General features: G+C 32.0%; 99 protein-coding genes, 3 tRNA genes and 1 pseudogene (2 of these 103 cut by a window edge). 38 read left to right on the top strand and 65 right to left on the bottom strand.

Going from position 1 to position 115,343, the window contains the following annotated elements:
- From ACJBCC_RS10675 to ACJBCC_RS10685, 3 genes are all read left to right on the top strand, one after another.
- On the top strand, nt 1-484 hold the 3' portion of the coding sequence (locus ACJBCC_RS10675) for a YfhO family protein (RefSeq protein WP_407557160.1). 1,982 nt of this gene lie to the left of the window's left edge; only the last 484 of its 2,466 coding nucleotides appear in the window; the start codon falls outside the window, past its left edge; it ends in the stop codon at nt 482-484.
- Between the two features lie 77 nt (nt 485-561).
- Nucleotides 562-1,851 carry a glycosyltransferase gene (locus ACJBCC_RS10680; RefSeq protein ID WP_407557162.1) on the top strand — a complete coding sequence of 430 codons (1,290 nt, stop codon included), beginning with the start codon at nt 562-564 and terminating at the stop codon, nt 1,849-1,851.
- Between the two features lie 108 nt (nt 1,852-1,959).
- Nucleotides 1,960-3,420, top strand: coding sequence for an oligosaccharide flippase family protein (locus tag ACJBCC_RS10685; protein WP_407557163.1), 1,461 nt, complete (start codon nt 1,960-1,962; stop codon nt 3,418-3,420).
- Between the two features lie 103 nt (nt 3,421-3,523).
- On the opposite strand, the gene ACJBCC_RS10690 is transcribed toward ACJBCC_RS10685, so the two are convergent.
- Complete coding sequence (locus tag ACJBCC_RS10690) at nt 3,524-4,738, bottom strand: hypothetical protein (RefSeq protein WP_407557164.1); 1,215 nt, start codon at nt 4,736-4,738, stop codon at nt 3,524-3,526.
- A gap of 190 nt (nt 4,739-4,928) precedes the next feature.
- On the opposite strand from ACJBCC_RS10690, the gene ACJBCC_RS10695 reads away from it, so the two are divergent.
- Nucleotides 4,929-5,990, top strand: coding sequence for a DUF3667 domain-containing protein (locus ACJBCC_RS10695; RefSeq protein WP_407557165.1), 1,062 nt, complete (start codon nt 4,929-4,931; stop codon nt 5,988-5,990).
- Here the strand turns inward: ACJBCC_RS10695 and ACJBCC_RS10700 are convergent.
- On the bottom strand, nt 5,987-6,643 hold the full coding sequence (locus ACJBCC_RS10700; protein ID WP_299100476.1) for a hypothetical protein: 657 nt from the start codon (nt 6,641-6,643) through the stop codon (nt 5,987-5,989). The genes ACJBCC_RS10695 and ACJBCC_RS10700 overlap by 4 nt on opposite strands.
- A 1-nt stretch (nt 6,644) precedes the next feature.
- A complete protein-coding gene (gene uvrA / locus ACJBCC_RS10705; RefSeq protein ID WP_299100474.1) occupies nt 6,645-9,434 on the bottom strand; it encodes an excinuclease ABC subunit UvrA in 2,790 nt (929 codons plus the stop codon).
- A 449-nt stretch (nt 9,435-9,883) separates the two neighbouring features.
- Between uvrA and ACJBCC_RS10710 the strand changes: the two genes are divergently transcribed.
- Both ACJBCC_RS10710 and ACJBCC_RS10715 read left to right on the top strand, forming a co-directional pair.
- Nucleotides 9,884-10,468: an RNA polymerase sigma factor gene (locus ACJBCC_RS10710; RefSeq protein WP_299100472.1), complete on the top strand. Its 585-nt coding sequence runs from the start codon at nt 9,884-9,886 to the stop codon at nt 10,466-10,468.
- A 57-nt stretch (nt 10,469-10,525) separates the two neighbouring features.
- Nucleotides 10,526-10,672: a hypothetical protein gene (locus ACJBCC_RS10715; RefSeq protein WP_299100470.1), complete on the top strand. Its 147-nt coding sequence runs from the start codon at nt 10,526-10,528 to the stop codon at nt 10,670-10,672.
- Between the two features lie 51 nt (nt 10,673-10,723).
- On the opposite strand, the gene ACJBCC_RS10720 is transcribed toward ACJBCC_RS10715, so the two are convergent.
- On the bottom strand, nt 10,724-11,242 hold the full coding sequence (locus tag ACJBCC_RS10720) for a hypothetical protein (protein WP_299100468.1): 519 nt from the start codon (nt 11,240-11,242) through the stop codon (nt 10,724-10,726).
- Nucleotides 11,243-11,308: 66 nt separating this feature from the next.
- A complete protein-coding gene (gene nth / locus ACJBCC_RS10725) occupies nt 11,309-11,965 on the bottom strand; it encodes an endonuclease III (protein WP_299100466.1) in 657 nt (218 codons plus the stop codon).
- 35 nt (nt 11,966-12,000) lie between these two features.
- On the opposite strand from nth, the gene bcp reads away from it, so the two are divergent.
- Both bcp and ACJBCC_RS10735 read left to right on the top strand, forming a co-directional pair.
- Nucleotides 12,001-12,456, top strand: coding sequence for a thioredoxin-dependent thiol peroxidase (bcp, locus tag ACJBCC_RS10730; RefSeq protein WP_407557166.1), 456 nt, complete (start codon nt 12,001-12,003; stop codon nt 12,454-12,456).
- 73 nt (nt 12,457-12,529) lie between these two features.
- A complete protein-coding gene (locus tag ACJBCC_RS10735; RefSeq protein WP_299100462.1) occupies nt 12,530-12,928 on the top strand; it encodes a hypothetical protein in 399 nt (132 codons plus the stop codon).
- A 73-nt stretch (nt 12,929-13,001) separates the two neighbouring features.
- On the opposite strand, the gene ACJBCC_RS10740 is transcribed toward ACJBCC_RS10735, so the two are convergent.
- Nucleotides 13,002-14,456, bottom strand: a complete 1,455-nt coding sequence (locus tag ACJBCC_RS10740) for a TonB-dependent receptor (protein WP_299100460.1) — start codon at nt 14,454-14,456, stop codon at nt 13,002-13,004.
- 89 nt (nt 14,457-14,545) lie between these two features.
- On the opposite strand from ACJBCC_RS10740, the gene ACJBCC_RS10745 reads away from it, so the two are divergent.
- Together ACJBCC_RS10745 and ACJBCC_RS10750 are read left to right on the top strand one after the other, a co-directional pair.
- Nucleotides 14,546-15,307, top strand: coding sequence for an MBL fold metallo-hydrolase (locus ACJBCC_RS10745; RefSeq protein ID WP_299100458.1), 762 nt, complete (start codon nt 14,546-14,548; stop codon nt 15,305-15,307).
- Between the two features lie 2 nt (nt 15,308-15,309).
- Nucleotides 15,310-15,816 (top strand): hydrolase, encoded by a 507-nt coding sequence (locus ACJBCC_RS10750; RefSeq protein ID WP_299100456.1) that lies wholly within the window; start codon nt 15,310-15,312, stop codon nt 15,814-15,816.
- A 72-nt stretch (nt 15,817-15,888) separates the two neighbouring features.
- Here the strand turns inward: ACJBCC_RS10750 and ACJBCC_RS10755 are convergent, their stop codons facing one another.
- The 5 genes from ACJBCC_RS10755 to ACJBCC_RS10775 form a co-directional block, all read right to left on the bottom strand.
- Entirely contained in the window at nt 15,889-16,533 is a 645-nt protein-coding gene (locus ACJBCC_RS10755) for an alpha/beta hydrolase (RefSeq protein ID WP_407557167.1), read from the bottom strand.
- A gap of 2 nt (nt 16,534-16,535) precedes the next feature.
- Nucleotides 16,536-16,868, bottom strand: a complete 333-nt coding sequence (locus ACJBCC_RS10760; RefSeq protein ID WP_299100454.1) for a hypothetical protein — start codon at nt 16,866-16,868, stop codon at nt 16,536-16,538.
- The gene (locus ACJBCC_RS10765; protein WP_407557168.1) at nt 16,868-18,121 is read right to left on the bottom strand and encodes a dihydroorotase; all 1,254 of its coding nucleotides are present in this window, start codon (nt 18,119-18,121) and stop codon (nt 16,868-16,870) included. Before ACJBCC_RS10765 ends, ACJBCC_RS10760 begins: the two co-directional genes overlap by 1 nt.
- Nucleotides 18,118-20,043: a BatA domain-containing protein gene (locus tag ACJBCC_RS10770; protein ID WP_407557169.1), complete on the bottom strand. Its 1,926-nt coding sequence runs from the start codon at nt 20,041-20,043 to the stop codon at nt 18,118-18,120. The genes ACJBCC_RS10765 and ACJBCC_RS10770 overlap by 4 nt, the downstream gene beginning before the upstream one ends.
- Before the next feature lie 280 nt (nt 20,044-20,323).
- On the bottom strand, nt 20,324-21,331 hold the full coding sequence (locus ACJBCC_RS10775) for a glycosyltransferase family 2 protein (RefSeq protein ID WP_299100451.1): 1,008 nt from the start codon (nt 21,329-21,331) through the stop codon (nt 20,324-20,326).
- Between the two features lie 85 nt (nt 21,332-21,416).
- Between ACJBCC_RS10775 and ACJBCC_RS10780 the strand changes: the two genes are divergently transcribed.
- Entirely contained in the window at nt 21,417-23,312 is a 1,896-nt protein-coding gene (locus ACJBCC_RS10780; protein WP_407557171.1) for a peptidase M61, read from the top strand.
- Between the two features lie 75 nt (nt 23,313-23,387).
- On the opposite strand, the gene ACJBCC_RS10785 is transcribed toward ACJBCC_RS10780, so the two are convergent.
- From ACJBCC_RS10785 to ACJBCC_RS10800, 4 genes are all read right to left on the bottom strand, one after another.
- A complete protein-coding gene (locus ACJBCC_RS10785; RefSeq protein ID WP_299100449.1) occupies nt 23,388-24,158 on the bottom strand; it encodes a TIGR02757 family protein in 771 nt (256 codons plus the stop codon).
- A gap of 28 nt (nt 24,159-24,186) precedes the next feature.
- Complete coding sequence (locus ACJBCC_RS10790) at nt 24,187-25,227, bottom strand: GMP reductase (RefSeq protein ID WP_299100448.1); 1,041 nt, start codon at nt 25,225-25,227, stop codon at nt 24,187-24,189.
- 94 nt (nt 25,228-25,321) lie between these two features.
- Complete coding sequence (locus tag ACJBCC_RS10795; protein WP_299100447.1) at nt 25,322-25,702, bottom strand: RidA family protein; 381 nt, start codon at nt 25,700-25,702, stop codon at nt 25,322-25,324.
- A gap of 144 nt (nt 25,703-25,846) precedes the next feature.
- The gene (locus tag ACJBCC_RS10800; protein ID WP_407557172.1) at nt 25,847-28,609 is read right to left on the bottom strand and encodes a putative LPS assembly protein LptD; all 2,763 of its coding nucleotides are present in this window, start codon (nt 28,607-28,609) and stop codon (nt 25,847-25,849) included.
- 109 nt (nt 28,610-28,718) lie between these two features.
- Here ACJBCC_RS10800 and ACJBCC_RS10805 point away from each other — a divergent pair, with 109 nt between their 5' ends.
- From ACJBCC_RS10805 to bshA, 8 genes are all read left to right on the top strand, one after another.
- Nucleotides 28,719-29,834, top strand: a complete 1,116-nt coding sequence (locus ACJBCC_RS10805) for an N-acetylmuramoyl-L-alanine amidase (RefSeq protein ID WP_407557173.1) — start codon at nt 28,719-28,721, stop codon at nt 29,832-29,834.
- Between the two features lie 54 nt (nt 29,835-29,888).
- Complete coding sequence (locus ACJBCC_RS10810) at nt 29,889-30,836, top strand: MlaD family protein (RefSeq protein WP_407557174.1); 948 nt, start codon at nt 29,889-29,891, stop codon at nt 30,834-30,836.
- 13 nt (nt 30,837-30,849) lie between these two features.
- A complete protein-coding gene (locus tag ACJBCC_RS10815) occupies nt 30,850-32,166 on the top strand; it encodes a 4Fe-4S dicluster domain-containing protein (protein WP_407557175.1) in 1,317 nt (438 codons plus the stop codon).
- Between the two features lie 106 nt (nt 32,167-32,272).
- On the top strand, nt 32,273-33,055 hold the full coding sequence (locus ACJBCC_RS10820; RefSeq protein WP_299100439.1) for a (Fe-S)-binding protein: 783 nt from the start codon (nt 32,273-32,275) through the stop codon (nt 33,053-33,055).
- Between the two features lie 53 nt (nt 33,056-33,108).
- Nucleotides 33,109-33,594 carry an ABC transporter ATPase gene (locus tag ACJBCC_RS10825; protein ID WP_407557176.1) on the top strand — a complete coding sequence of 162 codons (486 nt, stop codon included), beginning with the start codon at nt 33,109-33,111 and terminating at the stop codon, nt 33,592-33,594.
- An 81-nt stretch (nt 33,595-33,675) separates the two neighbouring features.
- A complete protein-coding gene (gene serB, locus ACJBCC_RS10830) occupies nt 33,676-34,899 on the top strand; it encodes a phosphoserine phosphatase SerB (RefSeq protein WP_299100437.1) in 1,224 nt (407 codons plus the stop codon).
- Nucleotides 34,900-35,010: 111 nt separating this feature from the next.
- Nucleotides 35,011-37,968 carry a glycoside hydrolase family 3 N-terminal domain-containing protein gene (locus ACJBCC_RS10835; protein ID WP_407557177.1) on the top strand — a complete coding sequence of 986 codons (2,958 nt, stop codon included), beginning with the start codon at nt 35,011-35,013 and terminating at the stop codon, nt 37,966-37,968.
- 171 nt (nt 37,969-38,139) lie between these two features.
- Nucleotides 38,140-39,276, top strand: a complete 1,137-nt coding sequence (gene bshA, locus ACJBCC_RS10840; protein WP_407557178.1) for an N-acetyl-alpha-D-glucosaminyl L-malate synthase BshA — start codon at nt 38,140-38,142, stop codon at nt 39,274-39,276.
- Here the strand turns inward: bshA and ACJBCC_RS10845 are convergent.
- From ACJBCC_RS10845 to thrA, 5 genes are all read right to left on the bottom strand, one after another.
- On the bottom strand, nt 39,273-39,623 hold the full coding sequence (locus ACJBCC_RS10845) for a ribose-5-phosphate isomerase (RefSeq protein WP_407557179.1): 351 nt from the start codon (nt 39,621-39,623) through the stop codon (nt 39,273-39,275). The two genes, bshA and ACJBCC_RS10845, sit on opposite strands and share 4 nt — an antisense overlap.
- A 6-nt stretch (nt 39,624-39,629) precedes the next feature.
- On the bottom strand, nt 39,630-40,250 hold the full coding sequence (locus tag ACJBCC_RS10850; protein WP_407557180.1) for a hypothetical protein: 621 nt from the start codon (nt 40,248-40,250) through the stop codon (nt 39,630-39,632).
- Nucleotides 40,251-40,308: 58 nt separating this feature from the next.
- On the bottom strand, nt 40,309-41,601 hold the full coding sequence (thrC, locus tag ACJBCC_RS10855) for a threonine synthase (RefSeq protein ID WP_407557181.1): 1,293 nt from the start codon (nt 41,599-41,601) through the stop codon (nt 40,309-40,311).
- Nucleotides 41,602-41,683: 82 nt separating this feature from the next.
- Complete coding sequence (locus ACJBCC_RS10860; RefSeq protein ID WP_299100430.1) at nt 41,684-42,607, bottom strand: homoserine kinase; 924 nt, start codon at nt 42,605-42,607, stop codon at nt 41,684-41,686.
- Between the two features lie 27 nt (nt 42,608-42,634).
- Nucleotides 42,635-45,109, bottom strand: a complete 2,475-nt coding sequence (thrA, locus tag ACJBCC_RS10865; protein ID WP_407557182.1) for a bifunctional aspartate kinase/homoserine dehydrogenase I — start codon at nt 45,107-45,109, stop codon at nt 42,635-42,637.
- 391 nt (nt 45,110-45,500) lie between these two features.
- Here thrA and ACJBCC_RS10870 point away from each other — a divergent pair, with 391 nt between their 5' ends.
- Entirely contained in the window at nt 45,501-47,063 is a 1,563-nt protein-coding gene (locus ACJBCC_RS10870; protein WP_407557183.1) for an NAD(P)H-hydrate dehydratase, read from the top strand.
- A 61-nt stretch (nt 47,064-47,124) separates the two neighbouring features.
- Here the strand turns inward: ACJBCC_RS10870 and ACJBCC_RS10875 are convergent, their stop codons facing one another.
- The gene (locus ACJBCC_RS10875; RefSeq protein WP_299100426.1) at nt 47,125-48,162 is read right to left on the bottom strand and encodes a TlpA disulfide reductase family protein; all 1,038 of its coding nucleotides are present in this window, start codon (nt 48,160-48,162) and stop codon (nt 47,125-47,127) included.
- 128 nt (nt 48,163-48,290) lie between these two features.
- On the opposite strand from ACJBCC_RS10875, the gene hutH reads away from it, so the two are divergent.
- The 7 genes and pseudogenes from hutH to ACJBCC_RS10910 all read left to right on the top strand — a co-directional run bounded on the left by hutH (nt 48,291) and on the right by ACJBCC_RS10910 (nt 55,216).
- Complete coding sequence (hutH, locus tag ACJBCC_RS10880) at nt 48,291-49,820, top strand: histidine ammonia-lyase (protein ID WP_407557185.1); 1,530 nt, start codon at nt 48,291-48,293, stop codon at nt 49,818-49,820.
- A 396-nt stretch (nt 49,821-50,216) separates the two neighbouring features.
- Nucleotides 50,217-50,801 carry a TetR/AcrR family transcriptional regulator gene (locus tag ACJBCC_RS10885; RefSeq protein ID WP_407557186.1) on the top strand — a complete coding sequence of 195 codons (585 nt, stop codon included), beginning with the start codon at nt 50,217-50,219 and terminating at the stop codon, nt 50,799-50,801.
- The gene (locus ACJBCC_RS10890) at nt 50,802-51,467 is read left to right on the top strand and encodes an NAD(P)H-binding protein (RefSeq protein WP_407557187.1); all 666 of its coding nucleotides are present in this window, start codon (nt 50,802-50,804) and stop codon (nt 51,465-51,467) included.
- Between the two features lie 7 nt (nt 51,468-51,474).
- Nucleotides 51,475-52,107, top strand: a pseudogene (locus tag ACJBCC_RS10895) (NAD(P)H-dependent oxidoreductase).
- A gap of 12 nt (nt 52,108-52,119) precedes the next feature.
- Nucleotides 52,120-53,118: an NADP-dependent oxidoreductase gene (locus tag ACJBCC_RS10900; protein ID WP_407557188.1), complete on the top strand. Its 999-nt coding sequence runs from the start codon at nt 52,120-52,122 to the stop codon at nt 53,116-53,118.
- Nucleotides 53,119-53,139: 21 nt separating this feature from the next.
- Entirely contained in the window at nt 53,140-54,300 is a 1,161-nt protein-coding gene (locus tag ACJBCC_RS10905) for an iron-containing alcohol dehydrogenase (RefSeq protein ID WP_407557189.1), read from the top strand.
- 238 nt (nt 54,301-54,538) lie between these two features.
- Entirely contained in the window at nt 54,539-55,216 is a 678-nt protein-coding gene (locus tag ACJBCC_RS10910) for a type 1 glutamine amidotransferase domain-containing protein (protein WP_407557252.1), read from the top strand.
- Nucleotides 55,217-55,349: 133 nt separating this feature from the next.
- On the opposite strand, the gene ACJBCC_RS10915 is transcribed toward ACJBCC_RS10910, so the two are convergent.
- From ACJBCC_RS10915 to nfsB, 26 genes are all read right to left on the bottom strand, one after another.
- Nucleotides 55,350-56,639: an ATP-binding protein gene (locus tag ACJBCC_RS10915; protein ID WP_299100417.1), complete on the bottom strand. Its 1,290-nt coding sequence runs from the start codon at nt 56,637-56,639 to the stop codon at nt 55,350-55,352.
- A 123-nt stretch (nt 56,640-56,762) separates the two neighbouring features.
- Nucleotides 56,763-57,614, bottom strand: a complete 852-nt coding sequence (locus tag ACJBCC_RS10920) for an SDR family oxidoreductase (protein ID WP_299100416.1) — start codon at nt 57,612-57,614, stop codon at nt 56,763-56,765.
- 104 nt (nt 57,615-57,718) lie between these two features.
- The gene (locus ACJBCC_RS10925) at nt 57,719-58,387 is read right to left on the bottom strand and encodes an aspartate/glutamate racemase family protein (RefSeq protein ID WP_407557190.1); all 669 of its coding nucleotides are present in this window, start codon (nt 58,385-58,387) and stop codon (nt 57,719-57,721) included.
- Nucleotide 58,388: 1 nt separating this feature from the next.
- A complete protein-coding gene (locus ACJBCC_RS10930; RefSeq protein ID WP_407557191.1) occupies nt 58,389-59,390 on the bottom strand; it encodes an L-histidine N(alpha)-methyltransferase in 1,002 nt (333 codons plus the stop codon).
- Nucleotides 59,391-60,545, bottom strand: coding sequence for an ergothioneine biosynthesis protein EgtB (gene egtB, locus ACJBCC_RS10935; protein WP_407557192.1), 1,155 nt, complete (start codon nt 60,543-60,545; stop codon nt 59,391-59,393).
- 9 nt (nt 60,546-60,554) lie between these two features.
- The gene (locus tag ACJBCC_RS10940) at nt 60,555-61,295 is read right to left on the bottom strand and encodes a hypothetical protein (RefSeq protein ID WP_407557193.1); all 741 of its coding nucleotides are present in this window, start codon (nt 61,293-61,295) and stop codon (nt 60,555-60,557) included.
- 6 nt (nt 61,296-61,301) lie between these two features.
- Nucleotides 61,302-62,912, bottom strand: coding sequence for a glutamate synthase-related protein (locus ACJBCC_RS10945; RefSeq protein ID WP_407557194.1), 1,611 nt, complete (start codon nt 62,910-62,912; stop codon nt 61,302-61,304).
- A 293-nt stretch (nt 62,913-63,205) separates the two neighbouring features.
- Nucleotides 63,206-63,406 (bottom strand): CsbD family protein, encoded by a 201-nt coding sequence (locus ACJBCC_RS10950; protein WP_407557195.1) that lies wholly within the window; start codon nt 63,404-63,406, stop codon nt 63,206-63,208.
- A 139-nt stretch (nt 63,407-63,545) separates the two neighbouring features.
- Nucleotides 63,546-63,923 (bottom strand): nuclear transport factor 2 family protein, encoded by a 378-nt coding sequence (locus ACJBCC_RS10955; protein WP_299100405.1) that lies wholly within the window; start codon nt 63,921-63,923, stop codon nt 63,546-63,548.
- Nucleotides 63,924-63,925: 2 nt separating this feature from the next.
- The gene (locus ACJBCC_RS10960; protein WP_299100403.1) at nt 63,926-64,123 is read right to left on the bottom strand and encodes a hypothetical protein; all 198 of its coding nucleotides are present in this window, start codon (nt 64,121-64,123) and stop codon (nt 63,926-63,928) included.
- A gap of 90 nt (nt 64,124-64,213) precedes the next feature.
- Nucleotides 64,214-65,095 carry an AraC family transcriptional regulator gene (locus ACJBCC_RS10965; RefSeq protein ID WP_299100401.1) on the bottom strand — a complete coding sequence of 294 codons (882 nt, stop codon included), beginning with the start codon at nt 65,093-65,095 and terminating at the stop codon, nt 64,214-64,216.
- A 134-nt stretch (nt 65,096-65,229) separates the two neighbouring features.
- Entirely contained in the window at nt 65,230-66,621 is a 1,392-nt protein-coding gene (locus ACJBCC_RS10970; RefSeq protein WP_407557196.1) for an NAD-dependent succinate-semialdehyde dehydrogenase, read from the bottom strand.
- Nucleotides 66,622-66,776: 155 nt separating this feature from the next.
- Complete coding sequence (locus tag ACJBCC_RS10975) at nt 66,777-68,666, bottom strand: monovalent cation:proton antiporter-2 (CPA2) family protein (protein ID WP_299100396.1); 1,890 nt, start codon at nt 68,664-68,666, stop codon at nt 66,777-66,779.
- A 3-nt stretch (nt 68,667-68,669) separates the two neighbouring features.
- Nucleotides 68,670-69,266, bottom strand: a complete 597-nt coding sequence (locus ACJBCC_RS10980; protein ID WP_299100393.1) for an NAD(P)H-dependent oxidoreductase — start codon at nt 69,264-69,266, stop codon at nt 68,670-68,672.
- 47 nt (nt 69,267-69,313) lie between these two features.
- The gene (locus ACJBCC_RS10985) at nt 69,314-69,934 is read right to left on the bottom strand and encodes a MarC family protein (RefSeq protein WP_299100392.1); all 621 of its coding nucleotides are present in this window, start codon (nt 69,932-69,934) and stop codon (nt 69,314-69,316) included.
- Nucleotides 69,935-70,205: 271 nt separating this feature from the next.
- On the bottom strand, nt 70,206-71,624 hold the full coding sequence (locus ACJBCC_RS10990) for an efflux transporter outer membrane subunit (protein WP_299100390.1): 1,419 nt from the start codon (nt 71,622-71,624) through the stop codon (nt 70,206-70,208).
- A 4-nt stretch (nt 71,625-71,628) separates the two neighbouring features.
- A complete protein-coding gene (locus ACJBCC_RS10995; protein ID WP_407557197.1) occupies nt 71,629-74,766 on the bottom strand; it encodes an efflux RND transporter permease subunit in 3,138 nt (1,045 codons plus the stop codon).
- 22 nt (nt 74,767-74,788) lie between these two features.
- Complete coding sequence (locus ACJBCC_RS11000; RefSeq protein ID WP_407557198.1) at nt 74,789-75,919, bottom strand: efflux RND transporter periplasmic adaptor subunit; 1,131 nt, start codon at nt 75,917-75,919, stop codon at nt 74,789-74,791.
- 11 nt (nt 75,920-75,930) lie between these two features.
- Entirely contained in the window at nt 75,931-76,434 is a 504-nt protein-coding gene (locus ACJBCC_RS11005; RefSeq protein ID WP_407557199.1) for a GbsR/MarR family transcriptional regulator, read from the bottom strand.
- A 238-nt stretch (nt 76,435-76,672) separates the two neighbouring features.
- A complete protein-coding gene (locus ACJBCC_RS11010; RefSeq protein ID WP_407557200.1) occupies nt 76,673-77,476 on the bottom strand; it encodes an SDR family NAD(P)-dependent oxidoreductase in 804 nt (267 codons plus the stop codon).
- A 127-nt stretch (nt 77,477-77,603) separates the two neighbouring features.
- Complete coding sequence (locus ACJBCC_RS11015) at nt 77,604-78,566, bottom strand: 2OG-Fe(II) oxygenase (protein ID WP_407557202.1); 963 nt, start codon at nt 78,564-78,566, stop codon at nt 77,604-77,606.
- 29 nt (nt 78,567-78,595) lie between these two features.
- Entirely contained in the window at nt 78,596-79,441 is an 846-nt protein-coding gene (locus ACJBCC_RS11020) for an enoyl-CoA hydratase/isomerase family protein (protein WP_407557203.1), read from the bottom strand.
- A 125-nt stretch (nt 79,442-79,566) separates the two neighbouring features.
- The gene (locus ACJBCC_RS11025; RefSeq protein WP_407557204.1) at nt 79,567-80,430 is read right to left on the bottom strand and encodes an AraC family transcriptional regulator; all 864 of its coding nucleotides are present in this window, start codon (nt 80,428-80,430) and stop codon (nt 79,567-79,569) included.
- Between the two features lie 81 nt (nt 80,431-80,511).
- Nucleotides 80,512-81,354 (bottom strand): DUF4437 domain-containing protein, encoded by an 843-nt coding sequence (locus ACJBCC_RS11030; protein WP_407557205.1) that lies wholly within the window; start codon nt 81,352-81,354, stop codon nt 80,512-80,514.
- Nucleotides 81,351-82,364 carry a zinc-binding alcohol dehydrogenase family protein gene (locus tag ACJBCC_RS11035; protein ID WP_407557206.1) on the bottom strand — a complete coding sequence of 338 codons (1,014 nt, stop codon included), beginning with the start codon at nt 82,362-82,364 and terminating at the stop codon, nt 81,351-81,353. Before ACJBCC_RS11035 ends, ACJBCC_RS11030 begins: the two co-directional genes overlap by 4 nt.
- 18 nt (nt 82,365-82,382) lie before the next feature.
- Nucleotides 82,383-83,042 carry an oxygen-insensitive NAD(P)H nitroreductase gene (gene nfsB, locus ACJBCC_RS11040; protein ID WP_407557207.1) on the bottom strand — a complete coding sequence of 220 codons (660 nt, stop codon included), beginning with the start codon at nt 83,040-83,042 and terminating at the stop codon, nt 82,383-82,385.
- Between the two features lie 239 nt (nt 83,043-83,281).
- On the opposite strand from nfsB, the gene ACJBCC_RS11045 reads away from it, so the two are divergent.
- Nucleotides 83,282-83,620, top strand: a complete 339-nt coding sequence (locus ACJBCC_RS11045; protein ID WP_299100370.1) for a helix-turn-helix domain-containing protein — start codon at nt 83,282-83,284, stop codon at nt 83,618-83,620.
- A 31-nt stretch (nt 83,621-83,651) separates the two neighbouring features.
- Here ACJBCC_RS11045 and ACJBCC_RS11050 read toward each other — a convergent pair whose 3' ends face one another.
- Both ACJBCC_RS11050 and ACJBCC_RS11055 read right to left on the bottom strand, forming a co-directional pair.
- Complete coding sequence (locus ACJBCC_RS11050) at nt 83,652-84,032, bottom strand: hypothetical protein (RefSeq protein ID WP_407557208.1); 381 nt, start codon at nt 84,030-84,032, stop codon at nt 83,652-83,654.
- 80 nt (nt 84,033-84,112) lie between these two features.
- Nucleotides 84,113-86,662 (bottom strand): ATP-dependent Clp protease ATP-binding subunit, encoded by a 2,550-nt coding sequence (locus tag ACJBCC_RS11055; protein ID WP_299100366.1) that lies wholly within the window; start codon nt 86,660-86,662, stop codon nt 84,113-84,115.
- 424 nt (nt 86,663-87,086) lie between these two features.
- Between ACJBCC_RS11055 and gyrA the strand changes: the two genes are divergently transcribed.
- Nucleotides 87,087-89,636: a DNA gyrase subunit A gene (gene gyrA / locus ACJBCC_RS11060; protein ID WP_299100364.1), complete on the top strand. Its 2,550-nt coding sequence runs from the start codon at nt 87,087-87,089 to the stop codon at nt 89,634-89,636.
- Nucleotides 89,637-89,664: 28 nt separating this feature from the next.
- Nucleotides 89,665-90,954, top strand: coding sequence for a tetratricopeptide repeat protein (locus ACJBCC_RS11065; RefSeq protein WP_299100362.1), 1,290 nt, complete (start codon nt 89,665-89,667; stop codon nt 90,952-90,954).
- A gap of 52 nt (nt 90,955-91,006) precedes the next feature.
- Here ACJBCC_RS11065 and ACJBCC_RS11070 read toward each other — a convergent pair whose 3' ends face one another.
- Together ACJBCC_RS11070 and ACJBCC_RS11075 are read right to left on the bottom strand one after the other, a co-directional pair.
- Nucleotides 91,007-91,756 (bottom strand): C40 family peptidase, encoded by a 750-nt coding sequence (locus tag ACJBCC_RS11070; protein ID WP_299100360.1) that lies wholly within the window; start codon nt 91,754-91,756, stop codon nt 91,007-91,009.
- Between the two features lie 9 nt (nt 91,757-91,765).
- On the bottom strand, nt 91,766-92,944 hold the full coding sequence (locus ACJBCC_RS11075) for an acetyl-CoA C-acyltransferase (RefSeq protein WP_299100358.1): 1,179 nt from the start codon (nt 92,942-92,944) through the stop codon (nt 91,766-91,768).
- Nucleotides 92,945-93,058: 114 nt separating this feature from the next.
- Between ACJBCC_RS11075 and ACJBCC_RS11080 the strand changes: the two genes are divergently transcribed.
- The gene (locus tag ACJBCC_RS11080) at nt 93,059-95,110 is read left to right on the top strand and encodes an HD family phosphohydrolase (RefSeq protein WP_299100356.1); all 2,052 of its coding nucleotides are present in this window, start codon (nt 93,059-93,061) and stop codon (nt 95,108-95,110) included.
- A gap of 10 nt (nt 95,111-95,120) precedes the next feature.
- Here ACJBCC_RS11080 and ACJBCC_RS11085 read toward each other — a convergent pair whose 3' ends face one another.
- The 4 genes from ACJBCC_RS11085 to ACJBCC_RS11100 all read right to left on the bottom strand — a co-directional run bounded on the left by ACJBCC_RS11085 (nt 95,121) and on the right by ACJBCC_RS11100 (nt 96,257).
- Entirely contained in the window at nt 95,121-95,744 is a 624-nt protein-coding gene (locus ACJBCC_RS11085; protein WP_407557209.1) for a LysE family transporter, read from the bottom strand.
- A gap of 193 nt (nt 95,745-95,937) precedes the next feature.
- Nucleotides 95,938-96,011, bottom strand: a tRNA-Arg gene (locus tag ACJBCC_RS11090).
- A 33-nt stretch (nt 96,012-96,044) separates the two neighbouring features.
- A tRNA-Pro gene (locus ACJBCC_RS11095) sits at nt 96,045-96,119 on the bottom strand.
- A gap of 49 nt (nt 96,120-96,168) precedes the next feature.
- A tRNA-Ser gene (locus ACJBCC_RS11100) sits at nt 96,169-96,257 on the bottom strand.
- A 435-nt stretch (nt 96,258-96,692) separates the two neighbouring features.
- On the opposite strand from ACJBCC_RS11100, the gene ACJBCC_RS11105 reads away from it, so the two are divergent.
- Nucleotides 96,693-97,100: a hypothetical protein gene (locus ACJBCC_RS11105; RefSeq protein WP_299100351.1), complete on the top strand. Its 408-nt coding sequence runs from the start codon at nt 96,693-96,695 to the stop codon at nt 97,098-97,100.
- On the opposite strand, the gene ACJBCC_RS11110 is transcribed toward ACJBCC_RS11105, so the two are convergent.
- The 8 genes from ACJBCC_RS11110 to tsaD all read right to left on the bottom strand — a co-directional run bounded on the left by ACJBCC_RS11110 (nt 97,072) and on the right by tsaD (nt 104,078).
- Nucleotides 97,072-98,268, bottom strand: coding sequence for a class I SAM-dependent methyltransferase (locus ACJBCC_RS11110; protein ID WP_299100349.1), 1,197 nt, complete (start codon nt 98,266-98,268; stop codon nt 97,072-97,074). The genes ACJBCC_RS11105 and ACJBCC_RS11110 overlap by 29 nt on opposite strands.
- Before the next feature lie 6 nt (nt 98,269-98,274).
- A complete protein-coding gene (locus ACJBCC_RS11115) occupies nt 98,275-99,363 on the bottom strand; it encodes an AI-2E family transporter (protein ID WP_299100347.1) in 1,089 nt (362 codons plus the stop codon).
- Between the two features lie 48 nt (nt 99,364-99,411).
- Nucleotides 99,412-99,915 carry a TrmH family RNA methyltransferase gene (locus ACJBCC_RS11120; protein ID WP_299100345.1) on the bottom strand — a complete coding sequence of 168 codons (504 nt, stop codon included), beginning with the start codon at nt 99,913-99,915 and terminating at the stop codon, nt 99,412-99,414.
- A 219-nt stretch (nt 99,916-100,134) separates the two neighbouring features.
- Nucleotides 100,135-100,467, bottom strand: coding sequence for a hypothetical protein (locus ACJBCC_RS11125; RefSeq protein ID WP_299100343.1), 333 nt, complete (start codon nt 100,465-100,467; stop codon nt 100,135-100,137).
- Nucleotides 100,468-100,505: 38 nt separating this feature from the next.
- A complete protein-coding gene (locus tag ACJBCC_RS11130; RefSeq protein WP_299100341.1) occupies nt 100,506-101,147 on the bottom strand; it encodes a DUF4159 domain-containing protein in 642 nt (213 codons plus the stop codon).
- Between the two features lie 11 nt (nt 101,148-101,158).
- Entirely contained in the window at nt 101,159-101,863 is a 705-nt protein-coding gene (locus tag ACJBCC_RS11135; protein WP_299100339.1) for a 16S rRNA (uracil(1498)-N(3))-methyltransferase, read from the bottom strand.
- Nucleotides 101,863-102,495 (bottom strand): peptidylprolyl isomerase, encoded by a 633-nt coding sequence (locus ACJBCC_RS11140; RefSeq protein ID WP_299100337.1) that lies wholly within the window; start codon nt 102,493-102,495, stop codon nt 101,863-101,865. The genes ACJBCC_RS11135 and ACJBCC_RS11140 overlap by 1 nt, the downstream gene beginning before the upstream one ends.
- Before the next feature lie 560 nt (nt 102,496-103,055).
- The gene (gene tsaD / locus ACJBCC_RS11145) at nt 103,056-104,078 is read right to left on the bottom strand and encodes a tRNA (adenosine(37)-N6)-threonylcarbamoyltransferase complex transferase subunit TsaD (protein WP_299100335.1); all 1,023 of its coding nucleotides are present in this window, start codon (nt 104,076-104,078) and stop codon (nt 103,056-103,058) included.
- Nucleotides 104,079-104,240: 162 nt separating this feature from the next.
- On the opposite strand from tsaD, the gene ACJBCC_RS11150 reads away from it, so the two are divergent.
- The 6 genes from ACJBCC_RS11150 (at nt 104,241) to ACJBCC_RS11175 (ending at nt 112,397) form a co-directional block, all read left to right on the top strand.
- The gene (locus tag ACJBCC_RS11150; RefSeq protein ID WP_407557210.1) at nt 104,241-108,653 is read left to right on the top strand and encodes a translocation/assembly module TamB domain-containing protein; all 4,413 of its coding nucleotides are present in this window, start codon (nt 104,241-104,243) and stop codon (nt 108,651-108,653) included.
- Between the two features lie 136 nt (nt 108,654-108,789).
- Nucleotides 108,790-109,776: a 6-phosphofructokinase gene (gene pfkA / locus ACJBCC_RS11155; protein ID WP_299100333.1), complete on the top strand. Its 987-nt coding sequence runs from the start codon at nt 108,790-108,792 to the stop codon at nt 109,774-109,776.
- Nucleotides 109,777-109,807: 31 nt separating this feature from the next.
- Nucleotides 109,808-110,809 (top strand): type I glyceraldehyde-3-phosphate dehydrogenase, encoded by a 1,002-nt coding sequence (gap, locus tag ACJBCC_RS11160; protein WP_299100328.1) that lies wholly within the window; start codon nt 109,808-109,810, stop codon nt 110,807-110,809.
- Nucleotides 110,810-110,887: 78 nt separating this feature from the next.
- Nucleotides 110,888-111,751, top strand: a complete 864-nt coding sequence (locus tag ACJBCC_RS11165) for an N-acetylglucosamine kinase (RefSeq protein ID WP_299100326.1) — start codon at nt 110,888-110,890, stop codon at nt 111,749-111,751.
- Between the two features lies 1 nt (nt 111,752).
- Nucleotides 111,753-112,115, top strand: coding sequence for a methylglyoxal synthase (locus ACJBCC_RS11170; protein WP_299100324.1), 363 nt, complete (start codon nt 111,753-111,755; stop codon nt 112,113-112,115).
- Between the two features lie 96 nt (nt 112,116-112,211).
- Nucleotides 112,212-112,397: a hypothetical protein gene (locus tag ACJBCC_RS11175; RefSeq protein ID WP_407557211.1), complete on the top strand. Its 186-nt coding sequence runs from the start codon at nt 112,212-112,214 to the stop codon at nt 112,395-112,397.
- Between the two features lie 59 nt (nt 112,398-112,456).
- Here ACJBCC_RS11175 and ACJBCC_RS11180 read toward each other — a convergent pair whose 3' ends face one another.
- A complete protein-coding gene (locus ACJBCC_RS11180) occupies nt 112,457-113,767 on the bottom strand; it encodes a nitrate/nitrite transporter (protein WP_407557212.1) in 1,311 nt (436 codons plus the stop codon).
- Nucleotides 113,730-115,343 carry the 3' portion of an acyl-CoA carboxylase subunit beta gene (locus ACJBCC_RS11185; protein ID WP_407557213.1) on the bottom strand. The gene runs 15 nt beyond the window's last position, so only the last 1,614 of its 1,629 coding nucleotides appear in the window; its start codon lies beyond the right edge, outside the window; it ends in the stop codon at nt 113,730-113,732. The genes ACJBCC_RS11180 and ACJBCC_RS11185 overlap by 38 nt, the downstream gene beginning before the upstream one ends.

The raw sequence follows: 115,343 nt of genomic DNA on the forward strand, positions 1-115,343 counted from the left end.
AAAAATTGTAGATGACGCTAATCAAGAAATTTTAGCTTTAGATAGTTTAAATACTAAAACTGATGCAGTGATGGGTAGACAAGAGTTTCAATCTTTTGCGAGTTCTTTACCAGTAACACAAACTAAAACTATAAGTAAGTACGTATTTGATTTAGACTCTACAGCATCTATTAAATTATTAGACTTTAAACCAAATTATTTAAAGTATCAATCTGATAATAAAAATGATGGCTTAGCCGTATTTTCTGAAATTTACTATAAGCAAGGTTGGGATGCGTATATCGATGGCAAATTAGTCCCTCATTTTAGAGTAAATTATGTGTTAAGAGCTTTAGAATTGCCAAAAGGAAAACACACTATTGAGTTTAAATTTGAACCGCAAGTGGTTGCAACAGGAAGTAAAGTTGCTTTAACAAGTTCTGCTGTTTTGGTTATTTTATTGATTGCAGGTTTATTCTATTCCTTCAAAAATGAAAACGAATAATTGTCATTCCTGCGTATGCAGGAATCCGCATTTAGATTACTAGTTAATAGATTTCTGCCTTCGCAGGAATGACAGACATGAACAAAAACAAAATATTAATAATAACCTATTATTGGCCACCAGCAGGAGGTCCAGGCGTGCAACGTTGGTTAAAGTTTGTGAAGTATTTACCAGATTTTGAAATAGAACCCATTGTTTATTGTCCTGAAAATCCTAATTACCCAATACTAGATGAGAGTTTAATTAATGAAATTCCAGATGGTGTTACTATTCTAAAACAGCCTATAAACGAACCTTACGGTTTGGCTAGTTTGTTTTCTAAAGGCAAGTCAAAAAAAATAAGTTCTGGTGTTATTCCTAAAGCTAAAAAACAATCTTTTGTTGAAAAAGCAATGCTTTATGTAAGAGGGAATTTCTTTATTCCAGATGCACGTAAAAACTGGATAAAACCTTCAGTAGAGTTCTTATCTCAATATATAAGAGATAATAACATAGAGACTATTATTACCACAGGTCCACCACATAGTTTACATATTATAGGTTTACAACTAAAAGCCAGATTAGATGTAAAATGGTTTGCAGACTTTAGAGACCCTTGGACGACCATTGGCTATCACAAAGATTTAAAACTTACAACGTCATCAAAAGCGAAGCATTTAAATTTAGAGCAAAATGTTTTAAATACAGCAGACCATATTATTGTTACGAGTCATCATACCAAAAATGAGTTTCAGACAAAGACAAAACAACCCATTACGGTTATTACAAATGGTTATGATGGTCATAATAACAGCATAGAAGGGAAGGATGAAGAATTTACGCTATCTCATATAGGTTCTTTATTATCAGAAAGAAATCCGTTGGTTTTATGGGAAACACTTTCAGAATTAATAAAAGAAAACAAAGAGTTTTCAGAAGCTTTTAGGTTGCAATTAATTGGTGTGGTAAGCGATGATGTTATTGAATCTATTAATCAATTTGGATTAAAAAATCATTTAGATGTTATGGGTTATGTGAGTCATGATGAAGCGATAAAGTTTCAAATGAAATCGCAATTATTGTTGTTAATAGAAATTGATTCCGAAGACACCAAAGCTATAATTGCAGGTAAAGTTTTTGAATACCTTATAGCCGAAACACCAATACTAGCTTTAGGTCCTAAAGATGCTGATGTGGAAAAAATTATCACCTCAACCAACACAGGAACCTATTTTAATTACACGCAAAAAGCCGAATTAAAAACGCAAATATTAACTTATTTTGAAGCATTTCAGAATAATACTTTAAGTGTAAACGCTATTGGTTTGCAGCCATACAGCCGAAAGGCATTGACAGAAAAGTTAAGTCAACTTATAAAAGATAGCTAATTTTTTAATCGTAACAGTGAGAATGTCCCCTTGAGGGGACTTTAGGGGTGTTTTTAAAACAATAAACAATATACAAATTGAATTTTTATAATCGTATTTTGCCTCACTATGGGAATCGTATTAAACCAATCTTTTAAAAACACAATAACCACATATTTGGGTTTTGGTATTGGTGCAATTAATACACTTTTTCTTTATACCAATTTTCTATTCGATGAATATTATGGGTTGGTGGCTTTTTTGCTTTCTGCAGCTAATATTATGATGCCTTTTATGGCATTTGGAGTTCATAATGCGATTGTAAAATTCTATTCAACATTTAAAACTAAAAATAGTATCAATAGTTTTCTAACGTTTATGTTATTTCTGCCTATTCTGTTTATTATTCCAGCAGCTTTTATAGGTTATTTTGCGTATGATGCTATTGTCCATTGGTTGTCTAACGAAAATCAAATTGTAGAAAATTATGTTTGGCATATTTTTATACTAGCAATTTCAATGGCTTATTTCGAAATCTTTTTTGCGTGGACTAAAGTACAAATGCAAACTGTTTTTGGTAATTTAATGAAAGAGATTTTCCATAGAGTATGCATTATGCTTTTATTGTTGGCGGTCTATTTTAATTGGTTAACAGCTGATAATTTTATTGTGGCATTGGTTGCTGTGTATGTAATTAGAATGGTAATTATGAAATTATATGCCTATTCTGTAAGATTTCCGAAGTTGAAATTTCAAAAATTAGAGCATCAATTTTCTATTTTAAAATATGCTGCCCTAATGATAATTGCAGGTTCTGTTGCTACACTTATATTAGATATCGATAAGTTTATGATTGGCTTAATGTTACCAGATATTGAGCAAGTTGCTTATTACAGTGTCGCAATTTTTATTGCTACCGTAATTGCTGTTCCGCAACGTGCTATGCATCAAATTATGTTGCCATTATCTGCAAAATATCTTAATGAGAAAGATTATGACTCGCTAGAAGATTTATACAAACGAAGTTCTATGACGCTTTTGGTAATAAGCGGTTTTATATTTTTGTTAATTATTTTAAATATTAATCAGTTGTATGAAGTTCTTCCAGATAAATTTACAGGAGGACTTTTTGTAGTTTTAATTGTGAGTTTAGCCAAGCTGTATGATAACAGTTTAGGAAACAATAATGCTATTTTATTTAATAGTGATTACTACAGAATGGTGTTGTTTTTTGGAGTGCTTTTGGCTATTATGGCCATTATTCTTAATGCTATTTTTATTCCTATTTATGGAATTGAAGGCTCGGCGTTTGCAACATTTTTAGCTGTATTTATTTACAATACGGTTAAAATTATATTTGTAAAACGAAAATTTAATATGTTGCCTTTCACTTTAGGTTCAACCAAAATTGTAGTAACACTACTTGTATTATCTCTAGGATTTTACTTTTGGGAGTTTCCGTTTCAACCTATAGTAAATATCATTCTAAAATCAATTTCAATAGGATTGATTTATGTTGTTCTGATATATAAGTTGAATGTTTCTGAGGATATTTCAAATCAGATAAAAAAATATTTACGTTTCAAGTAAACTTAAATTCTTACGAAAGCAGAAATCTAAAAACAAGAATGTCCCGTAAGGTGCTCTAAAGCATACATCAAACGGGACATCCTAACCAACCAAAAAATCGTTTTTATCCTCTTGTACGTTTTGTGTTAGATCTAGTAGCGCTTCGGTTAGTGTTTCTACTGCTATTAGATTTATTAGACACAGACGTTGTTTTTCTTTTATTTTGAACAGAGCTCACTTTTCTTGTGCTTTGAGATCTAGTATTACTTGATCTTGTTGCTGTAGTTCTAGGCTTACTCGTTGTTGTTCTTTTATTAGACACAGATCTGTTAGTTCTGGTCACATTATTATTTCCTGTACTTCTAGTAGTTGTCGATGTACTACTACGTGTTGTCGCAGTAGGTTTCTTAACTCTAGTTGTAGAACGTGTTGTAGCTGTTCTGTTAGTTCTTGTAGTTCTAGTAGGCGTTACTTTATCAGAAGTACGTCTCGTACTAGATCTAGTTGTAGCATCGTTACCTCTAGTTGTTCTTACAGCGTTGTTTTCTTTTAAACGTGTTGTTCTTGTTGCAGCAATTACTTTATTGTTACGCGTTACACGTGTTCTAATACTTCTTTCCGTTTTGTTTCTTGGTGTTTGTACATATCTACGTGTATTTCTAACTGTATTAGCGCGTCTTGTAACATGGCCATTGTTGCCTCTAACAATGTTATAGTGTCTTACATTATTAGAATATGGTCTGTAATAAATATGTCTTACAGGTGCATAATATCTTCTATACGGATTTACATGAACAATACAAAAGTTAACATGTGGTATCGCATAAAATCGGTGCCATGGTCTATAAACATAAGCTCTGTTGTAAGTATTGATAAATCCATCATATCTCCAAAAAGCATTGTTTCTGTAATATACATTTAAGCCACCAATCCTTGTAATTCTCCCACTTCCATTGTAGTTAATAAAAATGTTTCCTATTTGATTTACACGTCCGTAATAATCATAATAAATTGGTGTGTTTTCAATTTGAATAATTGCTCCATACTCATCATATTGTAGGTACGGATTGTAATCGTAACCAGAGTTAAAACTTAAACTAAAACCAGGCGTATCAATATCTACGTTTACATCTGGTCCGTAGTTTGGTAAATAAAAGTCAAATTGACCATCTGCAAATACTGAAAATTCAATACCAGCTTCAGTAAATATGAAAGACTTACCATAACCTCTCACATAATTATTGTTAGAAGCTTCTGCTTCTGATGTTGTGTTAGTTGTTGCGAATGCAGTTGTGCTCATAGCGACTAAAGCTGCAAATAAATATAGTATTCGTTTCATAATAATTGGGTTTTAAATTAAACTCGTAAAGTACTAAACAAACAGCGTGCCAAAATAATTAATCATCTAATTTTAAGGATTTTAACTTGTTTTTGTTTAAAGTGTATTCTTAATTTTTGAAATTGAAACCAACGACATTAGTGTGTAATGTTATAATTTTTGTTACTTTTAAAACTGATTACCAATCAAAATGAAAGCCAACCAAGAGAATTGCAAAAATTGCGAACAACCTTATGATGAAGGTTTTCAATTTTGTCCACATTGTGGGCAAAAAACAAACGACGAATTAACTATTGGAGTTTTATTCTATAATACCATTAGTAATTACTTTTCTTTTGATGCTCGTTTTTTAAAGAGCTTTATTCCATTATTATTTAAGCCAGGTTATCTAGCTAAAGAGTTTATTAAGGGTAAGCGACTCTTGTATCTTCATCCTGCTCAGATGTATTTGTTTATTTCTGTTGTATTCTTCTTTATTTTTTCATTTACCGTTAGAAAACAAACTGAATTATTAAATGAAGAATTAAAAAAAACTTTTGATACAGATGATACTGAATTAATTGATCCATTAGAGATTAAGAGAATTGATTCTCTAGATCGTATTAAAATTAAGGAAGCGCTTAAGGACAATCAATTTATTACTAGAATGAGTGATAGTGAAATAGACTCTATTGTTTCACTTGATAAATTACCAAAGAAAAACGACATTTCTTTTGGTTTTAATGAAGCAGAAATTGATTCTCTAATTAAGGTGAAAGCATCTGATAGTGAGATATATAAAACTATGGGACTCGAAGAGGATGATGGTTGGATTAAAAGAAAACTATATACTCAAGTTCTAAAATTTTACAAGTCTAGAGATGGAGGAAATATTTTACACACGTTTTATGATACCATACCAATTGCTTTATTCTTTTTACTGCCAATATTTGCATTAATTATAAAACTACTGTATTTCAGGAAAGGACGCTATGCACATCATTTAGTGTTTAGTTTTTACTTTTTCTCTTATCTGTTTACAGTATTCACTATTATATTTGGTGTAAATTCAATTTGGGATATACCAGATTGGATAGATTGGCTTGTGGCATTATCAACATTTTTTTACTTAATGATTGCCTTAAAAAAATTCTATGGTCAAGGATGGTTTGTAAGTTGGTTTAAATGCAGTGTGGCAACATTTATGTTTATGACAATTGTAATACCCACTACAGCGGTAATTATTTTGTTTTATGCGTTTATGTTCTATTAAGTAGTAGAACCTGCATGCCAGATAGGAATGTCTAGAAACTCACTTAAAATTTCAGCATCGATAATAATAGATTTTAAATTTCCGTGATCAACCACGTTTTTTCTACTACTATCATTTAAAACTAAATTGAGCTCAAAACTTTTATAAGAACCTTCATCGCTTTTTACATGCTCACCAATAATTTGTAGAGCAACAATTGTGTTTAAAGGAATATATTTTTTAGAACTGTCTCTTTTTATTTTATAAATATCAATATTATAAGCCTTATAATAAACACCTAATTGTTTGTCGAAAACACGAGGCTTGTAAAATTGATAAAACATAAATCCACCAGCACCAGAAAATATAAGTCCGAAAATAAGTAAGAACCAATTTAAAGAATCGATTTCACTGATTGAATCTATTAAGGGCATTAAGCCAAAAAATAAAACTCCTAATCCAACAGCAAGAAATATAAAACTGAAAAGTGCAGCACCAATAGAGGGTTTGTAAAGCACTTTTGAACTCGATTTCTCAACAAGAATATTAGTTTTAAAGTTTGCTCCTCCATACACTAAAGGTGCAGTAGATACCGAGGATTTAAAATCACTATTCTCTATTAAATTTTCTTTTGCCTCTATAATCTCATTATGAAATCCTTTAGGTAATTCCATCTTATAGTTTCTCTTGAAGATATTTTCCGGTTACAGAATTTTTGTCTTTTGCAATGTCTTCTGGAGTACCAACAGCAACTAGTTGTCCTCCATGTTTTCCACCTTCTGGTCCTAAATCAATAATATAATCAGCACATTTTATAAGATCAATATTGTGCTCAATGACAATTATAGAATGCCCTTTAGCGATTAAAGCTTGAAATGATTTTAATAATTTTTTGATATCATGAAAATGAAGACCAGTAGTAGGTTCATCAAAAATGAAGAGTGCATTATCACTTTTACTTCCTTTTCCTAAAAAAGTAGCGAGTTTAATACGTTGTGCTTCACCACCAGATAGAGTAGAAGATGATTGGCCTAAAGTAACATAACCTAAACCAACATCTTGAAGCGGTTGTAACTTTCTATGAATTTTTGTTTCAATATTAGTTTTGAAAAACTCTAGCGCATCATCAATAGTTAAATTTAAAATGTCATCAATAGATTTTCCATCAAACTTAACTTCCAAGACTTCTTTCTTAAAGCGTTTTCCGTTACAAGTATCACAGGTTAAATGGACATCTGCCATAAACTGCATTTCAATAGTTACTTCGCCTTCACCTTTACAAGTTTCACAACGACCACCATCTACATTAAAACTAAAATGCTTGGCAGCGTAATTTCTTATTTTACTTAATTTCTGAGATGCAAACAGGGCACGTATATCATCATAGGCCTTGATATACGTCACAGGATTAGAACGCGACGAACGACCAATAGGATTCTGATCTACAAACTCCACATGCTTTATATTACTATGATTGCCTTTTATTTCTGAAACTTGACCAATTTTATCGCTAAAACCGGTTAATTTCTTTTGAATCGCAGGAAATAAAATCTTTTTTATTAACGTACTTTTTCCACTACCAGAAACTCCTGTTATAACGGTTAGCATTTCTAAAGGGAAAGTAACATCTATATTTTGAAGATTGTTTTCTCGTGCACCAACAACTTCAATACTGTATTTTGAAGTTCTACGTTTTTTTGGAACTTCAATTTCAAGTTGACCATTTAAGTATTTTGCAGTTAATGTGTCTGCGGCAAGAATCTCTTTAAAATTACCTACAGCCATAACTTCGCCTCCAAAAGTTCCTGCTTCTGGGCCAATATCTATAATGGCATCTGCAGCTTTCATTATATCTTCATCATGCTCTACAACAATCACTGTATTACCTAAATCACGTAAAGATTTTAATACTTCAATTAGACGTTCGGTGTCTTTAGGATGCAAACCAATGCTAGGCTCGTCTAATATATACATAGAACCCACTAAACTACTTCCTAATGAAGTGGCTAAGTTAATACGTTGACTTTCTCCACCAGAGAGTGTATTCGATTTTCGGTTTAAGGTTAAATAGTTTAAACCAACATTGGTTAAAAATTGCAGTCTTGTATTAATCTCAGTTAAAAGACGTTTGGCTATTTTTGTATCGCTATCACTTAGCTTAAGATTTTTGAAAAATACGGCTAATTCATCTAAAGGTAAATCCACTAAATCTGTAATTGTAGCTTCATTTATTTTTACATAACTAGCTTCTACACGCAAACGTTTTCCATTACAAACATTACATTTTGTTTTTCCACGATAACGAGACAACATTACGCGATTCTGAATTTTATACGCTTTAGACTCTAACTCCGCAAAAAAAGAATCTAAGCCTTCAAAATATTTATTCCCTTTCCAGATGAGCTCTTTTTGCTTATCTGTTAACTTAAAATAAGGCTTGTGAATAGGGAAATCAAAATGATGCGAGTTATTAACCAATTGGTCTTTATACCAGCTCATAGAGTCACCTCGCCATGGAAAAATTGCGTTTTCATAAACTGATAGTGCTGTGTTTGGTATCACTAAATCATCATCAATACCAATAACATCACCGTAACCTTCGCATTTAGGGCAAGCACCATACGGATTATTAAAGCTGAATAAATGTGCGTTTGGTTCTAAAAAAGACATACCATCTAATTCAAACTTATTATTAAAAACCGTTTGTTTATTATCTGCAAGCGATTCTATAATACATGTGCCAACGCCTTCATAAAAAGCAGTACCAACAGCATCTGCTAAACGGTTGAGGAAATCTTCGTCATTTTTAAAAACAATTCTATCAACAACTAAGAAAAGATTTTTATCTGATTTAATTTTTGTTTTTAAGACTTCATCAATTCTAACAACATCATCGTTTACTTTTATACGTGCATAACCTTGTTGTTGCAAGGTTTGAAGTTTGTTTTCAATCGTTCTACCTTCTTCTAAAGTTATTGGAGCTAAGAGTAATAATTTTGAACGTTCTTCAAATTTTGAAATAAAATTAATAACATCAGAAACTGTATGCTTTTTAACTTCTTCTCCAGAAATAGGTGAGTAGGTTTTACCAATTCTGGCAAATAATAACTTTAGATAATCATAAATTTCTGTGGTTGTACCAACAGTAGATCTTGGATTCGTAGAGTTTACTTTTTGCTCAATGGCAATGGCTGGTGCTATACCTTTTATATAGTCTACTTTAGGTTTATTTAATCGTCCTAAAAATTGACGTGCATAACTACTTAGGCTTTCCACATATCGTCTTTGGCCTTCTGCATAAAGGGTATCAAACGCTAAACTCGATTTTCCAGATCCTGATAAACCTGTTATAACAACCAGTTTGTTTCTGGGAATTACAACATCTATATTTTTAAGGTTATGCAATTTTGCACCTTTAATAATGATGTTTTCTTTAGGATTAACGTCTAATACAGTACTATTCATTGATTATTGTGGATATCTAAGTTTGCAAAGATACTATAATAGCAAATAAGGAATAAATTATGCTTAATTAAATCATCCTTAATGTGTAATAGAACTCATTCAAAATTCAAATTCATATTTTTTTAAGAATTAATTGAAATTTTAAGATTTTTTTAAAATTATCATAAAATTTAATAAAAATAATTGTAAGTCATTGATAGTTAGTATATTTAGTTGTTGGGTTTGCTGATTTACCGTAGATTTTATCAGTAATTTCATCTATAAAAGGAGCTGTTTATCCGACAAAATGTTAAATTTTACTCATATTTTTTGTTTTTTCGGAATGATTGTTGTTATATTTGAAACTTATTCATCTATATAAACAACTGCGTATAATATAATATTACTTTAAAAAACAGCTTTTTAACCCCAAACTTAATAGGAATCTATTGAGCTTTAAAGTAATTATTATGAACAAAGAACTTATCCAGGACGCAGAGTTGGTTAGCAACTACATTAAAGGTAACGAGAATGCACTTTCAGTTTTAATAGAAAGGCATAAACAAAAAATTTACAGTTTTATTTATTCTAAAGTCTATGATAGAGATGTCACTGAAGATGTTTTTCAGGATACCTTTATTAAAGTCATTAGAACTTTAAAACGAGGAAAATATAACGAAGAAGGTAAATTTTTACCATGGGTAATGCGAATTGCACATAATTTAGTGATTGATCACTTTAGAAAAAACAAACGAATGCCCAAATTTCATAACACAGGTGAGTTTAGTATTTTTTCAGTATTAAGTGATTCTACTCTAAATGCAGAAAAATCGATTATAAAGGATCAAGTAGAATCTGATGTTAGACGTATAATTGAAGAGTTACCAGAAGATCAAAAACAAGTGCTTTTAATGCGTATGTATCAAGACATGAGTTTTAAAGAAATTTCTGAAAGAACAGGTGTTAGTATCAATACAGCATTAGGAAGAATGCGTTATGCACTAATCAATATGCGAAAGGTTATTGAACAGAATAATATTGTTTTAACAAATTGATACAATAAAGTAGAGTTAGTTCCGTTTTTGCTATATATAAACTGATAAATTATTAAAATGGCAAAAATTTACTCTAATGCTTCCCCAAAAAAAATGCATAACCTAAACCCAAAAGATGAAACTGTAAAGTTTCTTCTCAATTACTCTAAGGCTTTAAGTGTTATAAGTCATAATAAGATGAAGTTTGAAGCGCTTCTGAATTAATTTAAAAAGCATAAGAACTCCTGAAATTAACGTTTCAGGATTTTTTTATGTTTATAATGAATGGCTATTTAAATACTCATTTTGTAGAAGTTTTAAATAATCTAATACTATTTTTCTATCACTATTGGTTTTATTTAGACAGTTATTATCTTTTTCATCATATACAGTTAGGGCTAAGAACCAATGTCCTTGGCGCTTTACATAGCCATTTGTAAAAATAGGATCTTTATCATTTGCAGCACGTGCTGTGTCAATTGCTAAGCCTAATAAATTAAGTTTTTTATCAGGTATTTCTGCCTCGTAATATGTAAAATAAAATGTTTTATTATCAATTACAATTGGTACGTTTATACCAACATTACTATCATTTAATCGATATTTTTTATCGATATACTGATAAAATTGATTGGCAGCTTTTGGGTCTTCAAAAATATATGCTATCTCTTTAGGAAATTGGCGCTTAAATTTTTTTGCAACCTCTAATTTGTATGTAAAATACTCTGGAGCTTTTCTTAATGATATACAGGAAAAAAATGAAGTGAACAATACTACTAAATATAGCTTTTTCATGGTTCGTGGTTTCAACTATTACCACAATAATTATACCAATACTAGCAGTACTAAATCGTGTTTATATTACTTCTTCTTTTTATAATAGTCGTCTAAAACCGTTTTTCTACCAATAGTTTTGGTAATTATATCTTTATCCAAATCCCAACCTCGAGCTGGCGAATATTCTCGTCCATACCAAATGATTTGTAAGTGCAAATCATTCCAAAGTTCTTCTGGAAAAATGCGTTTGGCATCTTTTTCTGTTTGTACTACATTTTTTCCGTTAGTTAAATTCCAACGATACATTAAGCGATGGATATGAGTATCTACGGGAAAAGCTGGTATGCCAAAAGCTTGTGATAAAACTACTGCAGCTGTTTTATGACCTACAGCAGGTAATTCCTCTAGTGCTTCATAGGTTTGTGGTACTTCGCCATTATGCTTATCAATTAAAATTTGAGACAAGCCATGTATGCCTTTACTTTTCATTGGTGATAAACCTACAGGTTTTATAATTTCTCTAATTTCTTCGATACTTAATTTAATCATGTCATAAGGATTGTCTGCTCGCTCAAATAAAAGTGGTGTTATTTTATTGACTCTAACATCAGTACTTTGTGCAGACATTAAAACAGCAATTAATAAAGTATAAGGATCTTTATGATCTAAAGGAATCGGAATTGTAGGATAGAGTTTATTTAATGTTTCTATAACAAAATCTACTTTTTCTTGTTTGGTCATTATTGTATTTTTACAGAAATACAAATTTACACAATATGACACATTTAAAAGTAGGAGATAAGGCTCCAAATTTTACGGCATTAGATGAGCAAGGCAATTCTATTTCATTATCGGATTATAAAGGAAAGAAATTAGTGGTATTCTTTTACCCAAAAGCAAGTACACCTGGTTGTACTGCAGAGGCTTGTAATCTTAATGATAATTTTGAGCGTTTTCAGTCTTTAGGCTATGAAATTCTGGGCGTAAGTGCAGATAGTGCTAAACGTCAATCTAATTTTAAAAATAAATATGGATTTCAATATCCTTTATTAGCAGATGAAGACAAGGCTGTAATTGAGGCTTTTGGAGTTTGGGGACCTAAGAAATTTATGGGAAAAGAATATGATGGAATTCATAGAACAACTTTTGTAATTGATGAAAATGGTGTTTTAACAGATGTTATTTCTAAAGTTAAGACCAAGGCTCATGCTGAGCAGATTTTGGATGTTTAGATTTTTTTTTAAAATAATTGAAATATCAGCGCAACCTTTTGTAGTCTTTTGAATCTACTAAATAAATAGATATATGAGAAAATTAGTTTACACCTTATTGGCAATCATGGTTTTAGTGTCATGTAGTGATGATGATACAGAAGATGCAGATTTAATTGGGAATTGGAAACTGATAGAGATATTGGTAGATCCAGGAGATGGAAATGGAACTTTTCAAGATGTAGATAGTGAAAAAATGATTACTTTTTTAGGTGAAGATACGTTTACTAGTAATGGAAATATTTGTGAAATGACAGGTTCAATTGAGAATCCTTCTGAGGGTTTTTATTCTGAAACTGATTCGACTATTACACCTGTTGGATGCAGTGATTTGACGGTTATCTTAAATTTTAATTATGAGATTAATGGTAATACACTTAAGATATATTATCCATGTATAGAACCATGCATTGCTAAATACACTAAGCAATAATTTAAATAAAGCAAATAATAAAAAAAGCGTATTGAAATTTTCAATACGCTTTTTTTATTAATATTAATTTAGCTTAGTTTTTGTGTATAACCTCTTCAGATTCACAACCAAATAAGCTTTTCTCTTTAATTAGTTTTGCAACACCTTCTGGTAACATAGGTTCCCAACCATTATCATTATTTGCAATCATTTTAAGAACAGTTCTCGAGAATACGGTTAAATTAGATGTATCAAAATCAGCGATATCCACAACCTTTCCATTGTATTTAAAGAATTTGTATAATTCTTTCATACGTGGATGTACTTTAAGGTTTTCACTTGTAGTTAAACTACCATCCTTATTTTGCATAGGATATAGGTAAACGCGTAAATCTTTATAAAATAATTTACCGAAGGCTTCAAGAATACCACCACTTAAATGGCGATAATATTTTTCATCAAATATATCCACTAAATTATTTACACCCATTGCTAAGCCCATACGAGCTCTAGAATATTGAGAGAAATATTCCACTAATTTGTAATATTCTTGGAAATTGGAAATTAAAACAGTTTGACCTAATGAACATAGTAATTTTGCACGATCCATAAAATCTTGCTCGTCAATTTCTCCTTCTGCTCTTAAGTTAGATAGCGTAATTTCAAAGACAACTTGAGTTTTTTCTTTTTCAACCTTATTTTCTTTTACAAACATTTCTAGAGATTTTTCTAGCATGTCCATATTTACTTTAGTTACAGGTCTAAAACTTCCTCTAAGCGTTAAAATGTTCTTTTTATAAAGTACACGCGCAGGCAAAACGTTATTACCATCTGGCGCAAACATTACGGCATCTGTCATTCCGTTTTTAACCAGTTGTAAACTCATTAATCGGTTATCTACATCTTTAAAAACAGGACCTGAGAAATTAATGGTATCAATTTCTAGTTGATCTTTATCTAAATGATCGTATAAATATCGTAATAATTTACGTGGTTGATTGTATTTGTAGAACGCACCATAAATTAAGTTTGTACCTAATTTACCTAAAGTTTCTTGTTGTAAACGTGCATCTGTTTCTTTAAAACGAACATGTAAAATTATATCGTTGTACTCTTCATTTGGTCCAACTTGGTATTTAATACCAACCCAACCATGACCTTTGTATTTTTTTGCAAAATCAATCGTGGCTACTGTATTAGCGTAAGAGAAGAAAATTTTATTAGGATTGTTATCTCTAGTAATACGTTCTTCCATTAAACGTACTTCATGATTTAGCATTTTTCTAAGTCTGGCCTCAGTTACATAACGTTTATCATCTTCAATTCCATAAATGGCATCGCTAAAGTCTTTATCGTAAGCAGACATTGCCTTTGCAATAGTACCAGAAGCTCCACCTGCTCTAAAGAAATGACGCACGGTTTCTTGTCCTGCACCAATCTCAGAAAAGGTACCATAAATATCAGCATTAAGATTAATACGTAAGGCTTTGTCTTTTAGTGATGGAATATTTTCAATTAAAGCATCACCTTTATACGTTATTTCCTTCATAGAATTGGGATTACATCGTTTTCGCAAAGGTATTAATTTACTATTGCAAACAAAAAAATAAGTTTATTTTTGTTTTAAACCAATTTACATTGAAAATTACATTTTTAGGGACAGGCACATCACAAGGAATTCCTATCATAGGAAGTGATCATCCTGTTTGCTTAAGTGATAACCCAAAAGATAAGCGCTTACGTGTATCTGTTTTGGTAGAATGGGATAATTTCACATATGTTATTGATTGCGGACCAGATTTTAGGCAGCAAATGCTACGTGCTCAAGTAGCGAAAATCGATGGCGTTATTTTTACACACGAGCATGCAGATCATACAATGGGTTTAGATGATATTCGCCCTTTCTTTTTTAGACAAGGCGATATAGACTTATATGCGCATCAACGCGTTTTTGAATCCTTAGAAAAACGTTTTGATTATATTTTTACTACTGGTAAAAAATATCCTGGTGTACCAAGTGTTACAAAGCATTATGTAAAAAATGAGCCTTTCTTAGCGGGTAATATTAATGTTATGCCTATTGAAGGTTTGCATTATAAGCTTCAGGTTTTTGGTTATCGATTTCATAATTTTGCATACTTAACCGATATGAAAACGGTGAGTGATGAAGAAATGGAGAAACTTCAAAATTTAGAGGTTTTAGTGATTAATGCTCTACGCATTAAAGAACATATTTCACATTTTAACTTAGCGGAAGCCTTAGAGTTTATTGATAAAGTAAAACCTAAACGAGCTTATTTAACACATGTGAGTCATTATTTGGGTTTTCATGATGATGTACAACAAAACTTACCAAAAAACGTTTTTTTAGCTTACGATAACTTACAAATTTCAATATAGATATGAAGAATAAAATTTTAATGTATTTATTCATTTTCACTGTGCTTTTGCTCATTTTTCAATATGTAAATTCTAAAAACATATTAGATAAATATGAGGTAGATATTGTTAAAGTGAAATCGCAACTTAAAGAGAGTGAAGCGACCATTAAAGCGATGGAGGAGCAAAATTTTGAAATGAGTTATTTTAATATTGATGGCAATGAGGATGCATTGACATATTTTGAAGCACAAGGTTATGATACAGAGAAATTGATTCCTGCAATCATAGAGGGATTATATAATATGAATGACTACGAAGGTGATGACCATCCTATAGTGCCTTACGTTTCTATGACGGAATCTAAACTTTTAATTAATAAAATTAGAGTTTTAAATCACAAATGGATCATTGCTAATTTCACGGACGGCGAATTTTGGGGCGAAATTTTTGTGAGTTACGAGATTGATGAACAAAATCAGCTTAAATACAAATTGGTAGAGTATTTAATGTATCCATCAGTTAATTAGTTTCAGAGATTCAGAGTATACACTTATTGTAATTAGTGATTTATGTGCGTTTTCAAACCTAATTATTTCAGATTAAATATGGTTTTTTAACCAATCTTTTAAATCATAAAAATTCTGAGGTGCAACACCATGTCCTACAGGATATTCAGAATACACATGATTAACATCTAAAGCTTTTAAAAACACAGGCGCTTTCTGTGCCCAATCTACCGGAATGACTTGGTCTACGGAACCATGAGAACAGAAGAAGTTAAGATGAGAAACGTCTGCTTTATTTATTGATTTAGGTATAATATCTTCATTAACATAACCACTTAAAGCCACAATGTTTCTAATTTTATCAGGATACGTCAGTGCCACAGCATAGCTTAAAATAGTCCCTTGACTAAATCCTAATAAGGTTACATTTTTAGAATCCACAGCATAGGTATTACAAGCATAATCTATAAATTCGGCGATTTTATCCACTGACTCTTTAGCTTGTTCGTTATCACTCCATTTTCCTTTATCAGCATCAAAATTTATAGCATACCATGCATTTCCGTATGGTTGCATAGCGTAAGGTGCTCTTAAAGAAATTATCATTAATTCTTCTGACAATTCTGAAGCAAAAGAAAATAAATCATTTTCGTCACTTCCGTAACCATGGCACATAATTAAAAGTGGTGCGTTTTCTTTTAAAGAAGAAGGTCTTGTGATATAGTGTAGTTTAGACATAATTATTGACCAATGGATTTAAATACATTTTGAAACACATCTCCAATTAATGGAATTTTATTCATCTTTCCAGAAATAGCTCCTATTAAACCATAGAAATATAAAATTGAAAAGAAAATCCAAAAAGACATGCTTACCATCATGCTATCCATACTACTGACAAGAAAAGCAATAATCATATAAAGAATACCTAAGCCTAATCCTTGTCTTATATGAAATGCCGTAAACGGATTCTTTTTGTCTTGGTTCATAAAAAAGGCAATCAACGTACCAAATAAAGTTAAGTAAGCTACTAAACCTAAAGTTTTGCCTTCGTCTATTGTATTTTTATCCATTATTTTAATGCAATTTTATTGTTGGCAATAATGCCATATGTATTCCCTTTTAATTCAGTTCTTAAAAACATGCTATTCTTAGAGCGAGAGGTAATATCGCTTTTACAAAACTCATAAGAAGTATCTGGATTAAATAAAGTTAAATCGGCTAATTCGCCTTCGTTTATTGTAGTTTCAGCAACACCAAACCTCGATTTTCCTTGGGTTAAAAGACTAATTGTCTTCTTAGTTGTAAATAACGTTTGTAACGCTCCAAAAGCAGATTCTAAACCAATAGTTCCGTATTTAGCATAATCGAATTCTATCTTCTTGTCTTCAATATCAATTGGGTTATGGTCAGTAGTAACCATATCAATAGTGCCGTCTTTTAAACCTTCAACTAAGGCATCACAATCTGTTTGTGTTCTTAAAGGTGGCAATACTTTGTAGTTGGTGTCAAAACTATGTAAAACGTCATCTGTAAACATAAGGTTATGGACAGCCACACTGCAGGTTACATTTAACTTTTTAGCTTTCGCTGCTCGTATCAATTCTACTGATTTTGCTGTAGAAATTGTTGGTATGTGTAGTTTGCCTTCGGTATATTCTAACAAAAATAAATCTCTTGCGACTTGCAATTCTTCCGCTAAAGCCGGATTTCCTTTTAGACCTAATTTGGTACTATTAATATGTTCGTTGGCAACACCAAGACCAGAAATTTTAGATTCTTGAGGAAAAGAACATACTAAACCATCAAAATTACTCGCGTATTGCAATGCAATTTTCATTAAGTTAGGATTGCAAATTGGCTTTTGGTAATCGTAAAAAGCGACAGCGCCAGCATTAGTCATATCAAACAACTCCGCTAAATCTTCACTTTGGCTGCCTTGTGTCAAAGCACCAATAGGATAGAGGCTAACGGCATTATCTTGTGCTTTAGATTTTACAAACGTAATGTCTGCATAACTGTCAATTACAGGATTAGAATTGGCATTTAAGGCCACAGCAGTAAAACCAGAATTGGCAGCAGTTTTTAAACCGTTACTAATGATTTCGCGTTCTTCATAACCAGGTTCGCCGAAAGATACACTACTATCAAACCAACCTTGCGAAACATGCAAATTGTCTAGTTTAATTTCTTTGTAATTATTGGGATTGGATATGCGTTTTGAAATCTTGGAAATACGACCTTTTTCAATTAAAATATCAACCGTTTCATTGTGAAAATCACTTTTAGAATCAACGATGGTTGCAGATTTTATGAGTGCGTTCATTTAAGATATTTTAGAAGTAACATTTCAATTATTAGAAATATTAATGCAAAAATAACAAACCATTTCCATAACGCATTAATACTTGTGTCACTTTTTATATTATTAATTGTGGTTGCTAAACTCGTTTCTACATCTGTTTCAGTAAAAGCATTTAAATCGTAATAATTAAGGTTACTTTCTGCTCTGTTGTAATTAAAACTGAGGTTTTCGAGAACGTTTTCTTTGTTCTTAACGTTTAAAATTCCTGCTACATTTGGGAAATCGTCAGTTTCTATAACAACCGATTTACTATATGTTTTTTGAAGCGGAATTACAGAAGTTTCTTTAGCATCTAAAGTTAATATATCATCTTGTCCAATGGTTGTTTGAATAGCAATAGAATTGGGTTGGCCAATAGTGTAATACAATTGCGATAATTTTAAACTCTGTAAGCCTAAATTATACAACACAGGAATAATTAATTGTGAATTTTTAAAGTTTGAATTATCAGAATTTATTGCTGAAGAAAAAGCGTAAGTATTAATGTTTCCAACTAAAAAAGGCGAACCATTCTCGTAAGATAAAACGTTATTAGAATTTGAAGCAAAACTATATGATGTTTCAACCTTTGGATATTGAAAATTAGTCACTTTAGAGTAAAATGCATTAGCCAAAAGTGGATGATTATAATTGATGCTTGTTATCCGTTTTTTATTCGTATTTCGGTTAGAAAAAGCACTAATATTTAAGTTTTTAAGTGTTTGATTATAAGAATTTAAATCAATTTTACTTGAGGGAATAATTAATAATTTACCACCATCATTTCTAAACGCCATTAAGGCTGTTTTTAAAGCATTAGAAATGTTGTTTAATTCATTGAGAATAATAAGGTTTTGTTCAGGAATTAAATTAAAATTAAGTGCGTTTAATTTGAAACTTTTAAAGTCGAATTCATCTTCAGTATAAATCCGATTTAGAAACGAATCATCTGCAGTTTCGTTAATCGCTAAAACTTTAATTTTTGGTTTTGTATTAATATTAAAGAAGAAGGTGTTATCATATTGCAAACCTGCATCTTCAATTGTTATTTTACCATTAATGGCTTTATTGTTGGCAATTGTAAAAATGGTTTCTGCATCGTCATCTATAGACACTGCGCTTTTTGTAAGTAACACATCATCATTAAATAAAGAAATGGTAACGTTGTCAACTGGTTCCGCTTGGTTAGATAATTTTACGTTTAAATCTAAAGTTTCAGAAGTAGAATTAGAAACATAAACGCTGTCTATACTAATGTTGGAAACCAATGTCGATTTTGGTTGCACTAATTTTAGTTGAACCGTAGAATCTTTTTCAAAATTTAAAAGATTGCCTTTTTGCTGAAAATCAGACACCAAAACTAAATTCTTTGTTGAAGTACCTGTGTTAGAGAATAACTGTTTTCCTTTTAAATAAACCGCATCATAGTTAAGTTGGTTTGGTGAATATGTTAATTGAATTAAATCGTTTTTTAAGGCTTTAACGGTTGTGTTTCTAAAGGTTTTATCGTTAGTGAAAAGACTAATTTTTTCATCTTCTGGCAATGTATTTATAATATCTTGTATGGATGCATTAAGTAAGGTTCCGTTGCTGCCAGTGGCTTCCATACTAAAGGAATTGTCTAAGTAAATAACGGTTTCTTGAGTTTCATTAAACGCTTCTGTATTTGGTATATAAGGTTGTGCAAACGCAATGATAGCACAAGCTAAAAGTAGCATTCTCGTAAAAAGCGTAATCCATTTTTTTAACTGAGAACTTTTACGTGTTTGTAGCTTTACAGACTTTAAAAACTTAACATTGGTAAATTCAACTTTCTGAAAACGACGAAGCTGAAATAAATGTATAAGAATAGGAATAACCAGCAGAAAAAGTGCGTAAAGTAATTCGGGATTTTTAAACTGCATGCGTTGTTGTTATCTGTTTGTTTTTAAACTTTTGATGCTTTATTTTTCATTTGTTTACACCCCTAAAGTCCCCTCAAGGGGACAGTCTCACTATTGCGAATAAAAAAAACTGAAAGATTTTTTTTATTAATTGTCCCCTTGAGGGGACTTTAGAGGTGCGACGTTAGACCGTTGAAAATAGTATATTCTTACGAATAATTATGTTTCAAAAACCTAGCAGGTCGGCATTGTTCAAATATAAATAATCATTAGAGATAACCTCGTTCAGCTTCTGAGAAATTTAACAGAAAAAGTAATAATCAATCATCGATTGCATCTTTTGAGTTTCAAAATACTGAGTTATTTCTTCTTGTGCTTTGGTGTTGGCAACAGTTACAATACTTTGAGGGTTTTTAAGTTCAGCTAAATAATCAAAATTATAGAGCTCTTGGTCGTAAATATGTTTTCCTATTTTCTTTGGATTATCGCATATCCAATAAAACGGAATCTGTTGTGTCAATAATATTTTGGCTAAGGTTTTTCCTTTGTGTCCTGCGCCCCAAATGGCTAATGGTCTAGAGGCATCGTAATTCAATTCTAAAAAGTATTTCACTTTTAGGTCTAAAAAGGAATTCTCTGCATAATGCTCGTGGGTTCTTGAAGTTCTTGTACTGTAATCTCGCCAATGCAGTAATACTTTATTGCAAGGAATACAGGCGTATTTTGCCTTATAAAACCGGAATGCTAAATCGTAATCTTCAGGATAAATCTCAGAGTTAAATCCGTTACAAGCTTCAAAATCTTCTCTACTAAGCATCCAGCAAGGTGATGGAATGACACATTCTTTATAAATTTCAGAATAATTAGAACCTGTAATTGTCAGTTGATTCAGCCAAGTTTCATAACGCGCAAAACCATCACTAAGTCCGTCTGCTCTAAAATATTTAACTTGGCCAACGGCTAAATGTCCTTTGCCATGGGCTTCAAGATTAGCAACCATTGTTTCAAGTCGGATAGGTGTCATAATATCATCACTATCCATTCTGGTAATATAGCTGCCAGAACTATTAGAATAGGCCGTTTTTAAGGCTTCTATAATTCCTGAGTTATTATTCTTGTAAACTTTAAGTCTAGAATCTGTTTTAGTATAATTTTGGACTATTTTGTACGATTTATCATCGGAATTATCATCAATAAAAATAGCTTCCCAATTGTTGTAAGTCTGATGTAAAACGGACTGAATACACTCAGCAATAAAGGCTTCTGTGTTTTTAAAGGGAATTAAAATACTAACTAAAGGTTGTGACATATTGCGAATTTAACAAAACCTTTAGGTTTTTAATAGTAACACATTGTAGATTTGTGGGTCTTATAAAAAAATTAAAAATTTAAACATGAAGAATTATTTAGCCATACTTGGCTTAAGTGTTGTTTTGGTAGGTTGTGGATCTGCAAAACCAACGGTAGATGATTTAGCAATTAGCAATCCTATTGTTACAGTATTAGATTTAACAGCTGTAGATAATGATAGAGTACCTGTAACAATAAATCCAGGTCGTTTTACAACCGAAACAGTAACTTATAGATTACCAAGAGTGGTACAAGGAACCTATTCCGTTAGTGACTTTGGTAAGTATGTTGATGACTTTAAAGCTTTAGATTATGAAGGAAATGAGTTAACAGTAACTAAGGTAGATACTAATACTTGGACTATTGCAGATGCAACTAAATTAGATAAAATTCAATATTATGTAAACGATACATTTGATATTGAAACTACTGGTGGTATAGGAGGAGAGCAACCTTTTTCGCCAGCAGGTACTAATATTGAAGAAGAAAATTATGTTTTAAATCTTCATGGTTTTATAGGTTATTTTGATTCTTTAAAGAATAATCAATATGCTTTAGATGTAACAGGACCAGCAAATTTTGCTAGAACGTCTGCTTTAGAAGATAAAGGTGTAAAGTCTAGCGATAACGGAACGGTTATAACGAGTAGTTATTTTGCACAACGTTATTTTGATATAACAGACAACCCAATGATGTATGGAAAATTAGATGTTGAAGAATTTATGGTTGGCGATATTAAAATTGTTTTGAGTCTTTATTCGCCTACAGGAAAACATACTGCAGCAAGCTTAAAAGAAACAGTTTACAAAATGATGGAAGCTCAAAAGAGCTATTTAGGGGATGTAAACAGTACACCACGATATGATATTTATGTGTATTTGTCGCGAGGAGATGAAACGTCGCCAAAAGGTTTTGGAGCGTTAGAACATCATACATCTACAGTGGTTGTATTTAGTGAAAACAGTCCGTTAGAAGCTTTAAAAGCATCAATGATTGATGTTGTTGCACATGAGTTTTTTCATATTGTAACACCATTATCTGTGCATTCTGAAGATGTACATTACTTTGATTATAACAAACCTACATTTTCTAAGCATTTATGGATGTATGAAGGTGTAACAGAATATTTTGCACAACACTTTCAAGTATTTGAAGGATTAGTTGATGAGGCAACATTTTTTAACACAATGCAGTCTAAAATAAATATTTCTAGATCGCGTTTAGATGATGCTATGAGTTTTACCATTATGAGTGAAAACGTATTAGAGGAACCATACGCTGATCAGTATTACAATGTGTACATGAAAGGCGCATTAATAGGTATGTGTATTGATATTTTAATGCGAAAAGAAAGTGATGGAAACAGAAGTATGCTTTCTCTAATGAAAGAATTATCTGCAAAATATGGAAAAGAAAAGCCTTTTGAAGATGATAAATTGATTGCAGAAATTACGGCAATGACCTACCCAAGTGTTGGTGAATTTTTAAAAACGCATGTAGAAGGAGATGTGCCAATTAATTACGAAGAATTTTTTGCAATGGCAGGTTTAAAAATGGGAGCATCTCAAGTAGAAACGAACTATATTTTTGCAGGAGGCCAAAATGTGATCTTTGATGGAGATCAAGAAAAAGGTATCATTTTCTTTTCTCCAATGGTTGAGAAGAATTCGTTCTGGAAATCGCAAGGTGTTTTAGCTGGAGATGTAATTAAGAAAGTGAATGGAACTGATTTAACGTTAGCTAATGCGCAAGGTGTTATTGGTGGTATGTTTGGGTGGCAAGAAGGTCAAGAAATAACAATGGACTTAGAACGTGATGGAAAGCCAATTCTAATAAAAGCAACGTTAACCAAAGCGTATGCATCTGAGGAGAAATTGATGGATGATGAAAACGCAACTGAAAGTCAAAAAGCATTAAAATCAGCTTGGTTAAAGGGCTAATTTAAAATACTTCAATTCATAATAAAAAAAAGGGTTTCCAATGTGGAAACCTTTTTTTATACGCTGTTCTTAGATTTAAAAACCTTCAAAAACACCTAATCCAAAAAGAGCAAAATCATACTTAACGGGATCTTTTGGGTCTAATTGCCTCAATGATTTGTCTAATTCTGCTAAGGCTTTACCATCATTTTGCTTGCGATTTAATAGTCCTAATTTTCTAGCTACATTTCCAGAGTGTACATCTAAAGGACAACTTAATTGCGATGGTGAGAGTGAATTCCAAATTCCAAAATCTACACCTTTAGTATCCGCTCTAACCATCCAACGAAGAAACATGTTAATGCGTTTGGCTGCGGAGTTTTTAAAGGGGTCGCTAATGTGTTTTTTAGTACGTTCTAAATGTGGTTGTTCAAAAAACACATTTTTAAACTGATGAATACTATTTTGAAGAGAAGCTGTATCAGCATATTTTGCAAATAGAGCTTCTAAACCTTTATGTTGTTGATATATGTGTCTCAGGCTTTTTACAAACTGCATTAAATCATCACTATTAAACGTTCTGTGAACAAATCCATTAAATCGTTCTAAGTCCGAATCTTGATGCTGCATAACAAACTCAAAGGGGGAGTGGTCTAGCAATTCCATCATGCGATGTGCATTATTAATAATACTTTTTCTGTTTCCCCAAGCGATTGTAGCCGTTAAGAATGCAGAAATTTCTATATCTTCTTTTTTAGAAAATTGATGAGGAATCTGTATAGGATCACTATCAATAAATTTTGGACTGTTATAGAGAATAACTTTCTCGTCTAGAAAATCTTTTAAGTCTTGTTTTTTTAGTTTCAAGCGATATGTGTTTGTAAATAAGTCAAGTCTACTTATTGTAAACTTGGTTTTCTTGTTCTGCTACTCGAATAAAAGTAGTACGCTTAGTTAACTCCTTTAATCGCTCAGCACCAACATATGTGCAGGTACTTCTCAAGCCACCTAAAATGTCTTGCAAAGTGTTTTTTACATCACCTTTATACGGAACTTCAACAGTTTTCCCTTCACTAGCTCTATACTCAGCAACACCACCAACATACTTATCCATGGCTGTAGAAGAGCTCATCCCATAAAATTGTTTGTATTGTTTACCGTTACGCGTAATAACTTTACCACCACTTTGAGTATGGCCAGAAAACATACCACCAAGCATTACAAAATCTGCGCCTGCGCCAAATGCTTTAGCAACATCTCCAGGAGTAGCACAACCACCATCACTAATTATTTGTCCACCCAAACCATGCGCGGCATCTGCACATTCAATAATGGCAGACAATTGTGGATAACCAACGCCTGTTTTTACTCGCGTAGTACAGACACTGCCTGGGCCAATGCCTACTTTAACAATATCTGCACCTGAGAGAAGCAATTGCTCTACCATTTCACCAGTAACAACATTCCCTGCAATAATGACTTTATCTGGGTATAGTTTTCTTGTCTGTTGTACGAAATTTACAAAATGCTCTGAGTAACCATTGGCTACATCAATACATATAAATTTTAATTGAGGATTGCTTTCAAAAACGGCCTTTAATTTATTAGAATCTTCATTACCTGTACCAGTGCTAATGGCAATAAAATCTTCGAGTCCGTTTGGCGCATCAGAGAGAAAAGAGTTCCATTCTTCAACTGAATAGTGTTTATGAATTGCTGTAAATAATTTAAGTTTTGATAACTCTAAAGCCATTTCAAAAGTACCAACAGTATCCATATTGGCAGCCATGATTGGCACGCCTTTCCAATTCGCGGTACTGTTTAAAAATGTAAAATTACGTTCTAAAGTTACTTGTGATCTACTTTTTAATGTAGAACGTTTTGGACGAATCATTACATCCTTAAATCCTAATTTAATATCATGTTCTATACGCATGTTTGAAGCTAGTGTAAGGTTACTATCAAAAGTACAATTCTTTCAAATAAATACTTGCTTTATATAAGCAGAAGTGTTTTTGTTTTATTAACATTTACTTTATAGCAATCATGCTAATTTCAACATTTACAAATTTTGGTAAATTAGCAACTTCAACAGTTTCCCTAGCTGGTGCAGTGGCTTCATCAAAATACTTTCCGTAAACGTCATTGATTTGCTTAAAGTTATTCATATCACTAATAAATATAGATGATTTAATAACGTTTTCAAAGGTCATATCTGCAGCTTCTAAAACAGCTTTCATGTTTTCCATAACTTGTCTAGTCTCGGTTTTTATATCGTCAATTACAAGTTCCATTGTTTCAGGATGAAGCGCAATTTGACCCGAAGTGTATAATGTGTTTCCTGTTAAAACTGCTTGATTATATGGTCCTATTGGAGCTGGTGCTTTCGTTGTGTGAATTATTTTCTTCATGTTATTTCTCTCATAATAGAGCGTTTGATTACGTTAAACAATACATCAAATTTAATCTATTTTTTTTATAATAAACAGCGATATAAAAAGTCTATATTAAAATATGAAAAGGGTTGAATTAGAAAAATGATATTAGAAATCAGATTAATTTCCTACGCTACGGTCTGCACGTTTACGCTGATCATATTTTAAATCTGAAAGCATACTTGATTTTATACCAATAAAGAAATTCCAAGAACTACGATCACTAAATGGAATCCAAGAAAAATTCATTCGCCAGCTCATTAAATCTCGTTCAAAACGTAATTGTGTATAGGTAAATCCTTGATTTAAAAAGTCGTAACCAGAGGAGGCTCCGACACTCCAACGAGGTGATAAATCCACGTCTCCAGAAAACATAAGTGAATGCGAAGAAATAGCATTTTCACGACGTGTGTTGCCATAATTTGCGGAATATGCTAACCTCAAATTCCAAGGTATTTTGTAATTATAAAATTCATTATTATTTTCTTTTTCTTCTCCTTTATCGTCGTCAGAGAGTCGTTTGTCTGCGAAATCTTCAGCTCTTCCAAAAAGGTCATCATCTCGCCCTCCTGATCTCACGGACTCTCGAGATGATGACGAGTCTCTCTCTGTGTCTTTGCCTGAAAAACTATCATTAGAAAGCGTATAACTCATGGTTAGATTGGCCGATGTTAAACGAAATAAACTACCACCATTATTAATATTAAAAGTATTTACAACATTGTTATTGCTATCTAAGGCGTAGGGATTTAAAGTCATCCCAAAGTTAATGTTCATTTTGTTATTCAAAATCTGTGTTCCGCCACTCACTCTTACAGGGCTTATATTAAGTGAATCGGCTGCCAGATCATAAGCAGTAGAAAAATTAAGGTTATTTAGAATAAAAACTTTCTCAGGTTCTGTTTTTGTGGAATCTTTAGATTTAATCTTAGCTTCAAGGTTATTACCTATTGATAAGCCTACACTACTAGAGTAGCGATTACTAGGATTTCCGTAAAGTGAATTTTCAAAACGTGTATATTCTACTGAAGTTGTTCCATCAGCATCAACGACATCATACGTCTCATAATACTGATCAAAGGCTGGTGTAATGGAATAACTTAGAGATGGTCTTACTACATGTCTTATGGCTTGTATTTTTGGGTCTTTGCCTTCTTTTTCAAAATTGTACATTCCGTAAACGGTAGTACCAATGCTAGCACCAAAATTATAAGTTAAAAAACGATCAAAACCATTTTGATTTATCGTAACAACTTCTTCGTTTGTCTGGTCGTAATATTTGCTAACGGTTTTAAGCGTCCAGTTTTCTTCTAAATTAGCATTAGCACTCACACTAAAGTAATCAAAAACTTTAAAATTAGTGGTTATTGGTAAGCTATGTTTCATACCAACTTTAGCATCATCAAACATTTCACTTTTACCAAAAATACTGTCATTAGTACTTATAGAATATTCACCTCTAGACGTAACTTGGAAATTAACATTTTGAATAATTCCTTTCTTAGAACCAGTCTTTGGTGCAAATGGATAAATTCTTCCTACAGAGGTTTGTAAGGTTGGTAACGTTAAATTTATATCTCCAGTATTTGTATTTTGACTATGCGATGCTGTTAAGCTTAAATTAACTTGTGGTTCACCCACAAAAGTTTTTGAGTAAGAAACAGAAGAGGCAAGTGTATTGTTTAAAAAGTTAGATTGATTTAACTGATTTACAGATTCTTGATAATACGTGCTACTTCCTAAGTTAACCGAAGCAGAAAAACGAGCATTAGGATTGGCTTTTGCGTCTTGGCTGTGCGACCATCTCAAGTTATAGATAGTGCTTTGACTAAAGTCTGAAAATCCACGTTCGCTGTCTAATAAATTTTCGTATCTAAAGCTTATGTTTCCTCGGTATCTATAACGATTTGCGTAATTGTTTTCTACTCGCAATCCGTAACTACCATTGGTATAATAATCTCCTAAAACAGCTAAATCTAAATGGTCGCTAATTGCAAAATAATAACCGCCGTTTTGAATAAAATAACCTCTGTCACTACCTGTATCTTCTCCAAAGGAAGGGAATATAATTCCAGATGTTTGCTTTTGAGTCATAGGAAAGAAGGCAAACGGCAATGCAATAGGCGTTGGCACACCATAGATTTCCATATATGTTGGTCCTACAATAACTTTTTTGTTAGGGACTAATTTCATCTTCGACGTGACAAATTGGTATTCCGGATCTTCTTCATCCTCAGCAGTTGTAAATCGTCCTCTTTTCATAAAGTAAACAGAATCGTTCTCCTTTTTAGTAATAGGAGAATAGACTTTAAAGCCTTGTTGTTCTGTTCTAGAATTAAATACTAGCGCTTTTTTTGTTTCTGTGTTGAAAACAATAGAATCTGGTTCTATGACATTAGCACCTTGCGTAAAAACCGGTCGTTGAGAATAACCAGTCGAATCTTTTATTCGGCCTGCATAGACTAAATTTTTACTGTAATCAATTTCTATGACACCAGCTTTAATTTCCATGTCTTCATAAAGCACTTCGGCTTCATTGTACATATAAATTTTCTGTGTCCTTTGATTCATAGAAACATAATCGGCAGCTCTATATTTTACAATACCTGTTAAAAACTCTTTCTTTTTTAAAGAGTCATTTTCTGTGCTGTCAGTTTCAGTTGAGTTTACAGGGAGTTTAGCGATATCACTTATACCTATTGTAGTTGTATCCTTCGGTTTTTCTGCCGGAATTGAAGCCTTAGGTTTAGGTAATTCTTGGGCGAAGCTCAAAGTGTTCATAAACACTGTAAAACTCAGGGAAAAAAGTATGTATAATCTATTTGTACGCAATCCTTTTAGATGTATTTTTGTAAAAGTATGGCTCGGTTTTTGAAACGCCAAAAGTACAGTTATTTTTTTGTGATTGATTTATTAAAATCATAAAGTTGAAAAATACGCTGTTACAGTTAAAAACATGTAATAAACCGAGTATATAAATCGTTAATAAAATATGCAAACGAAGCAAAATCACTTAATAGTATTCTTACTACTTTTATTTATAAGTTCTTTAACATCTTATAGTCAATTGCATGCGCAAGACGATAAGTTTGTGGTGGTGTTAGATGCTGGTCATGGTGGTCATGATTCTGGTAATGTTGGTAATGGTCATAGCGAAAAAGATATAGCGCTTAAAGTAACTTTAGAGGTTGGTAAATCTTTGGCTAAGAACCCAGATATAAAGGTAATTTATACACGTAAAACAGATGTGTTTGTAGAACTACACGAGCGCGCTAATATTGCCAATAAAGCAGATGCAGATTTATTTGTTTCTATCCATTGTAATGCGCATAGCTCACAAGCCAGTGGAACAGAAACATTTGTATTAGGAGAAAAAAATACAAATAGAAATTTTGAAGTAGCAAAGCGTGAAAATGAAGTGATCTTCTTAGAAGAGAATTTTGAAGAGCATTATGAAGGTTTTGATCCTAATTCCATTGAATCAGGTATTGCCCTTACTATTGAGCAAGAAATTTATGTGGAACAGAGTATTATTTTAGCAAGAAAGATTGAAGATAATTTTATAGGTAAAGCAAAACGAAAAAGTAGAGGATTAAAACAAGCTAGCTTACTAGTTATTAGAAATACATATATGCCAAGTGTTTTGGTAGAAGTTGGTTTTTTAACGAATAAAAAGGAAGGAAGTTACTTAAATACAAAAGCTGGTCAAACAAAAATGGCGAGTGCTATAAAAACGGCTATTATAGATTATAAAGAAGAACTCGATTTAAATGTTGGAAGTCACTTGTCCATTGCAAATAAGGAAGTCACTACGCCAACTGAAGAAGAAACTCCTCAAATTATTGAAGGCATTACGTTTAAAGTTCAAATTGCAGCGAGTTCAAAACAATTAGAACCAAAATCATATAATTTTAAAGGCTTAAGTGAAATAACTAGAGATAAAGCAGGCAATATCTTTAAATATTATAGTGGTAAAACTTCAGACTATAATGAGATTCAAAATTTGCTAAACAAAGCAAGAAAAGAATATTCAGGTGCATTTATTGTTGCTTTTAAAGCAGGTAAAAGGATTAGCATGACCGAAGCATTGAAATCTGCTAGTAATTAAGAATATTATTAATATATTTATTCCTAATTTTGTTTTAAACCAAAGAATAGCCCATTGAAAATTTCAAGAGAAGTTAAAACAGCTATACTAGTCATTGCTGGTATCGCTTTTTGCATTTATTTATTTACCTATCTTAAAGGTGAAGATTTATTTGGACGTACTAACACCTACTACACAGAATTCGATTATAACTCATTATCTATGGCTTCGCCAGTAACCGTAAAGGGTAATAAAATAGGTAAAATAGAAAGTATTCAATATGATTTTGAATCGGGTAAAACTAAAGTTGCATTTAACGTTACACCAGAATTAAAATTCTCTAAAAATAGTATTGTAAGATTATATCAAGATGGTTTAATGGGAGGTAATGGTTTAGCTATTGTAGATGCAAATGATGGCAATATAGCTAAAGATGGGGATTTTATTAAATCTGAAATTAAGCCTGGAATGATTTCTTCTTTAGAAAAGAATTTTTCTGGAATTAGTGAAGATTTAGGATCTACATTACGTGCTTCAGATACATTGTTAACTAATATTAATGCTTTAGTTGAAGATGATTCTGATAACGGATTAAAACAAACTATAGCCGAATTAAATTCTACGCTTAAAACATTTAAAAATCTTGCTTCATCAGCCAATAGTTTGATCAAGCAGAATGATGAAAAAATAGCTTCAATGCTAGCAAATTTTGAGAAATCTAGCTCAGAATTAGCAGAATTAACAAAAGGATTAAATGAGGCTAATCTTGCACAATCTATTAAGAATTTAGATGATATGGTTTTAAAATTCAACCAATTAGCATCTGGATTAGAAGCTGGCAAAGGTTCAATGGGCAAGTTGTTGAAAGATGAAAAACTATACAATAATCTTGAAAGCGCTACTAAAGAATTAGAACTTCTAATATTGGATATAAAATTACACCCAGCGCGTTACAGACGTATTTTGTCTAAAAAAGAAATCCCTTACGAGAAACCTACAGAAGCTCAATTAAACAACAATTAGATTATCCAACTCTATGGAATACTTACCAAATATAATTTTTGCAATATTATTAATTGCAGGTATTGGTTATTTTGCTAATAATGTAAAAAAACTAATTCGTAATATTAAATTAGGTCACAAAGTCAATGCAGATGACAATAAATCCGAACGTTGGAAAAACGTTGTAAATATTGCATTAGGACAAAGTAAATTAATAAAACGACCAGTTTCAGGCTTTCTACATGCTATTGTATACGTAGGTTTTGTGGTTATTAATATGGAAGTTCTCGAAATTATTATCGATGGACTTTTTGGAACACATCGTATTGGTCAAGAGTATTTGCCAGCTTTATTATATGGTTTTTTAATTGGTTCATTCGAGGTTTTAGCTGTAATGGTTTTGGTATCTGTCATTATATTCTGGATCAGAAGAAATGTGATTAAAATTAAACGTTTCTTAAGTTCAGAAATGAAAGGATGGCCAAAGAGTGATGGTAACATTATACTTTATTTTGAAGTTGTTTTAATGTGTTTGTTTCTACTGATGAATGCAACAGATACAAGTTTTCAAGCTTCAAACTCTGGAAATATAATTACGCAATTCATAGCACCTTGGTTTAGGGGATTTGAGCTAGAAACTTTACACACCATAGAAAGAATTGCATGGTGGATTCATATTGTAGGTATACTAATTTTCTTAAACTATTTATATTTTTCTAAACACTTACATATCCTTTTAGCATTTCCTAATGTATATTATGGAAGTGTTGAACCAAAAGGAAAATTCAATAATCTTGAAGCTGTAACTGCAGAAGTAAAATTAATGATGGATCCTGACGCAGATCCTTATGCCGCACCTCCAGAAACGGCAGAGGATGAAGTGCCAGCTAAATTTGGAGCAAGTGATGTTATGGATTTAACACAAGTGCAATTACTTAATGCATACACTTGTACTGAGTGTGGTCGTTGTACGTCGGCATGTCCTGCGAATCTTACAGGCAAGAAATTGTCGCCTCGTAAAATTATGATGGATACTAGAGATCGTCTAGAAGAAGTTGGTAAAAACATAGACCTTAATAAAGGTAAGTTTGTAGATGACGGTAAACAACTTTTAGGAGATTATATTACAAACGAAGAACTTTGGGCATGTACAACTTGTAATGCCTGTGTAGAAGAATGTCCTGTAAGCATCAATCCATTATCTATTATTATGGATATGCGTCGTTATTTAGTAATGGAGCAAAGTGCTGCACCAATGGAATTAAATAACATGATGACTAATATAGAAAACAACGGAGCACCTTGGCCTTATAACCAAATGGATCGTTTAAATTGGAAAGACGAAAACTAATTAGAAAGTTTAAAGTTATACTGTTATAAAGTTGAAGGATTATAAAAGTGGAAAAGTTGATATAAAAATTTTAAAGCTTTTGAACTTTTAACAAAAATCAAATAGAATGAGCGAGCAACTAAAAGTGCCTACTATGGCAGATATGATGGCAGAAGGTAAGCAACCAGAAATTTTATTTTGGGTTGGCTCTGCTGGAAGTTATGATGATAGAGCAAAGAAAATTACAAAAGCATTTGTCAAGATTTTAAACAAAGCAAATGTAGATTTTGCAGTTTTAGGAACAGAAGAAAGTAATACAGGTGATGTTGCAAAACGTGCTGGTAATGAGTTCCTGTTTCAGATGCAAGCCGTTATGAATATTGAAGTTTTAAATGCTTACGAAGTAAAACGCATTGTAACCTGCGATCCGCATTCTTTTAATTGTTTAAAAAACGAGTATCCAAATCTTGGTGGTAATTATGATGTAATTCATCATACACAATATATAGAAGAATTAATATCTGCAGGTCGTTTAACTTTAGATGGAAACACTTTCAAAGGAAAGCGAATTACGTTCCATGATCCATGTTATTTAGGTCGAGCAAACAGTGTTTATGACGCACCTAGAGATGTTCTTAAAAAAACAAATGCGACTTTAGTAGAAATGAAACGTCACAAAGGAACTGCACTATGTTGTGGAGCAGGAGGAGCACAAATGTTTAAAGATGCAGAACCAGGAAATAAGGAAATCAATATTCTTAGAACTGAAGATGCTTTAGAAACACAGCCAGAAATTATTGCCACAGGTTGTCCGTATTGTAACACAATGATGACAGATGGTGTAAAGTTCAAAGAAAAAGAAGCAGATATTAAAGTAATGGATATTGCTGAGTTGATTGCGGAAGCTTAAGATTATTGTACTAAAATTCAATTTATCAAAACCCTCAAATCTTAAAAAATTTTATGTTAGTCGATTTTAACACTTTACCAGAAGAATCAAGAGTTTGGATTTACCAATGTAACCGTTCGTTTTCAGATGATGAACAAGTGCAACTTAAATCGCAATTAGACACATTCATTGAAGCATGGACTGCTCATGGAAAAGATTTAAAAGCAGGTTATAAAATAGTTTATAAGCGATTTATAGTAATTGCTATGGATCAGAGTTTAAATAGTGCAACAGGTTGTTCTATTGATTCTTCCGTAAGTTTTATACAACAGTTAGAACAACAGTATAAAGTTGATTTAATGGATAAAATGAATGTATCTTATAAACAAGGTGAATTTATAGCTTACAAGCCATTGGTAGATTTTAAAAAAATGGCACAACAAAAGGCAGTATCAAAAAACACTATTGTATTTAATAACTTAGTAACAAACATCGCTGAGTTTAATGAAAATTGGGAAGTACCTGCTAGTGAGAGTTGGCATAACCGATTTATTAAATAACACTTCGTCTAAAAAACTTTCATATTTAAAATAGAATAGTCATTTTTACGGTGACTATCAACCAACAACAAATTTTACGAAGTGGCTACAGACATTTTTTTATTAAATATTTCAGGACAAGATAAACCAGGATTAACATCATCATTAACTAGTGTTTTGGCTGAATATGATGCCAAAGTTTTAGATATTGGTCAGGCGAATATTCACGATACCTTATCCTTAGGTATTATGTTTGAAATAAAATCAGGTAAAAAATCTGCTGCAGTTCTCAAAGATTTGCTATTTAAAGCTTATGAATTAGGCATTAAAGCAAAGTTTAAACCAATTTCATTAGAAGATTATGAAAATTGGGTAAGTCTTCAAGGTAAAGATCGTTATATCGTTACTATTTTGGGAGAAAAATTAGCTGCAGAACAAATATCTGAAGTGACAAAAGTAATTTCAGAAAAGAACTTAAACATCGATTCTATTAAACGTTTAACAGGTCGTTTGTCACTTGTAAAAAAAGCAGAATACCCAAGAGCATCTATACAACTTTCTATTAGAGGAAAAATAAGTGATAAAACGGAGTTTACTTCAAAGTTTATGGAAATTTCTAAGGAATTAGATGTGGATATTGCTTTTCAAGAAGATTCAATGTTTAGACGTAATAGACGTTTGGTTTGTTTTGATATGGATTCAACGTTAATTCAAACAGAAGTTATTGATGAGCTTGCAGAATTAGCTGGTGTTGGCGATGAAGTAAAAGCTATTACAGAATCTGCAATGCAAGGTGAAATCAATTTTAATGAAAGTTTTAAAAGACGAATGAAACTTTTAGAAGGGTTGAGTGAATCAGTTTTACAAGAAGTTGCAGAACGTTTACCAATTACAAAAGGCGCAAAACGATTAATAGATACACTTCACAATTATGGTTATAAAACAGCTATATTATCTGGTGGATTTACTTATTTTGGTCATTACCTTCAGAAAAAATTAGATATTGATTATGTATTTGCTAACCAATTAGAAATTAAAGATGGTGCCTTAACAGGTGGTTATATTGGAGATATCGTAGACGGAAGCAAAAAGGCCGAATATTTACAATTACTCGCAGACGAAATGCAAATAGATATTGCGCAGACTATTGCAGTTGGTGATGGTGCAAATGACTTACAAATGCTTAATCTAGCAGGTTTAGGTATTGCTTTTCATGCCAAACCAAAAGTAAAGGACAATGCCCAGAGTTCAATATCTAGTATAGGATTAGATGGTGTATTATATTTATTAGGATACCATGATCGTCATATCGATTTACTCTCATAATTGTTAATTACCTCGTTTATAAAAGTATCTTAAAGTCTTTATACTTCCTTTAAAATATGCTAATTTGGCACAATATTCGTTATCTAAATAATAAACGAAAAAAGATTGCCAATGCGTTACTTTGCCCTTTTTCTTATGTGCTTGTGTTTTCAAATTAATTTTGCACAAGATCTTTTTAATAATCCGCTTCAAACAAAGGATGCTGTCCAACAAAAAAAATGGGTAGATAGTCTGTACAACTCCATGTCTTTAGAAGAACGAGTTGGACAACTTTTTATGGTGCAAGTGTTTTCAGACAAAGGTAAAACACATGAAAATGGCATTGCTAGTTTAATTAAGAACCATCATATTGGTGGATTAATTTACTCTAATGGAGGACCAGTGCGTCAAGCAAAACTAAATAATGAGTTACAAGCGGCTTCAGATATTCCATTGTTAGTTGGTATGGATGCAGAATGGGGTTTAAGCATGCGTTTAGATTCTACTTATGCCTTTCCTTGGAATATGACTCTCGGAGCAATTACGGATAATAATTTAGTAGAACAAACTGGAAGACAAATAGGAGAACATTGTAAACGACTTGGTGTACATTTTAATTTTGCACCAGCAGTAGATATTAACACAAACCCAAATAATCCAATTATTGGAAACCGTTCCTTTGGTGAAGACAGAAATAATGTAACAGAAAAAGGATTAGCTTTTATGAAAGGCATGCAAAGTGCTGGTACATTGGCTAATGCTAAGCATTTTCCTGGTCATGGTGATACTGAGGATGATTCCCATTTAAAATTACCAACGATTAATTTTAGTGCAAAACGTATAGATTCTATAGAGTTATATCCTTATAAAAAACTTATTAAACAAGGTTTGGCAAGTGTAATGGTTGCGCATTTAAATGTGCCAAGTTTAGAAAAAAGGAGAGGATTTCCTTCTTCATTATCTAAACATATTGTTACAGATATTTTAAAAAAGCAATTAGGTTTTAAAGGTTTAATTTTTACTGATGCTTTAACCATGAAAGGTGCTGCTGATTATGTAGAAAAAGGCGTAGATGGTACAAGAGCTAGGAGTTTAGTGAAAGGTGGAGAAATTGATCTAATGGCTTTCTTAGCAGGTAACGACGTTATGCTGATGTCTGAAAATCCGGCAAAAGGTATTGAGAAATTAGTAGAGGCATTTAACAATGGAACCATAACTGAAGAACGATTGTCACATTCAGTTAAGAAAATATTAATGGCGAAGTACAAAGTTGGACTTAATAATTATTCGCCAGTAGGAATTTATAATTTAAAAAATGATTTAAACAGAATAAAGGACGATGCGCTCTATGAAGAACTCATGGAAAATGCCATTACAGTTGTTAAGAATTCAGATGAATTATTACCAATTAGAGACTTAGAAACTAAGAAAGTGGCCTATGTAACTTTAGGTGATGATAATGGTTCTGTGTTTTTAGACGAATTAAAAAAGTACACTAAAGTACATGAAATCAAAGCGGATCAACTAAATGAGATAATAAATAAACTTCAAAATTATAATACTGTTGTTGTTGGGTTTCATAAATCTAATGCTAATCCGTGGAAAGGATTTAAGTTTTCTCAAAAAGAAATGGCATGGTTGTATGAAATCGCTAGAACAAATACAGTAATACTAGACGTGTTCGCAAGACCTTATGCCTTAAATGATTTATTGTCTGTAGAAAATATTGAAGGCATAGTAATGAGTTATCAAAATAGTAAAATTGCGCAACAAAAATCAGCGCAATTAATTTTTGGTGCATTACCAGCAAAAGGAAAATTACCTGTAAGCATAGGAGAATTTTTTCCAGTAGGTACCGGAGAAACTTATAACTCTTTAATGAGTTTAACTTACGGTTTACCAGAGCGTGTTGGTATGGATTCTCAGCTATTAAGCCGAATAGATTCAGTAGCCAACCATGCTGTAAACGGAAAAATGACGCCTGGTATTCAATTAATAGTAGCGCGAAAAGGTAAGGTGGTTTATAACAAAAACTTTGGTTATCATACCTATTCTAAAAAAAATAAAGTAGATAGTGATGACATCTATGATGTAGCGTCGTTAACCAAGATATTAGCAACCTTACCAGTTTTAATGGAGTTAGAAGAAAGAGGTTCAATTTCTTTAGATGATAGATTGAGCAAGTTAATTCCAGAATATCGAAATACAAACAAAAAGAATGTAACCTTAAAGAAAATGTTATCGCATTACGCGCAACTGAAACCTTGGATTCCCTTCTATTACGCTACTTTAGATACTGTCACTAAAAAGCCTGATCCTAAATATTATAGAAAAACTAGAAGTAGTGAATACAATGTAGAAGTCACTAACACACTTTTTATGCGTAATGACTATCAAGATTCTATACAGAAAATAATTAGAGAAAGTGAATTACTTTCATCTTTACGATACAGGTACAGTGATTTACCTTACTATATTCTAAAGGATTATTTAGAAGGTTTTTATGATAAACCACTTAGCGAAATTACTCAAGATCGTTTTTATAAATCTTTAGGTGCAAATCGTACCACCTATAATCCACGAAAAAAGTTTAGTTTAAAAGATATTGTACCAACTGAAATAGATAATTATTATCGTTACAAAAAGGTACATGGTTATGTTCATGATATGGGAGCAGCTATGCAAAATGGAGTAGGAGGACATGCAGGAGTTTTTAGCAACGCTAATGATGTAGCAAAGATTATGCAAATGTATTTGCAAAAAGGATTTTATGGCGGAAAGCGCTACTTCAAAAACGAAACCGTAGATAAGTTTAATTACTGTTATTATTGTGGTAACAATAATAGACGAGGCATCGGTTTTGATAAGCCTCAGTTAGGCGAAGAAGGCCCAACTTGTGGTTGTTTATCTATGACGAGTTTTGGGCATTCCGGATTTACAGGAACTTACGCTTGGGCAGATCCCGAAGAAGAAATTGTTTATATCTTTTTAGCCAATAGAACGTATCCGCAAGCAGGTAAAAATTTATTATTACGCGAGAATATTAGAACAGAAATTCAACGTTTAATTTATGAAGCCATTATTGATTAACGTCAAATTACGAACGTTAAAAAGTTATTAAAGTTAAATCTTAAGCTCGGTAAAATGGTAACTTTAGATAATTGAAAAATTGAGTGAGAAAGGACTTATATATTATTTCGACTACAGATAAATAATTAGCATTTCAACTTTTAATTTATTACTTAAAACCAAAAATATTACATGAAAATAGGCGTAGTGTGTTACCCAACATTTGGAGGAAGTGGAGTTGTGGCTACAGAATTAGGTATTGAGCTTTCTAAGCGAGGTCATGAAATTCATTTTATTACCTACAGCCAACCCGTTAGACTAGAATTATTGAGTAACAATGTACATTTTCATGAAGTGCACGTTCCAGAATATCCATTATTTCATTACCAACCATATGAATTAGCTTTATCGAGCAAATTAGTAGATATGGTTAAATTATATGGCATTGAGTTATTGCATGTTCATTATGCCATTCCGCATGCTTATGCAGCATTTATGGCACAACAAATGTTAGAAGACGAAGGAATTATTGTTCCTATTGTAACAACGTTGCATGGAACAGATATTACATTAGTTGGTAGTCATCCGTTTTATAAGCCAGCTGTAACATTTAGTATTAATAAATCAGATGCGGTAACTTCTGTTTCGGAGAGTTTAAAGAGAGATACGTTACGTTTATTTGATATTAAAGAGGAAATTCACGTTGTTCCTAATTTTATTGATATTGAGAAACTAGAACATAATTTTACAGATTGTCAGCGTGGTATGATGGCTAACGATAATGAGCGTATTGTCACTCATATCAGTAACTTAAGGGAAGTGAAACAAATTCCAGATGTTATTAAGATTTTCTATAATATTCAAAAGGAATTACCAGCAAAATTAATGTTGGTTGGAGAAGGTCCAGAAAAAGAAGCCGCAGAACGCTTGGTTGAAGAATTTGGAATTACAGATCGTGTTGTTTTCTTAGGAAATAGTAATGAAATTGACAGAATTTTATGTTTCAGTGATTTATTTCTATTACCATCAAAAACCGAAAGCTTTGGTTTAGCTGCGCTGGAAGCAATGTCTAATGGAGTACCTGTAATTTCTACGAATACGGGAGGTTTGCCAGAAGTAAATGAAGATGGTTTTTCGGGATATTTAAGTGATGTCAATGCGGTAAACGACATGTCAGAAAATGCAATTAAAATCTTATCTGACGATGATACTTTGAATAAGTTTAAAATTAATGCGAAAATTCAATCTGAAAAATTCGATCTTCGAAATATCGTACCTATGTATGAAAAGATATACGAAGAAACTTTAAAGAAGTTTGTTGTACATTAATTAGACCAAACAGCGTAGCCTTCACGTCTTAATTCTAACGTTATTTGCTCTTCTGCTTTTAATGCTTCAGCTCTAGTAAAAAAAGGGTCGATATGATTAAATAAGCTAGGACGTAAATACGTACCATATTTTTCAACAATATTCGAAGAAATTTTATAGCCTTTCTTATTTCTATGTCCTGTTTTATGCTGAAGAAATCGTTCTTTAGGCGTTTTACTCGTCATGCCAACATATAAACATTCTAAAACACCGTTAAACTGCGGATTTGCTTTTCTAAACTTCGTATTTTCTGTAAACACACGTTTAGAAAGTTCTATAACGTAGATGGTGTAAAGGTTTTTTGGCATTATTTGTTAATCTTCTGTTGAGATAACTTCATTTTGTATTAATAAATAATCTTTAAAGTTTTCTTTTATTATTTTAAAAACATATGTTGGATGATATTCAAATCGATGTGTAAAGTAATTACCTTTATAGTCAATTATAACAAATCCTCCACAAGGATAAGGAGCTATAAAGAATGTATTTTCAATAATCATGTCAGGATCTTGAATCCATTGAATTTCTGAGCCAAAACCTCGAATTTCAGCATTTAGCTGATTCACAAAAATGTGATTTCCAATATTTAATTTTTTTGATTTACGTTGATATTTTGTATAATCATTCTTAGGAAGATAATGTATAATCAATAATTTTTTGTCATCGTAGTCAACCTCTTCTGGTAATGAAAATTTAGTCCTTATAGAATCTAAAAGACTTGTTGATATTTTTCCTTTACGAAATCTTAATGTATTAACATATATTAAAAGTGAATCTGTTTGAAATTTTAATTTTCTTAAATAACTGGTTTCTTCAACGTTATCATACTCAGATTTTGTGATTATCGTTAAGCTGTCATTAGCATAAACAATTTTTTTTTGACAGAAAGCAAATTGAAATACAGAACAGAAAAATATTATTATAGTTATCTTCATAAAATAATTGAACGCTTAGCTGCAAATGATGTTATTCATCCAATTTATTAAAAATAAATTATTTATTAAGTAAAAATGCTTTTAAATCTTCATAAGAACTCGCTTTAATAGCTACTTTTTCTTTATCCATTACTGCTTCAATTTGTGGTGGTAAAGGCACTGATTCTTCAATAACCTCTTCAACTACATCTAAGAATTTTGTTGGGTGTGCTGTTTCTAAAAACACCACATGTGCATCATTATTTTCTTGGTATTTTTTTGCACCTAAATAACCAACAGCGCCATGTGGATCAGCAATATAATTATAGTCTTTATAGATTTCTAGTAAAGCTTCTTTGGTCGCTTGGTCTGTAAAACTATAAGAAGATAGGTTTGCCTTTAGCGTATCAAAGTCATTATTGTGTAATTCTTGTATTCTGATAAAATTACTAGGATTACCAACATCCATAGCATTACTAATGGTTTGTACGGATGGTTTTGGGTTGTAAGTTTGAGAAATCATATATTTTACAACCGTATCATTTGCATTATTAGATGCAATAAAGTGTTTAATAGGTAAACCTAATTTTTGCGCAACCATACCAGCACAGATATTTCCAAAGTTTCCGCTTGGTACAGAAAATGCAATCTCTTTATGCTTAGATTTTAATTGTTTATAGGTAAACATAAAGTAAAACAACTGTGGTAACCAACGCGCAATATTTATTGAATTTGCAGATGTTAGTTGCATTTTACTTGTTAATTCTTTATCCATAAAGGCACGTTTTACCATGTCTTGGCAGTCATCAAAAACACCATCTACTTCTAAGGCTGTAATATTTTGTCCTAGAGTTGTTAATTGCTTTTCTTGTATGTCGCTTACTTTACCACTTGGATAAAGGATAACTACATTAACACCTTTTACACCAAGAAAACCATTAGCAACAGCGCCTCCTGTATCTCCAGAAGTTGCTACTAATACCGTAACATCGTTAGTGTTAGTTTTGTTGAAATAGCCTAAACATCTCGCCATAAAACGAGCGCCAACATCTTTAAAAGCCATTGTAGGACCATGAAACAATTCTAAGGTTGAAATATTTTCATTAATCTCAACAACAGGAAAATCGAAATTTAAAGTTTCCTCAACAATCGTTTTTAGTACATCTTCTGGAATTTCAGGAAGTATAAATTGTTTAATCGCTTCAAATGCAATTTCTGTATTAGATTTGTCTTCAATAGTTTCAAAAAATGAAGGGTCTAAAGGCGTAATTGATTCAGGAAAATATAAACCTTTATCTGGTGCAAGTCCACGGACTACAGCATCTGCAAAAGTTGTAATGGGTGCTTTTTTATTTAAAGAGTAATAGTTCATTGTATTATATTATTTTTTTCGACAGAATTTGGTAATTATTTAACTCAGTCTTCAGTCTTCAGTCATCAGTCTTCTGTAATTTCTACAAAATTCTAATTCCTTCGGTATTAATTTTAGAAACATAAGTTTCAAATTTGATATCTGTATTTGAGTAGACCTTTCGAATGGCTTGTTCTACCGTTTTGGCGGTAGCTTCACTTTTACTAAGCATAAAAATTGAAGGACCAGAGCCAGAAATTGCACAACCTAAAGCTCCTGCTTCTAATGCAGCAGATTTTACGTCATCAAAATGCGGAATCAATTGTTTTCTATAAGGTTCTATAACCACATCATTTAATGATTCTTTTATTAAATCGTAATCTGAAGTGTGTAAGCCATGTACCAAACTTCCAACATTTGCCCATTGAGTAATGGCATTTTCTAAAGGAATTTCTTTTGGCAATATGGCTCTAGATTCTGATGTTTTAATTTCAATCTGTGGATGAATTAATGTTGCAAATAAATCAGAAGGTGTTGGTAATTCTAATACCTTTAATGGACAAGCACTTTTTACTAATGTAAATCCTCCAAAAATTGCAGGCGCTAAATTATCTGCATGCTCACATTTACTAGCTAAGGCTTCGCCTTTCATGGCGAAATTTGTAAGCTCAGTATTGGTTAATGGTTTTCCTAGTAATTCATTCATACCAAAAACACTACCTGCAGCACTTGCTGAACTACTGCCAATTCCACTACCTGGTTTTATCTTTTTATAAATTTCAATTTCGAATCCGCAATCTGGCTGTAACGCATCGTACATTGCTAATGCCGAAACACCAGCAACATTCTTTTCTGCTTCAAACGGAAGGTCGTAGCCTTCAATCTTCGTGATTTTAATTCCTTTTTCTTCTGTTTTTCTAATAACCATTTCATCTCCTATGGTATCTAAACAAAAGCCAAGTACATCAAATCCACAAGCGACGTTAGCGACTGTAGCAGGCGAAAATATTTTGATTTCGTTTTTCATGTTTATTTTCCGCAAAAGCGGTAATCATTAATTATTAGCAATTCTTATAATATCTGCAAACAAACCAGAAGCCGTAACATCTGCACCAGCACCAGCACCTTTAATAATCATGGGTTGTTCTGGGTAACGCTGAGTGTAGAACATTACAATATTATCTTTTCCTTTTAAGTTGAAAAAAGGATGACCTTCAGGTATTTCTTTTAAACCTACTTTTGCTTTTCCGTCGTTAAACTCGGCTACAAATTTGAGTTGACAATTATTGTCTTCAGCAGATTTGAATAAACTTTGATAATAAGCTTCATCAGTTTTCAGGGTTTCAAAGAAATCATCAACAGAAGATGCATTCATTGCACCATCAGTTAAGAAATTATCACTCTCTAAATCGGAAAGCTCAATAGCGTGTCCGCTTTCTCTAGCTAAAATTAAAACTTTACGTGCTACATCAATTCCGCTCAAATCAATTCTTGGGTCAGGTTCTGTATAACCTTCTTCTTGTGCTTGTTTTACGACATCATAGAATGTAGTTTCAGCATTAAAGTTATTGAATATAAAGTTTAAACTACCAGATAAAACAGCTTGAATTGTATTGATTTTATCTCCAGAAGTTATTAAATGACTTAATGTGTCAATAACCGGTAAACCTGCACCAACATTGGTTTCAAATAAGAATGAAGCATTGTATTTACGCGATAATGTTTTTAACTCATTATAATATTCAATATTACCAGAACATGCAATTTTATTACAAGCGACAACAGAAATACTTTGTTTTAGATATTCGCCATAAATGTTAGAAACCGCTTCGTTTGCAGTAATATCTACAAAAACAGAGTTTCTTAAATTTAAGGATTTTGCATGTTGAAAGAATCCGTCTAAACTCGCTGTTTCCCCAGCGTCTAATTGCTCTTTCCAGTTTTTAAGATTAATTCCTTCATCATTCACAACCATTTTTCGAGAGTTAGATAAACCTGCAACTCTTAGATTGATTTTAAAGTTTTCTTTAACGTAGGCTTTTTGTTGTTTTATTTGTTCAATAAGTCGTTCGCCAACATTACCAACACCAGTAATAAATAAATTAATTTGTTTCGTTTTTATTTCAAAAAACTGTTCGTGTAAACTATTTAAAGCCTTTTTCACATCGTTTTTATGAATTATAGCAGAAATATTACGTTCAGACGCACCTTGCGCAATCGCTCTAATATTTACGTTGTTCTTGCCAAGCGTACTAAACATTTTGCCGCTAATTCCTTGATGACTTTTCATTTTATCGCCAATTACTGCAATGATAGATAAGTCTGTTTCAACAACAATTGGGTCTATTTTTTGTAATGCAATTTCGTATTCAAAAACCGTATCAATAACCTCTTTTGCGCGTTGTGCATCATTTGCCGAAATTCCGAAACATATAGAATGCTCTGAAGATGATTGTGTTATTAATATGATATTAATTTTCTCTTGAGCAAGCGTTTCAAAAAGACGTTTACTAAATCCAGGAACACCAACCATACCATTACCTTGTAAGGTTAGTAAAGCAATGTTTTCAATATTACTAATTCCTTTTACAGGCGAATTATCTGCATTAACGGTGTTTTTAGTAATTGTTGTACCAATAGCTTCTGGTTCCATTGTGTTTTTAATTACAATAGGAATTTCCTTCTTAAGCACTGGCATTACTGTAGGAGGATATAAAACTTTTGCACCGAAATGTGATAGCTCCACAGCTTCTTGATAAGATAATTCAACAATAGGAGAAGCCTGTTTTACCAGTTTAGGGTTTGTAGTGTACATACCACTAACGTCTGTCCAGATTTGTAATTCGTCAGCATCCATAGCAGCAGCAATAATAGCAGCTGTATAATCGGATCCACCACGACCTAAAGTAGTAATTTCGCCATGTGTAGATTTTGAAACAAAACCAGGAAACAATACTATAGCATTAGAGTTAGATTTAAAAAACTCTTGAATATTAGAATTGGTAACTTCAAAATTTACAATAGCATTATTAAAGTTAGAATCTGTAATAATTACTTCTTGTGAGTTTTTTAGAGTAGCATCTAATTGTCTAGACTTAAGCGTATGATAAATTATTGTAGAAGACAATGCTTCGCCAAAACTTAATAATTTATCTTTTGTCTGAGGTGACAACTCGTTAACGAGGTATATACCATTAAGTAGACTTTTTAATTCGTTTAATTTATCAGAAACTATTTCACGTAATTTATCTTGATTTACCTTTAACTCATTGTTCTGATCTGAATTTTCAAATAAGCCTTCAATCACTTCATTATGTATAGACCAGATGACATCGTATTTCAGTTTGTAATCTTCGTTTTTAGCACAAGCTAAATGTGCAGCTTCTAATAGTTTATCTGTAATACCACCAACGGCAGAGACTACAACAGCAATATTTGTGTTTTTAGATTGTTGATCTAATATATTTATAACTTTATTTATGTTTTCGGCTGAACCTACTGATGTTCCACCAAATTTAAGGACTTTCATATTTTATATAATTTAAGAGAATAAAATGTCTGTATAGACAAAAAGGGACGGAAAGCATATTATAAATTACCCCAAAGGGTAATAATAGTTGAAATAAAAAACATAGAAATAGACATACCGAATGTATGTGAGATTGTATTTTCTGATATGTTTATTTTTTTCGTCATTACATGTCAAAAGTATTATTTTTACAGTAATAAAAAAACTAATTATTCCTTTTTAAGGAATTTGTAAAAAAGGGCTAGTCTTTGCAATTAAATTGAATTATTGCTAGCATTTTACAACTTGTGTTAAACAATTCACATGTAACAATCACTATGTTGAAATAAATTCTCAAAATGAGTTTATTGATAATGTTACAGGTAATCACTTTAAAATTATAACTAGTAAAATGAAATTATTTTCTAAAGAACAAATTTATGAAGGCGATAAACTAACTACAGAACGTCAAAAAATAACATCAACAGATTTAATGGAACGTGCGGGAATTCAGATTTTTAACTGGATTCACATGCGTATGCAAGGCGCTCAAGTACCAATCCACGTGTTTTGTGGAATAGGTAATAATGGAGGCGATGGTTTAGTGTTAGCAAGGCATTTAGTAACTCATGGCTATAATGTGGTCACTTATATTGTCAATTGTAGTGATAAACGATCTAAAGATTTTTTAATTAACTACGATCGTATAAAAAATGTTACGAAGGATTGGCCTAAAATGTTGAGTTGTGAAAATGATTTTTCTGAAATAGTTATAAAGGAGGAAGATATTATAGTAGATGCTGTTTTTGGGATTGGTATAAATCGCCCGCCAAACGATTGGGTAAAAGCCCTTTTTGAGCAATTTAGAATTTCTAAAGCGTTTACGTTATCAATTGATATACCTTCAGGATTATTTACAGACAAAAGAGTAGAAGATGAAAAAGATGTTGTTAATGCCAATTACACCTTAAGTTTTCAGTCGCCTAAATTAGTGTTCTTTTTACCAGAAACAGCAAAATACACAGTACAATGGGAAGCTTTAGATATTGGTATTGATCGCGATTATTTAATAAAAACAGACACAGAAGTAGAGCTTATTTCAAAACATGAAGTATTACCACTTTATAAGCCAAGACAAAAGTTTTCTCACAAAGGAGAATTTGGACATGTCATGATTTTAGGAGGAAGTTATGGCAAAATCGGAGCTGTAAATTTAGCGAGCAGAGCAGCTTTAGGTTCTGGAGCAGGTTTAGTTACAGCATATACTCCAAAATGTGGTTACCATAGTTTACAATCTGCAATACCAGAAATAATGGTCATTACAGATAGTGATGAAACTCATATTTCTAATATCAGTTTTGATTTAGAGCCAACAGTTATTGGAGTAGGAGTAGGGCTAGGTACTTCTGCGAGAACAATAAAAGCTTTTGAAGCTTTCTTAAAAGAAAATAAAAGCCCATTAGTTGTAGATGCAGATGGTCTTAATATTTTATCTAAAAAGAAAGCGTTATTAAAATTACTACCAGAATTTACCATCCTCACACCACATCCTAAAGAGTTAGAGCGTTTAATTGGTAAATGGTCAGATGATTTTGATAAATTAAAAAAGGTAAAAGCATTCTCTAAAAAATATAATCTGATTGTAGTTATAAAAGGTGCAAATACTATAACCGTTTTTCAAGATAAATTTTACATAAATACAACAGGAAATCCTGGTATGGCCACAGCAGGAAGTGGCGATGTTTTAACCGGAATAATATGTGGTTTAGTTGCACAAGGCTATGAGCAGTTATCTGCAACTATTTTTGCGGTTTATCTACATGGCAAAGCAGCAGATCTTCAACTCGAAGACTATGGTTATCAAAGTTTAATTGCGAGCCATATCATTGAAGGTGTGAGTAAAGCATATATTGATTTATTTAAAAAACCAGAGCCGCCACAAGAAGAACAGCCAGACGAAAAACCAAAACAATAATCATAAAAAAAAGCCAAACAGTTAAAATGTTTGGCTTTTTAATGCTTCTATTATGAATAATTTAAATTTCTAATTCGTTAAATAATTCTATTAAGCTCGGGCTTGATGGTCTTGGTGCATCAGCACTTACAATATTACCATTTGGGTCAATTAAGATAAATCGAGGAATTCCATTAATTTTATAGTTTTTGATGAAATCAGATCGGAAACCATTATCTGCATACAACTGAATTCCGCTTAATTCTTTATCTACAATCATTTTTTTCCAACCTTGATATGCAGCAGCTGCATCATTTTTGTAACCACGACCATTATCTACAGAGATACTTACAAACGCAATGTTTTTACCATGATATTGCTTTTCAATCTTCTTAAGAGATGGAATTTCTCTAATACAAGGAGGACACCAAGTAGCCCAAATATCAATATAAACGTATTTACCTTTTAAATCTGAAAGTGACATTGTGCCACCAGCATAGTTTTCATAATTTTCAAAAGTTGGAGATATAGATCCTTTAGGTAATGCACCAATAATGGCAAATTTAGAACTCACAAACTGATCTATCTGCTTTACTGTGCGATCTACGTTCTTATCCATTAATGCCAAATGGGTAGAATCCACAGCAGGATATTTCTGTTTTAAATCTTGATAAGCAGATTGGTAATCTTCTAACGCTTTTTCAACATCTTCTTTACTACCTTTAGAAACAAGGTCTTCAGTAAAATAATCCTTACCCATAGTGTAGGATTTTAAAGAAAAGTTATTTGTATCAGCGCCATCACCTTTAAAAACCATAGAATCAATAAAAGATTCATAATCTGTTTCAAAAGAAGAAGAATTATCATTCTCTAAATAAATAGTTCCATATTCTTTACCATGCTGAAGATTGTAATCACCTGCTACAACTTTCAATGTATCTGAAAAAGAACCATCATCATTTAATGTAATCAGTTTTTCGTAGCTCTTACCTTTAAAAATTTTAAGCGTTTTACTTTCATCTGGATTTTCAATTTTTCCAGAAAGTGTAACGTAATCTTTAGGTTCACCTTTACATGCTACTAATGTTACGGCAGTAACTAGTAATAATAATCTTTTCATTTTTAAAATTTTTATTCGAACGCAAAAATAAGCATTAATCGTTAAATAAAAAGTACCAATGAATTATTAACAAAACCTTGTAAACTGTAAAATTATTCTCAATTTTGAGTACTAAATAATTTTAAATAATGAATAACTATCATACTATCTCTTCAGACGCTTTAGATATTGTAACCATTTACAATATTTTTTACAAAAATAAAAAGCTAAAACTTTCTGAGGAGTCTATAAATAACATTCAAAAATGTAAATCATATTTAGATCATAAATTGGCGAGTAATAAAAAGCCAATGTATGGGATTAACACAGGTTTTGGTTCTCTATATAATGTGAAAATTTCTGATGAAGACTTAAGTCAATTACAAGAAAACTTAGTTATGTCTCATGCTTGTGGAACTGGAGAACGTGTACCAGAATCTGTAGTTAAAGTGATGTTACTATTAAAAATACAGTCCTTAAGTTATGGACATAGTGGAGTACAATTAGCAACCGTAGAACGCTTAATAGAATTTTTTAATAACGATATATTTCCATTTGTATTTACACAAGGATCATTAGGTGCTTCTGGAGATTTAGCACCTTTGGCGCATTTAGCTTTGCCTTTATTAGGGAAAGGAAAAGTGGTACATAAGAATAAAGAGTATGAAGCAGCTCAATTATTAGAAGAATACAATTGGGAACCTATAACCCTCGAAGCCAAAGAAGGGTTAGCATTACTAAATGGCACACAATTTATGAGTGCCTATGGTGTGTATTTATTATTAATGTCACATAAAACATCGTATTTAGCTGATATAATAGCTAGTATTTCTTTAGATGCTTTTGATGGTCGTTTAGATCCTTTTCATGATTTAGTGCATGCCGTTCGTCCTCACCCTGGACAACGAAAAGTAGCCAGACGTTTTAATGAATTCTTAAAAGGAAGTGAACTTATTACTAGAGAAAAAGAACATGTACAAGATCCTTATTCGTTTCGTTGTATTCCTCAAGTGCATGGTGCAACTAAGGATACATTAGATTTTGTTGAAAAAGTAGTATTAACAGAAATCAATTCGGTTACTGATAATCCTAACATATTTCATGAAGAAGATTTGATTATTTCTGGTGGAAATTTCCATGGTCAACCGCTAGCATTAGCTTTAGATTACCTGAAAATTGCGATGGCAGAAATAGGAAATATCTCTGAAAGACGAGTGTTTCAATTGGTTTCAGGATTACGAGGACTACCTGCTTTTTTAGTGGATAATCCAGGATTAAATTCAGGATTTATGATTCCTCAATATACAGCGGCAAGTATAGTAAGTGCAAATAAGCAATTAGCAACACCAGCAAGTGTAGACAGTATTGTATCTAGTAATGGCCAAGAAGATCATGTAAGTATGGGCGCAAACGCAGCTACGCAAGCTTACACGTTAGTGAAAAATGTAGAACGTGTTATTGCCATAGAATTAATGAATGCGTCGCAAGCTATAGAATTTAGAAGACCACTTAAAACCTCTCCTTTATTAGAATCGTTTTTAGAACAATACCGAAAAGTGGTTCCTTTTATTAAAGTTGATGAAGTGTTACACGATGATATTCAAGCGTCAATTCAATTTTTAAATGATGTAGATATTGAAATTGAAGAATTGTTTTTAAATTCTTACGATTTAAAATAAATTCAAAAATATATTTTAAAAGGTTTGAAAATTACCTTCTTAAGAATTGTTTTAAGTTTTTTGGTACTAATATTATGACTTCATTGGTAGTATCAAAAATAGGTAATGGGAGAGATATAAATTCTTTACTATCATTTTAGTGTCAATTTTTATCCATTAACATTATGTGTAAACTATAGTAGGTAGCTCATAACTTAATATTATTACTGCTGCCTTAGTTATTTTATTTATTCTACGTTAACAAGGTTATAGCTTTCAGTTGCTTTTTCAATCAAGTATAATTCAGTTGTAATATTTAAAAATTTCTTTTTTGAAATAAAAGAGCATATTAAACCTTTGTTAAAAAAAAGAATGAACGTTCATTTTTTGTTTATTTTTGTCAATGAATTTAAGAAAATGGCAAAACTTCAGAAAAGTATAGATAAACGTAACGCCCTTGTAAAAGCGACAATAGAGTTGGTAAATAACAATGGATTTCACGCAACACCTATGAGCAAAATAGCTAAAATGGCTAACGTGTCTCCTGCTACTATTTACTTGTATTTTGAAAACAAACAAGATTTGGTTAATCAAACATATATTGATGTAAAAGCAGAATATACCAATTTTGCTTTTAGTACTTATAATCACGCAATGCCAGTTGAAGAAGGTTTTAAATTGATATGGAATCGTATAGCCGACTTTAAACTAAAGGAATCCAAAAATGCTTTGTTTTTAGCACAATGTGATAACACACCAATGATTGATGAACAGAGTAGAAGGGAAGGAATAAAACATTTACAACCGTTACTAGATCTCTGGGAACGTGGCAGGCAAGAAGGTATAATAAAACCTTTATCGGATTATTTACTGTACGCTTATGCTATAAATCCATTATCGTTTTTAATGATTATGCAAAAACGCGGTGTATTTCAATTAGATAGAATTCACTTAGAAGAAGCTTATGAATCTGCTTGGAGCAGTATAAAAGTTTGTAAATAAATGAAGAAGACAGCAATTATTTTAGGTGCATCAGGATTAACAGGTGGTTTATTATTAGACCAACTGATTAATGACGATCGCTATGAAAGCATCAAGTTGTTTTCACGTTCTAAAATTGAAGGGTTACCAAGTAAAGTCAAACAGTTTATTGGAGATTTATTAGAAATCGAGCAATTTAAAAGTGATTTTACAGGTAACCAAGTGTTCTGTTGTATAGGTACAACCAAAGCAAAAACACCAGATAAAGTATTATTTAAAAGAATAGACCACGGTATTCCTGTTTCAGCAGCGAAATTAGCTAAAGCCAATGGTATTGAATCTTTTTTAGTCATTTCAGCTTTAGGTGCAGATGCGAATAGTAATGTGTTTTACAATAAAACAAAAGGCGAAATGGAACGTGATATTTTAAAACTAGATTTAAAGAGAACGTTCATTTTTCAACCATCATTAATTGGTGGAGACCGCAAAGAAAGTCGCACTTTAGAAGATATTGGAAAAGCTATCTTTAAAGTTATTCAGCCTTTATTCTTAGGAAAATTAAAGAAATATAAAATCACAGATCCTAAAAATATGGCTGAAGCTATGATAAATCTAGCAAATAGCACAAGTTATTCTGATGTTGTTATTACTTCGGAGGATATTAAAAGAATTACAACAAACAATTAAAAATTACATGGAATTATTACATAAATTAAACTGGAGATATGCAACAAAATCAATGAATGGTAATGTTGTGCCAGAAGAAAAAGTAGAACGAATTTTAGAAGCAGCACGTTTAGCAGCAACCTCAAGCGGTTTGCAACCGTTTGAAATTATAGTAGTTAAGAATAAAGAATTAAAATAAAAAATTAGAGAAGTGGGTTGGAACCAGTCTGTGATTACAGAAAGCTCTCACCTACTCGTTTTTGCAGCTTGGGATACTTATACAGAAGAACGTATTAATTATATGTTCGACCTAACTAATGAAATACGTGGTTTCAAAAGCGAAGGCTGGGAAAATTACCGTCAACAATTATTAAACTCGTATCCTCAAAAAGATGCAGAAGAGAATTTTAATCACGCAGCCAAACAAGCTTATATAGCACTTGGTCACGCTTTAATTGCAGCAGCTTACGAAAGTGTAGATGCTACACCAATGGAAGGTTTTGATGCGGAAGCGGTAGACCAAATACTAGGTTTACGTGCTAAAGGATTAAGAAGTACCGTTTTATTACCATTGGGTTACAGAAATGAAGATGAGGATTGGTTGTCTGGACTCGTAAAGGTTAGAAAACCAATGAAAGATTTAGTAACAACTATCGATTAAAAAAGAAAAATTATGACTAAAACAATAGTATTAAATAATAGACCCAAAGGAAAACCTACACTTTCAAATTTCGAATTTGTTGAAGAAGATAAAACACTAACAATCTCCGATAGTGAGATTCTATTAGAAGCCGTTTATGTTTCTGTAGATCCTTATTTAAGAGGAAGAATGAGTGACGCAAAATCTTACGTTCCGCCTTTTAAATTAAACGAACCTGTACACTCTGGTGTCGTGGCTAAAGTTTTAGAATCTAAAAACGAAAAATTCCAAGTTGGAGATTACGTTTCTGGTATGCTAAACTGGTCTACTCAACAAGTGTCTAATGGTGAAGGCTTAAATAAAGTTGATCAAGAAAAAGCACCTTTAAGCACCTATTTAGGCATTTTAGGTATGACAGGTTTAACAGCCTATTTAGGCTTAACCGAAATAGGAAAACCTAAGAAAGACGAAACTATTGTGGTGTCTGGAGCTGCAGGAGCGGTTGGTAGTGTTGTTGGTCAAATAGCAAAAATTTTAGGCTTACGCGTTATAGGTATTGCTGGTACAGATGAGAAAATCGAAATGCTAAAAAGTAAATTCGGTTTTGATGAAGGTATCAATTACAATACTACAGAAGACATGAAATCTGCAATCGCTAAAGCTGCACCTAATGGCGTGGATGTGTATTTTGATAATGTAGGCGGACCAATTTCTGATGCCGTTTTATTCAGTATCAATCATTTTGCAAGAATTATAATTTGTGGTGCAATTTCAGTTTATAATGAAACAGAATTACCTACTAGTTTGAGCGTACAGCCATTTTTAGTAAAAAACAGTGCTTTAATGCAAGGCTTTATAGTGAGTAATTATGCTGAAAAATTCCCAGAAGCGATTCAAAAATTAGCAGGTTGGTTATCTGAAGAAAAATTAACCTATACCGAAACTATTGTAGATGGTTTCGATAATATTCCTCAAGCTTTTATCGATTTATTTGAAGGTAAAAACAAAGGAAAAATGATTGTGAAAATATAATAACCAAAAAAGAAAAAGAAGATGAACAATTTTGATTTTAAAAACCCAACCAAAATTATTTTTGGAAAGGATACTATAGAAAAAGTAAAAGAAGAAATACCTGCAGATGCCAAAGTATTATTGCTTTACGGTGGAGGAAGTATAAAGAAAAACGGAATTTACGACCAAGTAAAAACGGCTTTAGCAGATGTTGATGTCACTGAGTTTGGCGGTATTCCTGCAAATCCAGAATACGCAACATTAATGGACGCTTTAAAAGTAATTAAAGATGAAAATATTACTTACTTATTAGCAGTTGGTGGTGGATCTGTAATTGACGGAACTAAATTTTTATCTGCAGCAGCAGTTTACGAAGGCGATACACCTTGGGATATTTTAGCTAAAAATATTAGAACTGAAAAAGGAATGCCTTTTGGTACTGTGTTAACCTTACCTGCAACAGGATCTGAAATGAATTCTGGTGCAGTAATTACTCGCGAAGATACTAAAGAAAAGCTAGCAATGGGTGGACCAGGTTTATTTCCTGAGTTCTCTATTTTAGATCCGCAAGTAATTACCTCTATCCCAGAACGTCAATTAGCAAATGGTTTAACTGATGCTTTTTCACACGTTTTAGAGCAATATATGACGTATCCAATTGGTGCCTTACTACAAGATCGTTTTGCTGAAAGTATTTTACAAACGTTAATTGAAGTAGCACCAACGGTTTTAAAAGACCCAACAGATTATAAAGCAGCGTCAAACTTTATGTGGAGTTGTACTATGGCTTTAAATGGCTTAATACAAAAAGGAGTGCCGACGGATTGGGCTGTACACGCTATAGGTCACGAATTAACGGCTTTATTTGGTATTGATCACGCACGTACGTTAGCAGTAATTGCACCAAGTCACTACAAGTTTAATTTTGAATCTAAAAAAGAAAAACTAGCACAATATGCTGAACGTGTTTGGAATATAACTGAAGGTAGCACAGACGATAAAGCCTATGCTGCTATTGAAAAAACAGTCGATTTTTTCCATGAATTAGGTATTGATACAAAGTTATCAGATTACACTAAAGATTATGAAGGAACAGCAGAAGAAATTTCTGAACGTTTTACAAAACGTGGGTGGACGAAGTTAGGTGAACACCAAAGCTTATCTCCAGAAAAGGTAGAGAAAATAGTCAAAATGGCTTACTAAATTTAATAGTCTGATTTGAGTGTAGTTAAAATGCTATAATGGCAAAATTTCTAAGGTTTTTAGCTATGCTCAAACTGACACTATTAATAGTATAAAAAATTTAAAAAAAATGAAACTAGGAAGTTCAATAGCAGTGATGCTAATACTTATTGCAGCATCTAGCTGTATAGACAAAACAAACATTGTCCCTACTGAAACTGTTTCAAAAAATAGAACAGAATTAAAAAAAGAAAAAGAAATGAACATATTATTTGTATTAACATCTCATGATAAACTAGGAGATACAGGAAAAAAAACAGGATTTTGGGTTGAAGAGTTCGCAAATCCATATTACACATTATTAGATAAAGGTGCTAAAATTACAATTGCAACGCCAAATGGTGGTGCTGCTCCAATTGATCCAAGTAGTGATTCGCCAGATGCTGCAACAGAAGATACTGAGCGTTTCAATAAAGACGAAGAAACTAAAGCATTAATTGCAAACACACATAAGTTAGCAGATATGAATCCAGACGATTTTAATGGCGTATTTTATCCTGGAGGTCATGGACCATTATGGGATTTAGCAAACGATGAAACGTCAATTGCCTTAATCGAAAAATTTAATGCACAAGAGAAGCCTGTTGCATTTGTATGTCATGCTCCTGCTGCATTAAAAGATGTTAAAGGAATAGATGGAGAACCATTAGTTAAAGGTAAAAAAGTTACTGGTTTTACAAATACAGAAGAAGAGGCTGTTGGCTTAACGAAGGTTGTTCCATTTTTAGTTGAAGATATGTTAAATGAAAATGGTGGAATTTACTCTAAAGAAGAAGATTGGGCAGCTTACGCTATTCAAGATGGTAATTTAATTACTGGTCAAAATCCGGCATCTTCTGAGTTAGTTGCAGAAAAATTAGTAGCGAGCTTAAAGTAGTTCTACTAATTTATTAGTAAAAGGTTATCATTTGTTGATAACCTTTTTTTATTTAAAATAATGAAATATAACTTTATACAATGTTATAAAAGCTAAAATGTAAGAGACTAAATCTTAGAATATAATGTATGTTTTATTCTTTTGAAAACGTAAAATAGAACGTTGTACCTTTACCTTCTTCACTTTCTAACCATATGGTTCCATTGTAAAAATTGACAATCTTTTTAACAATTGATAAACCAATTCCAGATGAAGACCCAGTGCTCTCTAATTTTGTAAAGACTTTAAATATTTTATCGAAGTAATTACTATTAATTCCTATACCATTGTCTTTTACATAAAATTCATAAATATCTCCTTTGTCAAGATAACCAACATCGATAGTGCCATTTTCCTTGTCAGTGTACTTAATTGCATTTTGTATGAGGTTTTGAAATACTTGTTTAAAACGCCACGCATTACCAGTTAAACTTGGTAAGTTTTCTTGTATTGTAATTTTTGTAGTTTCTGGTATTAGCATGGTTTGTAATACTTCATCTACAATGATATTAAAATCTATTAGAGCATCTTGTGCATCTAGTTTATTAATAGTAGAATAGTCTAAAATACCTCTAATTAAATTATCCATTTTTTCTACATTAAAAATAACTTGGTTTAAAGGATAAAAGTCCTTTTCATCAATTTTAGATTTATTATCATCCATAAACCAACCTACCAATGTATGAATGTTTATCAATGGTGCTTTTAAATCGTGAGATACTACATGTGCGTATTCATTTAATTGTTCATTTTGAAGTGATAAATCTTTCAGTAATTGTTCCTTTTTCTCTTCTTGTGCTTTTATCTTTTCTTCTTGTTCTTTTCTTTGAATGACGTTAACTAGCATATTTGCATAAACAAAAAGAATGTCTTGCTCGTTGTCATTGTATTTATTGATTTTTTTAACCGAATCAAAGCCCACAAATCCAATTAATTCATTGTTTTTGATTTTTGGTATCGCAATTAAGCTTTTTATACCTTGCGGTTCTAATATAGCACGTAAACCAAATTCGCCATCTTCTGGTAATAAACTCACATCTTCTACATAAAAAGCTTTACCTTTTTTATGCGCTTCTAACCAATGTGTTATGTAATCTATTGGGATATTTTGTAAATTATCAATTTCTGCTTCTATACCATTACTACACCATTCATAGGTGTTTGAGGTCGTATTATTTACAAAGTCATAAGAAAAAATATAACTGCGATCTGATTCCACAAACTCACCAATTTGTTTCAATGATTTATGAATTAAATCATCAATATCTGACAAGTCCGAATTAATATAAGTAGTAGAAATACTAATTAATAATTGCTGAAACCTAAGTTGTCTTTCAATTATTTTATCTTTCTCTAATTTTAATATTTGGTCTTCATTTTTCATAAATAATTAAACTATTTAAGCATTTTAAGTATATCTTTTTGAAAGATACTCCATAGATCTTTAATAATAAAATTAAGTTTAAAATAATCAAAATGTAAACACCATATCTGTAATGATTTGCTTTTAAGTTGTTGTCTTATAGCTATTCATCATCGTCAATACTGATGAATGCGGTCTACCTGTTGCTTTTTCAAAATCTGAAGATACATCGTTTGCACCTTCTTTAATCCCTTCGTAAATTCCTGCAATAATAGTTCCCATAAAATCACCTAATTCAGCAATTCGTTCTGTTTTGTAATCTTCTACAGATACATTATTAAAACTTAAATTGGTATTAAAAACTTGGTTGATATTGTCTGCTAGTTCGGTTTGTGTGATTCCGTTATCTACTAAGTTATAAGTTTGTTGATTGTGTTTGTCTTCGGTAAGCATTTTTGCATAGGCATAACCTAATTCTTCACGACTCGTATAGGTGCATTTTCCGTCTGCAGCACAATTTCTTATTTCTCCGTCTTTAACATAAGTGTCAATGTATTCTAAATCGGGCTCTATATAAATGCCATTTCTACCAATAACCCAATCTAATCCAGAATTTTGAACATCTCTTTCTGTTTGCCTGTTGGTTTGCACTATAGGACTAAAGGCATTGTTTTCTTCTGCGCCAACAATACTTGTATAAACTATTTTTTTTACGCCATTTTGTTTTGCTGCTTCGATAACGTTTCTATGTTGAATAATCCGTTTTTCAGGTGTATCCATTCCAGATACCAATAAAACCGCATCAATCCCTTTTAAGGCTGTATTAAAATCTTCACGATTATTATAATCTCCTTTTCTAACTTCAACATTAAGATGCTTTGCTTTTTCAGTCGTACGAGCAATAGCGATTACATTTCCACTTCCAATTAGTTTAACAAGATGTTTAACAATAGAAGCTCCTAATTTTCCACTTGCTGATGTGACTGCTATTTTCATAATCTATTTTATTAGAATTATTAATTCATTTTACTATACAAAGATTAGAATTAATGAAACGACAAGAAAGATGAATGTTAACCTAAAAATGGTAAATATCTGCTTTATTCTAAGATGTACTTTATCGCTTGTTTTATTTGTACATCTGCCATATCTAAAAGGTTTTTATTCCCTTTAGGTTTTAAAATTGATAATTCTGTACAAGATAGAATTACAGGATGTTTTTTAGAATAGGTATTAATTAGTAAGTGATATTTTTCAATGAGTTCAGGTGTTTCGGTGTCATTATAAATATGTTTTCTAACGTCATCAATAAAACGCATATCTTCTTCTTTTGGAAGACTAATTTCAATGCCATTACTGTTTAATTGATAATTGATATACGAAGCATTCATACTAAAAAACGAACCGAATAAAATCACTTTATCCCATTTGTTGTCTTTAATCTTTTTAATACTTAATGAAATTGGATGAAGCACATTTTTACTGATATTTAATCTATCAATAGTTTCATGTAATGTAATATTTGGAATGAGCAGATGTTCAGCATTGAGATTTTCTATTTCAGTTGTGTATTGTTCCACAGCCTTATCCAACTCGTTTGATGTATATGGTAACAACGAATTAATGGCATTAAAATCTGCATTTAGCAATATAAAGGGACATGTACTATAATCGCCTTTTGCTTCATTATATAAACGATTTAATTCACTTAAATAATATAAAGTAGAACGACTTCCTAATCCTAATACGGCTAATTTGTTTGTTGGCATTTTAGTGTCTTGTCAATATATAATCTGCAAAATAGGCTTTACTATCTAGAATTTTAGTTTCTAAAGTGAAATCGGTATTTGCTATTATTTTTTTGATTAAAGCATCGTTATATTTTCTAGAAATTTCAGTGTGAATTTTTTCACCTGCTTCAAAAGTGTAAGAAGTTTCTAGTGCATTTATAGTTACCGTTTGTTGTTCTGTACTTACTATATAGCTTTTTGCAATGCCTTCCGCTTCGTTATATTCTGGTTGATGTTTAAAGGTTTCTAGATTAAAATTCGCGCTTAATTCGTCATTAATTCTTTGCAATAAATTAAGATTAAATTTTTCTGTAACCCCTTTACCGTCATTGTATGCAGGAAGAACAATAGCTTCCGATTTTATTAAATCTACACCTAAAAGAAGTTTATCTCTTGGTTTTAAATTTACGCCTAAATTATAGATGAATTTTGCAGCCTTTTCATCGTTCATGTTTCCTATATTAGAACCTAGAAACAAAATAACTTTGGGTTTACTACTGTTTTTTAGAGACGCTAATATTTCAAAATAATCGCCTTGTTGTTTTTTTACCGAAACGTTAGGCAAGGTTTTAGAAAGGTCTTTTTCTAATAATTGTAATGCATTTGAAGAAATATCAATAGGTAAATAATCGAATGTATAATTCTGCTGGTCTAAAGCCTTTAAAAGTTCTTTTGTTTTTAGGCCATCTCCTGCGCCAAGCTCAATTAAATCAAAATGTGAATCTGTCTTTATTTGAAAAGCATCTATTAAATCTTGTGTTTTATTCTGAAAAATATCGAGCTCACTTCGCGTTAAATAGTATTCTGGAAGATTCATAATCTCTACAAAAAGAGCATCACCAATTTTATTATAGAAATATTTAGAAGATAAGGTTTTGGGATTTGATTCTAGCCCTTGTTTTACATCCTTTTTAAATGTTTCTATCATTTCTATATTTTGGTTATTCTGATTCTTAGTTTTAGTCTTTGTTGTATCTATCATCTATTTTGCTAGTCTAATTCCAGTAAATTGCCATCTTTCTGTTGGGTTAAAAAAATTACGATAAGTTGCTCTACTATGGTTTTTTGAAGTAGCAACAGAAGCGCCACGAAGTACCATTTTATTACTCATAAATTTGCCATTATATTCGCCTACAGCACCATTTGCTGTTTCAAAGTTAGGGTAGGGCAGATAGGCACTATTTGTCCATTCCCATCGTTTTCCCCAATGGAGTTCTTTAGATGCAATTTCCCATTCAAATTCGGTTGGTAAACGCATACCTTTCCATGCTGCAAAGGCATTAGCTTCAAAAAAATTAATATGACTTAAAATAGCATCGTTATCTACTTTTTGTAATCCTGCAAGCGTATAATAATGCCATTCACCATCTACTTGATGCCAATATATTGGCGCTTTTATTTCATTTTTATTTACCCACGACCAACCTTCATCTAACCACAAATTAAAATCGGAATATGCTCCAGATTCCATAAATTCTAGATAGTCACCATTAGTAACCAAGTGATTATTTACTTCAAAATCGTCAACATATACTTTATGTACACCTAATTCATTATCATAACAAAAACTGTCTGCTTGATGACCAATTTGATATACACCAGATTGAATTTTAACTGTATTTGTAGTCGTGTTTCGGTCTTTAATTAAATTGAAATCTTTGTGATACTCAGGGAAAATAGGATTATGACCAAGCATATATTTCACGTCTGTAATTAAGAGTTCTTGATGTTGCTGTTCGTGATTTAAACCAAGAATTACTAAATCGATTACCTCTTCGTCTGTAATACGTTCTAAAAAATCATTCATTTTTGAATCTACATATGTTCTATATGCAAAGACATTATCTATACTAGGACGTGACATGTTGCCTCTATTGGTTTGCAAAATTCTATCTCCAAAACTGTTATAATAACTATTAAAGAGAAAGTTGAAATCCGCATCAAATTCTCTATAATCTTTTACATAATTTTTAAGGATAAAAGTCTCAAAAAACCAAGTGGTATGCGCTAAATGCCATTTTGCAGGACTTGCAAATTGAACTACTTGTATAGAAAAATCCTCTATGTGCAAATGGCTGCAAAAATCTATGGTTGCGGTTCTTACGTCGTTATACTTTTTTATAATGTCTATTTTCAAACTGAATTATTATCGATTAAATTGATTTATGGCTTCTTTAAAAAACGAAACGGCTTCATGTTTTGCAACTTGTGTCGCTGGTAAAATGGCACCTTTAAAATCTTTGTTTATCCATGTACCATTTTTTAAAGTATTAAAATTTGAAGGTTCTATTGAATTTCCATCTTTGTAGCCACTAATATATAGATAATGCACATCGCTTAAATTATCAGGTATTGCAAGCCCAAGACCAAAACTTATAGCATCGTCAACCAATGGTGTGAAAATACCAGTATCAAAGTGATGTGGCCAAACTCTAATGCTCGCGTCTTTATTAAATTCAGAATTTATTTGCTCTAAACTTAATTGCGCTAAAGTTCTTAGTTGTACCAACTTTTTTAAATCTTCAGTACTTTCTAATTGAAACGTATAAGAATTATCAATGCTGTAAGGTAAATCGTAATGTAAGTTATAAGTGTATTCTTTATTTAAATGCGCTTTAGAGGTGTCTGCTAACCAACTTAAAACTTCTTGGTGTGTAGCTCCATCTAATTCAAAAGTAACAGTTCCGGTTTTAGATTTCCATTGCAATGAAAAATCATTATAACTTAAGCATAACTGGTCTTCGTTTTTAGATAGTAAATGGGTTTCTAAAGAGGCATCTTTTATATTAAAACCCAAGTTTGTATGGCTATCATCGTCTTTTTTCTCTAGGAAACTAATTCCTGCTGCAGCCAAATATTGTGCAGCTAAATGCATTTGTTCTTTCATGATTTCTTAGTTTATTCCAGCGTAATTAATTCCTGTAAGTTTATGTATATCAACATCAAAAGTTGATAAATCATCGTGATTAAATTTATTGACATCATCATAACCACAAGCTCTTGCGACTACCTTAATTAAATCATTTGTAGCATCAAAAAAGTTATGTAATTGTTTTGCTGAAGCGTCTATAATTAATCGACTACGCAATGATTCTTTTTGAGTTGCAATGCCAACAGGGCAATTATTACTTCCACAAGCACGCATGCCTAAGCAACCAATGGCTTGCAAAGCCGAGTTTGAAACCGCAATGGCATCTGCACCAAGCATTAATGCTTTTGCAAAATCTTCGGCAACTCGTAATCCTCCAGTGATTACTAGAGTAACATGGTTGGCTCCAACTTTATCTAAATATTTGCGAGCTCTAGCTAAAGCCGGAATTGTTGGCACATTTATATGATCTCTTAAAATGGTTGGTGCAGAGCCTGTTCCGCCACCACGACCATCGAGTATGATGTAATCCACACCTACATCGAGTGCAAATTGTATGTCTTTTTCAATATGACTTGCTGCTATTTTAAATCCAATAGGAATTCCACCAGTTCTTTCACGTACTTTTTGTGCAAAATCTTTAAAATCATCTACACCATGAAAATTAGGGAACGTTGCAGGCGAGATTGCTGTCTCACCTTCATTTAATCCTCTCACTTCTGCAATTTCTTTACTTACTTTATTACCTGGTAAATGGCCTCCAGTTCCTGTTTTTGCACCTTGACCACCTTTAAAATGAAAGGCTTGTACATTATCTAACTTATCCCAAGAAAATCCAAATTGAGCAGATGCTAACTCATAAAAATATCTCGAATTATTAGCTTGTTCATCAGGAAGCATTCCACCTTCACCAGAACAAATACCCGTTCCAGCAAGTTCTGCGCCTTTGGATAATGAAATTTTAGCTTCTCTAGATAAAGCGCCAAAACTCATATCGCTAACAAATAAAGGAATATCTAATTTTAATGGTTTTTTAGCATTAGGTCCAATAACCACTTTAGTCGCCACAGACTCTTCATCTAACAATGGACGCGTTGCTAATTGCGCTGGCAAAAACTGAATATTATCCCACTTAGGTAATGTATTTCTGTCCACTCCCATGGAAGCTGAAAACCCATGGTGTCCTAGATTTTTAAGTCCGTTTTGTGCTAATTCTTTAATATAACCTGTATAAGGTTCTGTTTCTTCAGGATGTGTGTCTGCATATGAACCTAAATAGTTATCTCTGTTAAATGGTTGAGGGTTATTAACTAAGTAAGCTTCAATTTCAAAGGCGTCTACAAATAAATCATCACCTTCAATTTTAGTTGAAAATTTATGAAGCACTTCTTTGTTATTGTATTCTGAAACACCAGAATCTACGCGATAATCCCATCCATGAACTCCACAAATTAAGTTGTGTCCATCTACGTGACCATCAGACATTAAAGCACCTCTATGTAAACATCTTCCATAGAGCACGGAAATATCTTCATCGAACTTTACAATAACCAAATCTAAGCCATTGACTAAGGCGTGTTCAGGTTGTTTATTTTTTAATTGACTAACTTTAAATAATTTGGTTGGTTTTTTCATCTGGTAGTTTTATAAAAGTTAGGTCGAATCTTTTTCGAAATAATTACAACAATTATTTATTTACTGCCTAAAGTTGAATATCTCTGTTTTACAACATGATCTATTTTTCTAAATTTAGTGAATTTATTTTTCATCAGTCGAATTCAATTGTTAAGGTCTAATTATACTGTTATTACAAGTATGTTTTATATTAGAGTAAAAATTTGATGCATACGTTTGGTAAGTTAAGAATGAAAAAAATGCTAAGACTTATATATTTTTGTCTTAGCATTGATTATATAAAATAATGGTTTTTAGAATTTTAAACTATCTAAAAAATTATTTATTTTCTCTTTAGACTCTCCTGTTTTCCGTTGTATTCTACCAACTAATTCGTCCTCTTTTCCTTCTTGATAATCTAAATCATCATCAGTTAAATCTCCCCATTGTTGCTTTAATTTACCTTTAGCAATATTCCAGTTTCCTTTCAATTTATCTTCTATAGCACTTGTCATAATTTATGATATTTAATGTTATATAAACCATTATTGGCTTATGATGTAAAATTAAGGAGTATTCATAGCTTAAGTTGACGTAATCCATTTAAGAGTTAATTCAAATCAAAATTATTTTAAAAGGATTTGAACGAAAAGTTTAATACATTGTATTCCTATTCATAGCCTTTTCTGGTACTTGCTGAATGCTATCCCAATGTTCTACAATTTTGCCATTAGCATCAAACCTAAAGAAATCCATGGTTATGTATTGGTCATTATCTGGCCAAATTTGATGCGTATGTAATGCTACTAAATCATCTTCAGCAACCGCTCTTACAAAGTTTATAGATTTCACAGGATATTCTTTTTGCATGCGATTGAAATAATCAATAAAAGCTTGCGGACCATCCGCAACAATTGGATTATGTTGTATATATTCTTCTCCAACATATAGTTCTACTGCTTTTATTGGGTTGCCTTCATAAGCCATTTTATAAAAGGCGATAGCGTTTTTTTTGTTTTGTTGAGTATCCATAATTATAGTTTAGCTTTTAATATTTCTAACTCTTTTTCTAAAGCCTCAGCTTTATCCTTAAATTTTTGCATGGCTTTTTTTAGTTGGCCAATTTTTTTAAAGGCATTCTCATCTTGAACTGCTGTATAAGTTTCCACAGCATCTTTCATTTTATATTTTGCTTTTGCGCCACAAGTTGAGCATGTTCTTACGTCTGACATTTGAATTCTTTTTGATAACAAATATCTTATAACTACACTATGTTCTAAAGATGAATATCAGTGTAAAAATGGTAAATATCGAACCTGAATTTACAAATAGTCCTTTTTGAAATTATTTGGTGTAAAACCTGTATGCTTTTTAAAGTATTTTACAAAGTTTGTAGGTTCATTAAAACCCAATGTATACGCCAATTCAGTACTTTTAATTTCGGAATTTATAAGCAATCGTTTTGCTTCAAGAATTATAAATCTATCTATGTATTGCTTTGCAGTCATAGAAATAATATCCTTACAAATGGTATTTAAATGCTTATAAGTAATGTGTAATTGTTCAGCATAAAAATCAGCATTTCTGCTACTTTTATACTGTTTTTCTAGAATTGATTTAAAATCTAAAAAGACATGAATTTGTTTGGATTGTTTAAGATGATATGTTTCAATTTCCTTTAAGCTATCTAACTTAGAAAAAATAATAGAATGCAAGGATTTATAGGTCTTTTCTTGATTGTAATCTTCTTTTTGATTGTTGTATTCTTCATACAATAATTGAAAATAATTTACCACATTAGATGTTTCTGGTACCTGAATGATTGGCGAAAACAAATGTGTATTAAATAACCGAATTAATTCATTTTTAGGTAGATTATTAATCTGCTTTTTTAAATAATCATCAGTAAATAATAAGATGTATCCTTCTAAACCTTTAGTAAACTGAAACGCGTTTATTTGACCTTTTGCTACATGTGTAATGGTATTTCTCTGCACTTTATGCCAAACAAAATCTATGAGTTGTTGGCTTTCTCCTTCGGTATATAACACAATCATATTAAAAGCGACTTGGTGTGCTTTTTCAGGATGATGGTCTAAAACTTCATTTTTACGCGCCGCCAGATTTTGAATAGTCAAGATTTCAATACCACTGTTATTTGGTTTTTTAGAATTGAAAACAATATTTGGAATGTTCTTTGGCAAAAATCTCTGGTTATATTTTAAATCTTAATCAAGATACAATCTTTTTAAAATACTTCCATTAAATGCATATCTGATTTATAAAAAAAGAGCCTATAAATTGATATTTATAGGCTTTTTTACTATTCTATTACAGTCTAATTATTAAGTAATATGGATTTAGAATTGACAAACTCTCTAATTCCGAAACCACCATGTTCTCTACCATAACCTGAATCTTTAACACCTCCAAAAGGCATGTTTGGATGTGCTAAACCAAATGAATTAATATTAATCATACCTGTGTCAAAATGTTTTTTTGCAAGTTCTACGGCTTTGTCTTCATCCTTACTAAAAATTCCGCCACCTAAGCCAAATCGACTATCATTGGCAATGCGCATCGCATCTTCGTTATCTTTTGCTTTTATTAATGAAGCCACAGGACCAAAAAGTTCTTCGTCGTAAGCAGGTTGTCCTTCTTTTACATTTGCTAAAATTGTTGCTGGATAAAAATAGCCTGTTTCAGATGGAATTTCTCCACCACACAACACATCAGTACCTTTCTTAATACTGTCTTCAACCTGACTATGAATCTTATCTCTTAAATCTTTTCTAGCCATTGGTCCAATCTTTGAATTTTCATCGTTTGGGTTACCATAATTAATAGCTTTCATTTGCTCAACAAAAGCTTCTTTAAATTCATCGTAAACTTCATCAACTACCACAAAACGTTTAGCTGCGACACAGGTTTCTCCATTATTAAAAACTCGTCCTTTAACGCTAGTCTTAACAGCTAATTCAATATCTGCATCATCTAGAACTAAATAAGCATCGTTACTTCCCAATTCTAAAACGGTCTTTTTTAAAGCTTTACCTGCTTTTTCAGCAATGTATTTTCCAGCTTCAGAACTTCCTGTAAGTGTTACACCTCTAACTTTGTCATGTTCAATAATTTTATCTGATGTATCATGGTCTATAATTAAAACGGTAAATAAGTTTTTTGGTAAACCAGCTTCTTCAAAAATTGTATTTAACATTAATGCAGAACCTGTTACATTTTTTGCGTGTTTCAATAACACGCCATTTCCTGCCATTAGATTTACAATAGCATATCTTATTGCCTGATATAGTGGGAAATTCCAAGGTTGTATGCCATAAATAACACCAATCGGTGCTTGTTGAATAATACCTTTTCCACCATTAGGTAAGGTTCTATTTTCGTCTTTTAAATGCTCTTGACCTTGGGTTGCTGTATATTCACAAATGCCTTGACACAGTTCGATTTCTTGCTGGCTCTGCTTTAAAAGTTTACCCATTTCATCTGTCATAAGCTGAGCATATTCATCTTTATGCGCTGCTAGTTTTTTGGCAACGTTTTGTATAATCTCTGCACGATGACTAAGGGATTTTAATTTCCATTCTGAAAATGCTTCATGACAACGTTCTACAGCTTCAAAAGCCTCTGTTTCTGTCATGTAATTATAATGTTTTATTTCTTTTTCTGTAGTTGGATTAATTGTTTTAAACCCTTTTGTTTCTTCATTATCCATAGTTCTATTTTTATCAATTCATCTAAAGTTAGCGAAGTGAAAACGTAAAATCTATGGCTTTAAGAAATCCTTAAGACGTTTGAATCATATCAGTTAAAAGTAATATTATATGAACACATGATTAGGCAAAAATGAAAGAGAATTAAGCTTTTGCATTATAAATCACTCGATTTTTCTAAAGCTTTTCTAATGTGCTCACTATCCCAATGGTTATCAAAATCAACGATACCTCTTTTAAAGTCGGCTTCTAGTAATTCTTCTTGCTCTTGTAATTCTTTTCGAGCTTTAAAAATATAATCTTCCTCGCGTTTTGGCTCTTTAGCTAAACGCCTTAAACTCGTCTCATCATATTTAATGAAATTTTTAACTTGTCTGTTTAAAGTATATTTTCTGAAACCTAATTTGTGCAACACATCACTCGCGAGCGATAATGATGTGTCTAAAGATTCGCGATAAATGTTTTCTCTACCAAGGTTTAACAACTCGTAAGCATCGTATCTGTTTTTAGTACGAATCATAAGTTCTACGTGAGGATATTTTTCTTCCACTATTTTACTAATGGCTTTAGAAACCTTTACTTTGTTAGTGGCAATAATTACAATTTTAGCGTCTGCAATGCCAGCAGATTCTAATAAATCTAAACGTGTTGCATCTCCATAATATACTTCAAATCCCATTTTACGTAGAAAATCTACACGATTAGAATCTTGGTCTAAAACGGTTGCTTCTACACCATGAGACCTCAAAAAACGACCGACAGTACTTCCGAAGTGTCCAAAACCAACCAAAATTATTTTTTGCGATTTTGCAATATGGTCCATAGGACGCTGTATGGATTCTTTGGTGCCTACTTTTGGAAGAATAAAACGTTCATTTATTATACTGATAATTGGTGTTAAAGCCATACTTAGTGCTGTTATTACTAACAACATATCCATTTGTTCTTGTTCTAAAATATTAAGTCCAAATGCAAAAGACAGCAATACAAAAGCAAACTCTCCAACCTGTGCTAAACTGAAGGTTAGCAATAATTTTTGGTCTAGTTTTAATTTAAAAACACGACCAGTAATATATAAAACCACAGCTTTTAATACAATAATGGCGATTAAAACGCCTCCTATGGTTAGCGGACTTTTGGCAATAACGATAAAGTTAATAGACGCACCAACTGCCATAAAAAATAAACCTAATAACAAGTTTTTAAAAGGTTCTAAGGTACTTTCTAGTTCATGTTTAAATTCACTACTCGATAAAACGACTCCACCTAAAAAGGCACCTAAAGCCGGACTTAAGCCAACCAATTCCATAATAAGCGAAATGCCAAATACAATTAAAAATGCAGCTGCTATTAATAATTCTCGTACACCAGTTTTCGCTACTTTTCTAAGCATTGGCACAATGACAAAGCGACCCAAAGCAATAACAATAACAACTGATAAAATAATTGCTAATGTTTGAAAACCTAATGGTAAACTATCTATTAAACTTAAAGATTCACTATGATTATCGGAATGTGATTCTACATTAGAATTAGATAGCAAAGGCATTGCACCAATCATAAAAATCACAATAATATCTTGAAACAATAAAATTGAAAAAGCGCTAGTCCCAAACGTAGTGTCCATTAACCCTTTTTCTTTTATGGTCTGCATAGCAATAGCTGTAGAAGATAAAGCTACAGCCATAGAAATTACAAGAGCGACTTGCCAATCATATCCTAAAAAGTAGAATAGCAAGTAGGATAAAAGCATCGTGCCGCCAACCTGAATGCCTCCCATTCCGAGAATGGTTTTTCGCATGTTCCAGAAGTTTTTGGGTTCAATTTCTAAACCAATAAGAAACAGCATCATCACAACACCAAATTCTGCAAAATGAAGTATATCATCGCCTTCCTCTCCTATAAAACCTAAAACATAAGGTCCAATTAAAACACCAGCCAATAAATAACCAATCACAGAACTTAAGCCCAAACGCTTGGCAATGGACACACAGATTATGGCTCCTGCTAAAAATACAATGGCTTCAAAAAGTAAACTTCCAGTCATGTTTTACGAGCTTTTAAGTTGTGGAATATCATTAATGAATGACATTTTTTCAAAGTCATTCATGGTTAATTCGGCTTGCAGTAAATCGATTAATTTTCCGTAGTTAACTTTGTAATCGTGCAATTTTTCATCGGAAAGATTATGCGTTCCCATTACTGCAAAAGGTGGAAAATATGTCATGCCACATAAATTTGCAGTTTGCTCAAAAGGTCTTAAAAATTGCTCCACCGTAAAACTGTTGTAACCTGCAGAACAATACACTTCTTTAGAACCTCCAGTGGTTATAGCATTGAGACACGTTTTGTTGTGCAACGCTTTACCTTCTGGTCCATAAGCCCAATTAAATTCTAACACCATATCAATCCATTGTTTCATTAATGGTGGACAACTATACCAGTAAAACGGATGATGCCATATAATAATATCATGCTGTTCTAATAACTTCTGTTCTCTTAGCACATCGATATGAAAATCTGGGTATTCATTATACAAATCATGAATAGTTACGTTTTCTTTATCTTTAATATGATTAATTAAAGCTAAATTAGCTCGAGATTTTTCTAGTTTTGGATGAGCGAAAAGAATTAGAATTTTTTTCATGCTGCCATTTATATTATTATATGCTCTAAATTTTCAATCAGCTTAAATTAAGCTACTAAGTTAAAGGCAAGTTTAATTCCTGTTATAATCATACCAGTTCCAATAATGGCAATAATTAATCCCATAATTTTTCCTATTACGGAAATCACATTATTACCTACAATTTTTACAATTAAATCACTTAATCTAAACGTAAAATAAGTTAATATACTCATGGAACCAAATATGGCAATCACTAAAATAATATGTATAGTCTCTGCTTTAGCAACAAAATTCATGGCTGTTACAATTGTTCCAGGTCCAGCCAATATTGGAATCGCTAATGGCGAAACAGCAATGTTTTCATCTACTGCAACATTATCAATTGTTTTTACATTAGATTGCTTAGACTGAAGCATATCAAAACCTATAAAAAATATTAGAATTCCACCTGTAATTTTAAAAGCAGGAATTGTGATGTTAAATAATTCAAAAATATATTTGCCTAGCAGTACAAATACAGCAACGATTACAAATGCTATAAAATTAGATTTTCGGTTAATGTCATGTTTTGTTTTTTTATTTGCACCTTGAGTTAATGACAGAAAAACCGTCATATTAGAAATAGGGTTTGTAATTGCAAAAAATGCCGTAAATACAGCTATCGAAAAGGTAATTAGATTATCCATTTTTTATAAAATGTTAGTTGGTAATACTATGACTTTACCAATTAATACCAGTTGAATTACTTTAAAAAGTAACAAGTTAAGTATGTTTTATTGTGATTAAAATAGAAATAGACAAAAAGTTAAAAACGATTTTTAACTTAAAGCTCAATTATTACTTAGAAATGGTATTTAAAATAGGATGTTTATCAATTGATGAACACCCTATTTTATAAACTTTTTATAGATTTTCCATCTAAATTATAGATAGAAAATCAGTATTATGTTTTAATTTTTATCTCCAACCACCACCAAGCGCTTCATATAAATCTACAACGGCAATCAACTGTTGTAATTGACTGTCTATTATATTAAGTTCAGCGCTCAATGCACTTTGTTTAGCAGTTAGTAAATCTAAATAATTAGCATAGCCATTTTTAAGTAACTCTTCAGAATTTATCTCAGCAGACCTTAAAGCTTCGACTTCATTTTTTCTAAATTCGAATTTTTTCGTTTCCGCTTCAAAAGTGAACAAGGCATTAGACACTTCATTACCAGCAATTAATAACGTTTTTTTAAAGTTTAGTAACGCTGTTTCTTGGTTGGCTAATGCAACTTCTTTTTGAGTTTTTAATTTTCTTTGATTCAGTAACGGCTGTGTTAAACCACCAACAACAGTTGCAAATAAAGAGCTTGTATTAAATAAATCATCTAATTGTAAGCTTTGTAATCCTCCCGAGGCTGTTAGCGTAAGGGAAGGGTAGAAGCTACTATTAGCAACATTGGTTAATTCAAAGTTTTGGATTAATGCATATTCTGCTGCCATAACATCAGGTCTATTACTCAATAGAGTAGCAGGTAAACCAAGTTTTAAATCTTGATCTATTTTTTGTACATCTAAAGTTGCTCTTTCAAAATTTTGTGCAGATTTACCCAATAAAATACTAAGTGTGTTTTCGGTTTTAAATATGGCAGTTTCTATATCTACGAGCAAAGCTTTTGCATTATTGTAAAGCGCTATGTTTTGATCTACAGCAACCTGTGTTTCTTGTCCTGCATCTTTAAGAGCTTTAATTGTGGTTACACCACTTTCTCGTGTTGCAATCGTTTGTTTTGTTATTTCTAACTGAGCATCTAAAGCAAGGAGATTATAATAGGTGTTTGCAATGCTTGATATTAACTGCGTTTTTACAGCCTGATGAGCGGCCACACTTTGTAAGTATGAAGCTTGCGTGGCTCTATTATTACTTCTTATTTTTCCCCAAATATCTGCTTCCCAAGATAAATTTGCAGTGACATCGTAGGTGTCTAATCCTCCACTGAAAATTGAACCAAACTGACTGTTTTCTGAAAATTCTTGACGTGTGTAATTAGGGCCAACACTTAATGTTGGAAAGAATCCTGCTTTACCTTGCTTTGCATACGCTTCTGCAGCGATCATTTGTTGCAGTGCAATACGGACATCCATATTATTTTGCAAACCTTCTTCAATATATTGTTGAAGGTACTTGTCTGTAAATAAGGTTTTCCAAGAAACATCTGCTATAGAAACACTATCTGTAGGTAAATTTTCCGTTCTGTATAGCGCTTCAGTTTCAGCTGTTAAATCTGGTCTTTTATAATCTTTAGCTACAAAACAACTTTGAATTGTTAAGGCTACGATAATTAATAAAACACCTTTGCTAAAATTTCTATGTATTATAATTGATTTCATTTTTTTAATCTTCAATAGTTTGTACTGTTGGTTTACTCGAAATTTTTTCTTGTAACCACTGAAATAATATAAATAGGATTGGTATTACAAAAACACCTAAAATTGTCCCAATTAGCATTCCACCTGCAGCTCCAGAACCAATGGAATTGTTTCCTTCAGATCCTACACCTGTTGCTAAGGCTAATGGCATCAATCCAAGTATAAATGCAAATGATGTCATTAATATAGGACGTAACCTAGATTTAGCACCTAGTATAGCAGAATCCACAATACTTTCACCATGTTTACGACGCTGTAAAGCAAATTCTACAATTAAAATTGCATTCTTTGCTAACAAGCCAATAAGCATTATAAGGGCAATTTGGAAGTAAATATTATTCTCTAATCCTAAGAATTTAGTAGTTATATATGCTCCAAAAACTCCAAATGGTAATGATAAAACAACTGCAAAAGGCAATAAATAACTCTCGTATTGTGCACTTAAAAGGAAGTAGACAAATACAATACTCAATATGAAGATAAATGTAGTTTGATTACCTGCATTAACTTCTTCTCGTGTTAAACCAGAGTAGGCAACTGTATAGTTACTCGGTAGTTTTGCAACTTCTTCTTCAATTACTCTAATGGCATCACCTGTACTAAAACCGTCGTTAGTTGCTCCAGAGATCATGGTAGAATTAAATAAGTTAAAACGAGTTACCGATTGTGGACCATACACACGTTTTAACGTCACAAACTGTGTTATTGGTGTCATTTCTCCTGTATCTGTCCTAACATACATACTATTCAAGGCACTTTCATCTGCTCTGTCTTCTGGTAATGCTTGAATATATACTCTAAATTGTTTACCAAATCTTGAAAAGTCAGAAGCGTAAATTCCTCCAATATAACCTTGTAATGTTGAAAATATACTGGTTACAGAAACGCCTTTTTCTTTTGCCAATGGAACATTTACTTCCATTTCATATTGTGGATAACTTGTATTAAAAGCTGATGTTGCGTATTTAATTTCTGGATGACTCATTAAAGCCATAGAAAAGTCTTTATTAGCTTTATCTAAATCTGCAAACTCTCCACCAAATTTATCAAGTAAGTTAATTTCAAACCCTGAGGAGTTACCAAAACCACGAATACTTGGTGGTGAAAAGAATATAATGTTAGCATCAGGTATAGTTGCAGCAATACCAAATAATTTTCCGGTAATAGCTTGTGCAGAAAGTGATGGATCTTCACGATCTGACCAATCTTTAAGTTTTACAATCCCAAAACCAAAGTTACTACCAGCGCCACTTATTAAACTTCTACCTTTTATAAAGTTAATAGCTTCGATGCCTTCTATAGTTTTGGCTTTATCGTATAGTTTTCTAGCGACAGCATCAGTTCTGTCTAAAGATGCTCCTGGTGGTAATTCTATATTAGCAAATACAATTCCTCTATCTTCATTTGGTACAAAACCTGTTGGTGTTGTCATTGAAGCCCAATAGATGCCTGCTCCTGCAATGATTAGAAGTAGAACTGAAATAAATTTTCTTTTATATAAAAACTCAAGAGACCTGCCGTAACGTTGAATGGTTGCATCAAAACCACGATTAAATAATGTGTAAAAACGTTTTAATGGACTTTTTCCTTTTAATTCTTTATCGTTTTTATGTTCTTTTAATAATAGAGCACATAACGCAGGGCTTAATGTCAAGGCATTAACAGCTGAAATTAAAATGGCAATAATTAAAGTAACACCAAACTGCTCATAAAACACACCAGTAGGTCCAGTAATAAATGTCACAGGAATAAATACAGCTGCCATTACTAAAGTAATTGAAATAATTGCTCCCGAAATTTCATTCATCGCTGTAAGTGTCGCCTTTTTTGGGTTGTGCTCGCCATCATCCATTTTTGCATGGACGGCTTCTACAACAACTATAGCATCATCTACCACAATCCCAATGGCTAATACTAAAGCAAATAGTGTTAATAGGTTTATTGAATACCCAAATACATTTAGGAAAAAGAACGTACCAATAATTGAAACAGGTACTGCAATTGCAGGAATTAATGTAGATCTAAAATCTTGTAAAAAGATAAATACAACTAAGAATACCAATAAAAATGCTTCTAATAGAGTTGTAATTACTTTGTCAATAGATGCATTTAAAAACAAACTTGTATCGTAAGGTACAAATACATCTAAACCTTCTGGTAAATCTGCTTTTACTTCTTCTAATGTAATTTTAATGTTTTCAATAATTTCCTGGGCATTTGAGCCTTTAGTTTGAAAAATACCCATAAACACAGCAGGATTTCCTTTACTCATAGCATTAGAGGCATAGGATTGCGCATCTAACTCAATTGTTGCGACGTCTTTAAGTCGTAAAAACTCTCCATTTCCTAAGGCTTTAATAACTATATCGCTGTATTGTGCTTCGTCCTTAAATCTTCCACTGTAAGTTAATGTATAAGAAAATGATTCTCCATTATTTTGACCTAAAGATCCTGCTGCTGCTTCTAAATTTTGTTCCGCTAAAGCTGCAGATATATCTGACGGAATTAAATTATAGGACGCTAATTTTTCTGGATTTAACCATATTCGCATCGCATAATCTTGTTGAGAGAACAAACTAACATCTCCAACACCACTAATACGTTGCATTGCAGGAATGACATTAATTTTTAAATAATTCTGAATAAACGTAGCGTCATAATTATCACTTTCAGAATACATAGAAATAAACATCAAAGCACTTGTCTCTTGTTTCTGAGTGGTTACACCAGTTTGTATAACTTCAGTTGGTAATAAAGGATTTGCTCTAGCAACACGATTTTGAACGTTAACTGCTGCAATATCTGCATCAATCTCTTGATCAAAATAGACATTGATTTCTGCAGCTCCTGTATTTGATGCTGTAGAGGTAATGTATGTCATTCCTTCTACACCATTAATTTGTTCTTCAATTGGTATAATTACACTCTCTAAGACGGTTTCTGCATTGGCTCCTGTATAATTTGCTGTTACCTTAATTGTTGGTGGTGCAATATCAGGATATTCCTCAATAGGCAAGGAGGTTATACTAATAACTCCTAGTAAAACTATGATAATAGAGATTACCGTTGAAAGCACTGGTCTTTCAATAAATGTTTTTAACATGACTAAAATGTTTGGTGGTTATCTAATTTCTGAATAAAGTGGCTACTGGTGCTATAGCGTCTTCGAATGATGTTTCTTGTGGTGAAATTGCCATTCCGTTTCTTAATTTGCCAACACCAGAAACTATGATTTTGTCGTTTATTTCTAAACCAGATTCAACAACGTATAGATTGTCTACTGCTCCTTCTATTTTTAAAATTGATGTTTCAACTTTGTTGTCAGCACCAAGTTTAAAGATCATAATGTTTCCTTGTTGCTCAAAAGTAGCAGATTGAGGTACTACAATGGCATCTTTGTATTCAATAGGAAATCTTATTTTACCACTGTTTCCATTGGTTAAAATTTCTTTAGGATTCTTAAAAGCAGCTCTAATCTGAATTGTACCCGTGTTTTGGTTAATCTGGCCAGTACTGGTTTGTATTCTTCCTTTTTCGGAATATTCCTTACCATTTGCTAAAATTAAACTAAGGTCTGGTGAATTTTTAATTCGTTCAGCTTTCGTTTTTCCTTCTGATCGTTGTAAATGATCTATATATTGCGCTTCATTGAAACTAAAGAACGCATATACTTCGTCAATTTCGCTTACTGTAGTTAGAGGTGTAGTGTCACTAGGACTAATTAAAGCACCTTCTCTAAAATTGATTGAACCAACATATCCATCAATAGGGCTTTTAATTGTTGCATAGCCAATATTAGCGGAGACACTGCTGTAATTTGCTTGTGCTTGCGCTAAATTTGCCTTAGCAGTTTCTAATTGTACCGGACTAATTATGTTTTTTTCTACTAATGGTATTAATTTATCTACTTCAACTTGTGCTACATTTACCTGAGCTTTTGCAGCACCTGCATCTTGACTCAAAGATTGTGTTTCTAATTTAAATAACACCTGTCCCTTTTTTACTTTTTGTCCCTCATCAACGTAAACTTTTTCAATATATCCGGCCGTTTTTGCTCTTACATCACTATTAACTCTTCCTTCAATAGTTGCTGGATAATCTGTATAACCTGTAACCGTTTTTGTTTGCAGTTGAGAAACAGGGAAGGGTGAAGGTGGAGCTTCTGCTGCAGGTTGATTTTGTTCGCTGTTACCACAACTTACAATGACTAACAATACACTTAGAGTTAATACGCTATATAATTTACTATTTTTCATTTTTTTGGTATTTAGATATCGAATGATTTATCTGTTAATTTGGTTCTTAATTCTTTTATAGAAGCCGACGCTTCATCAATAAATTTTAAATAATCGTTGTGAAAATTTAAATCGAATTTTTCTTCTTTCTTCTTAATTTTCTCTTCGTTTATATTGTTTTTATAGGCTTTAATTTCTAAATGTAATTCTCGCACTTCTTGCCACTCATTAATTAAATTATCGATATGATGAATTACAGAATCTTTATTTATAACAAAGTATTTTTTTCTATCACCAGTTTTTGTAAAATACTCTAACTTGTTTAAGCCCTGTAAATGATTTATATGCGTAGAAATAGTACTTTTACTTGCGCATAGAACGGTAACCATTTCTTCAAAAGTGGTTCCATTTTTACCCGTAAGAATTACATACGCCATTATGCGTGCTGCAACTGGTGCTAATTGTTCTCTGTTTTCTAAATGCACACCAAGTTTTTCAACTAATCGCATTTTTTCCTTACAAATGTTATTTTCCATAACGGTTTGAATTATTGTTTTAATTTTAAATTAAATGCATTTGCACTTTAAAATTCTTAGCAAATTTAAAGTTAAGTTCGGAACAAGCCGAACTAAACGAAGTTAAATGATTGTTAAAAATGTTTAAAGAACTATTAATGTTGTTTAAAATTCTGACTATGAGATAATTATATTAAAATATAAATAGCCCACAACTTTATGCTGAGGGCTTTAATAATTTAATTTTAGATATAAGAGCTTACATCAAACTACGTGTTGCTTTCAATAAGGCTGTAATTTTAGACTCATCGTAAGCATCTGGATGTGCGGAAGCAAATTGACCAATGTTTTCGCCTTTATCGTTGTCAAAATATTTTCCTGTAGCGTCTTTATACGCATCAGAAGTTGCTAAATCGTATAAGATATTCACACCTTTTTCTGCAGGCGACCAATGTTGACCATAAACTTCTTTGGCCATTTTTGTGTTTAGTAACGATCCAGGATTTACGGCAATTGTGGTAATGTTGGGATGCTGTTTTGCAAAATAGAAACTCCACATGGTTAATGCTAATTTACTTTGTGCATATGCTTCACTTTCATTTACAGTAGCATCTCCTGATAAAACAGCTGGTCTAACTGTAGATTGCGCTGCAGAACTTAAATTAATAATTCTTGGTGATTGAGAATTTTCTATACTAGACAAAATGCCATGTGTTAATAGTGAAGGCGCTAAATAATTGACAGCCATTCTTATATCTAAACCGTCTTTTGTTTTTTCAACTTGACTTTTAAAAATGCCTGCATTATTAATTAGTATATCAACAGTTGGAATTTCCTTTTTAATTTGTTCTACTAAAGTTGATACTGCTTTTAAATCTGAAAAGTCAGCAACCAAACCTTTTATATTATCGTTATTTGAAGCTGCTTTAATTTCTGTAACAACCTTATTTACTTTAGCTTCACTCCTACCGTGAATATAAACTGTATTACTTTCTTTTGCTAGTTTAAGAGCGGTTAGTTTACCTATACCATCTGTACTTCCTGTGATTAATATTTGTTTCATTGTATTTTATATGTTGATAAGAACTGGTAATATTTGTATTGCTAGTTCTTAAATTTTATTCCTTATTAAAATAATAAACTGTTTACTAGTTTGAATGTAAATTAAAAATAACTTATATCTACTCTAGTTAAAATGGTGCAAAGGTATCTTTAGGGCCATCTGGCAAACTCCAACGTTGGCGAGCCGTAACACTTTCTAATGCACTATGCTTTACTGTTTCACTGTTAATACTACCATAACTACTTGCTCCACCACGTGGTATTTGCATCTGGTCTCCATATAACCAAACAACTAAGTTACTGCGTTGTCCACTAGTAATTGGGTGTGTGGCGTGTGGCACATTTCCTCTATGGATGATGGCTTTGCCTGGTTCAAACTTTGTTTGTACCGTTTTACCTGAAGCTTTATCATAGAAATCAACTATAGATCCAGTAAATTCTTCATCAGGTAAGTTAGTATTAATATTTAATGTAGCTGAAGAAGCATCTGTATGTGCATGCAAATCCTTGTCTTTATCTGGATTATATTGTATAGAAAAACCAAAGGTTTGATTATCATAACCGTAAGTTCCTAACAGTAAACGAGCAATTGGACGCATAAAACGATTCATAATTGTGTTGTAAAATTCTTGGAAACTTGGTGCTGCCAAATAGCCTTCAGATCTTGGATCTAACATCATTCCATAACGGTTTAATTGAATACCGTAAGGCGCTCTTTTAGGAATCTCTGACTTTACCGCATCTTCTAAATATTTACGAAAATCTGCTAAACGCTCTAAATCAAAAAACTGTGTTTCATAAACACCAGGAATTATTTCTTCCCATAAGTTAGCAACAACGTCTTCTTTTTCTGGGTTTTCCCAAGCATCGTTTATAGCATTACGTAATTTTGGATCTAGTAAAGATTCGTCTGGTAATAATAATTTATCTTTGTTTTTTAGTTCCCATTCTGTCCAAGCGTCTTCTAATAAGTTTCGGTTATTATTCCAAAATTTTGAAACTGATGGATCGCGTTTTAATGATAATTCTCTTGATGGTACTTGTAGAGCACGAGCTTCAGCAAGTGCATTTATATTTGCTATTGTTTTCATATCTAATTTTTTAAATTAATATTTTTTGATTAGTTAACCTCTTGAATATCCATTACCATTTGTTCCCAATTCTTTTGATTATCATGGTTAAATTGCGCACCATTATCATCTGCATATTGAAAACGTTTTACGGCAGGAGTTTTGCTTGTAGCTTGAAATAATTGATATGCTTCTTCTTTTAAAGCTTCTTTAATTGGTAAGTCTACCGATGCATAAACTGCACGCTTAGAAGCTGTAATAGAATCTGCTGGAAATTTTGAAATACGTTGAGCTAAAGCATCTACATAAGGTCCAATTTCATCAGCATCTAAGGCTTTATTTATGGTTCCGAATTTTTCAGCTTCATCAGCATCCCAATCTCTTGCACCTAAAATAATTTCTAATGCTTTTCCTAACCCTGTTTGTCTTGCCATACGAGAAGCTCCACCACCACAAGGTAAGATTCCCATACCAACTTCCATTTGCATAAATTTAGCTTTTCCTCTTGCTGCAAAACGCATATCTAATGCTAATGCCATTTCGTGTCCGTCACCACGTGCAAATCCTTCAATTTTTGCAATGGTTGCTTGGGGTACATTGCTTAATCTTTCTAAAACAGACTGTAAGTCTAATAACTCAATTTCGTTTCTTGGAACGGCTTCTGTAGATAAATCTTTTAATAAATCGGTATCATAATGGCAAACCCAATACCCTGGATTTGAAGATTCAAAAACTACTACTTTTACACTTCTGTCGCGTTCTAATCGTAAGCAAAGACTGCTTAAATCGGCTAACATTTCTTGTCCCTGTACGTTTACTGGTCCGAAGTTAATATCTACGGTTAAAATTCCTCCTTTTTGTTCTGCTGTAAATGTTTGAAAATTCTTGTAGTTCATGATATCTGTTTTTTAAATTGTTTTGTGTATGTATTAATTACACTACAAATTTAGAGGAGACACCAAGGTTTAATTTGGTATAAAATAATGTGGTATTAGTAAAAAATAAGGTTTTAGCAAAAAAATTAGGCTAATGCTGCTCTAAAAGCACTTAAACTTGTGCTTTTATAAGTTTGAAACGTCTTGTTTAAATGACTAGAATCTGTAAAGCCTAGTTCTGCTGCAATTTCAGAATATTGCAAATCGGTATACTTCAATCTAGTCTCCACAAGTTTTAATTTGTAGTTGATAATGTACTTTTTTAAAGAAACATCGGTGTGTTTTTTAAAATATTCACTGATGTAATTATCTGCCATATGAAATTCTTCAGCTAGACTTTTAGTCGATAGCAATTCAGAATTATAAATATTGGAATGGATATAATTGATGATTTGCTGAATTTTAGACGATTTCACTTCCTTTACAGAATCTGAAGTGTTTATAAATTGAATATTTCGAGCAATAAGATGTAAAATAACGGATAATGAATTTTGAATGATGAAGATGTCGAAGGATTGCTTATTCAGATACTCAGTTGCAACCATGTTTACTAAAGCTACTAAATGCGAACGATCTGCTTCGGTTTCAAACTGCATTTCACGAAGCTCATGACTTTCACTATTTAAGATTTCTTCAATTTTACGAAACCAATCGTTTACCGGAAGATTTATATTTTGCGAACTTGTATTTCTGAAAAAACTCTTTAAAAATTTAATCGCTACCGTAGAAGTTTCTGTTTCCGGATTTAAGATATAAATATCATCAGGAATAAACACAAAAACGCTATTGGCTGTATACTTTACCGTTTTACCATTAATTTTTATGGTTCCTGAGCCTTCTTCGAAATATACAATTTCAAAAAAACGAATGGTTGTGTACTGGCAAAACTCAAAAAACGTTTGGTTTTTATATTGCGTGATTACAATGTTTTCGATAATTGTTCTGGCCATAATATTATTTATAAAATTACAACATATTTAAAAAAAATAAAGCCACAGTTTATTGTGGCTTTTCCTGCTATTAATCAATAATTATTTGACTTTAAAATCTCCGTTACTTCTAATATAAATAACTGTTTCTTTATCTGTTGTTATTATTGATTTAGAATCTTCTTCAACTCCAAAATAAGATCCAGGTTCTAATTTGCTTTTTTCTTCTTTCTTAGAAAACTGAATTGTTAATCCTCCTGAAATAACGACCGCTCTAAAATTTGAACTCAAGTTTTTAATTTTCCCACTGAAACCAGCTGGTAATTTTAAAAGTACTGCACGTAATTGATTTTCTTCGTGGGTTCCCCATAAAAAAGCGGTTTCTACATTACTTTTTGAAGAAACCCACTCGATATCGTCAGCATTTAGCCAAACCAAATTTGTGTTATCAACATTGACAGGACGCTCACCATTATCAAAAGCTTCCGATGTTGGTTTTACCAAATATGGACCTTCTTGAATATCTAAAAATGCCATGTTATCATTATCATCAGCAGCTGTAATATGGGCTTCTCCTGCCGGTTGTTGCCAATAAGAACCTACTGTCAACCACTGTTTTTCGGCTTGTTCGTCATCATTGTGCAACAATCCTTTAATTACTATACCACGATACGTAATGTTGTGAATATGTGGTGGTGAAGAAAATCCTTTATTGAATTTTACTAAGAATCCTGCTGGTTCGTTTTTTGTTCTGTCTCCCCAAAGTTTTCCTGCTGCTGGACTTTTATCGCCACGTAACGGATTTAACCAACCCCATTCCGCGTTGTCTGCAGTTACGACTTCGTTTACAGATTTAATACTATCTGTTGTTGGTGTCTGTGCGTTTACAAAAACACCAGTGACTAGTGCTAATGCGATTAAGATATTTTTTTTTATGTTTTTCATTTTGAAAATCCTTCTAAAACAATTTTACCTTTAGCTTTTCCTGTTTCTAAGAAAGCATGTGCTTTACGAAGATTTTCTGCTTTGATTATTCCGAAATTTTCACCTAAAGTGGTTCTAATCGTACCGTTATCGATTAATTCGGAAACTTTGTTCAAGATATTGTGTTGCTCAATCATATCATCCGTTTGAAACATTGCACGTGTAAACATTAACTCGATATGTGTTGAAACTGCTTTACCTTTAAAAGGCATCACGTTTAACGATTTTGGATCGTCAATAAATCCGAATTTACCTTGTGGTTTAATCAGTTTTACAATTTCATCTACGTGATGTTCTGTAGCATTTAAACTCACTACATATTCTGGCGCAGGAAGGTTGTATTTTTCAAACTCTTCGCTTAATTTATTTCTATGATTGATAACTGTATCTGCTCCTAATTCTTTTAACCAAGATGTGGTTTCTTCGCGAGAAGCAGTACCAATAATGTTTAATTTTGTCAGCTTTTTAGCCAATTGAACCAATATAGAACCCACTCCACCAGCAGCGCCAATTACTAAAATAGATTTGTTGGTATCGTCTTTAGACACTTGTAATCTATCAAACAACATTTCGTATGCTGTAAGTGTGGTTAATGGTAAAGCAGCAGCTTCCGCATAAGATAAGCTTGAAGGTTTTTTACCAACAATACGCTCATCTACAATTTGATATTCAGCATAACTACCTTGACGTGTAAAATCTCCTGCATACCAAACTTCATCTCCAACCTTAAACAAAGTAACATCTTCTCCAACTTCCTTTACAATACCTGTTGCATCCCAACCAATTACTTTCCAATCGTCTCCTTCTACAGGCATTCCTGCACGCACTTTATAATCTGCTGGATTAACAGAAATCGCTTTAATTTCAACAAGAATATCTCTTCCTGTTGCTTTTGGCGTTTCTAATACTATGTCTTGTAAAGAATTTACATTGTCTATAGGTAAATTATCTTTGTACCCTATTGCTTTCATCTGACAACAATTTTGAAATTATATTATAGTGAAAGTTTCGCTTTCTGGTAATCTAGATTTTGGCGTTTTTTCTGTGGAATTGAAATCAGATTCTGCTCTATAGCCAATTGAAACAGCCACTAAAGAAGTATATCCTTTTTCTCTTAATCCAAACTCTTCATCTAGAGCTTTTACATCGATTCCTTCCATTGGAGTTGCATCAATTCCTAAAGTTGCTACACCTAGTAAGAAACTTCCAATATTAAGGTATACTTGCTTTTCCATCCAGTGTTGTAAATCTTTTAAATCGTATTTATGTATTCCGGCAAAAGCTTTAACAGCACCTAGAAATCCGTTTTTAATATCTTCATTTGGAAAACGTCCGTTTTTATCTTCAGTATCTGCAATGTGTTGGTAATATGAATCATCAGCATCAGTTTTAACACAAAACAATACTACTGCAGAAGCATTAGTTACTTTAGGTTCATTGAAACTAAAAAAGCCTTGTGTTCCTTTGGCAATACGTGCTTTACCTTCAGTAGTTTCGGCAACAATAAAGTGCCAAGGTTGTAGATTGACGCTAGACGGACTCATTCTCAATAAGTTTTTGATTTCAGCCATATCTGCATCAGATATTTTTTTGGTTGTATCATATTCCTTAGTTGTGTATCTCCAGTTTAATATTTCTTTTAAATTCATTATTTAATGCTTGTTTTTAGTTGATTAAAATTTTAACTATCAAAAGTATAGTGACAAAAGTATGTATAGTAAATTTTTTACACAAGAACGGTCAAAAATGATAGTATAAAATAATTATTATTAAAATCGTTTTAACTCAATGATATCGAAGGATTCTAGGCTATGTTAAATAAACTATAAAAAGTATAGTTGTGTAATTAAGTATAGTGATGTACTTTTGTAACATTAATAAATGTATTATGCATAAATTCAAAGGAAAAGAGTATCCTTGCTGCACTAGTCTTACAATGGGTATTATAGGAGGCAAGTGGAAGACTGTAATTTTATTTCACTTAATAAATAAAACGTTACGCTATAATGAGTTACGAAAGGAAATACCATCCGTTACGGAGCGCACTTTAAGCCTACAATTAAAGACTTTAGAAGAAGATGGTGTAATTAAAAGGAAGGTTTATACGTCTAAACCACCACTAAAAGTGGAATATTCTTTAACGGAATTAGGAGAAACATTAATACCATTGATTCAATCTATTGCAGATTGGGGAGTTTCCGTTGTTAGTGAGAAAAAGTATAGTTAAGAACATTTTGAAATATTTCTGTAGAGTAGACCTAATCAGTAATATCTAATTTAATCACTTCATCTTTCCATGACATAGCATCTTCTAAATTTGAAAAAATACCGAAGGGTTTATTTAAAAATAACTTTTCTATTTGTGCATTTTTAATCGCTTTAAAGTCTTCAGAAACTACAGCAAAACCAGCTAAGCTTCTCATTTTTGATGTGGTTTTATAAATATTTGGGTTAACAGAGTATGAATTAATTCTGTGTGTGATATAAACAAATGGTTTACCATTGTAATATTCTTCAGCCATATTAATAAGTGTCTCATTGTGGTATCTGTCTACATGAACTCCTTCATTCATAATTGTCACTATATAATCCTCATAAAAATTGATAGTGCAGAATTCTATTTGTACAGTTTTTTCCATTACTTATTTTAAGTATAATCTCTAAAATACAAAAAACTCCCTCATAAGGAAGGAGTTTTTTATAATAAAGTTGAAGTAATTTAAGATTCTGTAGTTTTACTAGATGATTTAATTTTAATACTTAATTCATCATTTTTTTCATCTAAATCCATAGTGATTGTATCACCTTCATGGATTTTAGAATTGATAATTTCCTCAGCTAGAGCATCTTCAACGTACTTCTGAATAGCTCTATTTAAAGGTCTTGCACCATATTGTTTGTCAAATCCTTTATCAGCTATATAGTCTTTTGCTTTACTCGTTAATTTAAGATTGTATCCTAAATCTTTGATTCTGTCAATTAACTTTACAAGCTCAATATCAATTATTTTTCCTATATCTTCTTTTTCTAACGCATTGAAGACAATAACATCATCAATTCTATTTAAGAATTCAGGAGCAAATGCTTTTTTAAGCGCATTTTCTATTACAGCTTTTGCATGATCAGACTCTTGAGCTATTGCAGCAGAAGTTCCGAAACCGACACCAGAACCGAAATCTTTAAGTTTTCTAGCTCCAATATTAGAGGTCATTATAATAATTGTATTTCTAAAATCAATTTTACGTCCTAAACTATCTGTTAAATAACCATCGTCTAAAACTTGCAATAACATATTAAAAACATCTGGATGTGCTTTTTCAATTTCATCTAATAAGACAACAGCGTAAGGCTTACGTCTTATTTTTTCAGTTAATTGACCGCCTTCTTCATAGCCAACGTATCCAGGAGGTGCTCCAATTAAACGAGAGATAGCAAATTTCTCCATGTATTCACTCATGTCAATTCTTACTAATGCATCATCACTATCAAATAACTCTCTTGCTAATACTTTAGCTAATTGTGTTTTTCCTACACCTGTTTGACCTAAGAATATAAATGAACCAATTGGTTTATTGGGATCTTTAAGTCCAGCTCTGTTTCTCTGAATTGCTTTAACCACTTTTGCAACCGCTTGATCTTGACCAATTACTTTTCCTTTAATAAGGTCTGGTAATTGAGATAACTTGTTAATTTCAGTTTGTGCAATTTTATTTACAGGAATACCTGTCATCATTGAGACTACATCAGCGACGTTATCTTCCGTTACAACTTCTTTATGTTGTTTGGTTTCTTCTTCCCATTTTTCTTGTGCCGTTGCTAGTTCTTTTTCAAGACGTTTTTCATCATCTCTTAGCTTAGCAGCTTCTTCGTATTTCTGTTTTTTAACAACACTATTCTTAGTTTCTTTAACTTCTTCAAGCTTCTTTTCTAATTCAAGAATTTGTTTTGGCACATCAATATTGGTAATATGAACACGAGAACCAGCCTCGTCTAAAGCATCAATAGCTTTGTCTGGAAGAAATCGTTCTGTCATATAACGGTTAGTTAATTTTACACAAGCTTCAATAGCTTCATCTGTATAATCAACATTGTGATGCTCTTCGTATTTACCTTTAATATTATTAAGTATTTCTATAGTTTCTTCTACAGAAGTTGGCTCAACAATTACTTTTTGAAAACGGCGTTCCAAAGCACCATCCTTTTCAATATATTGTCTATACTCATCTAGAGTAGTGGCCCCAATACATTGTATTTCGCCTCTTGCTAATGCTGGTTTAAACATATTAGAGGCATCTAAGCTTCCGGTTGCTCCACCTGCGCCAACTATGGTATGAATTTCATCAATAAAAAGAATAATGTCGTCATTCTTTTCTAATTCGTTCATAACGGCTTTCATGCGTTCCTCAAACTGACCTCTATATTTAGTACCAGCAACTAAGCTCGCTAAATCTAAAGTCACAACACGTTTATTAAATAAGGTACGTGATACTTTTCTTTTTACAATTCTCAGCGCTAAGCCTTCTGCTATTGCAGATTTACCAACACCAGGTTCTCCTATTAATAAAGGATTGTTTTTCTTTCTTCGACTTAAAATTTGAGATACACGTTGTATTTCTTTTTCTCGTCCTACAACAGGATCTAATTTACCTTCTTCTGCAAGTACAGTTAAGTCTCTTCCAAAATTATCTAATACAGGTGTTTTTGATTTCTTATTGGTTTTGCCAGCTTGTCCACCAAATGGATTTTGCTTTGCATCTTCCTCTTCGTTAATATCATCATCAGAAAACGACTCTGCTTTTGGAGTTTCTAAATAATCATCTTCGCTCGTTGCCATAGATTTAAATTCTTCTTTTACGTTATCATAATCCACTTTAAGCTTATTTAAAAGCTTTGTAGTAGGATCATTTTCATTCCTTAAAATGCACAATAATAAATGCGCTGTGTTTATTGAGGTGCTCTGAAACAGTTTAGCTTCTAAAAAAGTTGTTTTTAATGCACGCTCTGCTTGCCTTGTTAAATGCAAGTTCTTCTTCTCGTTAGACGTTGTAACGATATTTGGGTTTGCAGGACTTAGAATCTCTACTTTACGTCTAAGGTGGTTGAGATCTACCTCTAACGCACCTAAAATATCTATAGCCTTTCCGTTACCGTCTCTTAAAAGACCAAGCATTAAATGCTCAGTACCAATAAAATCATGACCTAAACGCAAGGCTTCTTCTTTGCTATAAGCAATTACATCTTTTACTCTTGGTGAAAAATTATCATCCATACTAATTTCCTTTCTGCTTTAAAAATAATAAAAACATATTAGGTAAGTGGCAAAAACCATACCTAAACTAAATCAAATTTAAAATGTGTTACGTATAGTTCTAAATAATTTGTAATTAAGACAATCAAAAAAGCAGCATATGTTGAATGCTAAGTTTTTAATATTTAGAGATATACAAGTGCAGTTAAATGAGATTATTTGAACAATTTTAATGACTAAATGATTGTTCGTGTTATGTTGTTAACGAAGAGAATAAAAATGCATTTTATATCAAAGTAATTAGTGAGATACTTATTAACTAAAAAGATATCAAATATTGTTAATAAAAAAAGCCAAATAGGGGATTGATTTTGTTTAAAAACAGTGGTATTTTGGTTATATTAGCACGTTATTGAAATTTAAAAAAAACTAATTAATTTTATATATGGCAGAAGGAGAAAAACTCATTCCAATTAACATTGAAGATGAAATGAAATCGGCTTACATTGATTACTCGATGTCAGTCATTGTGTCACGTGCATTACCAGATGTAAGAGATGGTTTAAAACCCGTTCACAGACGTGTACTTTACGGTATGCATGAACTAGGTGTTAGAGCAAGTGGTGCGCATAAAAAATCTGCAAGAATTGTCGGTGAAGTTTTAGGAAAGTATCATCCACATGGAGATACTTCAGTATATGATGCGATGGTGCGTATGGCTCAAGAATGGAGTTTACGTTATATGTTAATTGACGGACAAGGTAACTTTGGTTCTGTAGATGGTGATAGTCCGGCAGCAATGCGTTACACCGAAGCAAGAATGCGTAAGATATCTGAAGATATGTTGGCAGATATTGATAAGGAAACGGTAGATCATAAACTAAATTTTGATGATACTTTAGAAGAACCAACTGTTCTTCCTACACGTATTCCAGGTTTATTAGTTAATGGTGCATCTGGTATTGCAGTAGGTATGGCAACTAATATGCCACCACATAACTTAACTGAAGTTGTAAATGGAACTATTGCTTATATAGAAAATAATGATATTGAAATTGATGAGTTAATGCAACACATCAAAGCACCAGATTTTCCAACAGGTGGAACCATTTATGGGTATGATGGTGTGAAAGAAGCTTTTCATACAGGTCGTGGACGTATTGTAATGCGTGGTAAAGCAATAATTGAAGAAGTTCAAGGAAGAGAATGTGTTATTGTAACAGAGATTCCTTATCAAGTGAATAAAGCAGACATGATTAAAAAGACTGCTGATCTTGTTAATGATAAAAAACTTGAAGGTATTTCTACCATTAGAGATGAGTCTGATAGAAATGGTATGCGTATCGTATACGTTTTAAAACGTGATGCAATACCAAACATTGTACTTAACAAACTTTATAAATATACAGCTTTACAATCTTCATTTAGTGTAAATAATATTGCATTAGTTAATGGTAGGCCACAATTGTTGAATCTTAAAGAATTGATTCACTATTTTGTTGAACATAGACATGAAGTAGTTGTTAGGCGTACAAAATACGAATTACGTAAGGCTGAAGAAAGAGCACACATATTAGAAGGTTTAATTATTGCTTCAGATAATATTGATGAAGTAATTAAAATAATTCGTGCTTCATCTAATGCTGAAGAAGCTCGTAACAATTTGATTGAACGTTTTAAACTGTCAGAAATTCAGGCTAAGGCAATTGTAGAAATGCGATTACGTCAGTTAACAGGCTTAGAGCAAGATAAACTGCGTGCTGAGTATGAGGAAATAATGAAAACAATTATTGATCTTAAAGATATCTTAGACAAAAAAGAACGTCGAATGAGTATCATTACAGACGAGTTAATAGTTGTTAGAGATAAATATGGTGATGATCGTCGCTCTATAATAGAGTATGCTGGTGGAGATTTGAGTATTGAAGATATGATTCCAGATGCTCAAGTTGTTATTACAATTTCTCATGCAGGTTACATAAAACGTACGTCACTTACAGAATATAAAACTCAAAATAGAGGAGGAGTTGGTCAAAAAGCTTCTACTACACGTAACGAAGATTTCTTAGAACATTTATTCGTTGGTACTAACCATCAGTATATGTTATTCTTTACGCAAAAAGGAAAATGTTTCTGGATGCGTGTTTATGAAATCCCAGAAGGCTCTAAGACATCTAAGGGTAGGGCAATTCAGAATTTAATAAATATAGAGCAAGATGATAAAGTTATGGCTTTCATCTGTACTCAAGATTTGAAGGATGAAGATTATATAAACAGCCATTATGTAATCATGGCTACTAAAAAAGGTCAGGTTAAGAAGACATCTTTAGAACAGTATTCTCGTCCAAGATCAAATGGTATTAATGCTATTACAATTAAGGAAGATGATGTTTTATTGGAAGCAAAGTTGACGACAGGTGAGAGTCAAGTAATGTTAGCTTTAAAATCTGGTAAGGCAATTCGTTTTGAGGAAGCTAAGACGAGACCAATGGGTAGAAACGCATCTGGTGTACGAGGCATTAGACTTCAAGATGAAAAGACTGATGAGGTTATTGGAATGATTGCGGTTAACGATATGGAGAGCAATATTTTGGTGGTCTCTGAAAATGGTTACGGAAAGCGTTCAAGTTTAGAAGATTATAGAATTACTAATAGAGGAGGAAAAGGCGTGAAAACTATTTCTATTACTGAAAAGACAGGTAATTTAGTGTCTATTAAGAATGTAACGGATGAAGATGATTTAATGATCATTAATAAATCAGGAATCGCTATACGTATGGCCGTTGCAGACTTGCGTGTAATGGGTAGAGCAACTCAAGGGGTAAAGTTAATTAACTTAAAAGGTAAAGACTCTATTGCTGCAGTTGCGAAAGTAATGAAAGATGATGAAGAGAATATTGAGGAGTTAGATATTGAAGAGACTGAAGGAGGTACTGAAAATACTGGCTCAACTGAAGATGGCACGGCTATTGATAATACTGAAACCGAAAACTAAATTATAACAATAAATTATTTATTACAAGATGAAAAAATTAATGACATTAGTGCTTTTATTGGCAATTGGTTCAATGTCCTATGCTCAAAAGAATGAGTTAAAGGCAATTGAAAAAGCACTTAAGAATGTAAATTTCTCAGATGCCAAAGCAGCAGTATCTACTGCAGAAGCTTTAATTGATAACATGGACGGTAAGTCTAAGGCAAAATTTTATTTTTTGAAAGCGCAAGCTTTATATGCCAATGGTGCTGGTACAGATGCAAATATTGATGAAGCTATTGTAACGCTAGATAAGTTGAAAACTTTAGAATCATCAATGGGTAAGTTGAAATATACTGATCAAGCTAACGATATGAAATCTAAAATGTACAATACCTTTATTACTAAGGCAAATGATGCATTTAAGAGTAATGATTATGAAGGAGCAGCAGCGAGATTTGAGAAAATTTATAGAGTTTCTCCAAAAGACACTTCTTATTTGTATAGCGCAGCATACTCGTCAGTGAGAGCTGAAGATTATGATAGTGCTTTAAAGTATTACATTGAACTTGAAGATTTAGGTTATACAGGTATTGCAATGAATTATTATGCAACAAACCTAGAAACTGGTGAAGAAGATTTTTATGGTGATAATAAGTCAGGTAGAGATTTTGCAGTTAAAATTAAAACGCATGATAAACCAAGAGATTCTAAAGCAGAATCAAGACGATCTGAAATCGTAAAAAATATCGCATTAATTTATGTTTCTCAAGGAGAAAATGAAAAAGCTTTAGGTGCTATTGCAGATGCAAAAGCTGAAAACCCAGAAGATTATAATTTAATTTTATCTGAAGGAAATGTTTACTTGAAACTTGATAACAAAGAGAAGGCATCTGAGTTATACAAAGAAGCATTATCTATGGATCCTGAGAATCCTGATTTAAATTATAATGTAGGTGTTTTAGCAATGAGCGCTGGTCAATTTGATGATGCAAAAAGTTATTTTAATAAAGCATTGAAATTAAAACCAGACCATGCTGATGCAGCACTTAATTTATCTAGTATTCAGGTAAACATTGGTAATGCCATGAATGACGAAATGAATGCATTAGGTAATTCCGCAGCAGATAACAAGAGATATGAAGAAATTAGAGTAGAAAAGAAAGCGATCTTTTCTGAAGGTGCTGCAATTTTAGAAAACTACTTAAATGTCAACCCTTTATCTAAAAACTTAGATATTTTAACGCAATTAAAAAATATCTATGGTGCTTTAAATGAAGGAGAAAAGTACAAGGCTATGAAAGCTAAAATTGAAAATATAGAAAGTGCAGGAAACTAGTATATACTATAATTTATAAAAAAAAAGCGACTAAATTATTAGTCGCTTTTTTTTATATAATTTTCTTAATAACCCTAAGTTTATGGGTGTGAGTATTTTTTTCTTTATTATAAATACCACTATGATCTAATCTGTCAATCCTTACTTTTCCATGGGCATGAATGATATAATTATCTTCCATTATAATTCCCACATGAGTTATATGACCTTCACTATTATCAAAAAATGCTAAATCTCCTGGTTCACTTTCTTCAATAAAACTCAACGCTTCACCTTGTGTCGCTTGCTCAGAAGCATCTCTAAGTAAAGTGTACCCATTTAGTTTGTAAACCATCTGAGTAAAACCAGAGCAGTCAATGCCAAAAGGTGTTTTTCCTCCCCAAAGGTAAGGTGCATTTAAATAAAGAAAAGAAGTTTTTATAATATTAGATTTAACTGAAACAGAAGTATGTGAGTTGCCATCAAAGTGATGGTTTAATAATTCTAATCCATTTAAATTAGATCCAACAGGAATAGGATATAAGTTGTTAGAACTATCTGTTACAAATTCGATAATATCTTTGGATAGATTAATATCGGCGGATTTTAGCGTATTATAATCTTCTACATCAATTTCTTTGTATTGTTTATTATCGATCCAACCTTCATAATTATCAAATGCAAATCTAACTCGGCTCCATTTTTTACGTTGTTCTAATACTTTAAAAAAGTCTCCATATAAAGCCTGAGTTACCATTTCACTGGTATCACTAGGTTCTAATCTTATGGGTACAATTCCAAGATTGCAGATGCCGTATTGCATAAAGTTTGGTTAAGCGCGTTCTAATATTAAAGCAGAAGCTCCACCACCTCCATTACAAATTGCGGCAGCCCCTAATTTAGCGTCGTTTTGACGTAACACATTAATTAATGTCACTAAAATTCTTGCACCAGAACATCCAAGAGGATGTCCTAAAGATACAGCGCCACCGTTAACGTTAACATTGTTATCGTTTAATCCTAATATTTTCATGTTTGCCAAGCCTACTACAGAGAACGCCTCATTGAATTCAAAAAAATCAACATCACTTAAATCTACATTCGCTTTTGCTAATGCTTTGGGCAGTGCTTTTGCAGGTGCTGTTGTAAACCATTCTGGTTCGTGGGCAGCATCGGCATAACCTTTGATGGTTGCAAGAGGTTTTAATCCTAATTCAATGGCTTTTTCTTTGCTCATTAAAATTAAAGCAGCTGCACCATCATTTATTGTAGATGCATTTGCAGCTGTAACCGTTCCATCTTTAGTAAACGCAGGACGTAATGCAGGAATTTTATCCATTTTTACGTTTGTATATTCTTCATCAGTATCAACTATCACAGGTTCGCCACGTCGTTGAGGTACTTCTATCGAAATAACTTCATCTTTAAATTTTCCGGCATCCCAAGCTGCTTTAGAACGTTCATAAGATTGAACAGCATAAGCATCTTGATCCTCTCTAGAAAATTTATATTCTGTAGCACATGCATCTGCACAAACACCCATTGCGTTTTTATCGTAAGCATCAACTAGACCATCCTTTTGCATTCCATCTTCAAGTGTAGCTGGTCCAAATTTTGTCCCTTTCCTTGCGTGAAAATAATGAGGTATAGCACTCATATTCTCCATTCCACCAGCAACGACAATTTCTGCATCACCTAGCTGAATTGCTTGTGCGGCTTGCATCACTGCTTTCATACCAGAAGCACAAACCTTATTAATGGTAGTACAAGGAACTGTATTAGGCAAACCAGCGTAAATTGCAGCTTGTCTTGCAGGTGCTTGACCAGTACCAGCTTGCACTACATTACCCATAATTACTTCATCTACTAGATTTGGTTTTAGGTTAATTTTATCAAGTGCTCCTTTAATTGCTGCAGCACCTAAACGTGGTGCAGGAACAGAAGATAAACGACCTAAAAAACTACCTATTGGTGTTCTAACGGCTGAAACGATTACGACTTCCTTATTCATTATTATTTAGTTTGTTGTTATATTTTGCGAAATTAAACATTTTTTAAGAGATTTGAGAATGTATTAATGATATTGCACTTCTAAAGTTTTAATATTTATTACATTTGATTGTCTATGAATACATTCTTCAATAAATGGTATAAAAATCATGCCTTAGGCTACAAAATTTTACTATATCTAGTTACTACTCTTTTTATAGTTTACTTGTTTCCTAAAACAGGGAAATTCAGATATTCCTTTGAGAAGAGTAAACCATGGCAGTCCGAAAGTCTTTATGCTCCTTTTAATTTTGCGATAAAAAAATCTATAGATGAAATTGATAAGGAAAAGCGCGAAATTGAAAATCAAAGCCCCTTATATTTTGATGTCAATAAGAACGTTGAGAAACAAGTATTATCCAATTATTTAGATGGATTCAATCGTGTCTTTGTAGATTCTAGTGCTTTTAGTATTGAAAATTCAGACTTGTTTAAAAAAGGTAAAGTATTAATTAATAAGTTGTACAATTCTGGAATATTGGATTCAGAATACGGTTATTCAAATGAGCGGTCTGTAATTTTAGTTACATCTAATAAAGTTCAAAATGAATTACAGTATGGTAGATTGTATAAAATTGGAGAGCTACGTAAGATTGTTGAGAAAGAATTAGGTAATGGAATTAAGCTTAATTCTAAAAAACGGATGGTTTCTCTATTTTTTGATGTTTTAAAACCTAACTTAAGTCTCAATAAAAGCATTACTGAAAAGGTACTGGAAGAAGAATTATCTCAAATTTCTTTAACAAGAGGACATATTGAAAAAGACCAATTAATTGTTTCTAAAGGTCAAGTAATTGAAGAAGATCAATATGATATTCTAACCTCTTTAAAGTCGGAGTATGAATCTCATGTTTGGAATACTAAAAACTATAACTGGGTTTTAGTTGCCTATACCTTATTGGTAGCTTTGGCTTTACTGATGTTACTATTGTTTCTTAAAAAATACAGAACAGAAGTTTTTCTCAATAATACTAAGGTTACTTTTATATTTTTCAATATTGCTTTAATGATATTGTTGACTACGTTAGTTATTAATTTTAACTCCCAGTATATATATGTAGTTCCTTTATGTATTCTACCACTGGTATTAAAAGCCTTTTTTGACGCGAGATTAGGTTTATTTGCTCATGTGTTAACTGTTTTACTATTAGGGTTTATTGTTCCTAATAGCTATGAATATATGTTTCTTCAGATTATAGCCGGTATGGTAACCATTTTAACGGTTTCTGAATTGTACAAAAGAGCAAACCTATTTATATCAGTAGGACAAATTACGTTTATTTATATCATTGCGTATTTTGCGTTTTTTGTTATTCACGAAGGTCAATTAACAGGTTTAAAATGGCAAACCTTTGGATTGTTTATATTATGTGGTCTTGCGACACTTTTTGTACAACCATTAATATATATATACGAAAAAATATTTGGTCTTGTGTCTGATGTATCTTTATTAGAGTTGTCTGATACTAATACAAAGCTCTTGAAGGAATTATCTAATAAAGCGCCAGGTACATTTCATCATTCATTAAATGTTGCGAATTTAGCTGAAGCTTCCGCGAACGAGATAGGAGCAAACGCCATGTTGATTAGAGTAGGAGCTTTGTATCATGATATTGGTAAGATGAATAATCCAACGTATTTTACAGAAAATCAAAGTACAGGTATAAATCCTCATGATGAATTGTCTAGCAAAGAAAGCGCTAAAATTATCATAGATCATGCTATAAAAGGAATCGAAATTGCAAAAAAGTATAACTTGCCAGATAGAGTAATTGATTTTATCAGAACCCATCATGGTACAAGTTTGGTTTACTACTTTTATATGAAGGAAAAAGCAGAAAACGAAGTTGTAGACCTAAAAGACTTTACTTATCCAGGACCAAAACCATTCAGTAAAGAAACTGCTATACTTATGATGTGTGACAGTGTAGAAGCAGCTTCAAAAAGTTTAAAAGAACCTACAAGTACAAAGATTAATGATTTTGTAGAAAATATAATTAATAAGCAAATGGAGAATGGTCAGTTTTTAAATGCTGATATTACATTTAAAGAAATTCAATCTATTAAAAAAGTTTTAAAATCTAAATTGGCTAATATATACCATCTTAGAATTGAGTATCCAGAATAAGCATTTACAATTATAATACAAATAGATATATTAAGTTTATTATAGAAACTGTTGCGGTAAGAAAGCCTAAAATTAAATTCATTTTATCTGCAATAACTTGAAGTTTATGTGCTATTCTATTGGCAATAATAGCGTATAGGGCATACAATGAAAATGAGCCTATTGTTGAGCCAAGAGAAAAGTATAAACTATTCTCTAAAGAATATTCAAAATAGTCTATACTAATTAGTAGTGATATAGATGTGAAATAAAATGGAATAGCAGTAGTGTTTATTATTGATAAGCCAATACCACTTAGATATGCTTTAGATTTTTTAATTTCTATTTTCTTCTTTCTCTCATTTGGAGTAAAGTGTAGTCTGAAAAAATTAATGGATAGCAGTATTAGTATTACAGAACCAATTTTTTGTATTAAAGAAATATACTCAGAGTTCTCCATTAGAACATTGGATAAATAAGCACCTATGTTGGCCTGAAAAAATAGCACAGTAGCAAAGCCACCAATAAGGTAAAAAGCAGCTTTTTTACCACTTTTTAAACTGTACTTAACAACAGTTAAATTTAAATAACTAGGCACTACACTGCCAGAAGTGGCAACGATAACACCCAAGAATAAGCATATAAAAAAGTTCATTTAATTTTTTCTTGCAATTAACAACTAAATATATGGTGTTGTTGTTCCGTTCAATTGCTATTTTAGCTCAAATAGTAAAGAGATTAAATTAATAAACTATAAATTGATAACAAGGTGCAAATTGAGAGACCATAATAGTCTTAATAAGTATCCAAAAACAAAAAAGCCTCACTAATTAAAGTAAGGCTTCTTGTGATCGCACTAGGATTCGAACCTAGGACCGCCTGCTTAGAAGGCAGGTGCTCTATCCAGCTGAGCTATGCGACCATTTAGAGATAAACTCTAAAAATTCAATAAAAGTCGGGGTGGCAGGATTCGAACCTGCGGCCTCCACGTCCCAAACGTGGCGCGATAACCGGGCTACGCTACACCCCGAAATTGGTTAAAAAAATACTTACAGTCGCATACGCTGAAGTAAATTTTGCGGAGAGACAGGGATTCGAACCCTGGGTAAGTGTTTCCACCTACGACGATTTAGCAAACCGCTCCTTTCGGCCACTCAGGCACCTCTCCAGTAAAAAAATGAACGCTCTTCATTTAAATGCGGGTGCAAAGATAACAGTTCATTTTAAAGTAAACAAAATTTTTGTAGGGTTTTTATTAAAATTTTTTCCCTCGTGTTTTTAAGACAAATTAAATCATCAAAAATTGGTAAAATTACCTGATATTTTTTCTGAAATTTGAACTATCTGGTTAACCAATTAGATAGAATTTGTTAGAAAACTCTAATATATAACCTATTAGAAGTATGTAATTGAGTACGTTTTTATAGGATGGAACGGTATTTCATCGTCAAAAAGGACATTTATTGATTAATTTATGGTAAAAAATGTGCATTTCATCGAAAAAAAATAACTTTTTGTCGGTAATATGTAAATCGTTTTATATGTTTGCTGTCCCAAATTAAGTGAAATAATCTCAAAGGCTTATTTCAAAAATTTTTAGAAAATGAAAAACCTACTAAAGTTATCGGCCATTTTTGGTCTAATCTTATTGACTAGTGCATGCACTGAAACAACGGATGATCTTGTTGTTGAAAATCAATCTACTACTTTAAATCCTCCATGTAATGAAGAAGACCCAAAAACTAGGGTTGTAAATAATGGAACAGTAGCTTTTAATCTTGAAGTATTTCTTACAGACGGAACTACTGTTGTAAGTATTTTGAACATTCCTCCAAATTCTACAACATCTTGGGCTACTTTTTCTGAAGCTGAAGTTATGTTTTCTTTAAAAGGATCTGATCAAAACGTTTCTGATGACAAAGTTCTTATACAAATGGATAATTGTATGGCGTATGAAATTGAAGTAGATATCAATAACGAAATTATTTCATATACTCCGACTGTACTTTAGAACAAAGAATAATAATTTTTTTGTTTAAAAGATCAGTTGTGAAGAAGAGATAGGTGTTTCCTCCATCTTTTACATTAAACTTTTTCCTAATTTCAGATACTGAAATCGGAAAATTTCTAATTGTAATATTTGCTTTGGATATATTTTCTTTTTTGAACAATTTCTTATTATACGGAATTATATTCACTATTTTAAACTGTCTACCTGGAAATTCCATAAGTACATCAGAAGTATATAAATGTGTATGCTGATGCAATTTGTCGATTTTTAGTAACGTACTAATAGAGTTAAATCCGCCTGATTTTAATACCGCAGAGTTAGGTTCATAAAGATATTTTAAGGGCTTGCTGTATGTAGCAATAGCCCTTTGTTCTTCATTAAATATGTAATTAAAACTTTGGGTAGAATTATTTTTTAAATTAGAGGTTATTATTTTTACCTGTGCGCTATAATTCTTCTCTAATATCCATAAAAGTTCTTTAACTTCATTATTATTAGCCACAACATGGATTTCTTTTACATTGTGTAAATCATTAAGAGTAGCGGTTAAATCTAATAATGGAGAGGTTTTAATCATTACATTATTAGTGTATTTAAAGAGTAAATCTCTATGTTCTTTTATGTTAGGTTCGCAATCGGCTAACAAAAATACTTTTTTCTTTAAGGCATCTCTACGGGAAGGGTCTAAATAGATCCAATCAAAATTTTCATTTAATTGTTCTAAAACTTTTGTACCATCCTCATTAAGACATTTTGCATTCTTAATATTTAAGACATTAAAATTATGTTTAACAATTTGCGAAAGCGATTCGTTAATCTCACAATGTATTACGCTATCAAGTTTTTTAGCAAAGTGATAAATGTCTACACCAAACCCTCCAGTTAAATCAATTAACTTTTTTCCAGAAACTAAAATTGCTTTGTGTTTGGCAGTAACTTCAGAAGAGGTTTGTTCAATATTAAGTTTATTAGGATAATATATATTATCACAATTAAACCATGTAGGTAGTTTTTTCTGGCAACGTTTTTTAGCTTCAATTTGCTCAATGACTGTTTTTTGATCTATTGTGTTAAAAGGAATGCCTTTTAGCAACAATTTAGAAATATCAGAATTTAAATTTAAAGATATAAATTCCTGAATTTCTTTATTTAGAATCGCTTTTTTCAAAATAATCTAAATTCCTTTTGTCAATTTTTTCACAATGTTGTAATCAGATAAAAATTCTTTTAATATAACTTTTATCGCAGTGTAGGTTGGTACCGCTACAATCATTCCTACAATACCAAATAAAATACCAGCTATAATTATTACTAAGAAGATCTCTAGTGGATGTGATTTTACACTTTTTGAAAAGATATAAGGCTGACTAAAAAAATTATCTACGAGTTGCGCAATGATGAAACCGATCATTACATATGTTGTTTTAGGTAATATAACATCACTAAAACTTTCTCCTAAATTACTAGACATGCTTAACAGTAACATTAAAAAGCCACTCACTAAAGGACCTACATAAGGTACTAAATTTAGAAGCGCACACAAAAACGCAATAACTATTGCGTTATCTATTCCAAAAATTAATAGAATTATAGTATAGATAATAAACAAGATTAATATTTGAAATATGAGACCTACAAAATAGCGAGATAGCAAATCTTTAATTGCGTTAATTGATCTTTTTGATCGTTGTTCATTGCCACTTGGCACAAATGTCATTATACCATCTTCAAATAATTTACTGTCTTTTAAAAAGAAAAATGAAATAAAAAGTACTGAAAACAAACCAATACTAAAACTTCCTAAACCACTAATAAATGAATTTAAAAAGTTTGGTATCAAGGCAAAATCTAGTTTAGATAATAAGTTAGAATCTTTTATTGATTGTTCTACATCAATATTATTAAACTCAAAATATGTTACAATTTGATCGTATAGATCTTCAATATTAATTTGTAGTTGATTAATGTTTAGCAAAGATAAATTATGGCCTTGTTCCACAATTAAAGGAATAAACAAGCCTACCAAACCAATTAAAAGTCCTAATAACAATACCATGGTTACAATAACAGCTGCGGTATTATTAAATTTTAATTTTCTTCTGAGAAACAAAATTATTGGCCGTCCAATAAGTGATATTACGGCTGCAACAGCAATGTAAACTATTACAGATTGAATTTTAAACAGAAAAAAAAGGACTAATACAATTGCTAAAATAATACCTAAGGCTCTAATTATACCATTGGCTATAGTTTTGGAGTTCATTTCTTTTAATTTACTCAAAGATGCTGAAATAATTTCAGCAAGACAAATTTAGGAATTAAGTTGTTTAGTAATCTCAAAAAGAGCAATGCTAGTGGCTTGTACGACATTCATACTACTATTATTTCCATACATATTAATATGAACGACTGCATCTACAAGGTTTAATAAAGTTTCAGAAACACCAAAATTCTCATCACCTAAAATTAAAGCAATAGGTTGATTAGTTAGTAGTTTAAAGCTTGATAAAGCTTCACTATTTTCTGCAATTTCTAATGCTATTAAAAAATAACCGCTTGCTTTTAGGCTTTGTATTTGTTCTTCAATTGAATCATTAAAACTATAATTCACATATTTTTCAGTAGATCGAGACGTTTTTGTCATACGTCTTCCCAATTGAATGTTCTTACCGCAAAAAATAAGTTCTTCAATACCAAATGCATCAGCAACTCTAAATAGACTGCCAATATTAGGTGCGTTTGTAACGTTATCACAGATCACTTTAATGGCGTGTTGTTGCTTTTTGAAATTAGAATTGTAATGGTTGAGTTGCATTTTATAATTTAATTTTTTACAACTACATGTTACAATTATAATAACTGCAAGGAATAGCTAAATGTGTTGGAATTCTCATCATACAAGAGTAATCTACATGAAAACTATTAACACCAATTGTATAAGTGTGATTATTAATCGATTTCATTGATTGAAAGGTAAAAGCGATAACTAAAAATGAAGCTATAATTCTATATTTGATTGAATATGTCTTCATTTTTATTTTACTAACGTGCCATTAAATGCACTCGATTTCTTTTTCATTTCTATCCAAAAATAAAGCGGAATTGCTCCAGTTAAAGTCGAAACCCAACCAAATTCCCAAAGAAAAAATGTGGCAATTGCAGAAAGCATAAATCCAACGAATACAAGCATATAATTATCATCTGCATACAATCTATTAATATGCTTTTTTGTAAAATAACCACAATGTTTGCAGCGATGATTAAATTCATTTTTACCCATTTCCATTAATAAACCGTATCTATCAGAAGCTTTGGTTTTAATATAATTATCTTTTTTGCAAGATGCACAACGATAGGTAAGTTTCATAAAAATTTACTTTTAATCTTCAAGATATAAATATGCTATTAATTCTCAAAAGCATATTTAATAATATTGGCACCCATTTTCAATGCTTTTTCTCTTACATCTTCTGGATCATTGTGCACTTCTTGGTCTTCCCATCCATCACCTAAATCACTTTCAAAAGTAAATAACAAAACTAGTCTACTATCATTAAAAATCCCATAAGCTTGTGGTGCTTTGCCATCGTGTTCGTGAATTTTTGGTAAACCATTGCTAAACTCGTAAGCAGAACTGAAAATTGCGTGATCTTTAGGGATCTCTATCAATTCGTTATTTGGAAATACTTTTTTTAATTCTTTAGTAATATATGGTTCCATTCCGTAATTATCATCAATATGAAGAAATCCACCAGAAATTAGATAATTTCTTAAGTTTTCTGCATCGTCATCACTAAAGAATACATTACCATGACCCGTCATATGCAAAAAAGGAAATTGAAATATATCTGTGCTTCCTGCTTCAACAGTTTGTACACTTTCATTAATATCTGTATCAATATTATCGTTGCAATACTTTACCAAATTAGGCAATGCTGTTGGGTTACTGTACCAATCTCCACCACCTTTATATTTAAGGATTGCAACATCTTGTGCAGAAAGAAAAACGGCAAAAAGCGTAAATAAAATTGTAAAAATAGTTTTCATCAACCTAAAGGTTATTCATTTAAAAAAGCAACAGAATGACAGGCTGCGATTGCTGCGGTTTCTGTTCTTAAGCGTGTGTTACCCAAAGTTACTGCAATAAAGTTATGCTGCAAAGCCATTTCAATTTCTTTAACGCTAAAGTCACCTTCTGGACCGATTAAAATAGTGCAATCCGTAATTGGTTTTAAAACAGATTTTAAAGATTTCTTATCAGTTTCCTCACAATGTGCAATAAAAATCTGATCATTGAACGCTTTATTTACGTAGTTTTTGAAACTTATTGGTTCATTTAATTTTGGTAAATAGCATTGTAAAGATTGTTTCATTGCAGACTGAATGATTTTTTCAAAGCGTTCAGTTTTTACCACTTTACGTTCACTATGATCACAAATGATGGGTGTAATGCTGTCTATTCCAATTTCGGTTGCTTTTTCTAAAAACCACTCATAGCGATCGTTCATTTTTGTTGGAGCAACAGCTAAATGTAATTTGTAATTTTTTTCTGGTTGTAATTGCTTGGATGTAATAGATACCGCGCAATTTTTCTGCTCTGCTATTGTGATTTCTGCAGTAAAAAGCCAACCCTTACCGTTGGTAATGTTTAGAGTATCACCAACTTTTTTTCGTAATACTTTAGCAATATGCCTACTTTCTTCTTTATCAAATTTAAAGCTAGAATCGTTTTTAGTTATATTAGGATTGTAGAATAATTGCATTAATCGATATCTTCAGAAAATTTTAAAACAGTAATTTCTTCAATTGGTGTTTCAACTTCAGTTTTAATGACCAAATAATATTTTTTACTTTCAGGGTCATCAACTAGAAAAATGTCATTCAATTTGTGCGTCTCATTAAAAGCGACATCATCAAAAGCGGTAGACATGTCGCCAGCTTTTATCCAGCCAGTATCGCCACCCATTTTTGCTGTAGGTCCTGTGGAATAATGTTTTGCTAGGTCTTTAAATTTATAACCTTGTTTGTATTGACTTATTACTTTTTCGCGGTTTATTTTTGCGTCCTCTTCACTGGTTTTGGCAGCATCAAATACAATTATGTTGAATTTTGAATAATTTACTTCAGACTTATCAATAACCTTATAGTAGGTTTTTTTGAAATCGGTTCTTGTTACTTTTTTACCACCTTTAGACAACTTGAAAAGATCATCAGCTAATCTAGTTTTGTGCTTGGCTTTATTAAATGTAAAAATTTTGCCTTGTTTTGGTTTATTCTCTTTTAAAAATGTGGAGGCTTCTTCCGACGTAGAAATTGAATCTAGTTGTTGCTCTAAAGTGCCTTGAGAAAACGCAAAGATTGGAATTAGCAGAAGTAATAATAAAAAATGTTTCATGTTTTAATTATAATTTTGATTTAGGATAATACAAAGCAACTAAATTTTCAGCTAGATAAAAAGGAAAGGTAGAAAGGATGTTAACAGATGTTTTAACAATTTTTGATCAGTTCCGTGCTTTTAATTTTAAAGATATACTAGTACTGAATACAATATTGATGATTAAAATGAATTGAGTGAGTAAAAAAAGTATGCCCATTCCTATTAGAAATAACTTCAAATTTTGGCTATCATCAAATAATGGAAATTCAGATTCTACATTGTTATTTAAAATAAAATAACCGATAAAAAATAACGGAACAATAGTAATAGAAATTATAGAATGTGTTTTTGTAAGCCAACTAATTAATGCTATTTTTTTGATAGAAATAAGGGTGTAAATAATACTTGTCGCGGTATACACTAAAGCAAGTAATAATGATAAATGTGAGTTGAGAATAACATAATAGGTGTCGTAAATATTTACATCAATTAATGTGTTTTTAAATATAAAAAAGTAAAAACTAAGTAGAAAGAAGAAAAATGAAATTAGCCAGAAATAAAGTGTTATTCTTTTCATTTTATATCTTTAATCGAGCAGTAGCCATGACATCAAAATTTGAAAAGTCCTTTTGTAAATATTTCAAATAACCAACTATAGCAATCATTGCGGCATTGTCTGTGGTGTATTCAAACTTTGGTACATAGCTTGTCCATCCAAAATTTTGTTCTGCATCTTTTAGAGCTTTTCTAATACCAGAGTTAGCAGAAACTCCTCCACCAATAGCAATATGCTTTATTCCTGTTTCTTTAACAGCTAGTTTTAATTTTGACATTAAAATTCCAATTATGGTAAATTGAATTGACGCACAAATATCATTAAGGTTTTCTTCTATAAAATTAGGATTTGTCTTTACTTGGCGCTGCACAAAATATAGGATGTTTGTTTTTAGGCCAGAAAAGCTAAAATTTAACCCATCTACTTTGGGTTTTGTAAATTGAAAAGCTTTTGGGTTACCTAACTGCGCACGTCTATCAATTTCAGGTCCTGCAGGATAACCTAATCCTAAAATCTTCCCGCTTTTATCGTAAGCTTCACCAACAGCATCATCTATAGTTTCTCCAATCACTTCCATATTAAAATGATTGTTCACTTTAACAATTTGCGTGTGGCCACCAGAAATAGTCATTGCTAAAAAGGGGAAAGGTGGTATTTTATGATCTTTTTCCTCAATAAAATGCGCTAAAATATGAGCTTGCATATGGTTAACGTCAATAAGCGGAATATCTAATCCATAAGCCAAAGATTTTGCAAATGAGGTACCAACAAGCAAAGATCCCATTAAACCAGGACCTCTAGTAAATGCTACAGCACTTAATTGGTCTTTATTTATACCTGCTTTTTCTAGTGCTTGATGCACCACAGGAACTATATTTTGCTGATGCGCACGAGACGCTAATTCTGGAACAACACCACCATACTCGGCATGTATTTTTTGATCTGCAACAACATTGCTCAAAATAGTGTTATTGCATAATACAGCAGCAGACGTATCATCGCAAGATGACTCTATTCCTAGGATGTAAATATTTTCTTTTTTCATAGTCGATATTCGGCACAATAATTGTTAATTTTACAAGTTTAAGTCCATTGCTTTAATTACAGCATATTGTAAGTACAAAGGTAAGGAAGATTTCAAACTTTTAAATCGTAAAATTCTATCAAACGGATACTCAAAATAATAGGTAAAATACTAGCAATAATCTTGCTGTTATTTTTCATTTTGTTTTTAGTGTTGTCCATTCCTGCCGTTCAAACACGTTTAGGAAAATATGTTACTACTAGAGTAAACAACGAATTTAAAACCAATATCAATATTGGTAGAGTGGGCATGCAACTTAATGGTGATATTGAGTTGAAAGAAATTTTAATTAGAGACTATAAAAAAGATACTCTAATAAGTGTTGGCGAGCTTAATAGTTCAATTATTAGTTTTAGAAATCTATATAATACCAAACTGAATTTTGGAGATATAGATCTTCAGAATGTTCTATTTAATCACAAAACATATTTAGATGAAGACGAATCTAATTTAGATATTTTCGTGGCTAAGTTTGATAGTGATAATCCAAGATTAGAGCCAAGTGAGTTCTTATTTTCATCTAGTGATGTGTCTATAGAAAACGGAGTTTTTAGATTAGTAAATGAAAATTTAGAAACGCCAAAAGTCTTTGAGTTTACTGAACTTAATGCTAATGCTACTAATTTTCTAATTAATGGTCCCGAAGTCAGTACTCGTATTAATAAATTTAGTTTTAAAGATAGTAGAGGAATTGCCGTTAAAAACTTAATGGCAAATTTTGAATATACACTAGACCATATGACGTTTGGTGACTTAAATATTAAAACTGATCAATCAGAATTAATAGGCGATTTAAGATTCAACTATAAACGAGAAGATTTAAAATATTTTATAGATAAAGTTAATATTGATGCGAGTTTCAGAGATTCAAATATTTCTTTAACCGAATTAAATGCTTTTTTTGACGAGTTTGGTACCAATCAACATGCAAATCTTAATGCAGATTTATCTGGTACATTAAATAATTTAGTAGCCACAAACCTCAATGTTAGTACAACTACAAATACAAGAATTATTGGAGATATTACGTTTCAAAACTTGTTTAGTAGAGAAGATGATAGTTTCGCTTTAAGAGGTACGTTTCAAAACTTAGCATCAAACTATAATGATTTAACAGCACTATTACCAAGACTTTTAGGGAATTCAATACCAAGTGTAATTTCTAAAGTTGGTAATTTTAACATTACAGGAACATCTTACATTACGGCAAAAAGTGTAGAAGCGAATGTAAATATTAATACAGATTTAGGATTAATTAAATCTGATCTACAATTAACTAACATAGACAATATTGATAATGCCAATTATATAGGTAATGTGATATTAGATGAGTTTGATATCGGTAAACTTATCAATGATCCTTTGGTAAAAACCACGAGCTTAAATCTAGATGTGGATGGTAAAGGTTTTACAATTAAGAATTTAAGGACAGATGTAAAAGGAGAAGTTTCAATGCTTCAATATAATGGTTACACTTACCAAGATATTAAGCTCTCGGGAGATTTGGGTAATAATATTTTTAATGGATTACTAAGTGTAGAAGATCTTAACTTACAGCTAGATTTTAATGGCTTAGTAGATTTTTCGCAAGACATCAATAAATTCGATTTTAAAGCTCAAGTTGGTTATGCTAACCTTAATAAATTAAACTTTATAACAAGAGATAATATCTCTGAGTTTAGAGGGCTGGTTACCATGAATGGTACTGGATCAAATTTGGATAATGCAATAGGCGCAATTAATATAAAAAATACAACCTATAAAAACCAAGATGGAAGCTATGTGTTTGAAGATTTTGATATTGTATCTTCATTTAAAGACCAAGTGCGTACACTTACCATTAATTCACCAGACATTATTAGCGGAACGATTAAAGGACAATTCAATATAAAGGATGTTGTTGGTTTAATAGAGAATTCAGTTGGAAGTATTTATACTAATTATGTACCAAACGTTTTAGAAGAAGGTCAATATCTCGATTTTAAATTTAACATTCACTCAAAAATTGCAGCTGTATTTTTTAAGGATCTAACACTAGGAAAAAATACATTTATTGAAGGCAGAATAGAAACTGACGAAAAAGGTTTTGAGTTAGCTTTTAACTCGCCAGAAATTAAATTTAAAGATTATTTTGCAAATAAAATCAATATAAGTATCGATAACAGTAATCCTTTGTATAATACTTATATTGAGATAGATAGTATTGGTACGGGAATTTATAATGCTTCAGAATTTAGCTTGATTAATGTCACAAAACGAGATACGTTATTAGTAAAAACTGAATTTAAAGGAGGTAAGAATAACAGGGATAATTACAACTTAAATCTATTTTATACTATTGATGAATCTAACAAATCTGTAGTTGGTATTAGAAAATCTGATGTGCTTTTTAAAGGGTATGAATGGCTTTTAAATTCAAAGAAAGATTCATTAAATAAAATTCGTTTTGATAGAGGTTTTAAAGCGTTTGATATTTCTCCAATAAAAATTACTCAAGGCAACGAGGAGATTTTAGTATCAGGTAAAATCAATGATTCGCTTAATAAAAATTTTAATGTAGACTTCAAGGACGTACAACTCGTTAAAATTACACCACGTATAGATAGTCTGGCCCTTAAAGGTATTGTAAACGGAAAGCTTCAAGTGATTCAAAATAATGGCGTATATCTTCCAAAATCTAATGTAGAAATAAGTAGTCTTTTTGTTAATGATTTTGACTTAGGTGATCTAAAAGCTAAAATAGAGGGTAATAATTCTTTAACTGATTATAAGGTAGATGTATCGTTAATTAATGATAATATTAAGTCGTTAGGAGCAAAAGGATTCATTGATATAGCAGAAAACAATCCTACAATTAATTTAGATGTCGCCTTTGAAGAGTTTTTATTAGAGCCATTAAATCCCCTAGGCGAAGGTGTAATTAATAATATTAGGGGACTAGTATCAGGAAATGCCAAAGTATCAGGTAGTTTAAATAAACCGAGTATAGATGGCGAATTACTACTCGATAGAGCAGGTATGTCAATCCCTTATCTAAATGTAGATTATGGATTCGATTTTGATTCTAAAGTAGAGCTTAAAGGCCAGCAATTTATATTTAAGAATGTGGCAATGACCGATTCTAAATACTTCTCAAAAGGAAATTTAAATGGTTTTATAGAACATTATAACTTTTCAGATTGGAGATTAGGTTTAAGGTTAAATACAAATAGACTTTTAGTATTAAATACCGAAGAATCTGAAGACGAACTTTATTATGGTACAGGATTTATTTCAGGTACGGCAGAAATAAAAGGGCCTACAGAGCAGTTAGTTATTGAAGTAAATAATGGTAGAACAGAAGCAGGAACAGAATTTTTTATTCCACTTAATGATGCTGAAAGCTTTGGAGACAATTCATATATTCATTTCTTAAGTCCTGAAGAAAAATTAGCCAAGGTTAAAGGTAAAATAGCAGAACAGATTGAAGTTAAGGGACTGATTTTAGATTTTGATCTTAACGTAAATCAAAATGCAACTATAGAAATCGTCATTGATAAAGAAGCTGGCAGTACAATTAAAGGAAAAGGCGAGGGTACATTGAATTTTTATATCAATACAAGCGGAACTTTTAATATGTTCGGTGATTTTACAGTTTACGAAGGTTTTTATAATTTTAAATATGGTGGTTTTGTTGAAAAGAAATTTAAAGTTGAGCAAGGCGGAAACATTGTCTGGCAAGGTGATCCTTTAGGTGCAGAATTAAATTTAAAAGCGGTGTATTCTGGCGATGCCAATCCGTCTGTTTTACTAGATAATCCTATTACTCAGAGTATAGATGTAGAAGTAGAAATTCACTTAACAGGACAATTAGAGCAACCAGTACCAGAATTCGATTTTAGATTTCCTGGTGTGAGTTCTACCGTAAAATCAGAATTAGAATATAGATTATCTTCAAAAGAAGAAAAAGATAACCAAGCCTTAATATTTTTAGCGACAGGAGGCTTCTCAAATGGTATAGAAGGTGCTAATTTTACAGGTACCATCTCAGAACGTTTATCAGGAATCGTAAATAATTTGTTCGGTACTAATAATGGAAACTTAGATGTTGGTATCGATTTAGAATTGGGGCAAGATACACCAGAGTTACAGACCAATTCAACCGTAGGCTTAACACTTCAAACTAAAATAAGCGATAAAATATTAGTTAACGGTAAGGTTGGTGTACCATTTGGTAGTGCTAGTCAAACGGTAATTAGTGGCGATGTACAGATAGACTTTTTATTAAATGAAGATGGTACGTTAAGAGCCAAAGTCTTCAATAGAGAAAACAGTATCGTTAATCTTGTTGATGAAATTGGCTATACCCAAGGTGTTGGTTTGTCATACAATGTAGAATTTGATACGTTTAAAGAATTTCTTCAAATTATATTTTCTGGAAAAAATAGAAAAGAAAAAGCTGTAAAAAGTCAGGAGCCAAAAGACCAAGAAAACAATGATGATTTCCTGCCAGATTTTATGTCAGTGAAAGAAAAAAAGGATAAAACCAAGCCCTAAAATTCACATTTATCTTCATTTTATTAAAATACTTATTAACGAAAACGTTTGAATTGGTTTTTCACTAAATATTTATGACAATAGTCACATAATTCTATGTATTGTTTCTTAATTTTACTGTAAACAAATTATAGAAATGCTACATACAATTAAAAAGATAGGTGTTTTAACATCTGGAGGAGATTCTCCAGGAATGAATGCCGCAATACGATCCGTTGTTAGAGCATGTGCTTTTCATGATATCAAATGCATCGGCATTTATAGAGGTTATGAAGGGATGATTGATGGGGATTTTATTGAAATGGATGCTCGTAGTGTAAAAGGTATCATTAATAAAGGTGGTACAATTTTAAAATCTGCACGTTCAACAGAATTTAGAACAATAGAAGGTAGAACTAAAGCGCACGAACAATTAAAAAAGGCAGAAATAGATGCTTTTGTAGTTATTGGTGGTGATGGAAGTTTTACAGGTGCAATGATATTTAATCAAGAGTTCGATTTTCCTGTAATGGGAATTCCAGGAACAATTGACAATGATATCGTTGGTACATCACATACACTTGGTTACGATACCGCTTTAAATACGGTTGTAGATGCCATTGATAAAATTAGAGATACAGCCAGTTCGCATAATCGATTATTCTTTATTGAAGTAATGGGACGAGATGTTGGGCATATTGCTTTAAACGTTGGTATTGCTGGTGGTGCAGAAGAGATCTTAATTCCTGAAGAAGATTTAGGATTAGACAGACTTGTGGAGTCATTAAGACGAAGTAAAAAATCAGGAAAGTCTTCCAGTATTGTTGTCGTGGCCGAAGGTGATAAAATCGGTAAAAGTGTGTTTGAACTAAAAGATTACGTAGACCAAAATATGGAAGGTTATGATGTAAGAGTTTCTGTTCTTGGACATATGCAACGTGGCGGATCACCATCGTGTTTTGATCGTGTTTTGGCAAGTAGAATGGGAGTGAAAGCCGTAGAAAGTTTAATTACCGGTAAAAGTAATTATATGGTAGGTATTAAAAACGATGTTATGGATTTAACACCGTTTGATCAAGCCGTAAAAGGAAAATCAAAAATTAATATGGAACTTTTAAGAGTTTCGGATATAATGACAATTTAATAAGAACAAAAATTAAAACAAAGATAGAGTAATGGCAAATTTAAAATTAGGAATTAACGGATTCGGTAGAATAGGAAGAATTGTATTTAGAGCAACTGTAAAACGTAATGACGTAGATGTTGTAGCAATTAATGATTTATTGGATGTTGATCACTTAGCGTACTTATTAAAGTATGATTCTGTACACGGAAGATTTGATGGTACAGTAGAAGTAAAAGATGGACAATTAGTAGTAGATGGTAAAACAATCCGTGTAACAGCAGAAAGAGATCCTAAAAATTTAAAGTGGGATGAAGCAGGTGCAACTGTAGTCGCAGAATGTACAGGTATTTTTACAACTTTAGAAACGGCTCAATACCACATTGATGGTGGTGCTAAAAAAGTAGTAATTTCTGCGCCAAGTAAAGATGCACCAATGTTTGTAATGGGAGTAAACGATAGTAAATTACAAGCGAGCGATACAATTGTATCTAATGCATCTTGTACGACAAACTGTTTAGCTCCAATCTCTAAAGTTATTGAAGATAATTTTGGTATTGAAGAAGGTTTAATGACTACAATTCACGCAGCAACCTCTACTCAATTTACAGTAGATGCACCATCACGTAAAAATTACCGTTTAGGACGTTCTGCCATCAATAACATTATTCCAAGTTCTACAGGAGCTGCAAAAGCAGTAGGAAAAGTTATTCCTGAATTAGATGGAAAACTTACAGGTATGGCATTTAGAGTACCAACTGTAGATGTGTCTGTTGTAGATTTAACAGTGAAAACTAAAAAAGCAACATCTTTAGAAGAGATTAAAGCGGCTATGAAAAAAGCAGCTGCAGGTTCTATGGAGGGCGTTTTAGGTTATACTGAAGATGCTGTAGTATCTCAAGATTTTGTAAGTGAGGTTAAAACTAGTGTATTTGATGCTGATGCTTCAATAGAATTAAATTCAACGTTCTTCAAGTTAGTATCTTGGTATGATAATGAGTTTGGTTATTCTAATAAATTAGTTGATTTAGCTCAAAAGGTAAATAGCCTTTAAGACATAATATTAATTCTGAAAATTCCGTAGGATTATGTTCTGTCATAGACTACGGAATTTTTATTTATATACCTTATCATGATTTTAATTACAGATGGTGGTTCTACAAAATGCGATTGGATTGCAATTGATGAAAACGGAAATCAAACCGTAGACAAAATAAGAACCAAAGGATTAAATCCTGCTATTGTTGCAGAAAAGAAGCTTAACAAAATTATTCGAAAGAGTAAAGAGCTGATGTCAATTGCAGATGAAGTAACTCATATTTATTTTTATGGTGCTGGTTGTGGAACAGATAAACCAACACTTTTACTAAAATCGATTTTAGAATATTATTTCAAAAATGCCATAGTAGAAGTTAGAGAAGATACATATGCAGCCGTAAGAGCCTGTATTGATAAAAATGATGAAGCAGCTGTAGTTTGTATTCTAGGAACAGGATCTAACTGTAGTTATTATGATGGTAGAGATTTGCACCAACGCGTATCTAGCTTAGGCTTTATTTTAATGGATGATGCAAGTGGTAATTATTTTGGTAAGCAATTAATTAGAGATTACTATTTTAATAAAATGCCAGACACCATAAGTGTAGCTTTTGCTCATAAACACAATCTTGAAGCTGATTTTATAAAATATAATTTATATAAGCAAACCAATCCTAGTGCTTATTTAGCAGATCATGCTGAATTTATGTTCATTAATAAGGATTCAGAATACATTAGTAAAGTAATTACTACTGGTATTCGCTTGTTTGCAGAAAACATGATACTTCAATATAAAGAAGAATTAAAAGAAGGAATTCCTGTTCATTTTGCTGGTTCTATCGCTTATTTTGGACAAGAAGAAATAAAGCAAGTAGCAGAAGAATTCGGGTTTAAGGTTGGTAACTTTGTAAGACGACCAATTGAGGGATTAGTAGATTATCACGTGAAGAATCTTTAATATGGAAATTGCAATTATTGCGCATGATGGAAAAAAGGCTGAAATGGTTCAGTTTTTAAATCAGCATAGTGAAATTTTAAAACATAAAAATATTACGCTAATTTCTACTGGTACAACAGGAGAGAAGGTAAGTAAAGCTGGCTTGCAAGTTAATGCATTGTTGTCTGGTCCTTTAGGAGGTGATGCACAGATTGCAGCTAGAGTAGCTGAAGGACAGTGCGATATGGTTTTGTTTTTTAGAGACCCATTAGATCGTCATCCACATGAGCCAGATATTTTAATGTTAATGAGATTATGCGATGTGCACAATGTTCCATTGGCTACAAATCCTGCAACAGCAGAATTACTTATAAAAGCGATATAATTTTTAATAACCTGTTAATAAAACTAGGCAAGCCTGTTGTAAAACTTATATTTTGGTTATATCTTTGTACCAATAAACGTAAACGAAACAAAAATTATGTTCGAATTTGATCAATATTTAGGATTTTTAGCTTTTTTAACCATATTAACTATCGGTTTTTGGTTAATGATTTTCCTTTTAACTTTTGTGGTGCCTTACTGGATTTTTGGTTCATCAATTGAGCGTTTAAAAGAAATTAGAGCAGAGAAGAAGGCTAAACGTGAAGGCTTAACGCTAGATTAGTATTTCTTAATTTTATAATAAGAGAGCACAGATTTTATATTTGTGCTCTTTTTTTGTTCCTATTTTTTAGATATTTTATAAAATCTATATGCGGTTAAAAATCCAATAATACTAAATACACTCAAGACTAAAAAGGCATTTTCTAAGCCTGCGGTTTTATTAGGATTGTCAACTAAAATTCCAAACATTGGTCCAGAAAAGATATCTGGTGTATAGCCAATTATAGACACCAATCCTACAGCAGTTCCTGTTACGGCAACGGGAATTTTTGCTTCCGGTAAGGTTGCAAAATATAAAACACGGCAAGAATATACACCAATAGCCATTAAAAGAATATTTATAATAAATAACATTGTTGTGTTATTATCAATAATTCCAAAACTAAATATAAGACTAGAAAAGGTGGTAAGTAAAAACCCAATTATTAACCAAAAAGAAGCTCTGCCTTTGTCCGCCATTAAACCAATAATAACACCAATGACTGGCCTTAAGTAGAGTAAATAAGTGCCAACTTCTGCAGATTTAATGGCGTTATAACGCATTACATCTGTTGCATAAAGTGTAAATAAATCGGTAGCTTTATAACCAGTATAGGCACATAAAATGATAAGCATAAGAAGTCTAACTGTAGGAATTTTTATTAGGCTCTTAAAATTTTTAATGTATAAACTGTTAAAGTCCGATTTTAAATCTGTTACTTCCTCAGTAGAGGTTTTTAGAAAAAAATAGACTATTAGTCCAATAATAGCCACAATAATTGAACAAGTTGTAATGACTTGTTTAAAAGCAAATTGCCTTTCAATTAAAGAAGAATTAGTAATTGTACCTTCAATAAAAAAAGAGAAAACAAAAACACCAAGCGAACCAAAGGTCGCAGCAACTATACCTCTTCCTCCATCTAAATATCCAAAAGCTATACCTTGGTTATTATCGCCTCCCCAAATTCTTGTGGCTTTTATCATTGCAGCCCAAAACAGAAAGATGGTAGTAAATCCCCAATATCCATATAGTAACTTTAAAAATTCGTATTCAGGAAATGTGGCAAAATAGAAACCTCCTAATGCAGTTAAAATCAGCGCAACTGACATTAAGTTTTTAGGTTGAAATTTATCAGCTATTGGTCCGCCAAATAAATAGGAGAAAAGAGCAACTATACCATAGACTGAAAAGCAGTAGCCTAAATCTTCATTATTTATTGAAAAAGTTTCAAGAAATGTCGGTCTAAAAACGCGTTGTAGAACAAAGGGTAAAATAAAAATGGCCTCTGCGGCTAATATCAATAATATTAGGATGTACAGAGGCTGTTTTTTAGATTTAGTTTGTTGCTGCATATTAAACTTGAAGAACTCCCATATTAAAAGGTTTTTCAATAGGAGCGTGGTTAGCAGCTTCTATTCCCATAGAAATCCAAGTTCTTGTGTCTATCGGATCAATTACAGCATCTGTCCATATGCGAGAAGCCGCATAATAAGGCGATACTTGATCATCATATCTTGATTTTATTTTATTAAATAATTCTTCCTCTTTTTCTTTAGTAATTGTTTCACCTTTCTTTTTAAGTGAAGCTGTTTCAATTTGCAATAGTACTTTAGCCGCAGAATTTCCACTCATTACAGCTAACTCTGCGCTTGGCCATGCAGCAATTAGTCTTGGGTCGTACGCTTTTCCACACATCGCGTAATTTCCTGCACCATAGCTATTACCTAAAACAATCGTGAATTTTGGAACCACAGAATTACTGACAGCATTTACCATTTTGGCACCATCTTTAATAATTCCGCTGTGTTCAGATTTGCTTCCAACCATAAAGCCAGTAACATCTTGTAGAAATACTAAAGGAATCTTTTTCTGATTACAATTAGCAATAAATCGTGTTGCTTTATCTGCTGAGTCATTGTAAATAACACCTCCAAATTGCATTTCGCCTTTTTTAGTTTTTACTAGTTTTCTTTGATTAGCAACAATACCAACAGCCCAACCTTCAATTCTGGCGTAAGCCGTAATAATAGTTTTTCCATAATCTTCTTTGTACTCTTCAAATTCAGAATCATCAACTAATCGTTTTATGATGTCTTTCATGTCGTATTGATCAGCTCTGCTTTTTGGAAGTATACCATAAATGTCATTAGGATTTTCCTTAGGTTTTTTTGATGCAGTTCTATTATATCCTGCTTTATCAAAATCTCCAATTTTGTCCACAATGTTCTTAATTTTATCAAGAGCATCTTTGTCGTCTGTAGCTTTATAATCGGTAACACCAGATATTTCACAATGTGTTGTTGCTCCACCAAGAGTTTCATTATCAATAGATTCTCCGATCGCAGCTTTTACTAAATAACTTCCTGCTAAAAAAATACTCGCTGTTTTATCAACAATTATGGCCTCATCACTCATTATTGGTAAATAAGCTCCTCCAGCAACACAACTGCCCATAACAGCAGAAATTTGGGTAATTCCCATACTACTCATCACAGCATTATTCCTGAAAATGCGTCCAAAATGTTCCTTGTCAGGGAAAATTTCATCTTGCATTGGCAAAAAGACACCAGCACTATCTACCAAATAAATGATAGGTAAGTGGTTTTCTATGGCGATTTCTTGTGCACGCAAATTTTTCTTTCCTGTAATAGGAAACCAAGCGCCAGCTTTTACAGTAGCATCATTAGCGACTACAATACATTGTTTACCTTTTACGAATCCCATTTTTACAACAACACCTCCAGATGGACAACCGCCATATTGCTCATACATACCTTCTCCGGCAAATGCACAAATCTCAATAGATTTGGCTTTAGGATCTAATAGATAATCAACACGCTCTCTGGCTGTCATTTTACCTTTAGCATGATGTTTTTCAATACTTTTTTCACCACCACCTAGTTTGACTTTCGCAAATCGCTTTTTTAAGTCAGAAACTAAAAGTTTATTGTGGTCTTCGTTTTGGTT

It is taken from the genome of Winogradskyella sp. 4-2091, from assembly GCF_045765065.1.
Lineage (GTDB): Bacteria > Bacteroidota > Bacteroidia > Flavobacteriales > Flavobacteriaceae > Winogradskyella.

What these genes read in the sequence shown, in the direction of transcription:
- ACJBCC_RS10710 (WP_299100472.1), top strand. Translation starts at nt 9,884, where the DNA reads ATGAACAAAGAACTTATCCAGGACGCAGAGTTGGTTAGCAACTACATT.
- ACJBCC_RS11030 (WP_407557205.1), bottom strand. Translation starts at nt 81,354, where the DNA reads ATGAAAAACATAAAAAAAAATATCTTAATCGCATTAGCACTAGTCACT.
- hutH (WP_407557185.1), top strand. Translation starts at nt 48,291, where the DNA reads ATGAATAACTATCATACTATCTCTTCAGACGCTTTAGATATTGTAACC.
- ACJBCC_RS10940 (WP_407557193.1), bottom strand. Translation starts at nt 61,295, where the DNA reads ATGAAAGAACAAATGCATTTAGCTGCACAATATTTGGCTGCAGCAGGA.
- ACJBCC_RS10945 (WP_407557194.1), bottom strand. Translation starts at nt 62,912, where the DNA reads ATGAAAAAACCAACCAAATTATTTAAAGTTAGTCAATTAAAAAATAAA.
- ACJBCC_RS10860 (WP_299100430.1), bottom strand. Translation starts at nt 42,607, where the DNA reads ATGAAAAACGAAATCAAAATATTTTCGCCTGCTACAGTCGCTAACGTC.
- ACJBCC_RS11065 (WP_299100362.1), top strand. Translation starts at nt 89,665, where the DNA reads ATGAAAAAATTAATGACATTAGTGCTTTTATTGGCAATTGGTTCAATG.
- ACJBCC_RS10815 (WP_407557175.1), top strand. Translation starts at nt 30,850, where the DNA reads ATGGAATACTTACCAAATATAATTTTTGCAATATTATTAATTGCAGGT.
- ACJBCC_RS11125 (WP_299100343.1), bottom strand. Translation starts at nt 100,467, where the DNA reads ATGAAACTTACCTATCGTTGTGCATCTTGCAAAAAAGATAATTATATT.
- pfkA (WP_299100333.1), top strand. Translation starts at nt 108,790, where the DNA reads ATGCTACATACAATTAAAAAGATAGGTGTTTTAACATCTGGAGGAGAT.
- thrC (WP_407557181.1), bottom strand. Translation starts at nt 41,601, where the DNA reads ATGAACTATTACTCTTTAAATAAAAAAGCACCCATTACAACTTTTGCA.
- tsaD (WP_299100335.1), bottom strand. Translation starts at nt 104,078, where the DNA reads ATGAAAAAAGAAAATATTTACATCCTAGGAATAGAGTCATCTTGCGAT.
- ACJBCC_RS11140 (WP_299100337.1), bottom strand. Translation starts at nt 102,495, where the DNA reads ATGAAACATTTTTTATTATTACTTCTGCTAATTCCAATCTTTGCGTTT.
- ACJBCC_RS11005 (WP_407557199.1), bottom strand. Translation starts at nt 76,434, where the DNA reads ATGGAAAATAACATTTGTAAGGAAAAAATGCGATTAGTTGAAAAACTT.
- ACJBCC_RS10825 (WP_407557176.1), top strand. Translation starts at nt 33,109, where the DNA reads ATGTTAGTCGATTTTAACACTTTACCAGAAGAATCAAGAGTTTGGATT.
- ACJBCC_RS10920 (WP_299100416.1), bottom strand. Translation starts at nt 57,614, where the DNA reads ATGAAAATAGCAGTCACATCAGCAAGTGGAAAATTAGGAGCTTCTATT.
- ACJBCC_RS10740 (WP_299100460.1), bottom strand. Translation starts at nt 14,456, where the DNA reads ATGAAGGAAATAACGTATAAAGGTGATGCTTTAATTGAAAATATTCCA.
- ACJBCC_RS11020 (WP_407557203.1), bottom strand. Translation starts at nt 79,441, where the DNA reads ATGAACTACAAGAATTTTCAAACATTTACAGCAGAACAAAAAGGAGGA.
- ACJBCC_RS10900 (WP_407557188.1), top strand. Translation starts at nt 52,120, where the DNA reads ATGACTAAAACAATAGTATTAAATAATAGACCCAAAGGAAAACCTACA.
- ACJBCC_RS10805 (WP_407557173.1), top strand. Translation starts at nt 28,719, where the DNA reads ATGCAAACGAAGCAAAATCACTTAATAGTATTCTTACTACTTTTATTT.
- ACJBCC_RS10995 (WP_407557197.1), bottom strand. Translation starts at nt 74,766, where the DNA reads ATGTTAAAAACATTTATTGAAAGACCAGTGCTTTCAACGGTAATCTCT.
- ACJBCC_RS10930 (WP_407557191.1), bottom strand. Translation starts at nt 59,390, where the DNA reads ATGATAGATACAACAAAGACTAAAACTAAGAATCAGAATAACCAAAAT.
- ACJBCC_RS11130 (WP_299100341.1), bottom strand. Translation starts at nt 101,147, where the DNA reads ATGAAAACTATTTTTACAATTTTATTTACGCTTTTTGCCGTTTTTCTT.
- ACJBCC_RS11075 (WP_299100358.1), bottom strand. Translation starts at nt 92,944, where the DNA reads ATGAATAAGGAAGTCGTAATCGTTTCAGCCGTTAGAACACCAATAGGT.
- ACJBCC_RS10970 (WP_407557196.1), bottom strand. Translation starts at nt 66,621, where the DNA reads ATGGATAATGAAGAAACAAAAGGGTTTAAAACAATTAATCCAACTACA.
- ACJBCC_RS11105 (WP_299100351.1), top strand. Translation starts at nt 96,693, where the DNA reads ATGAAAAACCTACTAAAGTTATCGGCCATTTTTGGTCTAATCTTATTG.
- ACJBCC_RS11085 (WP_407557209.1), bottom strand. Translation starts at nt 95,744, where the DNA reads ATGAACTTTTTTATATGCTTATTCTTGGGTGTTATCGTTGCCACTTCT.
- ACJBCC_RS10735 (WP_299100462.1), top strand. Translation starts at nt 12,530, where the DNA reads ATGAGAAAATTAGTTTACACCTTATTGGCAATCATGGTTTTAGTGTCA.
- ACJBCC_RS10955 (WP_299100405.1), bottom strand. Translation starts at nt 63,923, where the DNA reads ATGGATACTCAACAAAACAAAAAAAACGCTATCGCCTTTTATAAAATG.
- ACJBCC_RS10870 (WP_407557183.1), top strand. Translation starts at nt 45,501, where the DNA reads ATGAAATTATTTTCTAAAGAACAAATTTATGAAGGCGATAAACTAACT.
- ACJBCC_RS10775 (WP_299100451.1), bottom strand. Translation starts at nt 21,331, where the DNA reads ATGTCACAACCTTTAGTTAGTATTTTAATTCCCTTTAAAAACACAGAA.
- ACJBCC_RS11010 (WP_407557200.1), bottom strand. Translation starts at nt 77,476, where the DNA reads ATGAAACAAATATTAATCACAGGAAGTACAGATGGTATAGGTAAACTA.
- ACJBCC_RS11175 (WP_407557211.1), top strand. Translation starts at nt 112,212, where the DNA reads ATGTTCGAATTTGATCAATATTTAGGATTTTTAGCTTTTTTAACCATA.
- ACJBCC_RS11120 (WP_299100345.1), bottom strand. Translation starts at nt 99,915, where the DNA reads ATGCAACTCAACCATTACAATTCTAATTTCAAAAAGCAACAACACGCC.
- ACJBCC_RS10905 (WP_407557189.1), top strand. Translation starts at nt 53,140, where the DNA reads ATGAACAATTTTGATTTTAAAAACCCAACCAAAATTATTTTTGGAAAG.
- ACJBCC_RS11025 (WP_407557204.1), bottom strand. Translation starts at nt 80,430, where the DNA reads ATGGCCAGAACAATTATCGAAAACATTGTAATCACGCAATATAAAAAC.
- ACJBCC_RS10715 (WP_299100470.1), top strand. Translation starts at nt 10,526, where the DNA reads ATGGCAAAAATTTACTCTAATGCTTCCCCAAAAAAAATGCATAACCTA.
- ACJBCC_RS10755 (WP_407557167.1), bottom strand. Translation starts at nt 16,533, where the DNA reads ATGTCTAAACTACACTATATCACAAGACCTTCTTCTTTAAAAGAAAAC.
- ACJBCC_RS10780 (WP_407557171.1), top strand. Translation starts at nt 21,417, where the DNA reads ATGAAGAATTATTTAGCCATACTTGGCTTAAGTGTTGTTTTGGTAGGT.
- ACJBCC_RS11115 (WP_299100347.1), bottom strand. Translation starts at nt 99,363, where the DNA reads ATGAACTCCAAAACTATAGCCAATGGTATAATTAGAGCCTTAGGTATT.
- ACJBCC_RS10915 (WP_299100417.1), bottom strand. Translation starts at nt 56,639, where the DNA reads ATGAAAAATGAAGACCAAATATTAAAATTAGAGAAAGATAAAATAATT.
- uvrA (WP_299100474.1), bottom strand. Translation starts at nt 9,434, where the DNA reads ATGAATAGTACTGTATTAGACGTTAATCCTAAAGAAAACATCATTATT.
- ACJBCC_RS10925 (WP_407557190.1), bottom strand. Translation starts at nt 58,387, where the DNA reads ATGCCAACAAACAAATTAGCCGTATTAGGATTAGGAAGTCGTTCTACT.
- ACJBCC_RS10760 (WP_299100454.1), bottom strand. Translation starts at nt 16,868, where the DNA reads ATGGATAAAAATACAATAGACGAAGGCAAAACTTTAGGTTTAGTAGCT.
- ACJBCC_RS10885 (WP_407557186.1), top strand. Translation starts at nt 50,217, where the DNA reads ATGGCAAAACTTCAGAAAAGTATAGATAAACGTAACGCCCTTGTAAAA.
- ACJBCC_RS10980 (WP_299100393.1), bottom strand. Translation starts at nt 69,266, where the DNA reads ATGAAAAAAATTCTAATTCTTTTCGCTCATCCAAAACTAGAAAAATCT.
- ACJBCC_RS10875 (WP_299100426.1), bottom strand. Translation starts at nt 48,162, where the DNA reads ATGAAAAGATTATTATTACTAGTTACTGCCGTAACATTAGTAGCATGT.
- ACJBCC_RS10685 (WP_407557163.1), top strand. Translation starts at nt 1,960, where the DNA reads ATGGGAATCGTATTAAACCAATCTTTTAAAAACACAATAACCACATAT.
- ACJBCC_RS10890 (WP_407557187.1), top strand. Translation starts at nt 50,802, where the DNA reads ATGAAGAAGACAGCAATTATTTTAGGTGCATCAGGATTAACAGGTGGT.
- ACJBCC_RS10695 (WP_407557165.1), top strand. Translation starts at nt 4,929, where the DNA reads ATGAAAGCCAACCAAGAGAATTGCAAAAATTGCGAACAACCTTATGAT.
- ACJBCC_RS11170 (WP_299100324.1), top strand. Translation starts at nt 111,753, where the DNA reads ATGGAAATTGCAATTATTGCGCATGATGGAAAAAAGGCTGAAATGGTT.
- ACJBCC_RS11015 (WP_407557202.1), bottom strand. Translation starts at nt 78,566, where the DNA reads ATGAAAACAATAGCAAATATAAATGCACTTGCTGAAGCTCGTGCTCTA.
- ACJBCC_RS10700 (WP_299100476.1), bottom strand. Translation starts at nt 6,643, where the DNA reads ATGGAATTACCTAAAGGATTTCATAATGAGATTATAGAGGCAAAAGAA.
- ACJBCC_RS11135 (WP_299100339.1), bottom strand. Translation starts at nt 101,863, where the DNA reads ATGCAATTATTCTACAATCCTAATATAACTAAAAACGATTCTAGCTTT.
- ACJBCC_RS10820 (WP_299100439.1), top strand. Translation starts at nt 32,273, where the DNA reads ATGAGCGAGCAACTAAAAGTGCCTACTATGGCAGATATGATGGCAGAA.
- bcp (WP_407557166.1), top strand. Translation starts at nt 12,001, where the DNA reads ATGACACATTTAAAAGTAGGAGATAAGGCTCCAAATTTTACGGCATTA.
- ACJBCC_RS10990 (WP_299100390.1), bottom strand. Translation starts at nt 71,624, where the DNA reads ATGAAATCAATTATAATACATAGAAATTTTAGCAAAGGTGTTTTATTA.
- bshA (WP_407557178.1), top strand. Translation starts at nt 38,140, where the DNA reads ATGAAAATAGGCGTAGTGTGTTACCCAACATTTGGAGGAAGTGGAGTT.
- ACJBCC_RS10720 (WP_299100468.1), bottom strand. Translation starts at nt 11,242, where the DNA reads ATGAAAAAGCTATATTTAGTAGTATTGTTCACTTCATTTTTTTCCTGT.
- ACJBCC_RS11165 (WP_299100326.1), top strand. Translation starts at nt 110,888, where the DNA reads ATGATTTTAATTACAGATGGTGGTTCTACAAAATGCGATTGGATTGCA.
- ACJBCC_RS10765 (WP_407557168.1), bottom strand. Translation starts at nt 18,121, where the DNA reads ATGAACGCACTCATAAAATCTGCAACCATCGTTGATTCTAAAAGTGAT.
- ACJBCC_RS10680 (WP_407557162.1), top strand. Translation starts at nt 562, where the DNA reads ATGAACAAAAACAAAATATTAATAATAACCTATTATTGGCCACCAGCA.
- ACJBCC_RS11080 (WP_299100356.1), top strand. Translation starts at nt 93,059, where the DNA reads ATGAATACATTCTTCAATAAATGGTATAAAAATCATGCCTTAGGCTAC.
- ACJBCC_RS11050 (WP_407557208.1), bottom strand. Translation starts at nt 84,032, where the DNA reads ATGGAAAAAACTGTACAAATAGAATTCTGCACTATCAATTTTTATGAG.
- ACJBCC_RS10950 (WP_407557195.1), bottom strand. Translation starts at nt 63,406, where the DNA reads ATGACAAGTGCTATAGAAGATAAATTGAAAGGAAACTGGAATATTGCT.
- gyrA (WP_299100364.1), top strand. Translation starts at nt 87,087, where the DNA reads ATGGCAGAAGGAGAAAAACTCATTCCAATTAACATTGAAGATGAAATG.
- ACJBCC_RS10770 (WP_407557169.1), bottom strand. Translation starts at nt 20,043, where the DNA reads ATGCAGTTTAAAAATCCCGAATTACTTTACGCACTTTTTCTGCTGGTT.
- ACJBCC_RS10910 (WP_407557252.1), top strand. Translation starts at nt 54,539, where the DNA reads ATGAACATATTATTTGTATTAACATCTCATGATAAACTAGGAGATACA.
- ACJBCC_RS11000 (WP_407557198.1), bottom strand. Translation starts at nt 75,919, where the DNA reads ATGAAAAATAGTAAATTATATAGCGTATTAACTCTAAGTGTATTGTTA.
- ACJBCC_RS11055 (WP_299100366.1), bottom strand. Translation starts at nt 86,662, where the DNA reads ATGGATGATAATTTTTCACCAAGAGTAAAAGATGTAATTGCTTATAGC.
- ACJBCC_RS10795 (WP_299100447.1), bottom strand. Translation starts at nt 25,702, where the DNA reads ATGAAGAAAATAATTCACACAACGAAAGCACCAGCTCCAATAGGACCA.
- ACJBCC_RS10845 (WP_407557179.1), bottom strand. Translation starts at nt 39,623, where the DNA reads ATGCCAAAAAACCTTTACACCATCTACGTTATAGAACTTTCTAAACGT.
- nfsB (WP_407557207.1), bottom strand. Translation starts at nt 83,042, where the DNA reads ATGAATTTAAAAGAAATATTAAACTGGAGATACACAACTAAGGAATAT.
- ACJBCC_RS10790 (WP_299100448.1), bottom strand. Translation starts at nt 25,227, where the DNA reads ATGCGTATAGAACATGATATTAAATTAGGATTTAAGGATGTAATGATT.
- ACJBCC_RS11035 (WP_407557206.1), bottom strand. Translation starts at nt 82,364, where the DNA reads ATGAAAGCAATAGGGTACAAAGATAATTTACCTATAGACAATGTAAAT.
- thrA (WP_407557182.1), bottom strand. Translation starts at nt 45,109, where the DNA reads ATGAAAGTCCTTAAATTTGGTGGAACATCAGTAGGTTCAGCCGAAAAC.
- nth (WP_299100466.1), bottom strand. Translation starts at nt 11,965, where the DNA reads ATGACCAAACAAGAAAAAGTAGATTTTGTTATAGAAACATTAAATAAA.
- gap (WP_299100328.1), top strand. Translation starts at nt 109,808, where the DNA reads ATGGCAAATTTAAAATTAGGAATTAACGGATTCGGTAGAATAGGAAGA.
- ACJBCC_RS10750 (WP_299100456.1), top strand. Translation starts at nt 15,310, where the DNA reads ATGAAGAATAAAATTTTAATGTATTTATTCATTTTCACTGTGCTTTTG.
- ACJBCC_RS11045 (WP_299100370.1), top strand. Translation starts at nt 83,282, where the DNA reads ATGCATAAATTCAAAGGAAAAGAGTATCCTTGCTGCACTAGTCTTACA.
- ACJBCC_RS10960 (WP_299100403.1), bottom strand. Translation starts at nt 64,123, where the DNA reads ATGTCAGACGTAAGAACATGCTCAACTTGTGGCGCAAAAGCAAAATAT.
- ACJBCC_RS10690 (WP_407557164.1), bottom strand. Translation starts at nt 4,738, where the DNA reads ATGAAACGAATACTATATTTATTTGCAGCTTTAGTCGCTATGAGCACA.
- ACJBCC_RS10850 (WP_407557180.1), bottom strand. Translation starts at nt 40,250, where the DNA reads ATGAAGATAACTATAATAATATTTTTCTGTTCTGTATTTCAATTTGCT.
- ACJBCC_RS10975 (WP_299100396.1), bottom strand. Translation starts at nt 68,666, where the DNA reads ATGACTGGAAGTTTACTTTTTGAAGCCATTGTATTTTTAGCAGGAGCC.
- ACJBCC_RS11070 (WP_299100360.1), bottom strand. Translation starts at nt 91,756, where the DNA reads ATGCAATACGGCATCTGCAATCTTGGAATTGTACCCATAAGATTAGAA.
- ACJBCC_RS10985 (WP_299100392.1), bottom strand. Translation starts at nt 69,934, where the DNA reads ATGGATAATCTAATTACCTTTTCGATAGCTGTATTTACGGCATTTTTT.
- ACJBCC_RS10835 (WP_407557177.1), top strand. Translation starts at nt 35,011, where the DNA reads ATGCGTTACTTTGCCCTTTTTCTTATGTGCTTGTGTTTTCAAATTAAT.